The sequence below is a fragment of the Algoriphagus antarcticus genome, from assembly GCF_002150685.1.
GTDB lineage: Bacteria > Bacteroidota > Bacteroidia > Cytophagales > Cyclobacteriaceae > Algoriphagus > Algoriphagus antarcticus.
Window position 1 is genome coordinate 115343 of the sequence record NZ_MSSW01000003.1, and the last position, 81237, is coordinate 196579.

General features: G+C 40.0%; 69 protein-coding genes and 1 pseudogene (1 of these 70 running past the window's edge). 24 read left to right on the top strand and 46 right to left on the bottom strand.

The genetic code is table 11. The features are described from left to right. The 3 genes from BVH04_RS02650 to BVH04_RS02660 form a co-directional block, all read right to left on the bottom strand. Positions 1-246, bottom strand: partial view of a SusC/RagA family TonB-linked outer membrane protein gene (locus tag BVH04_RS02650; protein WP_086539781.1) — the 5' end (the start) only. Its footprint begins 2775 nt before the window's first position; 246 of the gene's 3021 nt are visible here — the first part of the coding sequence; the start codon lies at positions 244-246; its stop codon lies off the left edge, out of view. Positions 247-763: 517 nt separating this feature from the next. Continuing rightward, positions 764-2116 carry a Gfo/Idh/MocA family protein gene (locus BVH04_RS02655; RefSeq protein WP_086539782.1) on the bottom strand — a complete coding sequence of 451 codons (1353 nt, stop codon included), beginning with the start codon at positions 2114-2116 and terminating at the stop codon, positions 764-766. 340 nt (positions 2117-2456) lie between these two features. Beyond that, the gene (locus BVH04_RS02660; protein ID WP_086539783.1) at positions 2457-3839 is read right to left on the bottom strand and encodes a 3-keto-disaccharide hydrolase; all 1383 of its coding nucleotides are present in this window, start codon (positions 3837-3839) and stop codon (positions 2457-2459) included. Between the two features lie 581 nt (positions 3840-4420). Here BVH04_RS02660 and BVH04_RS02665 point away from each other — a divergent pair. Continuing rightward, complete coding sequence (locus tag BVH04_RS02665; protein WP_086539784.1) at positions 4421-5587, top strand: THUMP domain-containing class I SAM-dependent RNA methyltransferase; 1167 nt, start codon at positions 4421-4423, stop codon at positions 5585-5587. Positions 5588-5643: 56 nt separating this feature from the next. Here the strand turns inward: BVH04_RS02665 and BVH04_RS02670 are convergent, their stop codons facing one another. From BVH04_RS02670 to BVH04_RS02710, 9 genes are all read right to left on the bottom strand, one after another. Then, entirely contained in the window at positions 5644-7155 is a 1512-nt protein-coding gene (locus tag BVH04_RS02670) for a DUF4301 family protein (RefSeq protein WP_086539785.1), read from the bottom strand. Between the two features lie 219 nt (positions 7156-7374). Next, positions 7375-8238 (bottom strand): 5-oxoprolinase subunit C family protein, encoded by an 864-nt coding sequence (locus BVH04_RS02675; RefSeq protein WP_086539786.1) that lies wholly within the window; start codon positions 8236-8238, stop codon positions 7375-7377. Beyond that, positions 8235-8927, bottom strand: coding sequence for a 5-oxoprolinase subunit PxpB (gene pxpB / locus BVH04_RS02680; RefSeq protein ID WP_086539787.1), 693 nt, complete (start codon positions 8925-8927; stop codon positions 8235-8237). Before pxpB ends, BVH04_RS02675 begins: the two co-directional genes overlap by 4 nt. After that, positions 8924-9643: a LamB/YcsF family protein gene (locus tag BVH04_RS02685; RefSeq protein ID WP_086539788.1), complete on the bottom strand. Its 720-nt coding sequence runs from the start codon at positions 9641-9643 to the stop codon at positions 8924-8926. Before BVH04_RS02685 ends, pxpB begins: the two co-directional genes overlap by 4 nt. Positions 9644-9703: 60 nt before the next feature. Then, the gene (locus BVH04_RS02690; protein WP_086539789.1) at positions 9704-10213 is read right to left on the bottom strand and encodes a YdeI/OmpD-associated family protein; all 510 of its coding nucleotides are present in this window, start codon (positions 10211-10213) and stop codon (positions 9704-9706) included. Continuing rightward, positions 10210-11691, bottom strand: a complete 1482-nt coding sequence (locus BVH04_RS02695) for a hypothetical protein (protein ID WP_086539790.1) — start codon at positions 11689-11691, stop codon at positions 10210-10212. Before BVH04_RS02695 ends, BVH04_RS02690 begins: the two co-directional genes overlap by 4 nt. 96 nt (positions 11692-11787) lie before the next feature. After that, a complete protein-coding gene (locus BVH04_RS02700) occupies positions 11788-13230 on the bottom strand; it encodes a hybrid sensor histidine kinase/response regulator (RefSeq protein WP_240510812.1) in 1443 nt (480 codons plus the stop codon). Between the two features lie 9 nt (positions 13231-13239). Continuing rightward, on the bottom strand, positions 13240-13683 hold the full coding sequence (locus tag BVH04_RS02705; RefSeq protein WP_086539852.1) for a response regulator: 444 nt from the start codon (positions 13681-13683) through the stop codon (positions 13240-13242). A 99-nt stretch (positions 13684-13782) separates the two neighbouring features. Beyond that, complete coding sequence (locus BVH04_RS02710; protein ID WP_086539791.1) at positions 13783-15222, bottom strand: sensor histidine kinase; 1440 nt, start codon at positions 15220-15222, stop codon at positions 13783-13785. A gap of 190 nt (positions 15223-15412) precedes the next feature. Between BVH04_RS02710 and BVH04_RS25025 the strand changes: the two genes are divergently transcribed. The 5 genes from BVH04_RS25025 to BVH04_RS02730 all read left to right on the top strand — a co-directional run bounded on the left by BVH04_RS25025 (position 15413) and on the right by BVH04_RS02730 (position 18782). Then, complete coding sequence (locus BVH04_RS25025) at positions 15413-15565, top strand: lmo0937 family membrane protein (protein WP_116116414.1); 153 nt, start codon at positions 15413-15415, stop codon at positions 15563-15565. Between the two features lie 71 nt (positions 15566-15636). Beyond that, entirely contained in the window at positions 15637-16104 is a 468-nt protein-coding gene (locus tag BVH04_RS26450) for a CsbD family protein (protein ID WP_317045481.1), read from the top strand. A gap of 92 nt (positions 16105-16196) precedes the next feature. Then, a complete protein-coding gene (locus BVH04_RS02720) occupies positions 16197-16613 on the top strand; it encodes a response regulator (protein ID WP_086539792.1) in 417 nt (138 codons plus the stop codon). 4 nt (positions 16614-16617) lie between these two features. Next, the gene (locus BVH04_RS02725; RefSeq protein ID WP_086539793.1) at positions 16618-18024 is read left to right on the top strand and encodes a sigma-54-dependent transcriptional regulator; all 1407 of its coding nucleotides are present in this window, start codon (positions 16618-16620) and stop codon (positions 18022-18024) included. A 269-nt stretch (positions 18025-18293) separates the two neighbouring features. Further along, complete coding sequence (locus BVH04_RS02730; RefSeq protein ID WP_086539794.1) at positions 18294-18782, top strand: Dps family protein; 489 nt, start codon at positions 18294-18296, stop codon at positions 18780-18782. A 132-nt stretch (positions 18783-18914) separates the two neighbouring features. Here the strand turns inward: BVH04_RS02730 and BVH04_RS02735 are convergent, their stop codons facing one another. Beyond that, positions 18915-19529 (bottom strand): 2OG-Fe(II) oxygenase, encoded by a 615-nt coding sequence (locus BVH04_RS02735; RefSeq protein ID WP_086539795.1) that lies wholly within the window; start codon positions 19527-19529, stop codon positions 18915-18917. Positions 19530-20080: 551 nt separating this feature from the next. On the opposite strand from BVH04_RS02735, the gene BVH04_RS02740 reads away from it, so the two are divergent. Together BVH04_RS02740 and BVH04_RS02745 are read left to right on the top strand one after the other, a co-directional pair. Then, positions 20081-20953, top strand: coding sequence for a sulfite exporter TauE/SafE family protein (locus BVH04_RS02740; protein WP_086539796.1), 873 nt, complete (start codon positions 20081-20083; stop codon positions 20951-20953). Between the two features lie 54 nt (positions 20954-21007). Beyond that, positions 21008-21430 carry an RrF2 family transcriptional regulator gene (locus BVH04_RS02745; protein ID WP_086539797.1) on the top strand — a complete coding sequence of 141 codons (423 nt, stop codon included), beginning with the start codon at positions 21008-21010 and terminating at the stop codon, positions 21428-21430. A gap of 166 nt (positions 21431-21596) precedes the next feature. Here the strand turns inward: BVH04_RS02745 and BVH04_RS02750 are convergent, their stop codons facing one another. After that, positions 21597-22625, bottom strand: a complete 1029-nt coding sequence (locus BVH04_RS02750; protein WP_086539798.1) for a sugar phosphate isomerase/epimerase family protein — start codon at positions 22623-22625, stop codon at positions 21597-21599. 146 nt (positions 22626-22771) lie between these two features. On the opposite strand from BVH04_RS02750, the gene arfB reads away from it, so the two are divergent. Continuing rightward, positions 22772-23203 carry an alternative ribosome rescue aminoacyl-tRNA hydrolase ArfB gene (arfB, locus tag BVH04_RS02755; RefSeq protein ID WP_086539799.1) on the top strand — a complete coding sequence of 144 codons (432 nt, stop codon included), beginning with the start codon at positions 22772-22774 and terminating at the stop codon, positions 23201-23203. Between the two features lie 62 nt (positions 23204-23265). Here the strand turns inward: arfB and BVH04_RS02760 are convergent, their stop codons facing one another. The 3 genes from BVH04_RS02760 to BVH04_RS02770 all read right to left on the bottom strand — a co-directional run bounded on the left by BVH04_RS02760 (position 23266) and on the right by BVH04_RS02770 (position 26074). Continuing rightward, positions 23266-23661, bottom strand: a complete 396-nt coding sequence (locus tag BVH04_RS02760; RefSeq protein ID WP_086539800.1) for a hypothetical protein — start codon at positions 23659-23661, stop codon at positions 23266-23268. A 340-nt stretch (positions 23662-24001) separates the two neighbouring features. Continuing rightward, positions 24002-24715, bottom strand: coding sequence for a ribose-5-phosphate isomerase RpiA (gene rpiA, locus BVH04_RS02765; protein ID WP_086539801.1), 714 nt, complete (start codon positions 24713-24715; stop codon positions 24002-24004). 144 nt (positions 24716-24859) lie between these two features. Beyond that, positions 24860-26074 (bottom strand): serine hydrolase domain-containing protein, encoded by a 1215-nt coding sequence (locus BVH04_RS02770; protein WP_086539802.1) that lies wholly within the window; start codon positions 26072-26074, stop codon positions 24860-24862. Positions 26075-26415: 341 nt separating this feature from the next. Between BVH04_RS02770 and BVH04_RS02775 the strand changes: the two genes are divergently transcribed. From BVH04_RS02775 to BVH04_RS02790, 4 genes are all read left to right on the top strand, one after another. Further along, a complete protein-coding gene (locus tag BVH04_RS02775; RefSeq protein ID WP_086539803.1) occupies positions 26416-28455 on the top strand; it encodes a hypothetical protein in 2040 nt (679 codons plus the stop codon). 9 nt (positions 28456-28464) lie between these two features. Beyond that, complete coding sequence (locus BVH04_RS02780) at positions 28465-29355, top strand: hypothetical protein (protein WP_086539804.1); 891 nt, start codon at positions 28465-28467, stop codon at positions 29353-29355. Between the two features lie 220 nt (positions 29356-29575). Next, on the top strand, positions 29576-30826 hold the full coding sequence (locus BVH04_RS02785; protein ID WP_086539805.1) for a protoporphyrinogen/coproporphyrinogen oxidase: 1251 nt from the start codon (positions 29576-29578) through the stop codon (positions 30824-30826). Between the two features lie 94 nt (positions 30827-30920). Beyond that, complete coding sequence (locus BVH04_RS02790; RefSeq protein ID WP_086539806.1) at positions 30921-31262, top strand: zinc ribbon domain-containing protein YjdM; 342 nt, start codon at positions 30921-30923, stop codon at positions 31260-31262. A gap of 106 nt (positions 31263-31368) precedes the next feature. Here BVH04_RS02790 and BVH04_RS02795 read toward each other — a convergent pair whose 3' ends face one another. After that, positions 31369-32295 (bottom strand): ThuA domain-containing protein, encoded by a 927-nt coding sequence (locus tag BVH04_RS02795; protein WP_086539807.1) that lies wholly within the window; start codon positions 32293-32295, stop codon positions 31369-31371. A gap of 80 nt (positions 32296-32375) precedes the next feature. On the opposite strand from BVH04_RS02795, the gene BVH04_RS02800 reads away from it, so the two are divergent. From BVH04_RS02800 to BVH04_RS02820, 5 genes are all read left to right on the top strand, one after another. Continuing rightward, positions 32376-33344 (top strand): DUF6807 domain-containing protein, encoded by a 969-nt coding sequence (locus BVH04_RS02800; protein WP_086539808.1) that lies wholly within the window; start codon positions 32376-32378, stop codon positions 33342-33344. 101 nt (positions 33345-33445) lie between these two features. Continuing rightward, positions 33446-34816, top strand: coding sequence for a Gfo/Idh/MocA family protein (locus BVH04_RS02805; protein WP_086539809.1), 1371 nt, complete (start codon positions 33446-33448; stop codon positions 34814-34816). Positions 34817-34828: 12 nt separating this feature from the next. Then, entirely contained in the window at positions 34829-36199 is a 1371-nt protein-coding gene (locus BVH04_RS02810) for a putative oxidoreductase C-terminal domain-containing protein (protein WP_240510813.1), read from the top strand. A gap of 55 nt (positions 36200-36254) precedes the next feature. Continuing rightward, on the top strand, positions 36255-37661 hold the full coding sequence (locus tag BVH04_RS02815) for a Rossmann-fold NAD(P)-binding domain-containing protein (protein WP_086539810.1): 1407 nt from the start codon (positions 36255-36257) through the stop codon (positions 37659-37661). A 57-nt stretch (positions 37662-37718) separates the two neighbouring features. After that, positions 37719-38672 (top strand): aldo/keto reductase, encoded by a 954-nt coding sequence (locus BVH04_RS02820; RefSeq protein ID WP_086539811.1) that lies wholly within the window; start codon positions 37719-37721, stop codon positions 38670-38672. 367 nt (positions 38673-39039) lie between these two features. Here the strand turns inward: BVH04_RS02820 and BVH04_RS02830 are convergent, their stop codons facing one another. From BVH04_RS02830 to BVH04_RS26560, 25 genes and pseudogenes are all read right to left on the bottom strand, one after another. After that, the gene (locus tag BVH04_RS02830; RefSeq protein ID WP_169714344.1) at positions 39040-39654 is read right to left on the bottom strand and encodes a PAS domain-containing protein; all 615 of its coding nucleotides are present in this window, start codon (positions 39652-39654) and stop codon (positions 39040-39042) included. Positions 39655-39877: 223 nt separating this feature from the next. Then, positions 39878-40243 carry a response regulator gene (locus BVH04_RS02835; protein ID WP_086539814.1) on the bottom strand — a complete coding sequence of 122 codons (366 nt, stop codon included), beginning with the start codon at positions 40241-40243 and terminating at the stop codon, positions 39878-39880. A 40-nt stretch (positions 40244-40283) separates the two neighbouring features. Next, a complete protein-coding gene (locus BVH04_RS02840) occupies positions 40284-44588 on the bottom strand; it encodes a PAS domain S-box protein (protein WP_086539815.1) in 4305 nt (1434 codons plus the stop codon). 699 nt (positions 44589-45287) lie between these two features. Beyond that, positions 45288-45902: a PAS domain-containing protein gene (locus BVH04_RS02850; RefSeq protein ID WP_169714345.1), complete on the bottom strand. Its 615-nt coding sequence runs from the start codon at positions 45900-45902 to the stop codon at positions 45288-45290. A gap of 169 nt (positions 45903-46071) precedes the next feature. After that, positions 46072-46431, bottom strand: a complete 360-nt coding sequence (locus tag BVH04_RS02855; RefSeq protein WP_086539818.1) for a response regulator — start codon at positions 46429-46431, stop codon at positions 46072-46074. Between the two features lie 40 nt (positions 46432-46471). After that, a complete protein-coding gene (locus tag BVH04_RS02860) occupies positions 46472-50167 on the bottom strand; it encodes an ATP-binding protein (protein WP_086539819.1) in 3696 nt (1231 codons plus the stop codon). A gap of 760 nt (positions 50168-50927) precedes the next feature. Then, positions 50928-51335 (bottom strand): response regulator, encoded by a 408-nt coding sequence (locus BVH04_RS02865; protein ID WP_086539820.1) that lies wholly within the window; start codon positions 51333-51335, stop codon positions 50928-50930. 369 nt (positions 51336-51704) lie between these two features. Next, complete coding sequence (locus BVH04_RS02870) at positions 51705-52094, bottom strand: SGNH/GDSL hydrolase family protein (RefSeq protein ID WP_086539821.1); 390 nt, start codon at positions 52092-52094, stop codon at positions 51705-51707. A 331-nt stretch (positions 52095-52425) separates the two neighbouring features. Then, complete coding sequence (locus BVH04_RS02875) at positions 52426-56256, bottom strand: PVC-type heme-binding CxxCH protein (RefSeq protein ID WP_086539822.1); 3831 nt, start codon at positions 56254-56256, stop codon at positions 52426-52428. A 413-nt stretch (positions 56257-56669) separates the two neighbouring features. Next, positions 56670-57713, bottom strand: a complete 1044-nt coding sequence (locus BVH04_RS02880) for an endonuclease/exonuclease/phosphatase family protein (RefSeq protein WP_169714346.1) — start codon at positions 57711-57713, stop codon at positions 56670-56672. A 535-nt stretch (positions 57714-58248) separates the two neighbouring features. After that, a complete protein-coding gene (locus BVH04_RS02885) occupies positions 58249-58749 on the bottom strand; it encodes a PRC-barrel domain-containing protein (protein ID WP_086539824.1) in 501 nt (166 codons plus the stop codon). Between the two features lies 1 nt (position 58750). Beyond that, positions 58751-59359: a hypothetical protein gene (locus BVH04_RS02890; protein ID WP_086539825.1), complete on the bottom strand. Its 609-nt coding sequence runs from the start codon at positions 59357-59359 to the stop codon at positions 58751-58753. A gap of 487 nt (positions 59360-59846) precedes the next feature. Continuing rightward, positions 59847-60125, bottom strand: coding sequence for a hypothetical protein (locus BVH04_RS02895; protein ID WP_086539826.1), 279 nt, complete (start codon positions 60123-60125; stop codon positions 59847-59849). 162 nt (positions 60126-60287) lie between these two features. Beyond that, positions 60288-60698 (bottom strand): hypothetical protein, encoded by a 411-nt coding sequence (locus tag BVH04_RS02900; RefSeq protein ID WP_086539827.1) that lies wholly within the window; start codon positions 60696-60698, stop codon positions 60288-60290. A gap of 271 nt (positions 60699-60969) precedes the next feature. Then, the gene (locus BVH04_RS02905; RefSeq protein ID WP_086539828.1) at positions 60970-61965 is read right to left on the bottom strand and encodes an endonuclease/exonuclease/phosphatase family protein; all 996 of its coding nucleotides are present in this window, start codon (positions 61963-61965) and stop codon (positions 60970-60972) included. After that, positions 61962-62492 (bottom strand): DUF421 domain-containing protein, encoded by a 531-nt coding sequence (locus BVH04_RS02910; protein ID WP_086539829.1) that lies wholly within the window; start codon positions 62490-62492, stop codon positions 61962-61964. Before BVH04_RS02910 ends, BVH04_RS02905 begins: the two co-directional genes overlap by 4 nt. 422 nt (positions 62493-62914) lie before the next feature. Then, the gene (locus BVH04_RS02915) at positions 62915-64327 is read right to left on the bottom strand and encodes a serine hydrolase domain-containing protein (RefSeq protein ID WP_086539830.1); all 1413 of its coding nucleotides are present in this window, start codon (positions 64325-64327) and stop codon (positions 62915-62917) included. 597 nt (positions 64328-64924) lie between these two features. Next, positions 64925-66052 (bottom strand): carboxylate--amine ligase, encoded by a 1128-nt coding sequence (locus tag BVH04_RS02920; RefSeq protein ID WP_086539831.1) that lies wholly within the window; start codon positions 66050-66052, stop codon positions 64925-64927. Positions 66053-66179: 127 nt separating this feature from the next. Then, positions 66180-66392, bottom strand: a complete 213-nt coding sequence (locus BVH04_RS02925) for a GAF domain-containing protein (RefSeq protein WP_205635779.1) — start codon at positions 66390-66392, stop codon at positions 66180-66182. A gap of 293 nt (positions 66393-66685) precedes the next feature. Beyond that, positions 66686-67111, bottom strand: coding sequence for an SgcJ/EcaC family oxidoreductase (locus BVH04_RS02930; RefSeq protein WP_086539833.1), 426 nt, complete (start codon positions 67109-67111; stop codon positions 66686-66688). Positions 67112-67323: 212 nt separating this feature from the next. After that, entirely contained in the window at positions 67324-67569 is a 246-nt protein-coding gene (locus BVH04_RS25720) for a KilA-N domain-containing protein (protein WP_205635780.1), read from the bottom strand. A gap of 297 nt (positions 67570-67866) precedes the next feature. Further along, positions 67867-68175, bottom strand: a complete 309-nt coding sequence (locus BVH04_RS02940; RefSeq protein WP_317045483.1) for a transposase — start codon at positions 68173-68175, stop codon at positions 67867-67869. Next, positions 68096-68347: a transposase gene (locus BVH04_RS26555; protein ID WP_086539835.1), complete on the bottom strand. Its 252-nt coding sequence runs from the start codon at positions 68345-68347 to the stop codon at positions 68096-68098. Before BVH04_RS26555 ends, BVH04_RS02940 begins: the two co-directional genes overlap by 80 nt. A gap of 385 nt (positions 68348-68732) precedes the next feature. Next, the gene (gene smc / locus BVH04_RS02950) at positions 68733-72272 is read right to left on the bottom strand and encodes a chromosome segregation protein SMC (protein ID WP_086539836.1); all 3540 of its coding nucleotides are present in this window, start codon (positions 72270-72272) and stop codon (positions 68733-68735) included. 165 nt (positions 72273-72437) lie between these two features. Continuing rightward, a pseudogene (locus BVH04_RS26560) lies at positions 72438-72835 on the bottom strand (GxxExxY protein). Between the two features lie 243 nt (positions 72836-73078). Here BVH04_RS26560 and BVH04_RS02960 point away from each other — a divergent pair. The 4 genes from BVH04_RS02960 to BVH04_RS02975 all read left to right on the top strand — a co-directional run bounded on the left by BVH04_RS02960 (position 73079) and on the right by BVH04_RS02975 (position 75701). Then, positions 73079-73633, top strand: coding sequence for a hypothetical protein (locus tag BVH04_RS02960; RefSeq protein ID WP_086539837.1), 555 nt, complete (start codon positions 73079-73081; stop codon positions 73631-73633). 171 nt (positions 73634-73804) lie between these two features. Next, the gene (locus BVH04_RS02965; protein WP_086539838.1) at positions 73805-74296 is read left to right on the top strand and encodes a QcrA and Rieske domain-containing protein; all 492 of its coding nucleotides are present in this window, start codon (positions 73805-73807) and stop codon (positions 74294-74296) included. Next, on the top strand, positions 74296-74835 hold the full coding sequence (locus BVH04_RS02970) for a YceI family protein (protein WP_086539839.1): 540 nt from the start codon (positions 74296-74298) through the stop codon (positions 74833-74835). Before BVH04_RS02965 ends, BVH04_RS02970 begins: the two co-directional genes overlap by 1 nt. After that, a complete protein-coding gene (locus BVH04_RS02975; protein WP_240510814.1) occupies positions 74835-75701 on the top strand; it encodes a DUF5777 family beta-barrel protein in 867 nt (288 codons plus the stop codon). Before BVH04_RS02970 ends, BVH04_RS02975 begins: the two co-directional genes overlap by 1 nt. 564 nt (positions 75702-76265) lie before the next feature. Here the strand turns inward: BVH04_RS02975 and BVH04_RS02980 are convergent. Next, complete coding sequence (locus tag BVH04_RS02980; protein WP_086539840.1) at positions 76266-77849, bottom strand: hypothetical protein; 1584 nt, start codon at positions 77847-77849, stop codon at positions 76266-76268. Positions 77850-77981: 132 nt separating this feature from the next. Here BVH04_RS02980 and BVH04_RS02985 point away from each other — a divergent pair, with 132 nt between their 5' ends. Next, positions 77982-78893: a helix-turn-helix transcriptional regulator gene (locus tag BVH04_RS02985; protein ID WP_086539841.1), complete on the top strand. Its 912-nt coding sequence runs from the start codon at positions 77982-77984 to the stop codon at positions 78891-78893. Between the two features lie 90 nt (positions 78894-78983). Further along, complete coding sequence (locus BVH04_RS02990; protein WP_086539842.1) at positions 78984-80546, top strand: S8 family peptidase; 1563 nt, start codon at positions 78984-78986, stop codon at positions 80544-80546. Between the two features lie 68 nt (positions 80547-80614). Here BVH04_RS02990 and BVH04_RS02995 read toward each other — a convergent pair whose 3' ends face one another. Together BVH04_RS02995 and BVH04_RS26565 are read right to left on the bottom strand one after the other, a co-directional pair. Then, the gene (locus tag BVH04_RS02995) at positions 80615-80947 is read right to left on the bottom strand and encodes a nucleotidyltransferase domain-containing protein (protein ID WP_086539843.1); all 333 of its coding nucleotides are present in this window, start codon (positions 80945-80947) and stop codon (positions 80615-80617) included. Positions 80948-80957: 10 nt separating this feature from the next. Continuing rightward, positions 80958-81095, bottom strand: coding sequence for a nucleotidyltransferase substrate binding protein (locus BVH04_RS26565; RefSeq protein ID WP_116116413.1), 138 nt, complete (start codon positions 81093-81095; stop codon positions 80958-80960). Positions 81096-81237: the final 142 nt, after the last annotated feature.

Here is an 81237-nt window from a genome sequence, read left to right on the forward strand (position 1 = left end):
TGGATTGTATCCAATAAATGAGAAAACCAGAGTTCCGTTAGCAGGGCTGGAAATAGAATACTTTCCATCCAAATCCGATGTGGTTCCTGTCGTGGTACCTTTGACGAGGATAGTGGCACCGGGTAACGGCTGGCCTGTTTCATCAGAAACAGTGCCGCTTACTTGTGTTTCTTGCGCCCAGCTGTAGGAGACAGAGAGCAGCAAAAACAACACTACCCGCAAATGCGTGTAAAATTTTGCTTTCATAGTAAATTGGGTTTTGTTAAAATAAAATTTGCTTTGGTAACCTTATTCAATCCTTGCTTAAATGTTCAAGCGAAATCCAAATTTTTGTTACCACACATTAAGGTATAACATTCGCTAATATTTTCGAATAATGTCGAAATTCTATTTACGAAATCGATTGCACATTTAAGCGGTTAAAAACCTTGTTGTCTGGTAACAATAGGTATTAATTAGAAATCAGGACAATTGTTTAAAATTTTTTATTGCTCAGTAATATTTTTCGAGTTAGGGTCATTCGAAATATTTTTCTTCAAAAAAAAGGCTCATGAATTTAGTAACCATACCTAAGTGATTATGTAAATAGTAGAGGGTTTATTTCTCTTTTCAAGCCGAAATAAATATCATCTAGATAATCCTGGAATATAAAACTTAAATAAAATATAGGGTGAAAGACCTAAAAAAAGACCAGCTGTTGCCGGTCTTTTCCAGGAGTCATTATGAATCTGCATTTTGATTTGTAAATCATTTAATCAACTCACTAAACTTTAGGTGGCTCCCAGCCTTTTTCGTATTCTCTGGTCCAAAGTGCTGAAGCCTTCTTAGAGTTTTTGATATGTCCATTACTTGGATCACAAACTAGGCTCTCACCGGTTCTATAGCTGATATTGGCCAAGTGGCAGAGCAGGGTACTTACTGCTCCTTCTTCTATGGTGGAATTTTGCTTTTCCAAGCCTCGAACTGCATTGAAGAAATTGACAATATGGGTAGTACTCATATCGCCACCTCCACCAAGTGCGGTGCCTGCTTCATTACTTGAAGACATACTGTTTTTCACCTCTTTGCCTGATCTGTCAAATTGTTTGTATCCACCTCTATCTACATACACTGATCCTTCTGTGCCGTAAATGATTGTGCCACGGTCTGAGCCATAGGTTTTGTAGCTATTTCGGCTCTTGCCATCCCATTGGATTACGGAACCGTTTCCAAATTTGAATGTAGCATCCATCGTGTCGTACATTACCCAGCCGTCATCGGGAAAGTGTCTCTTATCAGCAGTAACCTGTACCTCACTTGGGTAATCCACTTGAAGTGCCCAGCGAGCTACATCGAGTTCATGGGTAGCATTATTTCCTGTCTCGGCAGTTCCATATTCCCATCCGTACCAGTGCCAGTTGTAATCCCAGGTATCATGCGTGTATGCTTTACGTGGTGCAGGACCTTGGAACAGTTCCCAGTCTAATCCTGCAGGAGCAGGAGCTGCGGTTGGATTTGGCACCGCTCCCCGGTTATTGCTATAAAAGGCTTTCGCCATAAAAGCTTTGCCTATGGCACCATTGTGAATAGCTGAGATGATTTCTCTGCTTTCAGGAGCCGAGCGTTGCTGATTACCCATCTGCACCACTTTGTTATACTTTTTTTGCAAAGCAATCAGCAACTCACCTTCGTGAGGATTATGCGAACAAGGCTTCTCTACATAGACATGTTTGCCACGCTCAAGCGCTAGCCAGGTGCCCGGCGCATGCCAGTGGTCTGGTGTGGCGATAATCATGGTATCCACATCCTTGTCATCCATCACTTTCATGACGTTCTGCTCTAGTTTGGGCGCGTAGTCTATATACTTTTCAAAGTTCTTAGCTGCCTTTGGCATCTGAGATTCCATGGCATCGCAGAGATACATGAGATTGACATTACTGGATTTCAAGCCGATTGGCTCGTAGTATGCTCCCAATCTTCTTCCCAATCCTGCTATTGCCACATTCAATCGTTCATTTGCACCTATGATTCTAGCATAAGATTTTGCTGAAAAAGCGGCAGTACCCAGTGCAGATAAGCCAACAGTTGCAGCAGCAGATTTTTTGATGAATTCTCTTCTGTTGTTGTTCTTTTTCATGTGTATATAATTTGATTTTTAGAGGTCACATAGCCTGTCCCGAACTTAATTCGGAAGAATCTCTCCGTACGGAAAATCATCCCTCTGCCTGTCGCTTAGTCAAGCTCGATTTCATGTGTTTATAATTTGGTTTACATAGGTCACATGAAAATCTCGCATGGTTGATAGTTATCCCTCTGCCTGTCACTTAAGTCAAGCTCGATTTCAAGTGTTTATTAATTGCTTTTTTATGGTTATATACCCTGTCCCGAACTTGATTCGGGAGAATCTCTCCTTACGGATAATCATCCCTCTGCCTATCGCTTTAGTCAAGCTCGATTTCATGGTTGATTTTGGGTATTTATTTTAAGGTCTTGATTTTGATATTTTTGAAACTCACCTCGTTGCCATGATCCTGAAGGAGGATGTGACCTTCTGTAGCTTCACCAAAGTTTTCCCACTTAGCATACTTACTTTTGGCTACCAAGTCACGGAATTCTTGTGATCCACGCACATATTCTAATACTTTGACCCCATTAAGGTAATGAGCAACCTTATTGTCTGGAGTCACTACCACACGGCCTTTGTTCCATTCTCCTACAGGCTTGATGAACCTAGCCTGCTTATCAGCTTTGATCAGATCATAAAGAGATGCCATCGTGCGGTTTCCTTCTATTCCCATTTTCGCATCCGGGTGATTGTCATCATCCAACACTTGATATTCCAGCCCAATTGCTGAACCTTTATTTCCTTCCGATAAAGTTACAAAATACTTCAAACCACTATTGGCTCCTTCGGTAAGTCTGAATTCAAATGTCAAGTCGAAGGCTGAAAATTGCTCTTTGGTTACGATATCTCCGGCATTGGTAGATTCGCTACCGTCCGTTGCTGCAATAGTCAAAAGACCTTCATTGACAGACCAACCTGATTCTGGGAATGTCTCCTTGTATGCACCTTTCCAGCCATCTGAGTTTTGACCGTTGAAAAGCAATTTCCATCCATTGTTTTTCTCGTATTCTGTCAGTGAGTTAAGGCTATTATTGACAACGAAAATATCCTTATCAAATGCTTTTGGCTCAAGGTTTTCAGTCTGAATCTTTACATTCTTGAAGGTAGTCTTTCTTCCCGCATCTTCTGGCTTCTTAATACTATGTACTTGCAAGCCGATAAAGCCTGTTTTATCCATGTCATCGACTACATAGGCTACTTCCTGACCGTTCACCCAGGTTTTGATTTCATTGCCAATTGCTTCTATTCTATAGTGGTTGAATTCACCCATCTTGAAAGCAGACTTGGCTTCCGGATTAAGATCAAGTGGATATAGCCAGCCTCTTCTTGCTTCATCATACACTCCACCAGACCAAGCTCTTTCAGATGGATCAGCTTCGATCTGATAGCCAAATACTAAGCCTTTTCCATCTCTGGCAGCTGGGTCAAATTGACCTCGTGCCATTACACCGGAATTACTGGAAGAGTGTTCGATCTTGAGATCCAGCTCCAGAATGAAATCTCCATAAGTTTCTTCAGTTATTAAAAAAGTATTTGGAGATCCCGCTACTGCGGATCCTTCAATAGTTCCATCTACTACTTCAAATGTGGCCGTTCCCGCGACAGGTTTCCAGCCAGTAAGGTCTTTTCCATTGAATAAATCGGTCCAGCCATCTTCTGTTTTTTGTTCACCGGCACAGCTGGCAAGTGTAAGAGAAGTGAATAAGACCGCGAGTAAGTTTCGGGTGTATTTCATAAATAAGGTATTATTGTTCAATATAAAATTCAAGATTTAGTGGCATTGCACCAAAGGGATTTTTTTTAAGTTACGCAAACGTTTGCGAGTTTTCCCCTGAATAATTGATGAATCACAAGGCCTGAAGGAAGAGCGGAGAAGAATCCATTGATCTTTCATCTGTTTATAATTATACGGAATTCCCCCTACTTTCAAAAAGTTAACTTCGTAAGCTAACGGATATCAAATCGCCTAAAATTCAGTCTATTTATGATCCGTTATTCAGAATCTTGACAGTAGAAAATTTATAGGATCGAAGGTCCAAAAACACTTTGAATTCAGGTTTACTCCGGTCTTCGGTCATCGGGCTTCCAACCCGTTGACCAAACAGAATTCGCCTACTGGCAGAAAAGCGTACATACAGATTATTTTTTAGTGGTCAGATGGAATCTCGCTAGGAGTAATCATTTCTCCGTATGACTTTTTAGTCGTGCTTGATTTCATCTGGTTATAATTTGTTTTTTAATGGTCATACGGGATGCCCTTAATTATCATCCCCGTATTTGAGAAGTACTTGTCATGGGCATTTATTACTTTTGCGCATGCTTGATTTTAATCTCAAAGGAAAAGTTTTTGTTACCTGTAAGGATCGCTCGGTTTCTTACCTGGAAAAGGAAATTCGTGAACTTGGTTTTGTACCCGAATCTGTCACTAGGACAGGAATAGAGTTGAGAGCCACGATGGAAGAGTGCATGGATCTTAATCTTTATCTCCGTACTGCTTCCCAAGTTCTCTACGAAATCAAGTCTTTTTACCTGAGGAATGCAGACGACATCTACCGAAGATTCAAAGCTATTCCATGGGAAGACTACCTCGATGTAGATGGTTATTTCTCTGTAAATTCTGTTGCAGAAAACGAGAGCATCACGACTCCATTGATTGTAAATGTGAAAGTCAAAGATGCTATTGTAGATCGCTTCCGAGATCTGAAAGGGAGAAGGCCAGATTCTGGGTCTGATTTCAATGGCTTGGTTTTTCAGGTGTATTGGAAAGAAACCCAATGCATAGTTTATATCAATACCTCAGGAGATACGCTTGCCAAGCATGGCTATCGCAAGATTCCTGGAAAAGCTCCTATGATGGAGGCTTTGGCGGCAACGACGATCTATGCTACCGAGTGGAACACGCGGGTTCCTTTTATCAATCCTATGTGCGGTTCGGGTACTTTGGCTATCGAAGCGGCGCTGATGGCAACAAAGCGATACCCGGGACTTTACAGAGATCATTATTCATTCCAGCATATTTTGGGTTATGATGAGCAGGCTTTTTTGGCAAAGAAAAGTAAGCTGGAAAGTAAAATCATGGAGCTTCCAGATCTAAAGATCATCGCTTCGGATATTTCACTTCAGGCAATTTCTTTCGCTCAGGAAAATGCGATAACGGCAGGAGTAGATCACATGATCGAATTCCAAGTTTGTGATTTTGCCGAAACAGAAATACCTGAGAAGCCCCGTGGTGTGATCATGTTCAATCCGGAATACGGTGAAAGGCTAGGGGAGAATGATGAACTGGAAATTACCTATAAAAGAATGGGCGATTTCCTGAAGCAGAAATGCGCAGGATACAGAGGCTATATCTTCACAGGAAATCTGGAATTGGCAAAAAAAATCGGGCTTAAAGCCAGTCGTAGAATGGAATTCTGGAACGGTACAATTGATTGTCGCTTGCTGAAATACGACCTGTACGAAGGGAAAAAGGAAGAAATGTAAAGTGAGAAGTCTTTACCTGTCATACTTCTCACTTTAAACTTTATACATTTAAATTTTTACTGGTGTTCGTCTCTCAATAGGTCATTCACTGTTTTTACAGGATTGAAGGTGATCAGCGGAACTTCCACGAATATGGTATTCCAGCCAGACATAGCCCCATTCCAAAGTCCGGGTAATTCCAATGCTTTGAGGTTTTTACCACTTTTTGATTTCTCTGTGATAAACCCTGTCATCATATCCCTGTACTTGAGCAGGTCAAATGATTCTCCTTTATAGTTTCTGGTAGCGCAAACCAAGTCAACTGGGTTGAAATGGGTTGCTGCATTGAAATGTTCTTTGGATGCAGGATTGTTCAAATCAATCTGGGCAGTTTCTAAGATTTGAAGAGACTGTGATCCGTCATCTTCTTTAACCCAAAAAGGCCCTCCGCCAGGTTCTCCTGTGTTTTTGACCATTCCGCAGACACGCATAGGGCGGTTAAGTTTGATTTTTAGGAAAGCTGATTTTGCTTCAACAGAAAGAGTGGAGAAATTCTCTGGAAGTTTTGTTCCCAAAGCATTTGTCAAAACTTTCTCTGCGTTAGTGACTGATTCTTCATTCTCCTCTTTCTCCAAATTTCTTAGTGCATGAAATACTTTTTCCTGAATTTCCAAAAGCAATCCGCCAATCGCCATTTTATAGTTTTTGGTTTCTTCTTTTAGTCGATCAGGTACAACATTATCTACGTTTTTGATAAAAATCAGATCTGCAGACACTTCGTTGAGATTTTCCAGTAGTGCTCCATGTCCGGCTGGACGGAAAAGTATGCTTCCGTCTTCTTCGGTAAATGGTGTATTATCAGTATTTACCGCGATGGTATCCGTAGATATTTTCTGCTGGGAATAGCTGATATCAAAGGTGACTTCAAATTCTTTCTCTATCTCAGGAAGTATCTTTTCAATCTCCTTTTTGAATTTGTCGGTATGCTCAGGAGAAACAGTGAAATGGATTTTGACCAAAGAGCCTGTGCCTATCGCATATTGAACGCCTTCAATCAAGTGCTCATATGCAGGAGTTCTTCTGCCGTTTTTATAGCGGTGAAATTTCAGCAAACCCTTAGGCAAGTTGCCGTAGCCAAGTCCCTCATCTAAAAGCAATGCAGCCAAAATACTCTTGTAATCTTTGGTGTCGAGCGCTTGATATATACTGCTTTCTTGACTTTCCAACACCTCATCAAGATCCTCGTAGAATGCGAATTTCTCAATGTTGTCCATGAACTTCTGAACAAAGGCTGATTTGCTGATGTCACCATCACCCTCCAGAAAAGCAAAAAGATCCTTGAACATCCGTGAAGCTGCACCACTGGCAGGCACAAATTTTAATACTTCTATCTGAGAAGCCTTTTCTGGATAAGTCATCAAGAAATCCCTCAACTCCTTTTCGCTCAAAACTCGGATTCCATCTCCAGGAGTGGCAGGAGCGGTAATGTTTAGAAAAGGAAAGCCGTTTTCAAAATGTTGAATTTGTTGTGCTACGGTTTCAGGGTGCATTCCCTGCTCCAAAATTTGGTCTTTTAAGCGAGTATCCATAAGGTATCGGGTTCATTGTAAAAGTGTAATATAATAGGCTTTCTGCCTTTCCTCAAGACGCAAGTGTGATTTTTTTGAGAAAGTTATTTGACCACGGAGAAGGCGAAGGTCGCCGAAGAAAGTGTCATGTCAGTTGGAGGAATGTCTAAGCCAGCTTGAATCTATTTCTTTACGCCTACTTTAATATTATTAGCTTTTTATATTTGCATGAAATTAGGTTCAAATCAATCGAAATCTGATTTTTTGTTGCGGTCTCTTTTGTGCCAAAATAGAAATACCTTCCTCAGATACCTGAAGGATTCGAGGATAGCCGCCTGTGACTTGTGCATCTTTCATCAAGACTAGCAGTTTCCCGCCGGATGTCAACTGCACTGTGCCTGGAAAAACTGGGGCAGTGGACATTTCAGCTATTGAATTGGGAAGTAATTCCGCCAGTTGAATGGCCATCCTGTTTTTGAGATCAGAGATGGTAAACTCGCCGGATACAATAAGTTTTTGGTTTTCAATCTCCACTAATTCCCAGTCCGGGCCAGGATACACCTCTATGATTTGTTCCAAAGACCAATCAAAATTCCATTTGGCTTTTGAAGCGGTGGAGGCAGGGATTTCCTGATTTGTGAAATAAGGAATCTTATCTCCTTTTTTTGCAAAATCACAGGTGGTGATTCCTGCAAACCAACTTCTGGAACTCATGACTTTTTCGGATTGAAAGCCATTTTTGATCCCCAAATAGAGCACGGAACCTTGATGAAATTCACCGATGTCCAATTGATCATTTTGTCGGATTTCTACTATACCATAGCTGGAAATTGCTTCTTCATTTAGTTTAATCGCAGCTTTCGCTCCTGCAAGGCAAATCAGTGTAGGAGCATCGAATTGAATTTTCAATCCAGGCTGGCAAATCTCCAGAACTGCATCCGTATCCTTGTTTTTCAGCAGATGATTTACCCATGAAAGCGAGCGCCTATCTAACCCTCCCGAAAGTGGAACACCGTATTGAGCAAAGCCAATTCTTCCTCCATCCTGCACGGAAGTTCCTGGGCCAGTTTTCAATACTTTCAAATAGCCAATATCCCGAATCATCTGAATGTTGCTTGTTGTGGATGTCTTCTCAGTTGACCAAATTCCAGCTTAGTAATCGGGATAAATTCTATACGCTCACCGGCTGTAGCAAAGACGGGATGGGCTAGTTTGGGATCAAAAAGTGGAATCGGAGTTTGCCCTATCAAATGCCACCCTCCGGGACTGGAAGATGGATAAATTCCGGTTTGTGCTGCACCGATCGCAACTGAGCCAGCTGGAACCACTCTATCCGGAACGCTTTTTCTTGCCGTGTGCAACTCCTTCACCAGTCCGTTCAAATACATAAATCCAGGCAAGAAACCATAGAAATGAAGTCGATACAGAGACTGCGAATGTATTGAGATTAGCTTTTCTTGGGGTATGTTTTTATCCTTAGCTAAAGATTCAAGATCTCGCCCAGTTTCCTGGGAGTAGCAAACAGGAATCTGCCAGATTTTTTCTGAAAGCTTGGACGATTCTTCGGGATTTGTAGACTGAAGCCAATCGCTGAGCAGTGCTGATTCTACCGGCTTTGAAAGGACAACGGCGAGAGATTTAAAACCCATGCGAAGCTCTGAAATCTCTGAAGAGAAGTCATTCTGAAGATTAGATTTAAAACTTAATTGCTGCTGAAGTAGTGCATCTGTAACGGCTGAGTTCCATTCAAATTCATAGAGCAGGGGAGTGATTTGTTTTACTATGGGCTTCATGTCCAGAATTTTTCGCGGATTATTGGCAAGAAATCACTGATCCCTGGATTGTCCCCATGGAAACAAATCGTATCGGGTTTCAATTTGAGTTTTTTACCCAGATCTGATAACACATAGCCCCTACCCAGTAAAGTTTTGAGTTGGGGAGAAATCTCTGCTTCTGTGATCATGTGAGATCCAAACACTGATCTGGGCAGCAGCTGGTAATTGTCCAGATATCGCCGATCTCCAAAGACTTCAGTTCTATTCCGTAAGCCTTTCTGCATCGCATATTTCTCAAGTTGGGAATGTGGTGAGGTAAATAATGGCGTATTATGAAAATGATTTGCAATAAAGTCGGTGAGTCTGTCTGCTAGTTCAGGGTTGGCAGAAGCATCATTGTAGAGCGCTCCGTGGAATTTGATGTGATCCATAGGCAGGCCTGCTTTTTCTGCCAGTTGATCAAACTTCAGTAGTTGAATCAAAATTGACTTTTGTAGATCCTTGTCTGATATCTTCATTGTTTTTCTACCGAAGTTTTTCTGATCAGGATAGGAGGGATGGGCACCTATTTTTTTTTCGTATTCTAAAGCCAGCGCTATACTTTCACTTATTGTATTCTCATCTCCAAAATGCCCGCCGCAGGCGATACTTGCTGTATCGATGAGCGGGAAGAGTTCTTTTTCATTTGGTATGCCTTCACCTAAATCGCAGTTTATTTCTGGCAGTTTCTTCATTTCAAGGGGTAATTGAGTAAGTCCAAAATACAAAATGTGATCTAAGGCATCGAATGTTTCCTATAACTTATTATAATATTTGATCAGTTCATTTAGTTGTTTGTAGTCAAGCTTGCCTTTCGCCAGCTTGAGATGATGAATAATAGCTAGCGCTTTCTTTATCCTACTTTCCGGATTTTTGACTTTGGTGACGGTATAGACCATCATTCGCTGCTTGCCGGGAGTGAGACTTTTGAAATAGTCCGCGCCTTCTTCGTCCTGATCCATCAGCACTTGGAGCTCCTCGGGCATTTCATGTCCATATTCACTATGATCCCTTTCTATTTTGACTGGAAAAGTGGTTTCTTGATTTAGGTGAAACCGACCACGAATTTCTTGATTGACCAAGACATACCAATATTCTTTAGCTTTCATCAGGGCCATGTGAAATGGTCCTTCGTCTTTTATCCAAACCAAAACCCGGCGATGATTTTCTTCCATCATTTGGCTTGAGACTTCGTCGGAAATCGGAATGTGATATTGCCAGTGATTAAACTCGAATGCAGCCAGTTTCCCTTGGAACTCTATCATTCTGTTGGTTTCAAGGCTTTGATTTTCAAAGCAATTTCCCCATTGATCAAAGAAACAGGAATGGATAATCGTTGATTGCTGGCACTGAAGGTTCCTAAATTATTTGTCTCCCCGGTAAGCGTATTGATGCTTGCTACATTGTAAGTCGATTCTCTTGAAGTCTTCACAATCAATTGTGTTGTTGCCGCGCCCGCCTCAATCAAATATGCCAGCCAACCCTCATTTCCATCACTTAAGGCATATGCAATCATTCCAGGTGCTCCGATTATATCCGATTCAGCTGGATGCGCTTTTCTCAAATCAATAGTATGGAGTGTCTCAGAAAGGATCTTCAGCTCTTGTCTCAGCGCAATACTGCCTCCTCCAGGAGCTTCATTTTGGCCAGTTCCATCTTCTTTTCCTGGGAAAAAGGAATAATCCAAGCTGTTGAAAAGTCCGCCTCCCGAAAGCATAAACACCCAAGCTTGTCTGCGATAAACCATATCCGCTGATCCTGCAAATCCAGACTCATCAAAACCAATGACTTTATCCCAATGGTAATTCCATGTAGCTGATTCTGGCCAGTTATAATGGAAATTCAGAATAGAAATATGTTTGGAGACAGAAGCAATAGGAGCTTTGAAGTTGGAATAGTTCTGTGCGATGAGATGTTTTTTCGGAAGTTTAGCCTCTGTAGTTGCTATGGTTTCGGCGATGGCCTCTTGCCATTCCAGCGATTTCTCATCTGCCACGTCCACTTTTACTTGCCAGTTTGGACCATCGAGCGTGTAGGTATTTGCAATGTTTAACACTGTAGTTCCTCTATCCGACCAAGGTTCATTTTGAATCTCGAAAAAGAAATTATCAAAGGCATTTAGCGCATTGACCAGCTTGGTGACATAGGATTTTTGGAGTGTGAATAGCTCTCCGTTTTCAGTAGTATGGACTAATTTTCTGTCTAATGTGCCAGATCCATCCACTCGATTGCATGGATTTTGAGGGTTCATTTCCCAGTGATCATCATTGTAAATGGAAGAGAAAAGAGTGACTTCTACGATGATGTCCAGTTCTTGGGCTAAGCTCATGAAATCATTGAGACGTTCGAAATAAACTGGATTATATGTGTTCCAGTCATATTTCACTTCGCCATTTTCTGTTTTGGTGAGCCAAGGGACTATCACTTTATTCGCTTCAGGTGCCAAGGTATTATGCTTTATAGAAAAGCTTTTCGAAGGGATTTCGAAATAACTTGCCATAAAAATCCTGGTGTAGTTCATTCCTTCTTCGTGAAGTGTATTGAGGTATTTTTCAAAGTTAAAATCCGCATTTAAAACTGCACCATAATGTTCCGCTGAAGTGATCAGTGCAGTTGGCTTGCTATTGTATTCGAAGTAATGAGGGTTTTCGAAAAGTAACTTTATAGGTTGATTCTGTGAATAGCTGATCGAACATGTGCAAAAAGCAAGGAAGGCAAACAATAAGGTCTTTAGGCAATTCATGGTTGATCGGGTTTAGGATTGGTATATTTTCCTTAAAGTAAAAAATCCCTTCAATTTTAGCGGTTGAAGGGATCAGAAAATAATTAACCTAGTTTTTTAACTCGGAAGAGAGAAGGTAATTAGGAATGAGGTGCCTCTTCCTACGTCGCTCTTTACTCGAATAGAGCCACCGTGACTAAGTATGATGTTTTGAGTATTGGTAAGTCCAAGTCCAGATCCAGTAGGTTTACTGGTGAAGAACGGTTCAAACAATCGCTCTACATTTTCTTTAGGGATTCCTTCGCCGTTGTCTTTTATTTCGATTCTACACTGACCGTTCTTTATCGTCGTTCTCAAAATAAGCTTTCCGGTCTTTTCAGGCATTGCTTCTATAGCGTTCACTAATAGGTTAATCAGGGCTATTTTTACCTTTTCACCATCTACCTGAATATCACAAATATCGGTTTGATACTGTTTTAAGATTGTGATTTTTTTGAATTCTAGTCTATCCTTTACATGTTCTAAAGATTCGTCCAAGAGCATATTTATCGAGTGACTTTTGGAATCCAATTCTGTGAATCTCGTACTTTCCAGCAGCTGAGTTACGAGGTGGTTGATTCGGTCGCAATTCCTTCGGATCACATCAATCAAGTCACCGCTTTCTGCTCGCACATGCTCGGGAAGCTCTAGGTTCAATTGATCTGCTGAGAGCAAAATAGTAGTAAGGGGATTTTTTACTTCATGTGCTAAAAGCCTTGCTATTCTGCCGGTAGAGGAGAATTTTTTAAGGTTGAGTTCTTCCTCTTCTTTGGCTTTGATCGCGCTTAGATCCTTGATCAAAACCTGGTAAGTTCTCCCATCTTGCTTTACTATACTGATTAGACTGTTGATGGTGTGTCCGTGATCGACTGTCATCAGTGCTTCCATATCATAAAGCTCTTCACCATTGAAAAACAAATCCTCTAATTCTTGCCGGGAGAATTTTTCTGGCAGGAGGTCTTTGAAGAAACTATTTTCAGTGTCAGAATTGTAGGCCTTATTTCCAAATTTCTTTAAAAATGCAGGGTTCACTTCTAGTATTTTTCCCTCATCATCCATCAAAAGGAATGGATCACTGGCTAACTCGAAAATAGATCTAAACTTGACTGCAGCGCTTGCCAGAGATTCCATCAACTGTGCATCCCGAATGGCATATCGCAGTGTTCTGTCCAGTGTTTGCGCATCGAATTCGCCTTTGACTAAGTAGTCAGAGGCACCAAGAGTAAACGCTTCCCGATCAATGTCTCCTGTGCCCATGCCTGTGAGCATGATTACAGGTGCATGTTTTCTTATCGATTTTATTTCGCGAATCAGTTCTAGACCAGTGTCTTTACCCAGTTTGTAATCAACTAGGAAAAGGTCGAAGTTATCATCCAATTTTTGAATGGATTCTTCAAGACTAGTTGCAGATTCTAGTTCATAGGAAGTATTAGTAATTCTTTTGAGCAAGCTAGAGACCAGAAAGAAATCATCCGGATCATCATCTACATAAAGTATTCTAATTGTTTCTTTAGTAATCATAGTTTTTCTTTATCCTGGCAACTTTACTGTTTTTGACCAATAGTTCTCGATTTCTTCCGTGACTTTTACCAATTCTTCAAAAGATCCCGGCTTGGTAATGAAACTACTTGAACCCATTTTGTATGTAGCCTGAATATCGTCAACACTGTTGGAAGTTGTAAAAATTATTACAGGAATGGATCTCAGGTCCTCGTTGCTTTTTATTTCTGCCAGTGCTTCACGTCCATCTTTTCGAGGCATATTAAGGTCTAATAGAATGATATCCGGTTTGGGATACTTTTCCACATCATCATAAGGTGCGGTTCGCTTTAGATATTTTAGAAGAGCCTCGCCATCTTCTACACAGGTGACTTTCTCCTTAGGCAATGTCCTTTCAAAGGCTTTTAGGATTAATAATTTATCATCTTCGTCATCCTCTGCGACTAGGATGTGTATGGGTTTCTCGAAGGACATGAGCATATATTGTATGACGAACAAGGGTTCGATTTCGATGAAAAGATAAGCATGATTTTGTTAAGTAGGTACAGCCTCAATTTGTGAATTTAACAGATGTCAAGTATTTGTAAATGGCAAAATGATGTTGAAAGTTGATCCTTTTCCTAGACTGCTTTCTGCGAATATAACTCCTCCGTTCTTTTCTATGATTTTTCGAGAGATAGAAAGACCTATTCCTGTGCCTTCGTATTCTTTCTTACCATGTAACCTCTGGAAGATAGAGAAAATTCGATCTGCATGTTGTTTTTCAAATCCAATACCGTTATCGCTTACTTTTATCCAGTGGTAATTTCCATTTATATTGAGTGAAGAATGCTTACCAATGAGTTCTTGACTTGCTTTCTCAGAAGTGATTGAGATTTCCGGGTTTACGCCCGGCTTTGAGAATTTGAGGGAATTAGAAATCAGATTTTGAAATACCTGTCGATATTCAGTACCAGAACCCCTTACTTTAGGTAGCTTTCCCAAAGTGATATTGGCTGACTTGTCTTTGATAGCTATTTCGAAGTCTTCAAGCATCTCGGAAATGACTTTATACAATTTCACGGATTTTATTTTTTCATCATCTATTCTACCTGCTCTGCTGTAATCCAACAGGTCAGTGATCAATAGTCTCATTCGCACTGCTGCAGCCGTGATCCTGCTCAGATATAGATCACCATCACCTTCCAATTTGTCTTTATATTGTTCATTCAATAAATCTGAAAAGGCAGTGATCTTCCGTAATGGTTCTTGTAAATCATGTGAGGCCACATAGGCAAATGACTCAAGCTCTTTATTTGAGTCATCCAATAGTTTGATCTGATCTCTAAGTTTTTCTTGATATAGGGTAATCTCCTTACTCGCTACCTGTTGTGTTTTGTTATATTGATAGATGGAGAAAAAGGTTACCAAACCTATAGTAATCGAGAAGATAGAAATGAGACCGACTATAAAGGGAAGTGCATTTATATTGTTGAACAAGCTTTGATTCCTTTCTTTGAAAAGTTTGTTTTCTATCTCATTAATTTCAAGAACCAATTGTTTGATCATCCTATAGCCTCCCAGTGCATTATTTATTTTGATAGGATCTATGAATCCAATTAAGTTTCTATGCTCCTTCATATATTCTATGGTGGCATCGAAAGTCCTAACTCTCGTATTGATGAGTCCTCTGAGTTCTTCTATATTATTTTGCTGTTGAGCGTTATCCATTGTCAAGGCCTGTAGTTGGGATAGTAGCAGCTCGGCATCCACATTGGACTGATGATAGTTTGTCAAAAATTCTTCATTTCCTGTGAGTCCGTATCCTCGGATATTGGTCTCTCTTTCCAGAATACTTGAATATAACTGATCCGTGCGCTGAAGAACCTCTGTAGTGTGCATCACAGCATCGGAATAAAATTCTATTCGGCCTGCTGTCCAATAAGATAGTCCGCTGCCTAAAATAATCAGGATAAGAGTTACGATCGAATAAATTTTGACTTGGCGTATGGATGGGTTTTGCTCGTTTTTCATTTGATATTTTCCCTAAATTGGGGAATTAATTACTCCTTAGGTTAAATTTTATTCTTATTAATTCTTTGCAAAAGTAGTCTTAAATGACCAAAACACTCATTTTACCTCGTTTTATGTGATAATCCTGAATTGAGGCACACGTGTTGAAATACGAGATGTAAATATATCACACAACCTAAACACCAAAACTATGAGTTCTTTATTGTATTTCATCGCAGCAATTCTTCTGATCGGCTGGCTAGTAGGAGTATTTGCCTATAGTGCAGGAGGATTGATCCACGTATTACTTGTATTGGCGATCATCGCTGTTCTATTCAGATTGATTTCAGGTAGAGGAATTTAGTTAATTAAGTATCCTGCTTGCAAATCAATTAGGATCAACCAAACGAATTTGAAACTCTAACCAACGAAGCAATGAATTTTAAAGACATAAAAGGAAATTGGAATCTTCTCAAGTATAAGTTAAAGCAACAATACGCCAATCTTTCTGATGAGGATTTAATTTTTGGAGAAGGCAACGAGGATGAGTTCTGGCGACGCCTTCAGAAAAAAATCGGTAAAACGAAGGAACAAATAGTAGACGAACTCAAAGGAATTCAAAAATCTAAATTCACTAAAAACAAAAACACTATGAACAAATCAGCAATAAATAAAACTCTTTGGCTCAGCGGACTGGTAACGGGCGCTTTAATAGGAGCATATCTTTACAAAAACAAGGATGACTTTGGCCCACAAAAAGAAAAGTTAAACAGCCTTCTTGGAGATTTTCAATCGATAATAGGAGATTTGAAGTCCAAGCTTTTGGAAGCCAAATCCGAAGGTCTGGAGGCTACGAAATCAGCCTTGCAGACTGCAAAAGATAAAATAGAAAAAGTGAAGTGAAATAGGTTTAGAATTTCGAAAGGTGTAGCCTATGGCTGCACCTTTTTACTAACGTAACCACACTTTACTTATTATACCCAATTAGCAAATGAATGTACACTAGCGTAAGGAGAGTTGATAATTATGTGATGAAGAACAAATTAATCCTAGTAATAGATGACGAACCGGAAATTAGGAGTCTTTTGTCTAGATTTTTGGCGCGAAAAGGCTTTTCTGTTTTAGCTGCAGGTACACTCAAAGAAGGTAGAAAATTGTTTGACCAGTCAAAGCCTGAATTGGTTTTTTTGGATGTAAATCTTCCTGACGGAAATGGCTTGAACGAACTCAAGCATATAAATTCGGGTAAAACTCGTCACAAAGTAATAATGATGAGTGCATTTGATCATAATGAAGTGAAATTGGAAGCAATCCAATATGGAGCCTTAGACTTCCTTAGTAAACCATTTAACATTGCGCGACTGGATCAGGTGGTTCAGAGCCAATTTCTCAATAATAACAACTCAAAGTAAAGTCATGGCTAAGATTCTCGTAATTGATGATAATATAGATATCTGTCAGCTTTTGGAGCGATTTCTCACGAAGAAAGGCTACGATGTCCAAACTACAATTTCAGGAAAGAATGGCCTGGATATGGTCAAAAAGACATTTTTTGATCTTATTTTCTGTGATTTCAAATTGCGGGATATGGAAGGTAGAGATGTACTGATGAAAGTCAGAGAGATTTCTCCCGGTACTCAAGTAGCTATTATTACGGGCTATGCAGATGTGAAAATCGCTGTGGAAGTGATTAAAAATGGTGCCTTTGATTATGTAACCAAGCCACTGATTCCGGATGAGATAATCAACCTGATTGAGCGTGCACTTGCTGCTTCCAAAGCAGGTAAATCCAATACCCAAATCTTCACCAAGGCCAATCAGCTGAAGAATGACTCTAAAAGTCAGAAAGCAGACTCAAAATACCTGAAAGGAACGGGAGCTGAATCTAAGAAATTATACAAAGAAGTAGCCTTGGTAGCCCCTACCAGTCTTAGCGTAGTAATCTACGGTGAAAGTGGTGCAGGTAAGGAAAATATAGCGCGTACTATCCATGATCAAAGTGAACGGGCAGGAAAGCCATTCATTGCAGTCGATTGTGGCGCGATGACCAAAGAACTTGCAGGAAGTGAGCTTTGGGGCCATGAAAAAGGGTCCTTTACAGGTGCGATGGCGGAAAAGCCGGGTCAATTTGAATTGGCTGATGGAGGAACAATATTTTTGGATGAAATCACTAATCTGTCCTACGAGACTCAAGTGGGTTTACTTAGGATGGTTCAGGAGCGCAAGCTCAGAAGGATAGGCGGAACCAGAGATAAATCCATCGACGTGCGAATTTTGGTTGCCTCCAATGAAGACTTACGAAAGGCTGTTTCAGAAGGGAAGTTTAGAGAGGATCTATACTTCAGATTTAACGAATTCAGCATTACGGTGCCACCATTAAGAAATAGAAAAGCTGATATCGAGGCATTTGCTTACCATTTCTTGGATCTTTCCAATGCAGAATTAAACAAGAAAGTCTTCGGCTTTGATGAGCAGGTGATGGACGTATTGAAGGAGTATAGATGGCCAGGCAATTTGCGTGAAATGCTGAATGTGATTCGTCGCGCTACGCTTTTGACAGATGGCGGAAAAATGTCTGTTTCAGCCCTTCCTCCAGAGATAGTATATTCTCAGAAATTTAACTTTTCCGATTCAGATACAGATAAATCTGAAAATAAGGCTCATAAATTGCCATTTAATCTTAAGGATGCCGCGGCCGAAGCTGAAGCTGAAGTTTTGAAAAAAGTACTTGAAGAAGTCAAATACAATAGAACTCAAGCGGCAAAGCAATTGGGAATAGACCGGAAGACGCTTTTCAATAAGATGAAACAATACGATTTGTAGTCGGTAGGAGAAGTTGCACACCTAGCCCGGACTTAGGTCTGGGCTTTTTTTGTGCCTATTTGTCTACGAATTGGGGAATTTTTTCTTCATCTTCTTAAGGTTCAAAATTTAAAAAAATTCACTTTCCTCATTTTATTCTTTAATCATGAGCTTAATCAAAATAGAATTAGCCTTAAAGATTTAATACCATTGGTTCCTTTTGAAGTAGATATGGTGGCATGCCTCTTGGACATATAGAAGTATAATTTTAAATCTTAACACAACTATATATGACTACCTCAAAAGCAACTCTCGAAAATCATTTGAAATTGGATAATAAAGCAATGAAGAATGTATCCGATAAGATGAATGATTTGCTTTCTGATTACCACATCTTTTACCAAAACGTCAGGGGATTTCACTGGAATGTGAAAGGCGAAAACTTCTTTGATCTACACGTCAAATTCGAAGAGCTATACACACAGCTCTATGAGAACATAGATGAAATGGCAGAGAGGATTGTGACTATCGGTTTCAAGCCTTTGCACGCCTATTCAGATTATTTGAAAAATACCATCCACAAGGAAATTACAGATGTGTCCAATGGCGGGGAATGCGTGAAGCACGTCATCGACGGACTGGGCATTTTGGCTCAATCACACCGAAAAGCGGCTAAAGCTGCCGACGAAGCAGATGATATTGCCACTGCGGATTTGCTTACCAAATTCGTAGGTGATATTGAAAAAAGAATGTGGATGTTTACCATGTTCTCTAAGTAAGACCGAAGTAAACCAAACTTTAAAAACCGCAGTGTGAGCTGCGGTTTTTTGATTTTTAAGTGGATTCCCTTTAAACTGGATTGTGTATTTTCAAAGCTTCTTTGCCACCTCCGGGTTGTCCAAAACCCAAAACTAATTTTTAAACCAAGCAGCTATACTTTTTCTTTCCCTTGTGTAAGATGGTTTGACTTCATGTTCCATTTCATCACTGCGAAAGAACACCATTCGACCACCTATCGGGGAGATTTCTTTTTGAACTCCTGCTTCGGGATACAAAGTCAACATCCCTCCATCTTCCTCGATCCAATCCTGATTTAGATATAGAATTATTGAAAATTTCCTGCCTTTTTCATTTTTGAATTGATCTAGATGTCGCTTATAAAAACTCAATTTTTCATAATTAGCATAATGGCTTTCAAAACTCTTGATGGAGGTGAAGCAGGTTTTATTCAAATGATCTATAAATCGCCTAACCTTTTCTAAATAGATCACTTCAAATGGATTTTCAGTATTATCCTGAATCCAATTGATTTTGTCTCCTCTGATTTCTTTGTTCTGTTTGATGTCAGATGAATTGCCTATTCCAGCATGCTTAAGGTCTCCCGATTCAGACAAATTTTGAATCGTGTCTCTAAGTCCGGTCACGGTACTGGGTAGTAGGAAATCATTGCAGCAGCCATATTTATTGACGATAAGCCCCTGAATCAACTCTTCAAATTGATTTTGCTCTAGAATCTCTTCTTCCATATTGCACTAGTTAAGTATTATAGCCAAGCACGTTGATTTCCAAAATGAGCTGACGAAAGAACGATATTTTCAAGTCAATTCTGCCTTCTTAGCTGGTTATTTATTGCGTTGGGCAATCGATTTTTGAGAGGCATATCGTTTCTCGCTTTTCTCAGAGCTATTTCTGTGGCGGAAAATTCCCGCGAATATATCCCAAACCAAAGATCTCCAAGGTAAGTGGAATAGATTGACTGGACTTCATCGTACAGTAGTTCCCTTATGAATCAGTGGAAATGCCGTCCCAAGCACCAGTGATCTTTACAGCACTGCCGACTAGTGCTTCTTCGGAATCCTTGTCAATAAGTTTTCCATTGATTTCTAACTTCTCTGCATTCAGCTAATTTGACAACAGAATCAGTAAAAATGTGTAGTGATAAAATTGAGTTGGTGGGAAAATAATTATACTATAAAAAAGACAAATTCTACAAAACCTACAAATCCTATAATAATGGTAGGATATAAAAATTTTGCAGATTAATTTTGAACGCTACTTTCATTCTCACCAACCACTCATGCAACGAATTCTACTAAGACTTAAGACAGAGCCATTTTGGGCTATGTTTTTTGGGTTCTCTCTAATGATTTTTGGATTAGTAGTCACGCAGACATTTTCTCAGGCTATTGACAGTTGGGATTTGGATGTAGAATACTTTCTATGGTTTTTATTAGTAGGGTTTGTGGCGCAGAGTATAGATGGCGCCTTGGGGATGGCTTATGGCGTGAGTTGCAATTCAATTTTACTCGGAATAGGAATTCCTCCAGCTGCTGCATCTGCTTGGGTACACTTCGCACAGGTTTTCACAAGTTTGGCCTCGGGAATTTCTCACTGGAAGATGGGGAATGTAGATTGGAAGCTGGCCAAAAAGCTACTTATACCGGGAGTTTTGGGATCTATAGCTGGAGCTTTTTTACTTTCCAATATTGATGGAAATCTGGTGAAGCCAGTGATTGCGATTTATCTTTTTATAATGGGGGTGGTGATACTAAGCAAGGTTTTCAAAAGGAAAAAGCAAAAGTTTGATCCTAATAGCCGAAGTCTGCCGATTCTGGCAAGTACCGGAGGATTTGCAGATGCAGTAGGCGGTGGGGGTTGGGGACCCATCGTCAACAGTACGCTTCTTAGCAAAGGTAAAATACCACGATATGCTATTGGGACGGGTAACTTTGTGGAGTTTTTTGTCTCTTTGGCCAGTGCCAGTACCTTCCTATTCTTTGTGAAAGAATTAAGCTTGGCACCCGTTCTGGGTCTCATAGTGGGAGGAGTGATAGCGGCTCCCTTTGCAGCTTACATTTGTAAACTTATCAAGCCAAAATATCTCATGGTATTGGTAGGACTTCTGATCATTTTCCTAAGTATCCGAACGATGTATCTGACTCTTGCCTAAAGAAATCTGCGCTTCTTGAGGATTTTATTAATTTCAGGTAATCAAACTCTTCAGATGCTTTCCAAACGCGCTAAGTACGCCATCAAAACCATTCTTTATCTCCAAGATCACGTGGAAGACAAGCCTCTTTCTGCAAAGTTGATCTCAGTGCATGAAAATATCCCTTACAAGTTTCTGGAAAATATCCTTCGTGATCTCAAAACCCATCAATTGGTAAAAAGTGTGCGTGGCGCAGAGGGAGGTTACAAGCTGGCAAAGGACCCAAGTGAAATCACGATAGCCCAAATCATGCGAGTGGTGGATGGCCCGATAGCGTTGATTCCCTGTGTGTCAGAGCGTTTTTATGAATCCTGTGCTGAATGCACGGATGAAGAAACCTGTAGAATCCGTAAACTTTTTTCTGAGCTTCGAAACGAAATGTTGCCAATCCTGGAGCGACCGATTACTTCACTTGCCAAAGACGGAAGCATTTTTTAATTAAGTTGATCTGAGCGTTTCCTAACAGAGAAATTATTTGAAGGGATCAGTTTTGGTTATTTTTTCTCGTGCTGTCCGATAAGTGTCAAACAAAAAGCGGCAGTGTAGAGACTGCCGCTTTAAAAAATAGCTTGAAAAGCTTTCTATGAAAAACAAAATTTCAATATTAAGCTAGCGCTTTTTCGCAAAACGCAACACATTTTTGTACCTCTTTTACAGCATCCGAACCTTCAGGCACTTGATACTCTAGCTCAATGGTAGCTGGGAACTTATACTTGTTTTTTGATATCAGATTCAAAAGTTCTGGGATAGGAGTGTCCCCAGTGCCCCACGGTAAATTTCCTTTTCCATTTGCTGGTGTTTGACGATCTTTGGTGTGCATGCTGAGGATGCGGCCATGGTGCTTCTCTATCAAAGGAATTAAATCAGTATTTCCAGCAGCGATGTAATGACCTGCATCCAGGTTTAGTCCGTTTCTTTTGCTTTGCTCCAGTGCCGTATCCCAGAAGGTGAAGGTCTCTTGCTCATGACCATGGTAGCCTACGGACATTTTATACTTTTCCCCCAACTTTCCTAGGCGAAGTGTATGTGCATCGTTTGATGGATGCTCTAATGTGACATGAGAAGCCCCTAAGGCTTTTGCCGCCTTCATTCCATAAGCAATTTCCTCGTCAGATGCATTCATCCCAAATGCATTTGGCTTGAACGCATAAATGCTTACGCCAGCATCATTGTACATTTTGCGCATTTTCTCAAAAGGAGCCGTGCCTACCTTGTTTCTCCATTCTGCTGCCTTTTTCTCATAGGATTCAGCCTGCGCAGTCATATCAGCTAATTTTGCTTTTTCTTCAGTATTAAGTTCCTCACCTTTTCGTTGTTTTGACATGAGGGGATACATTTTCCGCATATTGACAGGATTGGAGGGTTTTCCTGCGAAAGACTCTGCAGGATCGCCCATGAGCTCGATGGCAGAAAGTCCTGAGTCCAGTACATATTTAAGTGTAGCTTCAGCGCTCTGATCGGGCATGGATCTGAATGAGTAAGTGATGCAGCCTACTTGTACTCCATTGATCAGTGAATTTGGTTTATTGAGCGACTTGATAATCGAGGGAGCACCTTGCAGCCAAGACGGAGCTAGTGCAAGTCCACCTACGCCAAGTGCCGATTTTATGAGAAATTCTCTTCTGTTTTTCATGTTGTTCTGGGTTTGAGTGTTGAGTTTGATGTCAAATTAGTATTTACTTTCTCTTTTATGTTGAAAAGTTTACCCATAATTTTATTTTCGGGCTGATTGGTTATATACTCGTTTAAAGATTAGGGTTTGATGAACAACATTAAAAAATGGATTACCAAGAGAAAAATATAGAAGCAAGAATAGGTAGAGGAGACTTTCTCAGTGAACTCCAATTTATCACCTCTAGAAGCGGAGGGGCTGGCGGACAAAACGTTAACAAAGTGGAAACCAAGGTTCAGTTGAAGTTTGATATTCCGAATTCACGTCAGTTGAGTGAGGAGGAAAAGACCATGCTATTGGACAAGCTACAAACAAAAACTGATCAGAACGGCGTATTGCAGCTTCAGTCTCAGGAAAAGCGCTCCCAGATCCAGAATAAGGAGTTGGTAATCCGCAAGTTCAATGACGTGCTTCGCAAAGCTTTTTTTAAGAAGAGAATCCGCAAAGCAACCAAACCCAAAAAAGGAGCAATCGAAAAACGGCTCAAAGCCAAAAAAAATCAAGCGCAGAAAAAGGTAAATCGTAGCTGGAAGGAGTAGGAGGTAAGTAATCACAGATCAGGCACAGTTGTCAGTTGCCCGGATACTTGAGGTCAGTTGGATTAGTGTTCTTTGATTAACAGCGTATATTTTTCCGTAGAATCAGGTTCGTAAATCTTAATTGGATAGTTACCTATCGGTTTCACAATTCGTAAAGTATAAACTGGTTCTGGATTTTGGACGATGTAGATCTGATCTTGGGTTAAATCAACGTTCAATTCTTTGAGGAGACGAGCGTAATTATCTATGGTGTCAGGCAATTCCAATTGGTAATTTTTTGGAGGTGAAAAGTAAAATTCACCAAAATCAATGGAATCGTTTTTTGCAGAAAAATCCAGACTGGTGTCTAACTGTAAACTTTTTAACTCTGGGGCTAAATTTCTCGGTATAAAACCCTGGCAATAAGAACTTAGAGATATTACCTCAAAAATCAGAAACAGTACAAATAGCTTTTTCATGTCGAAGAGTTTGAAATGGTTTTTGATTAATTTCTGGAGAAGACTAATCTATTAAAAAATCTGTATGTACGCTTTTTTGCCAGTAAGCGAATTCTCTTTGGTCAACGGGTTGGAAGACCGATGACCGAAGATCGGAGTAAACCTGAATTCAATGTATCTTTGGACCTTCGATCCTATAAATTTTCTACTGACAAGATTCCGTATAATCACAAAAATTAAAAACGGTTGATCATTAGAATGTTAATTTATGTTTGAGTAGCGTAACCAAAGGCGCCGCATCTCTCTATTTTGGATTTATCCAAATTTAATCTGATTTAATGAGTGTTTTAAAAAAGCTGGATTAGCTTTTTGGACGAAGAAAGGCCTCTGTGGTTTCTCCTTTTCCCATTATAATAATATCAGCTAAATCAATAAAAAGACCGTGGCAAACTACACCTACAATTTCATCCAGTGATCGGGAGAGGGAGAGCGGATCTCTAATATGACCGAGATCTACATCCAGAATCCAATTACCCAGATCAGTCACAAAAGCTTTCCCACCTTTCTGACGAATGATGGAAGTTCCTCCAAGTATATGGAGCCGGTTCATCACGTAGTTGGAAGCAAAAGGAATTACTTCTATTGGTAACTTAAATTCCAGTCCAAGATGTCTCACCAATTTGCTTGAGTCCGCGATTATTATCTGCTTTCTGGTCATGGAAGCCACGATCTTTTCCCGGAATAGTGCCCCACCTCCGCCTTTGATCAGTACCATGTCGTCATTAAACTCATCGGCCCCATCTATGGTAATATCGATGTGATCAATGCTATTGCTGTCGATGATAGGAATGTGAAAGGACTCGGCGAGTAGTTGTGTTTTCTTGGAAGTAGGGATTGCTTTTAGCTGGAAACCATTCTGCACGAGCTTACCGATTTCACGGATGGCATAATTGGCAGTGGAACCCGAGCCAAGTCCGATCACTTGCCCATTCTGAATATAGGAGACAGCTGCTAGTGCTGCCAATTGCTTTTCTTTTTCTATTGCTTCGGAGGCTTTCTTTTTCACCAATTTCATCAAGAATCTTATAGTTTTTAGAGGGGTTTGGATTAGTGCTTTGGTTGCTGTTATTCAGGTTCTTTTACAAAACGAGTGATCCATAGACTTTCCACTGCCAAACTTCTTACCTCCAGATCTCATTCTTACTTCAAACTTTCCTGCCTACTTCAAGCTTTCTAGCACCAATCTAACCAATTCATTCTTATCACCGCCGGGAATCCATCTGGCTACTATCACCAAATCATTTTCAGAATCCACATAGATCATATTCGTTCCAGCTCCGATATGGGAGAAGGCAGTTTTGGGAGCGGCAGGAATATCCTTTTGATCGTAGTTTAGGAAGTAATTCATGAAGCCATAGCCTTGATTTGCCGGGGTAGGGGTTTTGGACTTTTCAATCCAGGAAGTGTGGATCAGTTGTTTGTCTTTCCACATTCCCTTGTTCATTGTCAAGTATCCAAATCTGGCCTGATCATATGTAGATAGCATCATGCCGCCTCCCCAGTGCGAACCACCGGAAACTGACTGCATAATCTGTCCATCGATGATCACAAATGAATTCTCATAGCCTGTCCATCTCCAGGTGTCGCTGGCTCCAATAGGATCCATGATTTTCTCTTTTAGAACTGTAGGAAGTGGCTTTCTCCAGATATTCATCAGGGCTAGTGCAAGGACATTTACCCGTGTATCATTGTATTCATAGACTGATCCTGGAGCATTTTGTGGTCTTGCTCTTTTCTCTTTGGCTCCTTCACGAGGTCTATCCGCCCAGTCTGGTTTGCCCCAGAGCGAACCTTCCCAATCGGAAGTTTGGCGTAGGAGATGATCCCAAGTAATCGTGCGGTTGTGTGGAGTATCGAAAAGTTCAAAAGTATCATCCTGCTCAAAGTGATCTGCTTTGTTGACACTCAGCTTGCCTGGATCATAAGGATAGATCGGAGCCATATAGGGATAGACCACGTCGTTTTCAGAGTTGATGAGTCCAGCTTCTACAGCCAGTCCAGCCGTGGTAGAAAGAAAGCTTTTGGCTACTGAGAAAGTAAGTTCAACACGATTGGGGTCTCCCCATTGGCCTACAACAAATCCTTTGTAAATAATCAAACCTGTTGCTGGTCCACGGGTTTTCATCGGACCAACAGGATAGCCGAAGGGTTCACGTCCAAAACCACCTTCGTAGTGCGCAATTTTCAGATTTGGGTTTTCCTGGCTTTCATGGGCGATGGCAAAGTCAATAGCTTCTTTGATTTTTCCAGCATCTAGGCCCATGGATTCAGGGCTTTTAGTTTCCCAATTGTTCTTTTCAGGGAAATAAGTCTGTGCATTCACTACCGAAGATAAAGTGATTAAGAATAGGAAGATTACGGCTGGCTTATTCATGAATTTATAATTTGGATGAGTTTACTAAATTATCTTTTAACCGGTTGATCATTTGTGAATTATTATGGAGGCATCAGGTAAATAGTTAGGCGGTTTTTTGAATTTCTGAAAGATATCCATCCATTTAGAAAAGTCGATAAATGGAAGGTTTGTCCGATTAGAAATTTGCTGTAAAACGGCCGTGGCAATTATTGCCAGCGTTTACAAATGGATTCTCAAGATAATTGTCCAATCATTATTTGATTTTTATTTCTAGTAATTAAGGCATGGAGAAAGAATTGTAGTCACACTATATTGAGCCTTTCTAATTATCAATTTTTAAAAATTAAACTTTTAGCCTTATGGGAAATCTCAATGAATCACAATTGAAAAAAATTCAATCAAGCAAAAGCTTGAAAACAAGATTTGAAAGTATGCAGCTTTTTAATGTGGATAGGAAAAATATCCATCAGGTCTTGAAAAACAGTGAACAGAAGAGTGTTGCGGAACTGGATCTGACTTCCAAAGCAATCCTACTTCGAAGTCAAACAGGGGATTTTGAAGAAGCTTTTGAGCTAGCCTCATGGTCAGCCAGTTCTAAGCCGGCCACAAGAAAGGTGGTTGTCAAGAGCTTTTTGAAGAATAAGCAGGCGCCACTCTTAGTACATCAAATTGCCAGAATGAAAAGAAATGAGGCAGGAGATATGATGACAGATTATTTCAGTGAAGGTGGTGATATTTTGGGCGTAGCTGAATGGCTAAGCGCTGCCGGTAAAATTCTGAAATCCGGTGTTGTCCCGGATGAAACAGATTGGGGTTGGGGATGGTTGGGGGATGCAGTAGGATCTGTGGTAGATGCAGTAGTGGGAGCGATCAATACCGTAGCGGATGCTATTGCTGCTGCCGGAAAGAATCTGGCTGACGCTATTTCAAAGGTAGCTACATGGGCTCAAGATAAAGTCTCTGACTTTGTTGAGGCTGTTTTGGCTGCTGGAAAATCAGTTGCTCAAGTACTTTCGGAAGCAGTGAAGAAGGGAACTACGGCATTAAATAAATTTATTCAGGCTGTAATCGAGGCAGGAAAAAAAGGATTGGAAATCTTGAACTGGGCGATAGGACAGGCAGAAAGTATTCTAAAGACTGCACTTAGCAAACTTGAAAGCCTCTTGGGTTCATTCACTTCTTTGCTGATAGAAGTAGCAAAAATGGCAGCAGCTAGACTCAATGCCATAGTGAAAGCGTTAGTAAGTGCAGGAAAGAAGGTGGTAGATTTCATTTCAAGATTGGATCGTTTTGCTCATGATTTTGCGAAAAGACTGGTTCAGGAATTGAGAAAAATCGGCCGTGCAGTAGGTGAGATCATGGTGGCTGTCATCAACCTGTCCAGACTCATTGCCAGAAGAGTCATAGAAGCTTTGCGAGAATTGGGAACTTCTATCTTTAATATGCTAAAAGAAGTAGTCTCAAAGACAGTGCAGCAACTTGCAGTAATTATCGGAGCGCTGAAAGATCTCGCTATTTCGCTTGCTTCTATTTTGGATGATATTGCAAAGTTTGTAGCCTCTCAGGCCAAGAAGTTAATGAATGCATTGCGGGTAATTTGGACGCAAATGAGAGAGATTTTAGAAATAATCGCTCAGAAATCAATTTCTGTAATTCGCACACTTATTTCTGCCCTAATAGGTACAGTGAACCACTGGAGAGAAGTACTCAAGGAAATAGTGACTAACGTAAGAGACGCGTTTCGTGAAGGTTTGATTAAAGGACTGATAGAGATTGGGAAATCTGCAGTTACGCTGATGATAGAAGCTGCTAAGCTTGGTGCATCCATTGCAGCTATTGTTTTTGCAATATTGCTTGATGTTTTTGGTTCCCACAGAGGATTGAATGCCAGCGAGAGGGCAGAAGCAGAAAAAGTATTTGGAGTTTCTATCGATCTCGATCGGGTGAAATTAACTGATGCAAGCCTCGCTGCTGATCTGATCATGTGGATGAATAAAAACCGCCCATTCACTACCATGTATGTGATCAACTACAAATCTGGCTCAACATTACCTATGGACACGTTGATCCACGAGATGACGCATATATGGCAGGCAGTTAATTCCGGTGGAGTGTATATGATAGAGGCATTGCACTCGCAGTTTTTTGGAAAAGCTTATAACCTCTCAGAGGCAGATCTGAAGGCAGCTAATGGTAGATTACTAAGTTTGGAGCGAGAGCAGCAAGCTGTATTGGTAGAAGAGTTTTGGAAGGCTGAGTTTGATGGACAGAGCACGAAAATCCCCGTGGATTTATTACGTCCCTTTGCTAAACAAGTCCATAAGTCAAGATTTGTGATCAATCCATTCAGAGTTAAAGATCTTCAGCTGAATAGCAAGTTGATTTTTGCACGCAATTGATTTTTTAAGATGATAAGCGCCATAATTTTACCAGATTCTTGGTACGAGGAAGCTTCTATTTTTATAGCGGGGTTGAATTCTCTTCGACCTCGCTATTTTCTAATTACTTTTCCAGAATCTCCGGATTTCAAGTCAAAATCCTATCTGTCTTCGGTAGGAAAACTAATGGCAAGTAATCAAGCTTTTTCCGCAATGCACGTAGTTCCAAAGTGCTTTGCTAGCGGTGACAAAATTGATCTTTGGCCTTCACTGATACAGTCTCATAGTGATATGACCTGGGTTAGCTCTCTTTTTTTTGCAGATAGCTGGGAGGAGGTAGCTACAGCTTTAGGAGATTTTTCAGAGGAAGAAGAAAATCCAGATGACTTTGCAACCCATTTAACTTGTCAATATCAGCCTTCTTATACTGATATTCTTAGCCAATGGGCGAATGAAGGACGGAATACCTATCATCCGGGGGACTTTTTCAAAGAAGATATTTTATCAGCTATATCCCAGATGCGAGGTAATTGGTTGTATTGGGGACATGGTGAAGGAGATAAATTGCGAGGTTATAGTCACTTGCATACCGTTGATCTACTAGCTCACAAATGCTCAACACAGCTTAATTCTACTCTTTGGTTTACATGCTGTACCTTAGATAGGAACTATCCAGAAAACATTGCACTAGCTTGGTACCTAAGCGGAGCTACAAAATGTATCTTCGCAAGCCCGGAAAAAGTGGATACTGAATCAAATAAGTTGCTATCCGAAGTTTGGCTTGAAATAGCAAAAAATGATAATGACAAGACTGTTTCTTCCGTTATTCTGGATGTCTTGCGGAAAAACCCAGAGGTTTTTGAAAAGATTTTGAATCAGTATTTTTTGCTGGGAATTCCTTGGGTGAAAGGGAATCTTTAAAGCAATTCATATTAAAGATTACCTGCAATTAAAATAGCCTACGAATGGTGATGTAGTGATAGGAATTGGTCTTAAAATATTCCCACCATAGAAATAATTTGCTGAATATTAGACTTTTATGGATAACAGATTTTAACAAACAATACTTAGCGGAATGGGTTAATCTCTTATAATTTAACCAAAAATAGCATGATAGCTTTTTTACGCAGGAACTGAATTAATGATAGAACATGAGATTTATATAATAGGAGCAGGGGTGGCAGGTTTGGTGGCTGCCATTGAGCTCGAAAAAGCAGGATACTCACCGGTGATTTTGGAGGGAAGTGGAGGCATCGGTGGTCGGATGAAAACGGATGAAGTGGACGGTTTTCTGCTGGATCATGGTTTTCAGGTGCTATTAACTGCCTATCCTGAAGCCAAGAAATATTTGGATTTTACTGCACTGAACCTTAAATATTTTGAGCCTGGAGCAGTAATCTTTGGTACCAAAGAAACCTTCATTATCTCTGACCCGCTACGCAATCCACTGAAAGTCGTGAGCATGGCATTCTCTCAAGTTGGAAGTTTTTTGGATAAGGTGAAAATGTTTAACCTGACTCAAATGCTAAAGAATAAGAGTATAGATGAGATTTTCAACCAAAAATCTATTCCCACTCATCAGTATTTAAATGAGTATGGTTTTACAGAGCAGTTTATTGCTAATTTCTTCAAGCCGTTTTTCCGTGGAATATTTTTGGAGAAAGAACTGAATACTTCCTCAAGAATGTTTGAGTTTGTCTTTAAGATGTTTTCCCAAGGAAAAGGTGCTGTACCAGAAAAAGGCATGATCGAAATCCCGAATATGCTTCGGCGTCAATTGAAGACTACTCAGATTATTTTCAATAGCAAAGTCACTTCAGTTCAGGGCCAGGAGATTCACTTGGAAAATGGCGAATCTATCCAACCTGATAGATTAATTATCGCTACCCAGCCGGATAGGTTTATGAAGCAATTACAGGGACAATTTGCTAAACCAAAATCAGTGATCACGCTTTATTTTTCCCTTCATAAATCATTCATGTCTAGGGCGATGTTAGGTTTGATTCCAAGAGAAAATCATCTGATCAACAACTTGGTGTTTATGACAGATGTATCATCGGCCTATTCAAGCAATGGACGGGCATTGCTTTCAGTTTCCATCCTGGACACTGATCTGAAAGAAAAAGAATTAGTAAAAGCCGTTCAGAACGAGTTGGAATCACTTTCTCATATCAATGCTGAATACTTCAAGTTTGTGAAGTCTTATTACATCAACTATGCAATACCTACAGTAGATGATATGAAAAACACAATTCCGTTTACTGAGTGTAAGATTTCAGACCATGTATTCCTGGCTGGCGATTACTTGCTGAATGGCTCCATAAATGCTGCCATGGCCTCTGGGAGAATAGCTGCTGAAGCTGTTGTGCATAGTTACAAGCCCATGTATTGACAGTTTTGGGTTTTAGATTTCCTTACCTTCTCTGCTTTTAGAAAGGGCTTGGTTCCTTTTCTTCGGCTACACATATTTTCCTTAACTTCGCCGCATGGAAAATATACCTCCCTGCCCTGCATGTAACTCCCCCTATGGCTATGAATTGGATGATAAACTCATCTGTCCAGAATGCAGTTTTGAATGGAAACTTGGTGAAGTTCAGGAAGAAGTAGCTGAAGGATTAGTGGTCAAAGATGCCAATGGAACTGTCTTAGTGGATGGTGATTCGGTGACGATTGTGAAGGATTTACCAGTAAAAGGAGCTCCAAAACCTATCAAGGCTGGGACTAAGGTGAAGAGCATTCGTCTGGTAGAAGGAGATCATAACATCGACTGCAAGATCGATGGATTTGGCTCAATGGCGCTGAAAAGCGAGTTTGTGAAAAAAGCCTGATTGGTTAGATTTCTATCAAGAATAATTTGTCTAGTTGACAATAAATCCCTTAAAAAAAGCAGTGAGAAGCAGAACTTCCCACTGCTCACTACTTACTTTTTACCGACTACTTACCAATAGGTGTTTCATCCACCTTCACATCTCCGACCACATACTGAAGTGCATCCAAGAAGTAGGCTAGAATACTGGCATTTTCAAAACTCTGGGCATTGTGAGAAGTTGAGATATACATCGCTCGGCCCTTGCCTTCTTTTCTGATCCACGATACATATGTTTTGCCGGAAGTTTTCTCCTGACCTTTTTTCTGACCTTCTATCTCAGCATTGTTGAAATAAGTCAGCGGGTGAAAGTCTGACTCTTCGTATGCATTCTTATAGAAATAAGGCTCGTCCACGTGATTGTAACCTTCCACTGGAAGTGACTTGGTCAACGGATGTGAAGGATCCTCGATCCTCACCTGGAATGCCTGCTGCTTTGTGTGATAATCGAAACTTCCACCTGTCAGTTTAGAAAACGCCATTGAGTTATTTAGCATGGTATTTCCCCCGTGTACAATCAGAATTCCTCCGCCTTTTTTCACGTACTCGATGATATTATCCTCTAGCTTATTTGCTTCAGTCCAAACCGTTAGGCTGTCCAATGAAGTGTCTTCGCTGATCTTATCTACGAATAGATTTCTGTACTGAGGCTTTGAATTGGTATTGTTGAATACCACCGCGTCGAACTCTTTAAGCTTGTCTTTTTGCATCATGGCGATGTCAGTGCTGGTAGTCACATCAAAGGCACCACTCTTCTCGCCAAGGATCTCAATCATCGCTGAGGTATGTGGATTTACCCAATGCCAAAAGCCTGTGTGCAGTGAAAACACGAGGATTTTCTTTTTCTTTTTAAATGGGAAATTAGCCTTTTCTGGTGCTAATTTCGTGATTTTGTCTTTCCATTCCTGATCCAATGGGATCTCTGATGGGTTTTGCGCTAGCGCGGCGTTGATGCTGGCTAGGAAAACGATTCCGTAGATAATAATATTCTTCATGTGGTAATTGGATGAGCGGGTTAGTCGATACTTTAGATTTCTATATCTTTAAAATCCAATCCCAATAACCTGATTTTTATATGATATTCAAAAGAATTTTCTGTGTACTGGCTTTTTGTCAATGGGTAGTGTTAGTTGCCTATGGACAAAAAGTAGAGTTAAAAGAGACTGCAAGCGGAATTGATTTCGTGATTGATAATCAGCCTGTTTTGACCTATCAAACGGCTGTCGAAGACGTGCCGGAAGGAATCAAAAAAGATTTTGCAAAATCTGGATTTATTCATCCCCTAAAATCTCCATCAGGCCAAGTCCTGACCAGAATTCAACCAAAGGACCATTATCACCACTACGGAATCTGGGGACCTTGGACACGCGCCACCATCAGTGGGAGAGAGGTTGACTTCTGGAATCTAGGGGATCAAAAGGGTAGAGTGGACTTCTCACATGTGCTTTCTAAAAAGCAGGCAGGTGGAGCAGCAGAACTCAACGTTAGGCAGAATCACCTGGATCTAAAAGCCCCCGAATCCGAGCGAATTGCAATAGCCGAGGACCTGCGCATCAAAGTAAAACCTGCGGACAAAGGTCGCTACATGGTGGACTACACCAGTACGATAGAAACTACTATTCCCGGAGGTATTTTACTTGATGATTACCGCTATGGTGGTGGGATTGGTTATCGAGCCACTGAGAAATGGGGTACTGATAATAGCACTATTTTAACTTCTGAAGGAGATACTAGAAAGACAGCCGATGGCACAAATGCTAGATGGATCATCGTGGAGGGAGAAACTGATGATGCATCCGGTGAGAGCGGAATTCTATTCCTGAGTCACAATACGAATAAATCCCATCCCGAACCGCTACGCGTTTGGCCCGAGGATAACTACAATGGAATAGGCAATGTCTTCGTCGAATTCACTCCGATCAGACATGAGTCTTGGGAGCTTTTACCCAACCAACGATATACTTTGAAATACAGAATGATTGTCTTCGATGGTGAGATGACTGCCGTAGAAGCAGAAGCTTATTGGAAGGCTTTTGTGAAATGAGTTATCAGCGATCAGTCGCAGAGATAAGTCCCTGTGCAGATTGAAGGATTCAGTGCCAATTCAAACAATACAAAACCAATTTCAATTAACCCTTATGAAATATGAAAAGAAGAGAATTTATTAAGAACAGCGCCCTAGCTGGTGCGGCTATTGGTTTCCCTACCATAGTGCCAGCATCAGTTTTTGGAAAAAATGCCCCAAGTAATAAAATCAACATAGGTCAAATTGGTTGTGGTAGAATAGCACGAGATCACGATTTGCCGGGTGTAATGCAGCACGACATCGCACGCATCATAGCAGTATCGGATTTGGACAGTAATCGAATGGCAGATGGTAAAAAGTTAGTCGAAGATTACTATACCAAGAAAATGGGAAAAGCATATCTCGACGTGAAACAATACGCTGACTACAAGGAAATGCTTCAGAACAAGGATATAGATGCAATTGTAATCAGTACTCCGGATCATTGGCACTCCCAGCCAGCGATGGAAGCAACGTTGGCAGGCAAACACGTCTATTTGCAAAAGCCAACTTCACTGACAATCCGAGAAGGAAGACAGTTGGTGGATGCGGTGAAAAAATCAGGCATGGTACTTCAACTGGGTACTCAGCAGCGTTCCAGTGAGCAATTTAGAATTGCTGCCGAATTGGTAAGAAATGGTAGAATAGGAAAGCTTCATACGGTAAAAGTAGGTCTTCCTGGAGATCCTGCCGGGCCAGAGGCTGATCCTATGCCAGTTCCGGCAAATTTGAATTATGACATGTGGTTGGGTTCTACACCAGAGGTTCCTTACACTGAAATCGGGGTACATCCTGAGACAGGCTACGGCAGACCGGGATGGTTGAGGAGAGAGCAGTTTGGTGCAGGTATGATTACAGGCTGGGGTCAGCATCATTACGATTCTGCGGCTTGGGGAATGGACACTGAGTTGACAGGCCCACGATATGTGCAGGCAGTAGCTGAGTTTCCTCAATCAGGACTTTGGGATGTACACGGTGATTTTTATGCAAAAGCTGAATATGACAATGGCATAATCATGTACACAGGTGGCGGCTATCCAAACGGTATTCGCTATGAAGGTACAGATGGATGGATCTGGGTATCCCGAGGTAGCTATGTAGCCTCTTCCTCTGATCCAGTAGCCCAAGGCAATAGTGCCAAAGCATTGGATGCTTCTGATCCCAAAATCTTGCAATCAGTGATAGGGCCTGACGAAATTCAGTTGATCAGAAGTGATGAGCATCATGGCAACTGGCTTGGGGCGATTCAGGGAAATAATGAACTGCTTTCCCCTGTAGAAATCGGACATCGTTCTTGCTCTGTTTGTCTAGTGACGCATATCTCTATGAAGCTTGGTAGAAAGCTGGAGTGGGATGCAAAAGCGGAGAAATTCATCAACGACCCAGAGGCAAACTCTATGTTGGAAAGACCACAGCGAGCTCCTTATGGTACTAATTATGTGAAAGTTTAATAAGCGAATATTTTGAAAAATACAGTTCTAGTAGCTATTGCGGCGGGAATATTACTTTCCTGCGAAAATAAAGAAACCGTGAGTCAAGCACCTGAATCTACTTCTGAGATTACAATTATGTCATTAGATCCGGGACACTTTCACGCGGGCCTGATTCACAAATCTATGTACCCTCAGGTGGATTCTACGGTCTATGTTTTCGCTCCCGAGGGTGCGGAACTGAAAGACTACATGAATCGACTGGCGGGCTACAATAATCGTGAAGAAGATCCTACAGCCTGGAATTTACAGGTAACTACCGGCGCTGATTATTTGGAGAAAATGATTTCTGCCAAGCCTGGGAATGTGATGATGGTAGCCGGTAAAAATGATCGCAAGATTGATTATATCTCAGCAGCTATTTCCAACGGGATCAATGTCTATGCGGATAAACCTTTAGTGATTGATAAGTCAGGATTTCAGAAGCTTTTAAAAGTTTATGATGAAGCTGGGAAAAAAGACCTGCTTTTGTATGATATCATGACCGAGCGATTTGAGATCAGCACGATTTTACAAAAGGAGCTTTCTTTGGTGCCAGCCGTTTTTGGCGAATTGGAAAAAGGTACCCTGAAGAATCCCGCCATTACTAAGGAGTCTGTACATCACTTCTTCAAATACGTGTCTGGAAATCCGCTAGTCAGACCGGATTGGTTTTTCGATACGGATATAGAAGGTACAGGCATCGTGGATGTGACTACCCACTTGGTGGACTTGATCCAATGGGAAGCTTTTCCGGAGGTGACTCTGGATACCACTGATGTGGAAATGCTTACTGCTAAGCTTTGGCCCACGGTGCTGGATTCAGTTCAGTTCAATATGGTTACTGGTAAAGCAGAATATTCTGACTTCTTGCAGAAAAACGTAGCAGATAATAGGTTGAGCGTGAATAGTAATGGCGAGATGAATTACACACTAAAGGGTGTGCATTCTAAAGTGAGCGTTGTCTGGAACTTTCAAGCACCAGAAGGAGCTGCGGATACACATTATAGTTTGATGCGTGGCACTAAAGCCAATTTGATTATTCAACAAGGTGAGGAAGAAGGTTATGTAGCCACCTTATATGTAGAACTTCTGGACGGGCAGGATGAAGCGTTGAGTACTCTCATCAAAGAGAAACTTCAAGATCGTTTTCCCGGACTTGATTTGGAGAAAACAGGGGAGGGTAAGTACAAAGTTCTTATCCCAGAAAAGTACCACAATGGGCACGAGGCTCACTTTGCACAGGTTACTGAGAAATATTTGGAGTATTTTTCCAAAAAGAATATGCCTTCCTGGGAGGTGCCAAACATGATCGTAAAGTATTATACGACTACAGAAGCTTTGGAAAAAGCAGAAGAAAAATAGGATTTACTAAACTTGAAGACCAATAAATAGGTTGGCTAGCTAAGCTCTTAATCTTATGGAATTTACTGATCAACCTATTTCTGACTCTAAACCAACTGTAGCCATTGCCGGTGCAGGTGGATATGTCGGGCGGTGGTTTATTTATCATTTTAGACACAAATACAATATCGTCGCGCTGAGTCGCAAGAAGGTAAAGGATAATCCATATCCTGAAGTGACTTGGAAACAGGTAGAACTGTATTCAATTTCCAGTACCGTAGAGGTTTTAAAAGGAGTGGACGTAGCAATCTATTTGGTGCATTCGATGAATGCCTCTACTCGATTGAACCAAGGCAGTTTTGAAGATACTGATTTGCTGCTAGCCGATAATTTCAGCCGTGCAGCTCAATTAAATAAGGTAAAGCAGATTATTTATTTAGGCGGTCTTCTGCCCAAGGAAACTGGCGAAAAGCTATCCCGTCATTTGAAAAGCCGCTTGGAAGTGGAGCAAACACTTGGAGCCAGATCTGCCAAACTTACCGCCATTCGTGCCTCGATCATTGTAGGACCTGGCGGTTCCTCGTTTGATATGATTAAGAATCTGGTAAAAAATCTGCCGGTTCTGATGTGTCCAAAATGGACAGAATCATTGACTCAACCTATTTCATTGAGGGATACTCTGGATATTATTGATACCTGTGTCGGAAATGCCAATGTGTACGGAAAAGCAATAGAAATAGGAAACCCTGAGGTGATTTCTTATCGGAAAATGCTGGAAATCACAGCCGAAGAAATGGGAAAGAAACGAATGGTGTTTTCTGTCCCAGTTTTCTCTTTGGGTCTTTCTAAGCTTTGGGTGGGTCTTTTTGGCGAGTCCCCACCTCAATTGGTTTCTCCTTTGGTGGAAAGTCTCAAGCATACCTTGACTGTCTCGGAGGAATTGAAGTTTCGAGAAAAGCACATTGATTATCTTAGCTATAAGCAATCAGTAAGGGAGGCACTAGACTCGGACATTAAGCCAAAAACACCGAGTTTTCACTCTCAGGAAAAAATAAAGAATACGGTTAGGAGTATTCAGAGAATGTCAAATCCTCACGGATATTCAGCGACCTGGGTTGCTCATCGTTATAATATTTGGCTTCCTACTTTTTTCAAGTTTTGGATCAATGGAGAAATGTTGGACAGTGGGGAAATAGTATTTTTCATGCTTTGGAGCAAAAAACCCATGCTCCAATTGACTATGATTCCTGATAAAAGTGACGAAAACAGACAATTGTTTTACATTTCAGGAGGCTGGCTGGTGAAGAGGTTTGACCATGGCTGGTTAGAATTTCGCGGGGTACTGGAAAACAGATACATTATTTCAGCCATTCATGAGTTTGTACCGAGATTGCCATGGCTTATCTATGTGAATACACAGGCAAAAATTCATCTTTGGGTGATGAACAGATTTAAGAAATATTTAAAAAATCGGCAGAACTAAATTCAAGTATGTTTACTTGTAAAGTAGATCAAATCAAAAATCTAAATTTTTAAAAACATGAAACACTTAAGCTTTAAAAACGGAGATAAACTTCCAATCATTGGATTGGGAACATGGAAAAGCAATCCTGGAGAAGTGAGCCAAGCAGTTTATTGGGCTATTGAGGCTGGATATCGACATATTGATTGTGCCGCGGTTTACCAAAATGAGAATGAAGTAGGAGAAGGGATTGCTAAGGCATTGGCCGAAGGATTGGTGAAGCGCGAGGAGCTTTTTGTGACTTCCAAACTTTGGAATAATTCACATAAGAAAGATCAGGTACTTCCCGCTTTGGAGAAATCACTTTCAGATTTGAAATTGGACTATGTTGATTTGTATTTGATTCATTGGCCGATAGCTTTTAAGGCGGAAGTAGGATTTCCAAAAGACAGAGAAGACTACTATACCTATGAGGAAGTGTCCATTCATGAGACTTGGGAAGCGATGCAAGAATTGAAAGAAAAGGGGCTTGCCAAGCATATTGGCGTTTCCAATTTCAACCGGAATAAATTGAATGAGTTGCTAGAAGTAGGCGGGCAGGTACCGGAAATGAATCAGGTAGAAATGCAACCTTATCTTCCGCAAGAGGGGTTGGTAGCATTTTGCGAAGAGCATAGCATTTTGATGACTGCCTATTCACCTTTGGGTTCTCCTGATTCCAGAGCTGAGAAGCATGCAAATGATCCGAAACTGCTCGAAGATCCTGTAGTGCAAGAGATCGCAGACAAACATAAAGTTGGCGCTGGCCAAATTCTGATTGCTTGGTCCATCGCCAGAGATATAGCCGTGATCCCAAAGTCAGTTAATCTAGAGCGGATTAAAGGGAATTTGGCTTCGGCCAAAATCAACTTGGATGATCACGATATGATGGAGCTGCGTGATATAGGAATCAGTCATCGATTTATTGATGGTTCTTTTTTTACGGGTGAAAATAGTCCGTATAAATCATCAGATTTGTTTGATCAAAACTAGGGTTTGTATTAAAGTCATGAAAAAAGGCCGGGATTTCCCGGCCTTTTTTATGTGTAGGTAAAATAGCAATCCTTTCATAATCACATCCAAGTCGTTGGGCGGAATTTTAATTTTATACTCATTATGCTCAGATTTACTTTTGATACAAATAATTTTTCCGATGGTAGTAGAATCAATCGCTTTCAGGTTATTACTGATCTCAGATTGATTCTATTGATTTTTTATAGTAAGGGCAGTAAGCTAAAAACCTGTGAAGTTATCAGTAATCGCTTTCAAAGTAAACTTCGAAGATTGAACGCATGCCGATATTATGAAATATATCTTCACTATTCAGTTGCTTATCTTCAATAGGTATTACCTATTCTACTTAAATCTTATCGGTAAAATCTTCAATTATTTTATTCATCCTACCAGAAGCAGTTCTAAGAATTTCAATCCATGTTGTAAATTGTTCTGTATCCTTTTTATCAAATGCTTCCACCAACTCATCCGCAAGCAATCCAATATTTGAAATAGGTTGCTTTAGGTTGTGAGACAATTTATTAAGTAAGGTATATTGTTGGGTATTTAATTGTTTCAATTCGTTTACAACAACTATCCGTTTTGTTATATCAATAAAAGTTATCATTACGCCGTCGGTTCTGTTTTCCTTCCTAATGCCATATGGCAGTATATTCATTTGGAACCATCTATTATCCGTTGTTTGGATATCCTTCTCAAAGATATTACCTGTCTCAATTGCTTCTTTTATATGTTCAACTAAAGTTGGAAAAGGGATCTTGTCAGATACCTCGTGTACATCTTTGTCAATATCATCAGGAGTCAAGGTAAATTCCTCCATAGCCGGGAGCGTAAATTTCCTCAGTTTGAGATCACTGTCTACATATAATTGCGAAATAATGGTATTAGCAATGTAGTTTTCTAAATCTACACTCAAATCATCTAATTTGTTGGTCTTCTCTTTTGCTGTTTGTTTTTCCATTTTATTCATATTTAGGGTGTAAAAAATATTTCTTCAAAATTAAATGTGCAGTGCTACTTACACGCAATATTTTGGCGCTTGACGCATTGACGGCCTTAGAGGTTCTAAACTGTCAGTTTGTATCAATACCTGATACAAGCACCTCGCTTGCATTAATCAAGTCTGTGGCAAGCGCCTCTTAACCTAGCGTTCAGAAAGTTCTGCATACTTAAGTTCTGTTAAGTCACAATGTACTTGCATGCTTTTCAATGGTTTCAATAAGAGTTTTTATGCTGAATGGTTTTTCTATATAACCGTCCGCATTTACTTTTTTACAAATTTCCTTAATATCTGAATTGGCAGAAAACACCAAAACAAGTATTTGTTTAGCGCTTTCATTTTGCTTTATAATTTCAATCGCTTTTTCACCACCAATTTTGGGAATCCATAAATCCATAAGAATAACATCAGGCTTGAATATTTGAATATCGGCTAGAACATTTTCACATATCGATAAAGTTTCTACAACGTATTCATACCTCGACAGAATCGCTTTACATAAAAGTAAAATTTCTTCATCATCATCGTAAATAAGAATTTTTTCTTTCATAATGTCTCAACTGTATTAGTCTGGAATTTTTTTTATTAATTTATAATGGTAAGGTAAAATAGAAAACACTTCCCTTACCAGGTTCGCTTTCTACCCACATTTTGCCTTCGTGTCTTTGTATAATATTGCTGGATAAATGGAGCCCAATGCCCAATCCCTGAAATTGGACAGCATTTTCCTGAACGCGGTAATACCTGTCAAAAACTTTGTCCAAATGCTGACCTGACATCCCAACACCAAAATCCTGAACTGATACCTGAATGTTTCTAACTTGATCTTCAACTTTAATATATACTTTCTCACCATCGGGAGAATATTTTACAGCATTGGTCAATAAATTAATCATTACCTGCTTTAACCTTTCTCTATCACCGGTAATTAGTTGTGAGCAGTTCCCGCTTTTTTCTAAGCTATGATTTTTAGCAGTAAGCTGAATATCTTCAATGGCTTCATCCACCATTGCATTAAAATCGAATGTGGTAATAGAATAATTCAGTTGCCCATGTTGTATTTTACTGGCATCCAATAAATCTGTAACTAAGCCGTTTAGCTTTTCTAATGCCTTATTAGCTTTATTGGCGTATAAATAGGCAGTTTGATTTTCTTCGCTTAATATCATCAGCAGTAATTCAAGATAGCCTTTGGCAGTAGTCAAAGGAGTTTTCATTTCATGGCTCGCAATACTTATAAATTCATCTTTTTGATCAAGCGATTTTTTTTGTTCATGTATATCGGTATTAGTTCCTATCCAGCGCTCAGTGTTTCCGTAGGCATCTTTTACAGGATAGGCGCGGGTGAGGAACCAACGATATTCTCCGTCGTGCCTGCGTAGTGGGAAGGTTAGCTCAAATGCTTCGTCTTTTTTCCAGGCTTCTTTTTTCAACACAATCATTTTTTCAAGATGGTCAGGGTGATGGACTTGTTCCCAACCCAAACCCTGCATTTCTTCAAACGTGGTTCCGGTATAATCATACCATCGCTGGTTATACCAATATCTCTGTCCGTCAACATTGGCAATCCATGCCAGGTTTTGAATACTGTTGGCAAATGTGCGAAACTGGTCTTCACTTTGACGAAGGGATTGCTCCGATGATTTTTGAAGGGTAATATCTGTAGTAGTGGCAAGCACTTTAATCAGCCCGCCATTTTGATCATAAATTGGAGTTGCCCTGGATAAGAGCCAGAAAGTTGCCCCGGTTTTTTTATTGATTAGTTGGGAAACGACTTCTGAAAACTTACCGGTTTTAAAAGTGAGCGCTGTTGAATTTTGATCAGCAGGCATTGGTTTACCTTGTTCATTCAGTACAGTGAAAGTTTCATATGCCCTTTTTCTCAACTGGAATATATCTTTTTCTGCAAGCACTTCGTCTACCGTAGCATATCCTATCTGATTTGCTCCAATTTCATTGAGGTAAAGAATTTTGCCTGTTTTATCAAAATGAAAGATGGCAGAAGATACATTCTGCAAAGTGGTTTCAAGAAGTTCACGGGCCTCTTTGATTTTTTCTTCGGCTTTTTTACGATCTGTAATGTCAATGCTAGCACTGATGTATCCTGCAAAAGTTCCATCTGGGTGAAATCGGGCTGGTACTTTGGCTAATAACCAACAATATTCTCCGTTTTTATTCAAAATTCTGAACTCTAATTCATAACCTTCTTGATTTGCAAAAGCTGAAAGATAAATATCAACCACGCGATCTTTGTCTTCAGGATGTAATAAGTCAGCCCATCCCAACCTCAGTAAATCCTCCATCGGTCTTCCTGTAAGGTCTACCCAAGCTTTATTAAAATAGGTCACATTGCTCGCTTCATCTGCGACTCCGATCAACACTTCAGTAGCCTCTGCCATAGTGCGGAATCTCGTTTCGCTTTCTTTTATTACTTCAGCTGCAGCTTTTTGTTCTGTAATATCTCTGTAAGTCCAAGACCAGGCATAGTAGGTTCCATCTTCTCCCACTACTGAGTAGCCATGGCGTTCTATTATCCTGCCATCAAGGAAAACCAGTTCGTCAATACTTGTCTCTGAGGGATGCTCATAGAGCCATTTCACCTTGTCAATAAACTGTTGCGGGTTTACCAATTGGGTCATGGCAAATTCAAGTGCTAGATCATCGTCTTTGGCATCGACAATCTCTTGAGGCATACGCCATACATCAATAAAGCTCTGGTTGTAGCTAATGATTTTTCCCTTGGCATCTACGAGCAATAGACCATCTCTATTGGCTTCATTGTGTGCCTCTAGCAGGGCTTGTCGATAGCGGAGCGTTTCTTCATTTTGTTTTCGCTCCGTAATATCTGTGAAAAGGACGGCTACTTTTTTACTGCCCTGATCGCCTAACCTGAAAGCGTACGTTTCAAACCAGCGGCCCAATGCTTCACTGCCTTCAATAAATCGGTTTGGTTCGCCAGTTAAAGCCACTTTGCCATAGATTTCAAACCAGTGATCTTCGAGATTGGGAATCAGCTCTCTTGCAGTTTTACCAGTAACATTTTTCAAACCTGTTTGCTTTTCAAAAACGGGGTTGGTTTCTATATAAACACAATCCACTGGCTTGTTATCGCTATCAAAAATCATTTCGAGTATGCTAAAGCCCTGGTCCATAGTTTCAAAAATGCCACGGTATTTTTCTTCGCTTGCTTTTAATTTTAATTCCGATTCTTTCTGCCGGGTTATGTCTACACTAATCCCGGTGAGTGTTTCGGCTTCCCCCTTATTATTGAAATAATATTTGCCAACAGAACGCATGTGATGGACAGTTTGATCATCTGCACGGCTAATACTATATTCTACATCGTAAACAGTTTGGTTAACTTTTGCATCTTCAATTTCTTTAAAAGCCTTTTCTTTATCCTCCGGTAAAATAAGTGTATGCCAGTCTTCGTAGGTAAGGTCTGTACGATGGGCATCGTATCCCCACAATCTTTTATGCAGTGTACTCCATTCTAATTCTTGCGTCTGCACGTCTAAAGACCAAGTGCCAATATTTGCAGAATCGGTAGCAAGCTTTAAATACGCTGTCATTTCCCGCAGTGAGTTTTCACTTTCTTCTATTTTTTTGCGAGAATTCACCTGTTCGCTTACGTCATAGGCAAAAACTAAAATACCTTCTGTTTCCCCATTATCGTTTTTAAATGCCTGATAAGTGAAATTCAGAAAAAACTCTTCGTGTTTTCCATTTCCCTTATTTATTTCAAGGGGCACTTCTTTTCCGGTAATTGTTTCTCCAGTGGTATAAACTTTATCAAGCATCTCAGTAAAACCCTGCCCAGCTACTTCAGGTAGGCATTCAAGCACCGTCTTACCGATAGGATTGCGGTTGCCAATAAACTCCAAGTAAGGAGGGTTGGCAAATTCAAATACATGTTGAGGTCCTTTGAGAATGGCAAGGATGGCAGGCGCTTGTGTAAAGAAGTCGTGGAGTTTATTGCGCTCCACTTTTGTGCGCTTTTCACTAACTTCAATTTTTAGCCTGGACAGTGCCTGTTCCGTAATATCCTGCAGTGTTCCTGTAAAACGATAAGGCTTTTTATCCTCTCCAAACCATGCTTTTCCTTTGACACGAACAATACGTTCTTGTTTGTCAATAGGGTTAATGATACTGTATTCAATATCGTATATGCCACCGGATTCAAATTCCAACGCTCTTTGAAAAGCATGCGAAATACGACTTCTATCCTTTTCAGCCACCACGTTTATTCCGCTGGAAAAGTCAACTTCCTTTTCATGCGGCAGGCCAAACCAGTCTTTAAAGCGGTTGTTGCCACTATATTTATTCGTAATTGGGTTAAAATCCCAAGTGCCTAATTCTGTTGCATCAATTGCAAACTCTAACTGTTCTTTGGTTTCTTTTAATTTTTTAAGATTGTTGACTCTTTCTGTGGTCTCAATGAGCGTTAAAAATACGCCCGCTGTCTCATTTCTTTCATTCCTAACCGGGCTAAAGCTGAAAGTCCAAAAAGCATCTTTCAATTCTCCTTCACGATATATGGGAATTAACTGGTCTTCACTCCAAGTGGCTTCACCATCCATAAGCACTTGATCAATTGGAGGTTTTACTGTGGACCACGTTTCAGGCCAGGCTTTTTCGCCTTTCATACCTAATATTGCTGGGTGCTTTCCATCATTACCCAGGCTGAAGCGGTAGGCATCATTGTAAAAACAAATCAGTTCCGGACCCCAAAATAAAAACATGGGGAACTTGGAGTTAAGCAAAATACTAAGGGTAGTACGAAGGCTTTGTGGCCATTTGTCTGCGTGACCTAAGGGGGAAGATTCCCAGTCATATGCCCGCATTAAAGCACCCATTTCGCCACCGCCTGAAAGAAATTGCAAAGATTTAGTCATCAAATTTTACTTAATAGAACTGTCAAAGAATTTGATGATAACATGATCCAAGATTTTCTCCAAGTTTATTCACGGGGTAATCCATCAAATTCTTTCTGGTTTTTTCATTAATGTTCCTTCTGCTCACCTTTATCATTTTTAGTAGTTCTTTGGCGTTATCATTAGGAGAAAGAACAAAAACTATATAGGGTTAAAAAGTATGCCACATTTTTGAGAGTTCTAAAGGCCACTTTTCATGGTTATCATGTGGGAAATTTTTCATTTTTTACTAATTAAGCGAGTAATTTATTTCCCAACTACTAATATAATTCAATCTTCAAATTTGGCCATTTTTGAGACTGAGATGCTAATTAGCCAGTTCTTCCCAAAATATCTTTTTGGGAAATGTGAAAACGCTACTCCTAAGCCTGAGTATACCGTGATCCTGTACCTGTCCACCGACTTCGCGATTGGCCGTAGTTTTAAGGTGAGATTTGGAGAAAATGCTTGAATCATGCAATCGATAATAATTGCAATTCCATTATTGCTGCTCTCAGAGTGATTCTCTTGATTTGTTAAAATAGGGGTCATAAAGCTAAAACCTGTGATGTTATTAGTAATCGCTGTCAAAATAAACTTCGAAGATTGAACCCTATAGAGATCATGAAATATAACTTGACGATTCAGTAGTATATTTTCATTGGATAATAGCTAACCTGCTTAAAAATGATTAGTAAAATCTTTAATTATTTTATTCATCTTACCAGAAGCACCTCTAAGAATTTCTATCCATGTTGTAAATTGTTCTGTGTCTTTTTTATCAAATGCGTCCACCAACTCATCTGCAAGCAATCCAATATTTGAAATGGGTTGCTTTAGGTTGTGAGACAATTTATTAAGTAAGGTATATCGTTGTGTTTTTAACTGTTCCAGTTCGTTTGCAACAGCTATCCGTTTGTTTATATCAATGAGTGTGATCATTACTCCGTCGGTTCTTTTTTCTTTCTTAACTACATAAGGCAAAATATTCATTTGGAACCATCTTTTATCCGAGGTTTGGATCTCCTTCTCCAGCTTATTACCAGTCTTTATAACTTCTTTTATATTTTCAACTAAAGTTGGATAGTTTATTTTGTCGGAAATCTCTTGAATATTTTTGTTGAAATCGTCAGGAGTCAAGTTAAATTGATCGATAGCTGGGAGGGTAAATTTCCTCAGTATAAGATTGTCGTCTACATATAATTGTGGAATAATGGTATTAGCAATGTAGGTTTCTAAGTCTATATTCAAATCATCTAATTTGTTAACTTTCTCTCTTGGCGTTTGCTTTTCCATTTGTATCATAATTTAGGGTTTAAAAAAAACATTCCTTTAATAATAAATAAGCGGTGCAACTTACACACTGAATTTTGGCGCTCGGCAAAGTGCCAAAATCTGGGGTTCAAAAACTGTCAACTTTCTGATCAGATTTTGATACTGGATTTTTATCAACCGCTATTGTTGTCTAGCTTGTATGTCTTTTAATATTTTCAATAAGTGTGTTTATGGTGAATGGCTTTTCGATATAGCCGTTAGCATTTACTTTTTTGCAGATTTCCTTAATATCTGGATTGGCAGAAAACAGTAAAACAGGAGGTTGTTTGATGTTTTCATTTTGCTTCAAAAGCTCTATCGCTTTTTCACCACCAATTTCAGGTATCCACAGGTCCATTAAAATAAGATCCGGCTGAATAGACTGCACATCCTCCAAAATATTTTCGCATGCTGTCAATGTTTCTACTTCAAAATCATACCTCAATAATATCGCTTTGCATAAAAGCAAGATTTCTTCATCATCATCATAAATAAGGATTTTTTCTTTCATATTAATTCAACTGTTTTAGTCCAAGAGTTATTTTAATCAATTATAATGGTAACATAAAATAAAAAATGCTTCCCTTTCCAGGCTCACTTTCTACCCACATTCTGCCACCGTGCCGTTCTATAATATTGTTTGATATATACAATCCCATTCCCAGTCCCTGAAATTGAATAGCATGTTCTTCAACGCGGTAATACCTGTCAAAAACTTTAGCTAAATGTTGGCTTGACATCCCAACCCCAAAATCCTGAACTGATACCTGAATGTTACTTTCCTGTTCTTCTATTTTAACTACTACCTGATTTTCATTTGGGGAGTATTTTATAGCATTGGTCAATAAATTAATCAGCACCTGTTGAAGCCTGCTTCTATCACCGGTTATTTTTTCGGAACTGGTTCCTGCTTTTTGGATAGTGTGGTTTCTTGCTGTGTGCTCAATATTTTCAATGGTTTCAACTACCATGTTATTAAAATCGAATGTGGTTAATGTATAATTCAGTTGCCCATTTTGTATTTTACTGGCATCCAATAAATCTGTAATTAAGTCGTGTAGTCTCTCTATGGCTTGATTGGCTTTGGTTGCATATAAGGCATTTTGGTTTTCTTCCTTCAATGAAAGCAGCAGTAACTCAATATACCCTTTTGCAGTAGTGAGCGGGGTTTTCATCTCATGGCTGGCAATGCTTATAAACTCATCTTTTTCTTCAAGCGATTTTTTTTGTTCGGTAATATCGGTATTGGTACCAATCCACCGCTCAATAGTTCCGTTGGCATCTAATTCCGGATAGGCACGGACCAGAAACCATCGATATTCCCCATCATGTCTGCGCAGTGGAAAAATATTCTCAAATGGCTCACCTTTTTTCCATACATCTTTTGCAAACTCACTAACTTTTTTTACATGGTCGGGATGATGCACTTTTTCCCATCCCCAACCTTGCATTTCTTCAAAGGTGGTTCCGGTGTAATCATACCATTGCTGATTGTACCAATAAATCCAACCCTCACCATTGGCAATCCATGCCAGGTTTTGAATGCTGTTGGCAAATGTGCGAAACTGCTTTTCGCTAGCTTCAATTTTTTTGCTGGCAATTACCTGTTCTGTTACTTCTGTAGCTACAACTACAATACCTGATATTTTTTCATCGGCGTCGTAGAGCGGCTCATAAACAAAGTTCAAATATGCCTTTTCAGACTTTCCATTTCTGATAAGGTCAATAGGCATTTCGTTTGCAATAAATGGGTTGCCTGTTTGATAAACATTATTTAGCAGATCTTCAAATCCTTGACCTGCAGCATCGGGCATGGCTTCAAATACGGGCTTGTTCATTACTTGCTCCGTAGTTTTGCCCCATAGCTCCAGCACTCTTTCGTTGGCAACTTCCACAATATATGTTGGGCCACGCAACACACACATTGCCACGGGAGCCTGTGAAATGATACTCTGTAATTGTTGTTGATTTTTTTTTCTTACGTTACTTGTCTTCAACTGCGAAGCTACTCTTGCCAATAATTCTTTTGCTGAGAACGGTTTAATCAAATAATCATCAGCCCCCGTGTCATAGCCTTCTATTATAGCTTCTTCACCGGCTCGGGCTGAGAGTAAAATGACAGGAATATTTTGGGTTTGAACATTTTCTTTTACGGCTTCCAATAATTGAATGCCGTCCATAACTGGCATCATTATATCGCTCAAAATTAATTGCGGAGCATGTTCTTCTATCTGCTGCAGAGCATCCATTCCATTATTAGCTGTAACAACACGATACTGCCTTTGTAAGAGACTTTTCATGTAGGCCCTCATGTCGGCATTGTCATCAATTACTAAAACGGTAGCTGCACCTGAGTGTGCTTGCAAAGATTCCGTTTCGTTATCGGTAAGAACGCTGTGCTCAATAAACGTTTTTGCCTCCTCAACAAAAGCCTCGCTAAGAGAAGCAGAAAACCCGATAGCCATCGGGTCTATTTCTTTTTCAACAACATGCGCTATTGGTAAGTGTAATTTACCTGTGGGAATGGAAACCGTAAACACAGATCCTTCTGCCAATTTACTTTGAACAGAGATTTCTCCTCCATGCAATTTTACCAACTCACTTACTAAGGATAATCCAATTCCGGTTCCTTCATAGGTTCGTCCCACCACATTTTGTACTCGATGAAATCGCTGAAACATATTAGGTAATTCGGCTTCAGGAATGCCGACACCTGTATCTTGTACATTTAATATTACCTGGTTGTTTTGGGTAGTCAATGAAAGGGCTATACCTCCTTTTAATGTATTTTTAAAAGCATTTGACAGCAGATTGAGGACAATCTTTTCCCACATTTCTCTGTCAATATAAACCGGTTGAATGATGGCCTCTGTTGTCACGTCAAAGGTCAATCCTACATTTTCTATTAATGAACGAAAACTGCTTGCCAAGTCCGTTGTATACCTTGCCAGATCGGTCAGTCGGTATTGTGCTTGTATTCTACCCGCTTCGATACGGCTGAAGTCAAGCAGGTTGTTTACCAGCCGAAGCAATCGCATGGCATTGCGGTGAGATGTTTCAATTGCCTCTTTATCAGAAAGGGTAATTTCACCAGTAGGTTTATTGAGTACTTCTTCCAAAGATCCGAGTACCAGGGAAAGTGGTGTACGAAACTCATGGCTGATGTTGGCAAAGAAAACAACTTTTGCTTTATCTATTTCGGCAAGTGCCTCAGCCTTTGTCCGCTCTGCTTCGTATACTTTCGCTTTGGTTAGCTCATTGGTCATAGATGCTGTTAAAAGGTCATAAAACAACAAGTATTTTTCATCTAAGCTTCGTCTGGAACTGACACCAGCTACAAGCAGGTAATTATTATGACCAGTGCCTGGAAGCGTTAACGAAAAAACCAACGCTTGATTAGGCGGTTCGGGGTAGGGGCCGCAATTGAATGGTCCAAAGGTATTTGAGAGATCTTTAACGTGCACCGCCGTTCCTTTTTCAATTGCTTGAGTAAATGGCCAACTAGTGGACTCCTGCACCTCAAGGTTAATTTTTGTGGGAGCAATCGGTGAATCGCTTTCCACACCAAAACTACCTTCCAGGTTAGCCTCTTTCCCATTGACAGCTATAGTGTAAAGAAGGACAAAGGGAAGATCAAGCTCAAAATCTTTTAAGCAATTCAATATTAGGGAAGATGCTTCCTCTTCTGTTCTGGCGCTTACCGCGTTGTCGGCAACTGCGCGTAAGATATTTAATCTTCTTTCGGTAAGTGTTTGTTGTGTTAATTCTGTAATTGGGTGAAACAGCCCGCCTACGCCTCCGGATTCATCAAGAATAGGACTGAAGGAGAAAGTAAAAAAAGTTTCTTCCAAATATCCACAGCGATCAAGAAACATTCGCTGGTTTACCAAAAAGCGGGTTTGTCCCAAAGAGGCTTCTTCGAACGCCTGTCCAATAACTGGCCAGGCCGACAACCAACATTCTTTAAAATCCTGTCCCATAGCGGTAGGATGCTTATCGCCAGTTATTGGCCAATAGCCATCGTTGTAAATCTGCACCCGGCCTGGTCCCCATGCTATTGCTATGGGAAAATTAGAGGCAATACACAAACTTACTATGATGCGTAAACTTTGTGGCCAGGTGTCTGGTGAACCCAACGGGGTTTTAGACCAGTCTTTGGAACGAATGAGTTTGCCCATTTCTCCACCACCGGATAAGAATTCAGGTATTATAAGATCGTCATTTTTGGGGCGTTTTGGAATATCCATGGTTGCTTATAGCTAAAGAATTCGATTTGCAAACAATCCTTACGGGAAAATAATTAGTAAGGAAAGCAAAGCATAAGATCACTTTTCTGCTTTCGGATAGTTGTCACTTTTAGGTCGGATGCTTGCATTAATCCACCCATTTGGTCACCATCTGAAAGAGTTTGAAGAGATTAAGTCATTAATTATAGTTAGTAAACTTTTAATTTGTTGATCATATGTTTGTAAGAGTTTGTCGAGATTTCAAACTGGGTAATCCATCAAATTCTTTCTGGTTTTTTCATTAATGTTCCTTCTGCTCACCTTTATCATTTTTAGTAGTTCTTTGGCGATATCATTAGGAGAAAGAACAAAAACTATATAGAGTTAAAAAGTATGCCACAACCTTGAGAGTTCTAAAGGCCACTTTTCATGGTTATCATGTGGGAAATTTTTCATTTTTTACTCATTAAGCGAGTAATATATTTCCCAACTACTAATATAATTTAATCTTCAAGTTTGGCCTTTTTCGAGCCCGAGACCCTAATTAGTCAGACTGTCCCAAAATATCTTAGGAAGAAAGGTGAAAAATATTACTACTAGGGTAGAGCACACCATGATCCTGTACCTGTCCACCGACTTCGCGATTGGCCGTAGTTTTAAGGTGAGATTTGGAGAAAATGTTTGAATCATTCACTTGGATTATGCGTAAAGTGGACTTATATCTCTCGCCCGTGCTCGACTATCTGAAGACTCTACTCTCGCCGGTGAGTCGGGTCATATTTCAAAGGTAGTCCTGAAAATGTTGCTCCAAGATTTCCCTCAGCAATTCCTTGGTTAGAGGTTTGGTTTCAAAGCCTGTAACATCTTCTATTTCTTTTGCCCTTTTTATATCATCGGGGTTTGCTGATGTTGTTAAAATCACAATAAGCACTTTTGCTTTTACTGATATACCTAAATGTTTGTATTCTTCTAAAAATTCCCATCCGTTCATTTTAGGCATGTTCAGATCTAAAAATATGATGTCGGGCGCGACGCATTCTTCCTTTTTGAGATATGCTAATGCTTCAATACCATTGGCAGCAATATCAATTTGATTAACCATGTTCATTTTATTGATTACGATTTGATGGTAAAAATTATCATCCGGGTCATCATCAACTAATAAAATGCTGTTTAGTTTTCTTTTCATGAGATTATAGGATTACGGTGATTGGTTAAAATGATTACCCTTAATGATGCCATTAGCCTTGTTTTCTTTGTTTTTCTGGATCAAAGACCCGCCACGGCGAGGCAGTCCGATGACGGGTGACCGATGTGGCGTCTTCGTTAGAGTTCACCAAGTACTAGGATGCTTTTGTACTTTTACTGGCAGAAAAAAGGATTTACATATTTTTTAAAATGATTTTTATGATTGTTTTGAATTCATTATCCTTCTAATTAAGGAATTTTTACCGCCAAAATTTACTAATAAGCCAGCCGTGTTCAAGCCACTAAGGCAACAAGCTTGTAAGTTAATAATTTCGCTTTCGTGTTGCATTAGCTTCTTGAATTTGGGAAATCAGGATAATCGATATTTGAATTTCAACAAGCTATCGGACCCTTTGAAAGCTTCCTTTAAACCAAAACAGGCAAAAATTATGTCTGCCTTTTGCAGAGTAAGGTGTCCATCCAGCGTACTAAAATTATAGGGCCAGGGTTGTAACCTTACCTCATCTGCACTCCAACCTATATTTCTGACTGTAAGATCCAGGTCAGCAAAATTCTTATATAAAAGCGGTTCGAAATAGTTGAAATACTGAAAGCGCTCTGCAAAAGTATTACCCAGAATAACGATCCTTCGGCCTTTTTCCAGCTTTAAGTCAATGGACGTATCCTTGCAGCCTATTGCAAAGAGCCCGGTAACCGAAGGTAGGATTATAAAGGAGAGGATTTTAGATAGGCTGTTCATAGGATATACTTATATTTTTCTAAAGGAAATGCTCTCTTCAGCTTATGGTTTTTGCTCTTTTAATGTGTATTCGCTTTTATGCCTGTAAAAAGATAAACGAAAAATAGAATTTGGTAAAAGCTGGCAATAACGCCACATCGGTCTTCGGTCTTTCCCTGCCTTAGCCGGCAGGCAGGCGTCCTGTTAATCAGAGAAAATAGGATACTGGCATCTTTGCAGATAATCATTTTAAATTTCTATGCCTCAGATTCTAAAATATGAATTAGAATCAGTTCCTAAATAGAACGTGAATCCATTGCCCTGTGCAATTGGTGTGTAGCATATCTGTAAGCTAATCCACCCGCTTATTGGTCTTTAGATAGGCCATCAAATTCACAATTTCTTCTTTGGTCAGGTTTTCAAATAATCCGGATGGCATCATGGAGACATCGGTCACTTCCCGAGAAAGAATCGCTGATTTGTTGATGACAACATGATCTTGGCCCACGATCCGCAGGGTAAGTTGCCGTTGATTTTCCGATATGATATTGCCTGAATAGGTTCTGCCGTCGCGGGTATTGATCACGACCATTTTATAATCATCCTGAATTTCAGCACTTGGTTCGAGTACATTCATCAGAATATACTCGGGATCTGTTCGGTTGGAACCGGTAAGATCAGGCCCAATGGTGCCTCCTTCCCCAAACATTTTATGGCAGCTTCCACAGGATTTGTTGAAGGTAGTTTTGCCAGTTTTGAGACTGGCGGTTGCGATGGCATCTTGCTTGAGCATAGCACGGTATTTTTCGTAGGCAGCCTTGTCGCTAGCAACTTGCTCGATCGGACCCCAAATTTCGATAAATCCGCTTCCAACCACTCGGAGAAGTTGCCGGGCTACACTGGCAGGGACTTCAGATTTTGCGATTCTTTTGGCCTTGATTTCTTGGGTCAGCATATTTCCGTAGCGCGCTCTTGAGGACAAGGTTTGCATGGCTTCGAGTTTTTCAGTAGGCGAAAATTTGGGATAGCTTTCCAAAAGCAATTTCCCCAAGTTTTCATTGTCAAAAGACGCGATAGATCGGATGCCTTCCATTCTCATTGCAGGTTCTTGAAGCAAACCCGGGATTTGGGCAGGCAAATCTTTTTGCTGTTGTGCAGTGAGGATTTGTAAGGCTTTTTTACGTTGGTCTAGGTTTTCCGACTTGTTTTTCAGCGTCGCGAAAGCTCGTTGAGTCGCTTCGGTATCTCCAAACAAGCTGGAAATTTCCAAGGCCAAAGCCTGTTGATTCCCACCCGATTTCTGAAGTTTTTCTGCCACTGATTTCCAAATGGCAGGAGTTTTAAGGTCTGTTCTTCCTTCCATTCCGCTTAACATACCCGACATCAGCAACTCGGTATTTGGACCTCCTTTACCGATCAGCGCTACCAGTTTTTCCAACTGATCACCGTCAACAGTTCGCCTAGCCATGTTTTGAGTTACAAATGTAAGTTTGGATTTTGGTGCCAAATCCAAAAATTTATCTGAGCTCAGGGTAAAAAGAGGCTCAATTCCATACCAAAGCATTTTGGAGAGGTTGTGATCTTTTTCATCTTCGGAATGCTGGATCAGGCTTTCTGCCAAACCCCATTTTTCGGAAGTGGGCATTCTTTGCAAAGCTGAAGTCAGGTAAAGACGAACCACAGGGGAGGGGTCTGACTTTGCCATGGTTTTGAATTTTGTCATCGCCTCTTGGGAGGGTTTCATGTCCTCACATAGCAATTGGACCGCCCAAGCACGGATGTATTGATCCTTGTCGGAAAGGGAATTGATCAGTTCTTTTTCCATAAGTCCTCCCGTTTGATGAAGTGTCCACATGGCACGGAGTCGCCAATCCGGATTTTTATCTTTGGTGAAAATGGCCTTCAATGCCTCATTTGTTTGAGGTTGAAGTTTTTTGTTGACTGCACGTTTGTGAAGGATTCCTCGCGCTCTTCTTGAGTGCCAGTCGGAGGGATTAGTCTGAAAGGCTACCAATTGTGTATCCGTCATTTTGTTCAGATCAGCGTACCTTCCTGGGAAGTTTTGCGCCAGTGATTTTTCAGGCATGATTCGGAAAATCCTACCGGTTTCCTCGTTCAAAACCTCTTTTCCGCAGATATCAGCATCGTGCCAATCCAAGGCGTAGAGTCCGCCATCGGGTCCAATTTCCATGCTGAATCCTACCCATTGGGCATTGTTTGCCAACATAAATTCGTCTCCGTGCTTTCCTTCAAAACCCGAACCTTTAGGAATCAGAATGTCTGACAAAACCCCATGTTCATGGATATTCGCCATGAAAATCCGTCCCTGTTCTTCTTTTGGAAAAGCATCCGATTGGTAAACTCTTGCGCCTCCGTGGGCCGACCTGTGACTGTGGTTGGCGATGGTTTTGATGTCCTCATACACGAAAGGATTGAAATGCTGTCCTCCCTGACGGTGGTAAATCCCACCCGGAATTACATGCCAGAGGTGCGGTATCACGCAGGCACTCATAAAGAGTTGGCCTTTCGCATCGTAATCGATTCCCCAGGGATTGCTAAAACCATGCGCTACCACCTCAAATCTTTCTTTGACAGGATGGTAGCGCCACACGCCGCCGTTGATGTCCACTCCGTCGGCTTCCAATAGGTCCTCCGGAAAAGCGTCTTTGTGGTAATAAAGCTTTGCATCACTTTTAGGCTTTCGGATTTTGGATGGGGTTGCGAAACCCTGTAATCCATACAGCCATCCATCCGGTCCCCAGTGGAGACTGTTCAGCGTCTCGTGGCGATCACGAATTCCCCAGCCCGTCAATAGGATCTCAATGTTATCCATATCCGCTTTGTCATCGCCGTTTTTGTCAGGAACGAAAATCAGGTTCGGTGGCGCACCAATGAAAACCCCGTCAAAACCAACTGCTATAGCAGCGGGGAAAGCCAAGCCTTCCATGAAAACTGTTTGTTTATCTGCTTCTCCGTCACCGTCGGTATCCTCCAGGATCAGGATTCGACTATCTCCAGAATTCGAAAAACCATACCCCCTGGATTCGTAATCCTTGTTCTCTGCTATCCAGAGCCTCCCGCGGTCATCCCAGCAAAATGCCATAGGTTGAATCATCATGGGTTCGGAAGCCCAGACATTCACTTTGTACCCTGGTTTGATGGTCATCGCATCCACTGCTTCCTGTGCAGTGAGGAATTTTGCATTTTTGCCTTCTTCTTGGGCCAGTCCCCAAAGTTCAGTGGTATTGTACATACCTTCTCGACCGGAGAATTTTCCCCAGGATTCCGTTAATGTGATATCGTTGACCTCGCCGGTATATACCAAAAGCCGAAGTTTGATGGTTTCTGTTTTTCCCTGTTCGATCACCCAGTCACCATCTTTTGTAAACGCAGGTCCCAAACCCAATTGTCCGTCAACTCGCCACTTATTGGGATAGCCGCGGTTTTCGGGATGGTCAAAAATTGCCACGTTTGCACGGGTATCCCGGTCAGCTACCGTCATACCCACATTGATCCACATGGAAGGTTGGCCTTCGGCTTGGGCATTTTTCTGACGGGCCGCATTGATGATTTCTCCGTCGATTCCTTCTTTCCAGGGCATTCGAACGAATAGACTTCCATAATCATATTTTCCAATGGTGACTTCAGTTTTGGCTTCGCCTTTCCATTCGAGATCTAAAATATATTCTCCGTTTATTTCACTTAAGGTCCAGTTTTGAGTTTCTTCCATCACCGGACTTCCAAGTGAGTCTAAAAGCTGATAGATGGTTTGCCATTTGACTTGCTCTCCACTTTCTTCCACGATGTTGAGAGCCACTTTTTTCCAATAATCTCCCTGCGGATTGTGAAAGTAATCCCGACCATTGACACGTGTTAAGCCCCAATAGAGCCCGGTTTGATGCTTATGATGGCCTGGACTGTATTCTGTGAGGACTCCTTTTCCGTCAGGTGCTTGAATGGGATGGATGAAAGGCCGAAAATCTTCCTTGGCATTTTGAACTAGGATTGGTTCCGATTCTCCAGCTCTCAAAACCGAAATAGTCCCTTCTGCTTTATTTTCAACGAGCGTTAGCGTGGTGGGAAGGGTGGAGGTTTCAACTTCATCTGTTGGTTTGGGTTTGCAATTCAGTATAATTAATAAAGCAAAGAGCTTAAAAAGAGCAGGAATCCGGAGTTTTGACATGGTGTTAGGGTTGATTGGGTTTAGGTAGGCATTGGGAGAGCTTTTTGAAAATTGCTCGCATTAATATAGAAAAAAGTAGCTTGCATTTGGTAAAGGGAAATTCTTTTGGGTTTAAATTTCCATGAAGGGTTTAGCAAAAATTTTTGATTCAAGTTACAGAATTGATGGCTCGATAAATTGGGATATATGATATCCGAAACGATGCCACTAATCTTATTTTCTCTGCTTATTGGGCTGGAAGACCCGCCAAAGCGAGGCTGGCCGATGACGCCTGCTTGCCTGCAGAGGCAGGGAAGACCGAAGTGACGCTTTGATAGTCCCGATGGCTATCGGGATCACCAAATTATCTGTTGCTTGTGTCTTTTACTGGCACAAAAACCTAAGCATATTTGAGTTTATTTCCCAGCCATATGCTAATTACCCGCTTCGATTTTTTCTTCTACTTCCTCTTCCTCAACGGCATTTGTATCTTTCAAACCTTCGGTATTATCCTCATCAGGTTCATAATTCAAACTGATAAAAATAGGGTAATGGTCTGATCCTACATCTTCAAGTTTTTCAAGAGATAGTAATCCAAATTCCTTAGAGTAAAAAATATGATCTAAGGGATAGCGAAACATAGGCGTCATAACACTGTAGGTATTAAAAAATCCTCTGCCTTGGCGAGGGTCGACCAGTCTACTGTATTTCCTGAAAAGTTTTGAGGTGACAGACCAACCAACATCGTTTAGGTCACCTGCCACTAGGGTTGGATTTTTAGAATCCCTGATTTTTTCGCCAATGAGAAGCAGTTCTGTATCTCTTTCATAGGTATCCGTCCCCGGCTTTGGCGGCTCTGGGTGCACCCCATAGAAATCAATTTTGATTCCTGAAGGCAAGGTGATTTTGGTGAAAATAGACGGTATACTATCCTTTACTAAAAAGTTAACAGCGCTTTCAGTGAGGGGTAGTTTTGACAGCAGGATCATTCCATAGGAATTTTCCAGAGGATGTTTGATGGAATAAGGAAAATCCACGTCAAGCTTACTAACAGCGGCAGACCATGCTTTATCAGGTTCGGTAATCAGCAGAACATCGGGATTGACCTTTTTTACCAGCTCCTGAAATCGCTCTTTTTCTTCATTCTCCATACGGACATTCGAAACCAATAGGGAAAAGGAATTTTCCCCACGCTGCTTATTGCTATCCTTCGCCTGAGTGTTGTAAAGAGGTGTATATACCAACACAAACTGGATTTGATAGATCAGACAAACTGCCAGAATTACCAACAAGGGTATTTTATAAGCCCATTTAAATTTTAGGAAAACAAAAGCCAGAATAATTGCTACCACGGTTAATATGGCAATCTGAAACCTTGGAAAATCAAATATTCTAATCCACCATTCCGCCGAGTTGATCAAAGGTAATCCTGTGGTAATAAGAACGATAGCGCATATTAGCAAGGTGAGTATCCGCATGAATTTAGATAATGTATTCCTGTAGCTTGTCATGTAAATTTTGAAAATGGAAACCTGTTTTGGAAGGGCAATTTATTCTTTTAACTATCCACAATCTTGCCAGTAGGTAATTTAAACTGCAAAGAACTTGAGACTCGGGATTTCTTCGGTTTTAGTCTGACTGCAATGTCAATTTCATTTGAAGGAATTCCGTCAACCATTTTCAGTCACTTTTATCCGTCATTCAATTCAACCGCCTGATCAGACACTCTTCCGTATTCTTCAGCATTTAGAGAATTTATCAAAAGCATCCCGACTGTTTCTACCAAGGTCATTTGATGGAGAAGATTCTTTATTCGACTGCTTAATGGCTGACGCCAATCATCCTAGATGTCAATCTTGTTCTTGTTTAGATCTTTAAATTCGGCCTGATTCGGATGAATAAGATCAAAAAGCACGGGCTTCAACACAGGGTTGGAATTTTTAAGTCTTAAAGAATTCCATTAAAAAAGTCCGAAACCTTTCGCTTTCGGACTTTTACTTTTACTGTATTAAATTACTTTCTAAATTCATCGCGATTGTAAAACGTATCGTCGTCTGGATAATGTGTTTCTGTTTTTGGCCTCGTGTAAGAATTAAAAACATCGACTTCGTATTCTCTGTGGACCGGGGTACCCTTTTTCAATCTTTTGGTCTGAGCGAAAATTTCATAATTGATCTTTTTTGTAGATACTATATGACTGTTCAAATCTAAAGTTGCCATTCCAATTGGAATGATAATATGGTTTTCACCGTCCTCGTTGATGAATTCATGAACGCCATCTTTTGCTTTTGCGGTGAAAGGTTTATGATTGGCTGAAATGATAGATTCATCAACTTCTACGTCAAGGTAAACAACCCGCTCTGTGTTTTTATTTACCAGTAAATTGTCTACCTCACCGATGATTCTGCCTTCTACATCTTGCACCTTCCAACCTCGGACATCTTTATCGCTGTCGGCAACTTTGTAATCGCTCAGTTCTTCCAAATAATATAAATTTCTGTTTCGTGTGTTCATTTTATTGCATTTTTAACAACAGTGATTCCGACGATTTGAAGAAATTATTCACATCGTCTTTTTGGTTTAAGGTAAGTTCACCTTTTTTAATTGCAGAAACGGCTGCATCTACGTTTGCTACGTCCTGCGCCAGGTTTGGGAATTTTGCTTTCTGCAAAGTGGTAAGTGCGCGTGTGATGATTGCCCCAGAGTCTTTGATTAAATCTGCGTGTTTTACGTCGTAAGGCTCTACTTTAATTTCCGACGAATTTTTACGTGCTTCTTCTAAGTCAGCTTTGATATCAACATCAAGCATATTAGCTGTCGCCTCTACAGCATCGATGAGGTAATTCAATGCGCCATTACTATACTCATGGTCAATTCCCATTTTGCCCATATCGCCGATGTAGGCAGAATATTTAGCTATGGCGTCGGTTGAATTCATTGCTTGGTTTTCCATGCCGGTTTCATCAACTATAACTACTTGTTCGGTTGTGCTTTCTTCGTCATCGATTGCAACGCTGTCGTCGGAATCTCTCAGAAAGAAGAACCAAACAAGTGCAAGCGCGAGTAAGGCTAAAAGTATCCAAGGCCAAATAGGTTTTTTCTTTTCAATTTTGATTTCTGCCATAGCTTTAAGTATGATTTATGAACTTAATATACTAATTTATTTTTGGAATAGGTAATGCAATCGCCTATTTTTGAGATGTTTTTGAATAGTTTATTTATAGTCTTAGTTTGACTTTTGTCACTTTTCCCCAATTATCGTGATTCGAAGGAAGAATATCTATGAGGTACTTGAAGAGCTTTATAGTCCACTGTTCTATTTATATAGTATCAGATTTGCTATTTTTCGCTAGTTATCCACGATCCCAATTTATTGTTACTTTCTTCTCTCATTCGGCGTTGTTTTATTCTATTCTAAGGACTATCTGGAGCTGTTTAAGGGGTTGATCCAGTTAGTAGAAAGGCAAACAAACATCATTGGTACACTTTTATCGAAGCTCATATGGAAGCATCTTGCTTTTACAGGGAAAGTATTTGAAAAATAATAACTACAATAAAAATTATAAACTGAGGAATTGTCACGTTTAAAATTACCTTATGTTTGAGGAGAATTATAAACAAACTTGTGCAGACATTATTACAACAATTCCCACAGGGAAGTTCTGAGCTATTCCTGTCAAAAATATTATATTTAAAGAGGTTAATACTTGTACTATACCTACCGAAAACAGAAAAATACCACCTTGGAATATCATAATTCTCTGAGAACTTATTATTATTATTATTGAATCTTTGCTTATTTCTTTGAGTACTGGAATTTGTTTTTTCTTTCCATATAAATTATGTGCTATACTAATTAGTATGAGTAAGATGCCTGCTATTAAGCCCATTTGGTGATGTTTTATTTGAATACGTTACAACATTTTTGTATATGAGAGTTGCTAGTCTTAGCAAGAACCTCTATAAATAAAGTCTTGATTTGGAAAGGCTACAGGATTTTCCAAACGGGAAGAGGCCAGACCACAGTTTCATTAGGGAATTCTGAACAGTGCTCAGCTATTATCCTTCACTTTGGCTAAACGTACGAAGACTACTAAAAAGAAGATAAAAAATACCCAATCATTCATCCCATAAATTGAATAAAATAGTCCGGCCAGTATATCTCTTTCATATACATCAGAAACAGTATTATTTAGCATCCAATTTATCCAAACACAACCATAAATTAACTTTTCAACAGCAAATACGCCCACTAGCCATCTTACTTTGTTATAATTTTTCGCGATAGATATGTACGCTAATCCCCAAATGAATATCATAAGTAAACCAAAGTTAGACATTATGCCTGGATCAAATTCGGGGATTGTGGAATTTGTAAATAACTTCGAAAAAATTAGTACTGTTGCGTTCATTAATCCAGCAATAATAAATCCTTTTGTAATTGTCTTATTTGTAAGTGTCATATTTCAGTAAATTTATCATTTATTTTTTGTTACGTTAAGTAAGTGTGTATAAACCGCAAGTTTTATGTATTCCACTACATCTGTTTAAAGACCTGATTTCGTTGGATTTAGCACCTCCCAGAAATCAAATTTTTCCAACTGCAGATCGGGGGATTGGGCTTCTGAAAAAACACTCACTACAATATTGATTATCATTATTCTTTATGGTTGGTATTCCTTTCTACAACAATTGCATTATGAATAATTTGATGCTTCTTTTCTAAGTGATTTTTTATAATACTAACTCTACAAAAATCGGAAAATGATCAGATCCGATTTTTGGAAGTCGCTCCAGTTTTTGCAGTTGGAATTCTTTGGTTACAAAAATGTGGTCTAAAGGCCAGCGCATAAGAATATTTGTTGCATCGTAGCTATTGTAAAAGCCTCGACCTATTCTGACATCAAAGAGTAAATTTTCAGTGCCCGTCGACCGATCTACATGTGACCAGACTACTTCATTCAGATCACCAATCACAAGGGTAGGATTGGTTCGTCCTTTAATTTTTTCTCCCAGAATTAGCAAAGCGACTTCTTTCTGACCTTCATTATCAGGGAGATTTTTATAATGTGTAGGTGGGACAGGGTGGAGGCAATCCAAATTTATTTCCGTAGTCTGATTGAGCATAATGGAACTTTCAAATGAAGGTACATTTTCGTTATTGATGTAATTCACCTCTTTTTTTCGGAAGGGGAATTTACTGAACAAGACCATTCCATAAGCCTTTTCATTGACCGCTTCTTGAATGTATGGGTAGTCTTTTTTCAATCCACTCAATGCTTCATTCCACCTTTCGTTGACCTCCATTGCAAGTACCAAGTCCGGACTTTTGCGTGAAATCAAGTCTATCAATGCTTCTGAGTTGGTATTGGACATTTGTACATTGATCAGAAGAACGCTAATCGAATTATCCGGATTTTCGGAATCTGTTGCTGTAGGCACTGCGACATTGACCAGGCTTGTGTAATTGACCAAATAGCTACCATTTATGTATAATCCCAGCACCAGCCCAGCCAAAACCAAATAATTAAACCAAAACCATTTTTTTATTAGCAGCAGTAAAAGGATCAAACTGATTAGCGAGACGAGGAAGAATTGAATTCGCAAAAAATCAAGCATTTTTAGGTATCGAATCTCTACATTTCTCAATTCCGACAGAATTGCAAGAATCGCTAAGAATAGGATAAATACCTGTAGGACAATCAAAAAATAATTTTTGAAACTTTTCATGGTTTTCTCCTTACCCCTGAGAGCAAGCTTTTGTCAAATTTTTCATTTTGTTTGCCATCTCCTGCATGCAAGACGGAGATATCTCCAGTGGACTCTAGAACTACCGCAAGGACTTGATCAAAATTGAGGACATTTGCTTCTCGCAATTTGGAAATCAGTTGTTCCTTTTCAATCCTGGCGTATTTGAGATTTTGATCTAAAATTTTGTTGCCATCCATCAGGAGCAATGGGGCATTGGAGATCAGCTTGCTCAGAAACGGGAATTTTCGCTGCAAATGTGAAAACGTAAAAGTCAATAGCAACAATCCAAAGATGGCTATAAATCCATGAGCCAGAGAAGTAGATGAGGTGAGAGTCGAAGAAATGATACTTCCGATTGCTATGGTAAAAGCAAAATCATAAGCTGTGAATTTGGCAAAAGACCTCAGGCCTATTAAGCGGGTTAATATTATGATGACAAAAAATACAATCACACACCCAATCAGGGTCTGTAACAGCGGGTCTTCGGGTGAATAAATCCAGTTCATACTATTATTGTTTTGTTGACGAGATGAGAATACCCTTTAAAATACTAAAAATTGTTCCAGTATGTTGAATGAATCTCAGATACAAGACCCATTCCTGTGCGAAGTGCTTGATGATTCCCTTCTACAATTCAATTATTTCCCAAAAGATTCGCGTCTTTTTGTAGCCCTTCTAATCTGGAATTAAGGACATAGATTCAAGCGTTGGTACTCCTGAGAATTCAGATTGGGCCATTTGATTAGGTGAATATCTGCAATCCTGCCAGTAGCGTGATTTTCTTAGATCAACAGGTTAATGGCCACTCCACTAGATGCAGGCGGTTTAAAATAGGATCTGACGGAATCATTTTGCATTACAAGTGTCTAGCAATTTGCATAGCAATCCAAACATATAATGAATTTGCGGATTGACCGTGCAAGTAATTTCAAACAGTTTCTCCAGCTATAGTTGAGTTAACTATATTACTCTTTGTGAAATATTTGATGACGACGCTACAAAGTCCCAAGATTGCTCCGATAATTAAACCGTAACCTAAGTCGGGTTGTAATGCAGACATTTTTAATAGCGGGATATTGGCAAAATAGGGCACCACCACTAACCACATGATTGCTAAAAAAATATTTAGTATAAGCTGAAATAACATTTTAAACTTCATGGAAAACCTTATTGGAAACTGTTGCTTACTCCACCTCTTCGTCTTTATTACCAAATCAACCGCACTCCAAATGAGAATAGCTAATATCAAGTATCTGAAATATATTTCGTAGGGAATATACCGGATTTCTTCCTGATGATTTAGGCGTCTGATAATTCCGTCCATTAGGTTTCGAACAGCATAAAAACTATTGATGTTTGTCAGGATAACTATTCCATAGTTCTCATTTGGCAAAATATTGATAGCGCTGCTGAAATTTTTGCTTAAACCTGTATGCCTGATAGAATGCAGACCATTCCAATCTCCGATCGAGAAACCCATTCCGTAGCGGTTGGAAAAGGGTGTATGCATCTGAACGAGAAGAGTCTTGTCGATAACTGTGTCGTTTTTGGTTTTGCCATTAGTTAACAATACCCGCAAAAATTTGCTCATGTCTTCCGCATTGGAAGCTATATCTCCCGCTGCAATACCGTTGTTATTGTAAGTGAACGAACGTTCTATAGGAAAGCCGAATAAGTATTGATACCCGTGTTTAAGTCCGGCTTGTTTCGTTTCCTCATAAGATGCAAATGAATTTTGCATACCTAAAGGTGTAAAGATGTATTTCTTCACGTACTCTCCGTACTGCAAACCGCTTACCTTTTGGATGAGTTGACCTAAAATCTGGTAGTTTAAATTACTATAGATGTGGGTTTTACCAATGGCTGTTTCATCAATATTCAAAGACTGGAGATAAATTTTGTATTCTCTTTCTATATCAGTCTGTATCTGACTTTTTGGGGTGAAAAAACCAGCACTTTTAGGTAACCCACTCGTTTGGTTTAATAAATGACGTACGGTAATTTTTTCCGATACGGTTTTGTTCCTGAGTTCAAACCAAGGCAAATAATGAATTACCGGAGTGTCAATCTCCAAAGCTCCTTTTCCATAAAGTTGCATGAGAGCCATGGCAGTAAAGGATTTGCTGATAGAACCTATCAGATAATTTCCTTGGCTTTTGTCCTTGCCGTATTCTCTTTGAAATAGTATACTGTCCTTATTGACGATCGCAATCGATACATTTGGAATATTCCAACTCTGCATCTCCTGCTCAATAAAATCAGTTGCATTTTTAAAATTACTTTGTCCAAAAGATTGTTGACCAGCTAACAAACAATATAAAATGAGTAGGTGTTTTTTCATATAAGTTAGTCTTGAATTGCTGCAAAATTGGTGTTTTGCAATGGAGGTATTTTTTCACGGGAACCAAATGTTGAACGAGATAAAAACTTATGCAGTACCGTTTGAGCTTTCTGCTGTGCTGTGATTCTGTGCTTCGTCGGTTCGAACTGAAGCCGATTGAAGAACTGAAGCTGAAGTTAAATTCTTTTGCTGAAATTTATTCATTCAGCTTGAACTACAGCTGATAGCAATAAAAAGATGAGGATAAATTCTTCCGCCTGCATACCAGAAAATTCATTGATGCACTAAACCTACGGTAGTTTCAAGAGCAATCCGAAGGCCGTAACTTTTAAATTAATTCTTAACCCCTTATTAATTTCTGCACCTATTCATATTCGAGCTGCTTTCCATATTCTTGCCTTTCTCGAAATAGTCAATCGCAGTCTGGTTGTTAGGAGCAAGAATCCCCACTTTTGGGAAGCTAAAGTGATCCGATCAAAAGTAATAAAGCAGTTGGTCTAGGATCTAGCGCTAAATAGTTATATCAATTTACGATAATTAGGGAGAACGATATCAGGTGTTAAAATTAGATAGTCAAAATTATAAGCCTATATTTGTTCATCTTTTTCTATACTTATTATAATACTCAACAATTTCTCCCATTAGGGTAGGCATCGGATCCTTTAAAATAAATTCGAAAAATGTATTATCAAAATATAAATCACTTTGATTTGCAATTCGCTTCAAAATTATTTTCAAAGCAGGCCCAGTTCTTACAATAATTTTATTTTGAGTTTTTATGAAAGGAAGTTCTCTTTTTAAGCCTAATAGGCAAGACAAATTTGGGAAATTGACTCCTGCAAATATGGAGGCAGCTACACTTGCCCAATACCGTGGATTCATCTCAATTATTTTTATTTGGTTTATATCCTCATCATATCTTAAATCAATATGAACAACTCCAGACCACTTAAATTTTTCTACTACTTTTTTTACATTGCTGAATACTTCGTCATTTTCTAAAAATTCTATTCCATAAGGCCAGGGATAATCAGTTGAATATTTTATGCTTTTTTGAATTGTGTGAGCAAGAATTCTACCTTCAATACATATGACGCTACAATCAATGTCGTAACCTTTTATGTATGTCTGAAAAATGAAATCCTCAGAATGATCAAATTCACTATACCAACTTTGAAGTTTTTCAGCATTTTGAAATATCTCTATCCTTTTTCCTCCTGATCCATTTCGTGGCTTTATTATTATTGGAAAAGTGATGGTAGAAATAACTTTATCTAAACTACTAGTCGAGTTGAAAAGTATTGTTTTAGGATGAGATATATTATTTTCTTTGAGCCATAATGAGAGTAACCATTTATCATCAGCAATATCAAAAGAATTGACATCTGGGACAGGCGCTATAGCGATTAGATCTGAAAGTATCTCCTTGTACTCAGCAACCAACCGTATGGTTTCTACATCTACTGGTAATAAAATATCTGCATTTGTCTTTTTTATAGCGTCTATTATCGCTGATAGTTGTGCTTCTTTAGTTTCCCCATTCGAATAATGTATAAATTTGGATGTGTAGCGCGAATACCGAACAGGTATATTATTATCTCTCGATAAAACAAAAATCTTAATGTTCTTTTCTTTTCCTAAACACCTTACAACTGATACAGAATTATTACCATGTCCATCAGGAATTAAGACGGAAAATGATCTGTTTTTTACGGATTTAATCATGAATAAAAATAATAATTATTTTTATGATATCAATAATTATTTTTTTTTGATCCAAAAATTTGAACAGCTCGAATGAACCTTTTTAAACACAAAATTCTGTTTCTCATATGATTATGACAGTTTAAACTTATTTTGATTTATTGTTAAGCACGATAATTAACCCATCTTTTATTTCATTATTAAAAAAAATTACTCCATATACCCCTCTATTAACCAGGGCTGCTCCGGCATAAAACCGCATCCCCATTTCTGTGGCCAGTGGATTGTCATGAAATCGCTTATCCTTTGTGGTATCAGGAATAATTAAAACGCCACCCTCTTCCAATATGGTGGACAGCAAAATTTGCGCTCTTGCGGGTCTCCGGTTAAGCAGTTAGGAACAAAATACGAAGCGTTCATGAACATGATTGAATGAAAACATCCCATTAATATAGTTCATTAAGCAATGGGCTGTTCCCAGACTTGAATAGGGAATACCCATATCCCTAAAATTTTTGGGATTGGTCATGCCTACGGCAGATTAATGTGAGATTGTGCACGCTGTGGTCTACGCGCACTCACGCTACAAGGGTCGGAATAGGCCGTGACCAAAGCAAACGGCCACCTAATCTATTAGCGGTTCGTGCTTCTAAATTAATTTTTGTTAGCAGGTTTATGCGGTGAAATAATCTGATTAACAAGCGTAAGTTGAGCAGCTGTTATTTTCCATTTGTTATTTTTCTTCACAAAAACATCAGTCATCATTTTGTAATCTATATCACCTTTTTTATACTGTTGAAATGGCACATTAAAATCCTTGTCTGCATATAATGTTTCTTCAGTGTAAACAACAGGTATGTCAGGCGCAAGAAATCTGATATTTTTAACTTCAAACTTTAATGAAGTAGGGGACAAACAACAATCATTAAGCTGTTCAAAATGCTCAATGATATCACTCTTACTTTTCCAAACCTGACCTATAAAATTTATCAGTGTGGCATCATCTGTAAAGTAACTGCCGAAGGTCTCCCAATCATGCCTATTCCAAGCAGCTTCTTGATATTTTTCAACTGCTTTGATGCTTGTTTCGTCTGTTGCATTATTTTATGCAAAGAGCATCGTAGCAAATAAAATCAATGTGCAAGTAAAAATGGGTGCTTACTTTTTCAGGGATTAGGTTTTCCATGATTGCATCGGTATGGATGTGATAATTAATCTTTGCGAGCGTTCTTTGGAAGTCCCAGTTCAGTTTTAGACGGTTGTTTTCATGTTCTTTGAGGCGCTGGAATTCTTTATTGAGAATATACTTTGAACTCAGCACTGATCCACATTCCGAACGCAAAAGCAATATCTAAATGTGCATATGTTCCTCCGTACCTACCTGCAGTTGCTTTTAAGCCTATGGCATTTGTTTTTTCGATCCATTCTGTGGTGCTTATTTTATAATTATTCAATCCAGCCTGACTTTTAATTATGGCGAATTCGCCATAATTAAAAGTGGGATTATTTACGGTTTCCCAGATTCCTAGAAATTCCACAGTATTTCGATTCCTTAGCCAATCTGATATGAAAAAACCACCTTCCAAGGCATGTATAATATTTGGTGATTATAAATATTTCAAATTATAATTCTTAAAAATCATAAATAAATCTGTAAATCCATCTACTTATTATATATTTTCCTGACCTGCTACGACGAAGTAGCAATATATAATTGGGGCAGATCTTTTGCCAAAGACAGAACTGGTAATAGCCCCGAATGCAGCGCAGCGATATTCGGGGTAAAATAAGCACCTCAGTATATTATGAGTGCCAAAGGCACGATCGGTATTTACCTACCACCAATAATCCCACACATATTTCAGATCATATTCAGTTTCGTATTTCTCCAAAAATTTAATGTACTCCTCCTGAACTGTCATCGTACGATGATGCTCTTGCTGGTTTTGAATGTATTTTTTGACAGTTTCCAGTTTTGATTGACTCACTGTGTACGCGCCATATCCTTTTTGCCAATGGAATTCCTTGGATCCAATTCTAGCCATTTTATATGAACTGGGGATTTTAATCTTTTGGATCATATCTACTATGGTTATTGTGTATTGTGCGCGGAAGCGTACATAGCCAATGTATATGGTCTGGATTGGCGAAGATTTCTATGGTGTAAATACCAAGATCGGAAGCCAAAGAAACGATATAGTCCTGAAGAATTGGTTTTGTTTCATGGGTAATGAATGGTTTTCTATCCTTTGTGGAAAAAATAACATGGAGATATACTTTTGCAAGAGATTGTGGAATAGTCGAATAAGTTGAGATTGTTCAGTACCGATCGCGCCTTTGGCACTCTATAAGATAACAGATATGTTTTAAACCCAGAATTGCATTCTGGTCTTTTTACTGGCCTTGCCTTTGGCAAGGGTTCGGTAATCTCAGGAAGCTTCATTAAGCAAAAGGAATAATTAGATATCGCCTCAATTTCCTCTGCTTATCCTACGGGAGGCAGGCTTCGCAATTGAGAGCTATCGATTAGCTGAATGGTCTCGATAAATTCCTAAAGATTGCAGCATCTATTAAATTTTGTAAATAAAAATAACTTGAAATTTCATTCTGAAAAACCACAATGAATCTGCAAACCCTGTCAAATCCTTTTTCTATATTTTCTAAATTTTCCGCCCTCGCCTCCAATAGCTATCTGATGACACTACGCCAACTCCCTCAAATCAACAGGAACCACTCTACTTACGCCTGCTTCGATCATAGTAATGCCATAGATAATATCCGTGCTGGCCATAGTGCGCTTATTATGCGTCACGATGATAAACTGGCTCTCGCCGCTGAATTGCTGGATGATCTGGTTGAACTTGTCAATGTTAGCATCATCGAGCGGGGCATCCACCTCATCAAAAATACAGAAAGGCGCAGGCTTTAGCAGGTAGATGGAAAAGAGTAGGGAAGTGGCTGTCAGCGTTTTTTCCCCACCCGAAAGTTGGTTGATGGTCAGCGGACGCTTGCCTTTAGGCTTGGCAATAATCTCAATCGCCGATTCCAGAGGATTGCTAGGATCTACCAATGTCAAATCGCAATCATCCTGCTCGGTAAAAAGGGAACGGAATACCTTTACGAAGTTTTCCTTGATCTTGGCAAATGCATCCAAAAATGTCTCTCTAGCTACTAGATCAATCTCTTTGATCGTGGTGAGCAAGGATTCTTTGGCTTTTACCAAATCAGCTTTCTGTTCGGTTATAAAGTCAAAACGAACCTTAATCTCATCGTAAGCTTCCATCGCCATTGGGTTGATAGGGCCTATTTTATCAAGTTTGTCCTTTTGCTTGCTGACTAGTTCACGAAGTGTGTTTTCTGCAAACGCTCTGAATTCCTCGTCTATTTCCGGATTTTCTTCCATCAGTTCATCCAGATTCAGCTCAAATTCCACGCTCAGTCTTTCCTTCATTCCAGTCATTTTCAGCTTAATCTCATTCACTGCATTTTCCAGTTCATGGATCAGCAGATCATAACTTTCCTTGGATTTCTGAATGCTCCGAATCTGCTGGTCGGTTTCATCGATCAGCCCTCTGGAAGAATAATAGTCCTTCTCCGCTTCCTGAACGCCTTTTTCTATTCCCTCTTTTTCGGAATACAATTCGATCAGTTCATCATCCTTGACCTCATTATTATCCAGGAGGGATTTCACTTCGGTGTCCAGTTGGGAAAGCTCGGCTTGGGATTTTCCTATGCGATCCTTGGAACCCTCATAAGCAGTCTGTTTGAATTCTATTTCCTGTTCTAAACTCGTCACCCTGTTCAAATGCTGATGATAAAGAATATTTTCTGCGTTGAAGGACTGTGACTTGTCGGAAAGCACGGCAGACTCCTTTTCGTAGGATTCATTTAGATCTTCGAGCTCATCATGCATAGCTTCGAATTCCGCACGCTCATCAAAAAGCTGTGGTTGAATCTCAGTCAGGCTTTCCTCGATGGAAGCGATTCTATCCAAAATATCCTCACGCTTATTTGCATTGGAATTTAGTAATTCTGCGAGTTGTTCCTTCTTGGTGCGCACAGATACGAAATCCTGATTGATTGAATTGATCTTATTCTGCCATTCTTCCAGCGTCTTTTTATAGCTGATTTCCTTCAGCTTCATCAGTTCAGACAGCTTATTGTCGAGGTTGTTTCTGGTGCTGCTGACTTTCTTGTTCAATTCTTTGATTTCCTTGTCCAGCTTCTCCAGATTCTTGGCTCTACCGATTCTTTTTCCTTCGAAAAGCCCAACAGATCCACCTGAAATACTGAATTTCCGCTTGGTATATTTTCCGTTTTCTGAGATGAAAACGGCCTCGTTATCCTGCGGAAAATCCCGGTGCTCACCTTGTACGATATAGGTATTATCCAGAATGAAGTTGATCAAGCGGGAATACTTGACATCAAATTCTATAATCTCGGTAGCGGCGATGGCATTGGCAAAAAGCTTGTTTTGGCTAGGCTTAAAGCGCTCAAAATGCTCTAAAACAAAGAAATTGGCCTTTCCTCGGGCAGAATCACTTAAGAGTTGAATGGCAGAAATAGCCTGTGACTCGGTATCCACCACATAATAATTCATGTAGCTGTCCAGGTAATTCTCAATGGTAACCCGATACTTTTCCGAAGTGGTCAAGAGATCGGAGAGGAGTGGTATATCCTTACCCCAGCTTGGGTTCTTCTTCAAGAATTTGATGGCTTCGGGGAAACCTTCCAGATTCTCCACAAGAGATTTTGTGAGATTGTATTCGTTGGTTTTGGAGTCCAACTTTCGGGAAGATTGGGTCAGTTCCTCACGGATCATTTCTATCACCCGATTGGTTTCTTCGATCTTCTGATCCAGATCTTCCTGCTTGGCTTTAAGCTCCTGATAACCTTTGGTGGACTCGTCAAGTTCAGCTTTTAGTGTAATCAGTTTCTCTTCAAAATCCATCAAACTTGCTTCCTGTGAGGAGTCATCAGAAGAGGTTCGCTCCATTTCCTGTTTCAGTGTAGAAAGTTGTATTTGTTTGATCTCAATATCCTTGCTCAGCTGATAGACTTTCTCTTTGAGAGTTTCGAAGTTAAGGTTGATCGTCTTTTGAGCCTGTTGCTTTTCTGCCTGAATTAATTTCTGACTTTCATAAGCCTCCCGAAGCTCGGAAACAATCATTTCCTTTTCAGCCAGCATCTTTTCTGCAGACTCTTTTTCCTGCTCTAGCGATCGAATACTAAATCCAGCACGGTCATTTGACTTACGGTCAGCATCGATCTGCTCACGCAATTTTTGAGACCTATCTTCAAGGAATCTCAAGCGCTCATTCTTGATTTTTTTCTCCGATTCAAAAGACCGGATTTTATTTACATGCTCGTTCAGTGCTTTTTGGCGACTTGCGAGCAGCTTTTCTTTTTGGATCAAATCGACCTTCATTTTACTCAGGAGGGCTTCTTTGTCTATAACTTGTGTTTGAAGTTGGAGCTTTTTATCACTTTCTTCCTGAATTTTATGACCTGCTTCGATTAGAGACTTGCTCTGCTTCTCTATGCTTTTTTTGGCAAGATTGATACTCGCTATTCTATAGTCTTTCTTAATCTCAAAATACTTTGAAGCCTGTTTTGCCTGTTTTTCCAGGCTTTTCAGATTTTTATCTATTTCAAAAAGCACATCTTCTACACGAGCCAAATCATCGTCCGTGTCCTGAAGTTTTCTGAGCGTTTCTTTCTTTCTGTTTTTGAATTTGGAGATCCCAGCTGCCTCTTCAAACAACTCCCTACGCGAGTTATTCTTGTCATTGAGCAGTTCATCGATCATTTTCAGCTCGATGATGGCATAGCTATTAGAGTTGATACCCGTGTCCATGAAGAGATTGGTGATGTCCTTCAAGCGGCAGGTGACTCCGTTGATCTGGTATTCGCTGTCACCGGATCTGTAGTAGCGACGAGTGATCGTCACGTAAGTATATTCGGTTGGGAGTAGGTTTTTGGTGTTTTCAAAAGTAAGCGACACCTCTGCTAGATTGGAGGCTTTACGGTTTTTGGTTCCGTTAAAAATCACATTCTCCATCTTATCTGAGCGGAGTAACCGGGTTTTTTGCTCGCCAAGGACCCAGCGGATCGCATCTACCACATTGGATTTTCCGCAGCCATTTGGCCCCACTACGCCGGTGATACCCTTGTCGAAGTTAATCACCATTTTGTCTCCAAAACTTTTAAACCCTTTGATCTCCAGCTTACTAAGCAGCATCCTTTTGAATTTGTCTATTTAATCAAACAAAATAAGATCATTTGTGCCATTGTCCAAGGATTTTTGTGGATAGGTGTTAGACAGATTTAGTTGAAAATGATTCTTTATTTAACCGCAGAGGGCTTAGTTCGCAAAGAAGGGTCGCAAAGTTTAATTCATTTTGTATTATAAGTTATTGACGACTCTTTTTAATCCATCCACCATTTTAGAAACATTGAAATTCAATAATAATCCGAGTTTAAGGTCAGAAAGCTTTAAGTAAGTTAGAATCTGGGCTTAGTGTATATCTAAAAACTCTTCGACTGCTTTAACCTCTATAATTACCTTGTTTTTTACAAGTAAATCAATGCGATAACCCGCTTCTAAATTCACTCTTTGTAACTGATAGGTAAGGCAACTTGGGTTCTGACTTCTATCCCTCGCTGTCTAAGTTCATATGCTAGACAAATTTCATAACTGCTTTCCAATATTCCAGGACCAAGGTGTTTATGAACATCTATAGCTGCTCCAATTATGATTGATGATATCTCATTTTCAGTCATTTGCTTAAAAAATAGTGCCATTAGATTTCAATTATTCTCTCCAATAAAACAATTTGTTAGCCGCTGTTTAAATATTGAGTGTGAATCTGTAATAGAGAATTCTTGGATAAATGTAACCTTGGCGGGTTCCTTTGTGTCCTTGGCGTCTCTGTAGTGAAAAAGAAATTAGAATAAACATCTCGTCTAAAGCTCCCTGCCATCCGCGGTAAAAAAAATCATCTTCGCAGGTCTGGATTACTTAATCAAATGGACTAACTTACACCTGTGGATTTAGGAAATATAGTTTATATCGTTGCAGTTTTGGCCTATTTTATCTATCAGGCTACCAAAGGCAAGAAGAAGAAACAAGGTGAAGTTGAGCCAGAAATGTCGGATCAGCCAGAGCAAAAGTCAACTTCTTTTGAGGATTTGATGCGTGAAATCCGTGAAGCTCAAAAGCCAAAACAAGCAGAACCTGCAAAACCTAGAATGCAGCCTGTGCCTGTAGATCAACCAAAACCTGTGGAGTATAAGCGTGTAGCTGAACCGGTAGTCAGACCAGAATGGAGAGCTGATCCAGCTCCGGCTGTTAAGAGATTTCCCACCAAAAAATGGGAAGAAGCAGACGATGAGATTGAATATTACAAAGGAGCATTTGAGAAAACGGAGTCTGATCTGACTAGAACCTCCAAAGGTATTCCTGACATCCCTTCATTTAAGGAAATAGTTGTTGAATCTTCTTACTCTGGGAAGAGCCGCTATGGACGTATGCTCAAAGATCCTCAATCCATCAAGGATGCTGTGGTGCTCAAAGAAATTCTGGATAGAAAGCATTTTTGAAGTTGTATAATAGTTCTCAGCAGTTGTGTTAACTGTTAACAAATAAAATTAATACCCACCAATTTGTCGCTTTCTACCTAGTGCCTTATTTTATTTCAAAAACTTTTTTCATCTAAAAACATCTGCATCCAAACTTGGTTCTTATTTCGTAATTAACACAAAACGAGATTTATGGAGCAGATCAAATCTAAAACAGGAACCCTAAGTCAATCCCGAAGAGAATTTGTGGAACGGGCAGGCATGACCGCAGTAATGTCCGCATTTGGACTTGCATTTTTTACAAGTTGCTCCGATTCTGAGGATCAGGCTCCGCAGCAAAATACTCCACCTCCAACCAATACCACTGGAATCACGGTCTCTGGGAGTACCATTCAAATTGATTTGACTGCTCAAACTGGGCTGGCGGCAGCTGGCGGCTGGCTATTGATCATCGATGCAAAAACCATGGTGGTCAACGTGGGTGGATCTTACCGGGCTATGACTTCGGTCTGTACCCACTCTGCCTGCGACCGAAATTGGACCTTTGCGAATAGCAAATTTACCTGCACCTGTCATGGTTCCGAGTTTGATACTTCTGGCAATGTCCTTCAGGGACCTGCTACTCAACCTTTGCGATCTTATGCTACAGCTTTGAATGGAACAGCCTTGACAGTGACTAAGTAATGAAACGTCTTGTCCTGTTCTTCTTTTTTATTACCAATGTCAGTGCGGCCCAGACTTACCTAACAGAGTCCGGAAATGTAAATTTCCTCTCCAAAGCTCCATTGAATGAGTTCAATGGAGTATCAGATAAGTTAAATGGTCTGATTGATCTTTCGCAAAATTTATTGGATTTCTATGTAGATCTCAACACGCTGGATACCGGAATCGGACTTCGGGACAAGCACATGCGGGATAATTACCTGGAAACAGAGAAATATCCATTTGCAGAGTTTACCGGAAAATTGAGCCCGATACCTACACTAAATTCAGGGACAAAAAGTCCAGTAAGTGCCATCGGTAAATTTAAAATTCATGGCGTGGAGCGACAAATAGAAGTGAAGGGAACCCTGAGCAAAAATGCAAGAGGTGAATTGGAATTGGTGGCAGGCTTTGACATACTCCTTTCAGATTATAAAATCCCGGTTCCAAAGCTGGTGTTTTATGAGCTGGCAGAGAAGCAAGAAGTCACCATCAAAGCAACTTTAAAACCCAAAAAGTAATGAATCGAATGCTACTCCTGACCGTCTTGGGGATGCTGCCATTTTCACTTTTCGCACAGCTGGAGCGAAGCTTGGTAAATGCAAACCAACCTGTGGAATTGATCTTTCACGCCCCACGACACATCAACTTATTGACGGTAGAGCCATTAAGTAAGAAATCCATGCACTTTGCCATCATGCATACCTTTGGCCCGTTGGATGGGGGAATTGAAAACCTATTTGGTTTGGACAATGGCGCGAATATTCAGTTCAGTTTTGAATTTGCACTAAGTAATAAATTATCAGTTGCCGCTTCCCGAAGCAGTCGTGATAAAGTTTATAATGTATTCGGGCGCTACCATATCTTTCAGCAAACCCAAAACGGAAAAATTCCTTTTTCCTTGAGTTTGGCTGGTGGGGCGGGTGCCAATAGCTCCAATTATGATTTTCTACCTGAGCCAGCCCCGACCTTTACTGAGCGGATGAGCTACTTCGGGCAAGTGATGCTGGCGCGGAAGTTTTCCCCGAAAATCAGTTTTCAACTGACTCCTATGATGGCGTATTTCACTGATTCCAGAGCCATTTATCAAATTGAAGGAACTGAGAATTTATATGTAGCACTTGGATTCAGCGGCAAATTGAAGGTTACAGATCGCTCCTCGCTTTCCCTTCAATACATTCCAAACCTAAATACTGACTTGCGAAACAACTTTGGAATTGGCTGGGATGTCGAAGCCGGAGGGCATGTTTTTCAGATGTATTTCGTGACCTCACAGGCGCTCAATGAGCAGTATCTTTTAGCAGGGGGAAATGGTACAATTGGCGATGAATTTCGATTGGGTTTTAATGTGAACCGGATTTTTGCGACGGGACAAAAGCGGAAATGACAGGTGGCAGGGAGAAGAGAGATTGGAGATTGGAGAGTAGAGATTGGAGATTTGAAAACAGTAGATCGGAGTAAAACTTCGTTAATTGGAATCGGGACAAATTCCCCCTGGAAAAAAAAGGCTTTTTGGAAACGAGTTTGAGACAAAGGGGGCAAGGGGGATTAACTAGCTGAGCTCAGAGAAGAGAGAATAGAAAATAGAGATTGGAGATTAGAAAACAGTAGATCGGAGTAAAACTTCGTTAATTGGAATCGGAGCAAATTCCCCCTTGAAAAAAAAGGCTTTTTGGAAACGAGTTTTAGATAAAGGGGGTAAGTGGGATTATCTAGCTAAGTTCAAAGAAGAGAGAATAGAAAATAGAGATTGGAGAGTAGAGATTGGAGATTAGGGATTAGAAAATAGTAGATCGGAGTAAAACTTCATTAATTGGAATCTGGACAAACTTCCCCTTCAGCACAAAAGCCTTTTTGGAAACCAGTTTTAGATAAAGAGGGCAAGGGGGATTAACTAGCTGAGCTCAGAGAAGAGAGAATAGAAAATAGAGATTGGAGAACACTTCTTAAACTATTTTAGCCGATACTCACTCACGATTATATTTCCAGTTTTATAAGTTCTCAGAAGCTCATAGTGCTTCCTGAGCCAGTTGGAAATCTCATCCACATCTTTCTGCTCCTCAGGATAAGCATGTAAATAGTAATCGTAAATCAATACTTTCAATTGCTTCGGAAATTGGCCGGGATCTTTTGGTAACTGGTACATCGGAATCAGAATTTCCTGCGAGATTGAATCCTCGGGAAGCAAGACTTTTTTACTGAAATCCAAGAAACTGTGAGTATAGATAGCTTCTTTTGAATCAGTCTTTTGTGTTTCCACTCTTAAGGTTTTGATTAAAAGATCATATTGCTTCAATTTCTGCTGATAAGGAATAGCAATCAACGCTGGCACAACCAGGATTAGCACTACAAAAACCGGGTAGAATTTCAAATTGGAAAACCGAACTACCATTGCTAGCGCCAGATTGAAAACAGCCATTTTTAAGTCCATCTGAACTAGGCTGATCCCTGTGCCTAAGAGTAAAAGTGACACCATATAAATTTTCCACCTTCCGGAGTATTTCCATTTGTTCCAACCTAAAGCAATCAGCATACTTAGCATGGGCACTAGGATGATCAGATGCCTTGGATTGAGGTAAATAGGATTGTAGAATTCCAGTGTAGAACTCATAAACCAAAAGCCAATCAGCAGGCATAACAAAGCCAGTGAAAACTCAAATGCCGGAGTTTTCATTGACTTCAATCCCACTGTGATTCCTGGTAAAGCAAAAACAATCCAAGCCCAGTACGAGCGCTCTACAAAAGTGATGATGGGAAGAACAGTCAGTCTTTTTAGAATCGACAAAAGACCTTTGTCCGCATAGGTGAATTCGGAGATATAATGTCCCGCATTGATGGAGCTGATGCGATGAAGTGGATCACCGAATTTCACCCAGAAATAGCCTAGGTAAGCTGCAGAAAGCATAATTCCTGTTACTAGCACAGAGAGATAAAATGAGTTGCTGAGTTCTTTCTTTTTCCAATCGAAGTAGAATAGGAGTATGGGTAAAGGCGCCATAAGCACAATGGTTTCTTTCGTGAGAAAACCTGCAAATAACGCTGTAATCAAAACTATACCAGATAGAATAGGGCTACTTTTTCGGTAAACAGAAGCTACAGGAACTAGGCAAGTCCACACAACCAACAAGCTATCTGGATAGACTTTTGTCAGAAAATGAAGAAAATAGACTTGTGTGCAAAACCAGAGAACCAATACCCACGCGGGTGTTGATTTTGGGAGTATTTTGATTAATAAAAATAGACTTGTAGCATAGCTTATAAGGGATATCAGCGAGATTTTATGAGCATCAAATCCCAGTAGATACCCAACTAGTCCAGAAGGTACATATGCGCCCCAGCGACTGGAGAAATGATAATCATTTACCTCCATTGTGCCCTTCCAAAACTTTTTCCCAGCCAGCAAATAATAAACATCATCGCTGAAGGTGATCCCATCAAAGCCGAAGATCCAGTAAGCTAGAAGAAAGAGTACACCCACTGCAAAAGCTGAAAATTGTGCTTTAGATAAAAATGGATCAGATTGAAGGCTATTCATTGCGCTAAAAATAGAAGGAATTTTCTTTATCGTGAGTAAAAATTCGCGATAGATTTATTGACAATACACGTCAATTTTAAAAATAACTATTTACTATTGGTTACTTTTAGCTTTCCAAATTCAGAATCTACTATGAGCCAGGCAGGAAAAATCGAACAGCAAAAAATTCTTCGCGTTTTCAAATTGATCAATTTGCTACAAAGCAATATAGGGAAGCCTGTGCATAGACTTTCCGAACTGCTCGAGACGGATGAGCGCACGATTTATCGCTATTTCAAACTGCTGGAAGCTTTGGGTTTTGAGGTAGTGAAAGAATTCAGCAAGTATAAGATTCAGCATAGGCCGGGAACGGATCAGACGCTGAACTTTAGCACATTTTCGCAGGAGGAAAATCAATGGCTTAAGTCAATGATAGAAAGTCAGGGGAAAGGGAATTTGTTGCATGATTCTATTTTGAAAAAACTAGCCGTTCGCTCAGAAGTGAAGCAGGGAACTGAGCAACTCTTCAAAGCTAACCTCGGTAGATTGGTAGATGAAATTGGTCAAAGCATACAGCAAAAAAAGCAAGTGTGGCTGAAGGATTATTATTCCCTGAGTTCGGATACTACGAGTGATCGCATAGTCGAGCCGGTTGCTTTTTCATACAATTACGAAACTATTCATGCTTTTGAACCGGCGAGTAAAAGCATGAAAGTTTTCAAAATCGAACGGATTGGAGAAGTAGTCCTAAGTCAGGAGGCATGGAAATATGAAACCAAACATCAGCTTCCAGGGACTCAGCTTTTTGGTTTTACTGGTAAAAATAAGTTTTTGGTAAAGTTGAAACTCAGTAAGAAAGCCTACCAGCTCATGATGGAGGAGCATCCAAATGCGCGACCGTTTATGGCTATCAAGAACAGGAATCAGTATTATTTCAATGGAGAAGTCCCACAACTTCCAGGTTTGGCGAGGTTTATTTTAGGTTTGCCAGGTGAGATAAAAGTGGAAGAAGGCGAGGAAATGAAAGCTTATTTAAGTGAGCAGCTGACCAAGATGGTTTCGTAAGTAAGCTGGTTTTTTGTTGGGGCTTGGTTACCAATTATTTCTGATAATTTTTTAACTTATTCACTAACAATTTTTAAAACCCAAATTTTTATGAATAATCAAAACAACAACCGGATTTATGGGCTGATTTTTATAGCCCTTTTTGTAGTCTCTTGTAGTAGCGAAGAGCAGCCATCAATCTCTCAAACGGAACTTTCAGAATCAAAAACAGAAGTGATTCCTTCCTCTGAGATCGATCAAATCATCTTGAAATCTTTACAGGAATCAGGTGATTTTGTTTGGGGAAATCAATCAAATGAATTGATTTTAAGTGCCTTGATTCAAAGTGATTCCATTCTTACTATTGGCTATCAGGCGTCAGGACAGCAGCTGACCAATGCCCGAATAGGGTTGGAGTCTGTGCAAGTTCCGGAAATGCAGGAAGCTGCAGGGAAAATCATTGGCATGATATCGGAAATCCAATCCAGAAATCAAGGCGCTAACCTACGGAAAATTGAAGAGTCATTGATTCATGCTGATTTACCTTTTTTGGAGCTAAAAGTTTATGATTTAGAAGCACTTGAAACCCTGAAAAAAATGGGGGAGGTTAGATATTTTGAACCTCGTGGTTATGAGTTTGATTACAGTCTTTTGAATGATGAACAGAATGCCCGCCTCACTAGTGGTTCGGGATGTGAAAATGAACCTGAATCAGTTCCAGTTGCTGATTATTCTGTCACTAGCCCAAATGCCAAGGCATCGTGGAACTATGTTCAGATGGGTATTTCTCAAGCTTGGGCTCAGAGCACAGGAGCAGGAATTACAGTAGGAGTGATTGACACTGGTCTTTCTCCAGATCAGCCAGCCCTCAATGGATTTTTCAACAGTGGGGAATCAAGCAATCGTATAGTTCAGCGTTTCGGAACTTACAAGACCGGTTATTGGTGGTGGAAAAAGTACGATGGTCCCAATGATCAATGTGGTCACGGCACTGCTATGGCTGGGGTCGTGGCTTCACCAAGAAATGCTGTAGGAAATGCTGTGGGAGTAGCTTATAATTCCAATTTGATCAGCGTGCGTGGTACGAGTGATGTGATATTTGATAGTGGAAACGAAAAAGACGGGGTTGCTGAAGCTTTGGTACTTCTTGGGAAACGATCTGATGTGAAGATAATCAGCATGTCTATAGGAGATTTGTTTTCCAATTCCAAAGTTGCAGACGCAATTCGCTATGCACACAATCGAGGCAAGCTGATTTTTGCTGCAGCAGGTACTTCTACCACTTTTACAAATTGGATTGGAGTGATTTTTCCAGCGACTATGTCTGAAACTGTAGCCGTGACTGGGGTAAAAGAAGGAAACGGCTATCAGCGATGCGATACCTGCCATTCAGGTGCAAAGGTCGAGTTTACTGTGATTATGGAAAGAACTGGGTCAAATACCAAACCATTGACCACGGCGCTTTATAGCAACGATCCATCTACTGTGGGAGGTTCTTCCGTCGCTACAGCAACAGCTGCTGGAATAGCTGCGTTGGTTTGGGCAAAAAACCCAGGATGGACTAGAGAGCAAGTTGTAGAAAAAATGCGCTCCACTTCAGATTTGTTTCCCTCAAGAAATTCAGAGTATGGTTATGGAAATTTGAATGCGGCTGCTGCGGTAGGTTTTTATTGACAATTTGTTGAAAAAGGGAAAAAATGGTAGGGCGGTAATTTTTCCGCCCTTACTTTTTGTATTTGTTATTAGCTAGTGGATTTATCATAAATCACTTTCCCCACACTTCTAATATGTTCAAGTAGAGATTCATTTTTGATATGACTCCATATAGCTACATCGAAAAAGTAAGGCTGATAGCTATCATCAAGATCCTCTGAGAAATTCAACTGATCTTCAAACTCAAGTTGATCACCAATCAGAACTAAGTCCAAATCGCTTCCCCGCTTAAAATTACCGATTGCACGCGAACCGTAAAGTATGACTTTATCAATGTTGGGGTATCTTTTTGCAAAATCCCTAATCTCCTCCAAATGAGCATCTGAAATACCGATTTCATTGGCCAATATATCTTTGATCATGAGAATTTGATTAATTTTCTGACTCAAATCGTTCGATTAATTTTTTGAAAGCTTGGTGATATTTCCTCTTAATGTCATTCTCCACGAAACTTGCGGTTTCCATATTGTAAGTGTGGCTGGTTAGATTTCTGCTTTTCACCATTTCCATCCAGAGATCTCCGATTCATTAGTGGCCGCTTGCTGACTTTACCTGGAGTATAGTTTGGCACTGCTTAAAACCTTCCGTTTACATACTTTTGAAATGTGCCGATCCTACGGATCTAAGGTATTGCTTCTTTGCTGTGGTGGAC

Bases quoted from the DNA above. Each gene is read 5' to 3' on its own strand.
- BVH04_RS02760 (WP_086539800.1), bottom strand. From the start codon at position 23,661: ATGAAAAAGCTATTTGTACTGTTTCTGATTTTTGAGGTAATATCTCTA.
- BVH04_RS02920 (WP_086539831.1), bottom strand. From the start codon at position 66,052: ATGATTAAATCCGTAAAAAACAGATCATTTTCCGTCTTAATTCCTGAT.
- BVH04_RS02675 (WP_086539786.1), bottom strand. From the start codon at position 8,238: ATGATTCGGGATATTGGCTATTTGAAAGTATTGAAAACTGGCCCAGGA.
- BVH04_RS02905 (WP_086539828.1), bottom strand. From the start codon at position 61,965: ATGAAAAGTTTCAAAAATTATTTTTTGATTGTCCTACAGGTATTTATC.
- BVH04_RS02820 (WP_086539811.1), top strand. From the start codon at position 37,719: ATGAAACACTTAAGCTTTAAAAACGGAGATAAACTTCCAATCATTGGA.
- BVH04_RS02895 (WP_086539826.1), bottom strand. From the start codon at position 60,125: ATGGGCTTAATAGCAGGCATCTTACTCATACTAATTAGTATAGCACAT.
- BVH04_RS02795 (WP_086539807.1), bottom strand. From the start codon at position 32,295: ATGAAGAATATTATTATCTACGGAATCGTTTTCCTAGCCAGCATCAAC.
- BVH04_RS02770 (WP_086539802.1), bottom strand. From the start codon at position 26,074: ATGAATAAGCCAGCCGTAATCTTCCTATTCTTAATCACTTTATCTTCG.
- BVH04_RS02815 (WP_086539810.1), top strand. From the start codon at position 36,255: ATGGAATTTACTGATCAACCTATTTCTGACTCTAAACCAACTGTAGCC.
- BVH04_RS26450 (WP_317045481.1), top strand. From the start codon at position 15,637: ATGAATTTTAAAGACATAAAAGGAAATTGGAATCTTCTCAAGTATAAG.
- BVH04_RS02730 (WP_086539794.1), top strand. From the start codon at position 18,294: ATGACTACCTCAAAAGCAACTCTCGAAAATCATTTGAAATTGGATAAT.
- BVH04_RS02835 (WP_086539814.1), bottom strand. From the start codon at position 40,243: ATGAAAGAAAAAATTCTTATTTACGATGATGATGAAGAAATTTTACTT.
- BVH04_RS02655 (WP_086539782.1), bottom strand. From the start codon at position 2,116: ATGAAAAAGAACAACAACAGAAGAGAATTCATCAAAAAATCTGCTGCT.
- BVH04_RS02800 (WP_086539808.1), top strand. From the start codon at position 32,376: ATGATATTCAAAAGAATTTTCTGTGTACTGGCTTTTTGTCAATGGGTA.
- BVH04_RS02875 (WP_086539822.1), bottom strand. From the start codon at position 56,256: ATGTCAAAACTCCGGATTCCTGCTCTTTTTAAGCTCTTTGCTTTATTA.
- BVH04_RS02850 (WP_169714345.1), bottom strand. From the start codon at position 45,902: ATGGAAAAGCAAACGCCAAGAGAGAAAGTTAACAAATTAGATGATTTG.
- BVH04_RS02735 (WP_086539795.1), bottom strand. From the start codon at position 19,529: ATGGAAGAAGAGATTCTAGAGCAAAATCAATTTGAAGAGTTGATTCAG.
- arfB (WP_086539799.1), top strand. From the start codon at position 22,772: ATGGATTACCAAGAGAAAAATATAGAAGCAAGAATAGGTAGAGGAGAC.
- BVH04_RS02740 (WP_086539796.1), top strand. From the start codon at position 20,081: ATGCAACGAATTCTACTAAGACTTAAGACAGAGCCATTTTGGGCTATG.
- BVH04_RS02970 (WP_086539839.1), top strand. From the start codon at position 74,296: ATGAAACGTCTTGTCCTGTTCTTCTTTTTTATTACCAATGTCAGTGCG.
- BVH04_RS02985 (WP_086539841.1), top strand. From the start codon at position 77,982: ATGAGCCAGGCAGGAAAAATCGAACAGCAAAAAATTCTTCGCGTTTTC.
- BVH04_RS02915 (WP_086539830.1), bottom strand. From the start codon at position 64,327: ATGAAAAAACACCTACTCATTTTATATTGTTTGTTAGCTGGTCAACAA.
- BVH04_RS02745 (WP_086539797.1), top strand. From the start codon at position 21,008: ATGCTTTCCAAACGCGCTAAGTACGCCATCAAAACCATTCTTTATCTC.
- BVH04_RS02670 (WP_086539785.1), bottom strand. From the start codon at position 7,155: ATGGATACTCGCTTAAAAGACCAAATTTTGGAGCAGGGAATGCACCCT.
- BVH04_RS02710 (WP_086539791.1), bottom strand. From the start codon at position 15,222: ATGAAAAACGAGCAAAACCCATCCATACGCCAAGTCAAAATTTATTCG.
- BVH04_RS26565 (WP_116116413.1), bottom strand. From the start codon at position 81,095: ATGGAAATGGTGAAAAGCAGAAATCTAACCAGCCACACTTACAATATG.
- BVH04_RS02840 (WP_086539815.1), bottom strand. From the start codon at position 44,588: ATGACTAAATCTTTGCAATTTCTTTCAGGCGGTGGCGAAATGGGTGCT.
- smc (WP_086539836.1), bottom strand. From the start codon at position 72,272: ATGCTGCTTAGTAAGCTGGAGATCAAAGGGTTTAAAAGTTTTGGAGAC.
- BVH04_RS02830 (WP_169714344.1), bottom strand. From the start codon at position 39,654: ATGGAAAAACAAACAGCAAAAGAGAAGACCAACAAATTAGATGATTTG.
- BVH04_RS02880 (WP_169714346.1), bottom strand. From the start codon at position 57,713: ATGCGGATACTCACCTTGCTAATATGCGCTATCGTTCTTATTACCACA.
- pxpB (WP_086539787.1), bottom strand. From the start codon at position 8,927: ATGAAGCCCATAGTAAAACAAATCACTCCCCTGCTCTATGAATTTGAA.
- BVH04_RS02695 (WP_086539790.1), bottom strand. From the start codon at position 11,691: ATGAATTGCCTAAAGACCTTATTGTTTGCCTTCCTTGCTTTTTGCACA.
- BVH04_RS02980 (WP_086539840.1), bottom strand. From the start codon at position 77,849: ATGAATAGCCTTCAATCTGATCCATTTTTATCTAAAGCACAATTTTCA.
- BVH04_RS02990 (WP_086539842.1), top strand. From the start codon at position 78,984: ATGAATAATCAAAACAACAACCGGATTTATGGGCTGATTTTTATAGCC.
- BVH04_RS02885 (WP_086539824.1), bottom strand. From the start codon at position 58,749: ATGAACACACGAAACAGAAATTTATATTATTTGGAAGAACTGAGCGAT.
- BVH04_RS02865 (WP_086539820.1), bottom strand. From the start codon at position 51,335: ATGAAAAGAAAACTAAACAGCATTTTATTAGTTGATGATGACCCGGAT.
- BVH04_RS02910 (WP_086539829.1), bottom strand. From the start codon at position 62,492: ATGAACTGGATTTATTCACCCGAAGACCCGCTGTTACAGACCCTGATT.
- BVH04_RS02995 (WP_086539843.1), bottom strand. From the start codon at position 80,947: ATGATCAAAGATATATTGGCCAATGAAATCGGTATTTCAGATGCTCAT.
- BVH04_RS25025 (WP_116116414.1), top strand. From the start codon at position 15,413: ATGAGTTCTTTATTGTATTTCATCGCAGCAATTCTTCTGATCGGCTGG.
- BVH04_RS02790 (WP_086539806.1), top strand. From the start codon at position 30,921: ATGGAAAATATACCTCCCTGCCCTGCATGTAACTCCCCCTATGGCTAT.
- BVH04_RS02700 (WP_240510812.1), bottom strand. From the start codon at position 13,230: ATGATTACTAAAGAAACAATTAGAATACTTTATGTAGATGATGATCCG.
- BVH04_RS02870 (WP_086539821.1), bottom strand. From the start codon at position 52,094: ATGAACAGCCTATCTAAAATCCTCTCCTTTATAATCCTACCTTCGGTT.
- BVH04_RS02805 (WP_086539809.1), top strand. From the start codon at position 33,446: ATGAAAAGAAGAGAATTTATTAAGAACAGCGCCCTAGCTGGTGCGGCT.
- BVH04_RS02705 (WP_086539852.1), bottom strand. From the start codon at position 13,683: ATGTCCTTCGAGAAACCCATACACATCCTAGTCGCAGAGGATGACGAA.
- BVH04_RS02785 (WP_086539805.1), top strand. From the start codon at position 29,576: ATGATAGAACATGAGATTTATATAATAGGAGCAGGGGTGGCAGGTTTG.
- BVH04_RS02900 (WP_086539827.1), bottom strand. From the start codon at position 60,698: ATGACACTTACAAATAAGACAATTACAAAAGGATTTATTATTGCTGGA.
- BVH04_RS02860 (WP_086539819.1), bottom strand. From the start codon at position 50,167: ATGGATATTCCAAAACGCCCCAAAAATGACGATCTTATAATACCTGAA.
- BVH04_RS02965 (WP_086539838.1), top strand. From the start codon at position 73,805: ATGGAGCAGATCAAATCTAAAACAGGAACCCTAAGTCAATCCCGAAGA.
- BVH04_RS02750 (WP_086539798.1), bottom strand. From the start codon at position 22,625: ATGAAAAACAGAAGAGAATTTCTCATAAAATCGGCACTTGGCGTAGGT.
- BVH04_RS02685 (WP_086539788.1), bottom strand. From the start codon at position 9,643: ATGAAGAAACTGCCAGAAATAAACTGCGATTTAGGTGAAGGCATACCA.
- BVH04_RS02890 (WP_086539825.1), bottom strand. From the start codon at position 59,359: ATGGCAGAAATCAAAATTGAAAAGAAAAAACCTATTTGGCCTTGGATA.
- BVH04_RS02780 (WP_086539804.1), top strand. From the start codon at position 28,465: ATGATAAGCGCCATAATTTTACCAGATTCTTGGTACGAGGAAGCTTCT.
- BVH04_RS02660 (WP_086539783.1), bottom strand. From the start codon at position 3,839: ATGAAATACACCCGAAACTTACTCGCGGTCTTATTCACTTCTCTTACA.
- BVH04_RS02725 (WP_086539793.1), top strand. From the start codon at position 16,618: ATGGCTAAGATTCTCGTAATTGATGATAATATAGATATCTGTCAGCTT.
- BVH04_RS02690 (WP_086539789.1), bottom strand. From the start codon at position 10,213: ATGATAGAGTTCCAAGGGAAACTGGCTGCATTCGAGTTTAATCACTGG.
- BVH04_RS02775 (WP_086539803.1), top strand. From the start codon at position 26,416: ATGGGAAATCTCAATGAATCACAATTGAAAAAAATTCAATCAAGCAAA.
- BVH04_RS02855 (WP_086539818.1), bottom strand. From the start codon at position 46,431: ATGAAAGAAAAAATCCTTATTTATGATGATGATGAAGAAATCTTGCTT.
- BVH04_RS02665 (WP_086539784.1), top strand. From the start codon at position 4,421: ATGCTTGATTTTAATCTCAAAGGAAAAGTTTTTGTTACCTGTAAGGAT.
- BVH04_RS02720 (WP_086539792.1), top strand. From the start codon at position 16,197: ATGTACACTAGCGTAAGGAGAGTTGATAATTATGTGATGAAGAACAAA.
- rpiA (WP_086539801.1), bottom strand. From the start codon at position 24,715: ATGAAATTGGTGAAAAAGAAAGCCTCCGAAGCAATAGAAAAAGAAAAG.
- BVH04_RS02975 (WP_240510814.1), top strand. From the start codon at position 74,835: ATGAATCGAATGCTACTCCTGACCGTCTTGGGGATGCTGCCATTTTCA.